Here is a 115343-nt window from a genome sequence, read left to right on the forward strand (position 1 = left end):
CATCGCCCGTGATCTGAAACCCGGATTGTTGCTGCGGCACGGCCGAAAAGGCGCCCTTACCCTCGCCCCGGAGCAGCAGGCCGTAGTTTGCATCGGCCCGGCCAAAGCGGAGCCGGGTCTGGGTGGTGTTGCCACACAAGAGCAGGTCTTTGTGCCCATCTTTATTATAGTCTACCACCGTAATAGCGAAGACGGGCGAAATCTGGGCGGCAACCGGCAATGGTTTTTCGGTTAATTTACCCGCCGGTGTACTCACGAAGCAGGTTGTCTGTAACTGATTGGCCGTCAACTTTTTTGCATCAGCCAGTTCTTCCGGTCTGAATACGTCAGTCAGTGTCGCGTTGGCATAACTGTCGTAATTGGTGAAGCGGTGACGCAGCATCCCGACCTGATCCAACAGTTCATCGCGGGTGGCGTGGGGGTAGCTTTTGCCCTGTACGTACAGGCACAGAATCGGGTCGATTTTGCCGTTGTTATCGAAGTCTTTGTAGAGAAGTTCGGCGGGTTCGCGGTCGCTGGCACGGCACTGCGTATTCAGTCCCTGATTGCCAATAACCAGATCCGGCCGACCGTCGCCGTTCAGGTCATCCACCAGCAATTTATTCCACCAGCCCCGGTATTCTTTCTCAAAAAAGATTTTCGTCTGGTCAGTCAGTTGATTGTTGGACCAGCCCAGCACGGTCACAGGCATCCATTCGCCTACCACAACCAGCTCGGCCTTTTTATCGGCGTTAAGGTCAACCCAGGCTGCGTCGGTGACCATGCCCAGCGTCGAGAGCCCTGGCGCCAGTTTCGCGGTCTGGTCCGTAAACCGGCCAGTACCAGTATTCACGAGCAGAAAACTCTTCGGTGTTTCGGGGTAGCGGCCCGGCATTACCCGGCCACCCACAAACAAATCGGGCCGACCGTCGGCGTTGACATCGGCTACCCGGACACACCCACTACTGGTCTGCATCACGGGCAGTGCATCCGGACTTGTGCTGAAATTCCCTTTCCCGTCGTTCAGGTAGAGCCGATCCCGCAAACGTGGGTCGCCGGTCGTTAAATCGCCATAGCCGCCACTGCATACGTACAGGTCAGGAAACCCGTCGGCGTTGGCATCGAAGAAAACAGCATCGGTATTATTGCTGGCTTTATCAGCGTCAAAAGCAGCCTGCGCCCGTCGACTGAACTGCCCCGGCGCTTGCTGAATGAATAAAACGCCAGCCTGTCCGCTGCTTCCGCCCACAAATACATCCTCGCGGCCATCGCCGTTCACGTCGGCTTTGGCCATGCACGGCCCCCCAAACGACTGAGCATTCACCAACTGCGACTGCCGCTTGAAATCATTCGTTTTGTTAACAGGATCGGCAAAGGCCACCGGTGTTTTAACCTCCCGAAAGAGCGCGGGTGCCCCTGTTGGAGCGCGATAGGTCAATTGGGCCTCTTTTTCCTGAACGGTCAGCATCTGATCAGCTTTCACACTCGCCAGCAGTTGCTGTTTTCCCGTTGGCCAAACAATTCGCAATGAATCAATTACGGAGTCGGCTCCTAACCCAAAATGCAGACGGGGCGACATGCCCGACTGATACCCGCGCGTTGGCATCTGTTCGACATACTGCTGTTTATTCTTTTGGTAGATTGTCACTTTTGCGCCTATACCCTGCGTATTTGGCTGATTACCCACTAATTTAACCGACAGGTAATGGTGTTTGCGCTCCTTATTGGTTTCGTTCCGGAAGATGAAAGCAGACTGGTTGGTATTGTTGACCACCAAATCCAGGTCGCCATCGTTGTCTAAGTCAGCGTAGGCGGCTCCGGTACTGTTGGAAGTCTGCGTCAGCCCCCAGGCAGCCCCGACGTTGGCAAACGCAATTCCGTCCGGCCGTAGCGACGGACCGGTAGATTCGCCCGAGGTTTCTCCTCCCCGATTACGAAACATATAATTCATGACGTTCGAGGAGGGTATTTTATGCACGAGTTCCAGGACGTCTTCCCGCTGAAAGTTGGCCGGGCGGTTCTGCATGTAGTCGGTCATGTACTTCAAAAAATCCTGATTGGTGTAGTCGCGGACGTAGCCGTTTGTCACGTACAGGTCTTTCCAGCCATCGTTGTCATAGTCGGCCAGCAAGGGCGACCAACTCCAGTCGGTATTCGAGATGCCGGCTATTTGGCCTACTTCGGAAAAGAGGGGCAGGGTGCGCGGGGCGAGGTTCGTGGAAGTACCCCTACCCCCCGCTCCCTGCTCCACGCTCCACGCTCCCTCATTCAATTGCAACATGTTCCGCATATGCTGATAATGAAAGCCCGAGGCTACGGCCAGATCATATTTTTCGTAATTGTCGGGGGCCATCAGCAGTTTCTGCCGCCGGTTGTCTTCGGGCAGCATATCGAGCGTCATGATGTCGGGAAGGGCATCGTTGTTAACATCGGCTACATCGTTGCCCATCGAGAACTGCGACGTGTGGCGGATACTGGTCTTTAGCTGGTTGGTGAATGTGCCATTGCCGTTGTTGATGTAGAGATAATCCGGAATCGTATAGTCATTGGAAATATACAGGTCGGGCCAGCCATCGCCGTTCAGGTCAGAGACGCCCAGGCCCAGCCCGTAACTCAGCACCGAACTGCTCAGTCCCGACCGCTCTGTTACGTCGTTGAAATAGCTGCCGGTGTTCTGTAACAGCCGCACACCAATTTCCGGATTGCTTTGTTGCAGGAGGGCCGACGTGGGTCCGGGGTCGAGCACGGGCAACAGACGAGGGTTATGATTCAGCAGAAACAAGTCCAGGTCGCCATCACGGTCGTAGTCGAAAAACGTGCCCTGCGTTGTCTGGCCGGGTCTGTCTAAACCCCATTGCGTGGTTTGCTCTGAAAAGTGAGGAACCCCCTGAGCGTCGGGGCCATCGTTGATAAACAATTGAGGAATGCGTTTGTGGGGGGGTAAACTACCTGAATAGCAAAGGAATAAATCAAGTCGTCCGTCGCCGTTGACATCGGCCATCGACACGCCCGTTCGCCAGGGTCCTTCGCGCCCGGCCACGCCCGCAGCGGCTGTTACGTCGGCAAATTTCATGCCGCCCTTGTTGAGGTAAAGCTGGTTGGGCACCATGTTGCCGCTGAAGTAGATATCCTCGAAACCATCGTCGTTCAGATCGCCCACGGCCACGCCCCCACCGTTGTAGAAATACTCATACATCAACACGTTGGTGTTCAGCCCCTCGGTCAGGTTGTTGGCGAACGAAACGCCGGTTTGTTCGGGCGAGAGTGAGGTAAAAAGTGGAGACCCTGTAGCAGACGTGTTCTGCTGGTCGGAGGCCCCCTCCCGACAACCACTGGCAAACCAACACATCGTTAGCACCAACCAGCTATGGATACCCGGTAAAGATAACGTCATAAAAACCAGAATGAATAAAAGGCAATCATGGGTAAATTTAAGGCAATTCACTGCAATACCTGAGCAGTTTTTTCAGGTCGTCTATCTGCTTAAAATCAACCGGTTCCCGAGCCAGGTATGCGGTTACCTGTTCGCGATGTTTGCCGAACAGTTTCACGACAGCGGCCCGGTTAGCGGGGTAAGAACGGCCATTTTGATCAATAAGAAAATACGTTCTATCCTTTATCAACAGAAGATCACCTTTCGCGTCGAGCCTATTTACCGAGGTGCTGCCCGACGAGTATGATTGATACTCCCGAATGGATGACGTTCCCGTCGATTGCTCATAGCCGCCCTGTCTCTCGCTCCTCGCCATTTTCAAGCCTTGTTTTATCGCTAAGTTCACGGTACTGTACTCGGCCATTATCTCCAGATACCCATTTTTTGGGTCGTACCAGAACACATTCTCCGGCGACGTTGCTCCGCCAATACTAACCAGCCGAACAACGGGTTCACTGGCTAAGGCCAGCGTATCGCCCGAAGAATCAATAAACTGCATCTCGCCCAGCAGAATGTTGTAGTTGAACAGAGCCGCAGCCACCGTTTTGTTCTGGTACAGTAGCTTACCGGGCTGAAACTGATTATACCGGTATCGTTTCGTAAAAGGAACGGCTTTTTCGCCACCAACGCCACCTTTTATTCGAATTACGTCGGGCGCCTGTGCCAGAACGGCACAAGCAGACGCGAATCCCATTCCTACAATAAACAGCATCGTCTTCATAACACAAAAACGAATGGTTACCAAAAAGCTGATGCCAGCGCATCGTTACGCTGGCATCAGTGTCATTACAAACTAAAACCGATTTACTTAATAACCCGGATTCTGAACCAGTTTATTGTTCCGGTTGATCTCATCCCGGCTAATGGGCAGGAAGTAGACTTTATCGTCCCACTTCCGGTTCTCCTTACCTGTTCCCAAGTCCTGCACTTTATACGTATAATCGTAGTTTTCTTTACTGTACTTATACGTCGTGACGGACTTACCTGGTTTGAGTTTACCGGTAATAATGACGATTTGCGCCTGTTTGCCAAACACAACCGGGGCAATCATCCAGCGACGGGCATCATAGAACCGTTGTTCTTCAAACAGCATTTCGATATTGCGTTCGTTTTGATACCGCGCCATCAGAGCTGCGCCCGATTCGGTGAGCGCGGGCATACCCACCCGGAACCGAACGGCATTGATCCATTTTTTGGCTTCGGCATCCTGCCCCAGCATCATACAGGCTTCGGCATAGTTGAAGACCACCTCCGTAAACCGAATCTGAACCGATGGCACTTCCTGACGGGTATTCTGATCTACCAGCCCTGGGTCGGGGTCCATAAATTTCCGGATTCCGTAGCCTGTCCAGGTACCATTCCAGTTTTCGATGGAGCTATTGCGCGTATCTAAACCCGAATATTTCGTGGGAGCAGCCGAGCTACCCACTTCATATTCACCCATTTGAATCTGACCAACGGGGTCGATACCGGCTCCATCGGGTGTGCGGGGTTTCCATGGAGCGCCATCATACAGGATAGAGACATAGAAACGCGGATCACGATTTTCATAGGGAGCTGCTGCGTGGGCAGGGTTACTCCAGTTGAATTTCGTGCCATCCATCATTTCATAATTGTCGACCAGATTCTGCGTTGGCTCACTCGATGTCCAGCCATGATAGCCATTTGGCATGTTATTACGCGGATACCAGGAAGCCCAGTCATCGAACGAAGCCCGAATGTTATATTTCAGGAAGATCCCATCGGCTTCGCCCCCATTGCGGGAAAGAAAGAGATTGACATAGTTCTGCTGTCCTTCGGCGGGCGTAACGGGCGCGGTCAGATTCAGTTTGTAGCCATACTGGTTAAGGTCCATTACGACTTTGGCTGCATCTTTGGCTTTCTGCCAGCGGGCCGCCCGGTCGCCACTGACATAACCCAGTAGCTCAGGTTTGCTGAAGCTGGCAATGACCGTCGACTTAGCCTTGGCAGTCGGAATATCGTGCAGATCGCTGGCGGCATACAGCAGCACGCGGGCCTTCAGGGCCAAAGCTGCGCCTACAGTAGCGCGTCCACTGGCTAACGTCTTGCCTTTGAGCAGAATGGCGGACGAATCCAGGTCACTTACAATCGCGTTTACACACTCTTCATAGGTGTTCCGGGCGACGGTAAACTCAGCTTCATTCAGCGAGTAGGGCGTTTTGATAATTGGAATCCCACCGTAGTAGCGCAACAGTTGCTGATAAAAATAAGCCCGCATAAAATACATTTCGCCTTTCATCCGGTCGGCAATCGTGGCATTGTCAAATTTAGGCTTCGCCAGGTTCGCCAGGGCAATATTAGCGGCCCGAATGCGGGCATACATGGCGCTCCACTCCGTCATGACCGGAATTGTCCCTAAGTTCGAGGGGCTAACGTTCGCTTCGTTTACATCCTGCTTACCGAAACTATACAAGGCGTTGTCGGTTTGGCAGTCGAAATTCATCTGGCTCAGAATGCCGTCGCGCAGGCCATTATAGACATCTGTCACGAACGCTTCCGACAGCGCCTGGTCAGACCAGACCGCATCTGCCGACACTTTATCGAGCGGTTTCGTATCCAGAAAATCACTGTTACAGGCTACCATCGTTACACCCAGCAACAGGCCGAATGATAGACACTTGACGATATAGTTCATACTTTTCTGATTGATCGTTTAGAAACTTAAAGACAAACCCGTGTTGATGATTCGCGCCTGTGGATAATACTGGGCACTTCCACTGAGCGACTCTGGATCGAACAGACCTTTCATGGCAGGCGCATACGTTGCTAAATTAAGTCCGTTCACATAAACCCGCAGGTTATTCAGGCCAACTTTATTGGCAATGGTGGCGGGCAGGGTATAACCCAGCTCTACGTTCTTCAGGCGGACGTAATCGGTGCTCTTCAGCCAGTAGGTAGTTCCATTGTTGAAATACTGATTATTGCGGTCAACAATGCGTGGGTCGACCGTGCTGGGATTATCGACTGTCCAGCGGTGATCGAAACTCCATTTCAGGAAGTTACCAATCGTACCTGACTCGGTCTGGAGGTAAATTTGTCCGCCAGTCGATGCCTGGATCAGCACGGTGAAGTCGAAGTTTTTCCAGCGCAGGTTGCCGTTGAAACCACCCTGAAAACGGGGCTGGTTGTTGCGGTCGGCCCGTACCCGGTCTTCGCCGTTGATTTTTCCATCGCCGTTAATATCTTTGAGTTTCATGTCGCCAGGACGGAGCAGGCTGGCCCCTACACCACTGTAATCCAGCTTATTGGCATCAATGTCGGCCTGCGTCGAGAAAATACCATCGTACTGATAGAGGAGCGTACCGTTGGCCTGGTTCGGATCGTTGACGTTACTCGGAATCGGCTTACCGGTCGAACGCTGCCACTCTGGAGCGCCCGGCGTTTCGTCCCAGAACGTAATTTCGTTCTTAGCGTAACCACCGTTGACACTCACGCTATATTTCAGATCACCGGCCTGACCGTTGTAGCCGACGTTGAATTCGTAGCCCCGGTTAGTCACCCGACCGATGTTCGTAGCGGGCAGGGTAGCGCCGGTCGTCTGCGGGATAGACGCACTCTTGCGCCACAGGATATTCGACCGCTTGTTCTGGAAAACGTCGAACTCGAAGAAAATCTTTCCGTTCAGGACTGATCCTTCCAAACCAATGTCGGCATTGTTGGCAACCTCCCAGGTCAGCGTTGTATTGGGAACGCCGTTTTCGTAGAGTGTCTGTGCGACCTGATTCCCTACTACGTAGCCCCAGTTGGCGTTTGCTGCATCGCCATAGGCATAGGTCGGCAGGTAATCATACTCACGCAGCACATCGTTGAAATATACCTGGTCGTTTCCTAACTGACCCCACGATGCCCGTAGTTTAAGTGAGCTGATGGCTGGCAGATTTTTCTTGAAGAAATTTTCCTCCGAAATACGCCAGCCCGCCGATACGCCGGGGAAGAAACCCCACCGGCTTGCTGCCGGGAACATGTACGAACCGTCGTATCGCCACAGGAATTCAGCGAGGTATTTTTCTTTATAATTATACCCGGCACGACCAAAGTAGCTCATCCGGGCGCGTTCCCAGGCAGCGGTTGTGTTGCTGTTTTTCTCGGCGCTACCTCCCGCAAACAACTGGTCGATGGCAGTAGAGGCAAAATACCGGCGGAAACCTGAGAACCCGGCTGAGTTTGACTGCTCTTTCGTAATACCCGCCAGCAGGGTGACCGCATGATCGCCCCCGAATGTATGGTCGTAACTCAGAATACCGGACAGCAGCGAGTTAAGCTGATCGTTCGTGTACTGATTGAGGCTTGCCTGAGCGGGTCCTTTCGCAACGCGCTGGAGAAGGGGCTGCTTGTTGGCATCATAGGACGTATAATCCCAGCTATAAACGTACCAGGGCGTTTGCCACCGTTTGCCTTGCTGTATGTATTTATCCAGTGCTACGCTACCGCTAAACTTCAAACCCGGAATCCAGGGGTTGGTGATGTTGACGCTGGCATTACTTTGCAGATAATAGCGGGTATCCTTATCGTAACCCGTTGCACTGGTGGTAACCAGAACGGGCTGCTCACCGTTCTCAATATCGGGTGCAGGTTGCCCAGTCGGCCAGAAAGCCGGTTTGTTGGGATAGCCGCGCATCAGCATCCGGAAAATGGAACCCGCCCCGACCGTTGGGAAAAACCGATTTTCCTGACGACCAACTACGCCAATAACCGTGCTGATGTGCTTACTGATCTTCGCGTCTAAGTTCAGCCGGAAGTCATACTGTTTATAACCCGTTGCTGAATTCTTGTAGTAAGCGTCCTGGTTCTGGTAGTTGACCGATGTCAGGTATTTAACGTTTTCGTTACCACCTACCAATTGCAGGGTATGACGTGACTGCGGTGACCAGGGCTTCAGGGCATCGCTAAACCAATCCGTACTGGGGTGTGCCCAGGGGTCCGAACCATCCTGAAACTTCTTGATGTCGTCCGGCGTAAAGGCAGCTTTGGCTATTGCTCCGTTATCCGGCCGGGTGTAGGTACCCGTGGTGTTGAAAGCGGTATTAGCCTCTTTCCAGTACTGCGAGGGCAGGTTATACAGGTTGATTTCATTGTTCAACTGGGCATACTCAGCCGCCGACGACATTTTAGGTATAACGGTTGGCTGCCCAAACCCCTGATTGAAACTATAGGACAGTTCCGGCTTACCCGTTTTGCCCCGCTTGGTCGTTACCAGAATAACTCCGTTGGCAGCCCGCGAACCATAAATAGCTGCTGAGGCATCTTTCAGCACGGAGATGCTTTCGATGTCAGCCGGATTCAGACGGTCGAGCCCCCCGGCCCGGGCCGGTACGCCGTCAATAACAATCAGCGCGTCGTTGTTTCCAAGCGTGTTGGAGCCACGAATTCGAATGGCCGATCCATCATACCCCGGTTCGCCGGAGCGGTTAGTGGCAATAACGCCTGGCATCCGACCCGCAATGGAGTTGGTCAGGTTTACCGCCGGTGATTTGACTAATTCTGTTCCTTTCACCGAGGCCACAGAACCCGTCACGGTTTCTTTCTTCTGCTCACCATACCCAACCACAATGACTTCGTTCAACATTTTATCGTCTCCAGCCAACGTGATGTTAATCTGCTCCCGGTTGCTGATAGCTACCTCCTGGCTGCTAAAGCCAATGTAGGAAAACACCAGCGTAGCCGTTTTGCTGGGCACGTTCAGCGTATAATCGCCCTGTGCCGATGAGACGGTACCCGTTGTTGTTCCTTTGACCACGATACTTACACCAGGCAAACCCTGTCCTTGCTGGTCGATTACTTTCCCCGTAACCCGCGATTGGGCCATTGCGCCAACGGAGCAAAACAGACTGAGTAGCAGCAGGCAAAATGCGTTTCGTCGGGAGCGATTTGCCCTTGCCCGGAAGGTGCCCGCCCGTATGTTGCGGACCTTCTGGTTCGTACATTGTTTTTGCATAAGCTTAATTGTGTTTAGGATAACGTATATTAAAGTTGCGAAGCTAAGTGTTTTTACTTATTTAATTTTACCAAGAATTAACTTTATTTTAACGATACATACGACAGAAGATGTATTTGTCCGACGGTTTAACAAAACTTATACAGTATACAGGGATATAAATCAATAGGCAAAAAATAAATTTTAATATACAAAAGATTGTGTTTGTTTATAATTGCCACAAACAAGCCACTATTTAGGATACTAAATTCATCAGATTTCATTTTACGGGTCTTTTCAGTAGCATATATTACCAATATACTATTAACGGATACATTTCGCCATATAGGTAACTAACTAATCCGTCCCCAGTTGCTGTCGGTCTGTTTGAGGCTATCGACATGGTTGCGGATGGGCGCGTGCTGGGGCAGCACGAGTTCGGGGTCTTCGGTCAGAATCGCCTGCGCCGACTCGCGGGCGGCTGTCAGGATAGCACCGTCTTTGGCTAAGTCGGCAATCATCAAATCCATGACGCCACTTTGCTGCGTACCGGTCAGGTCGCCGGGGCCGCGCAGTTGCAGGTCTACGTCGGCAATCTCGAAGCCGTTGTTGGTTCGCACCATCGTTTCGAGCCGGGTGCGGGTGTCGCTGCTGAGTTTGTAGCCGGTCATCATCACGCAGTACGACTGGTCGGCCCCCCGCCCTACCCGACCGCGCAACTGGTGCAACTGCGACAAGCCAAATCGCTCGGCGCTTTCAATGACCATAACGCTGGCGTTCGGCACGTTCACGCCCACTTCAATCACCGTTGTGGCCACCAGGATATGGGTTTCCTGCTTCAAAAACCGCTTCATCTCGTCGTCTTTTTCGTAGGGCAGCATTTTCCCGTGCAGCATCCCGACTTCAAATTTGGGACGCGGAAACGCCCGTTGCATACTCTCGAAACCGTCCATGAGGTCTTTGTAATCCAGCTTTTCGGACTCTTCGATGAGCGGATAGACTACGTACACCTGCCGCCCTAATTCAATCTGCTGCCGCATGAAGCCAAACACTTCCGAACGGTGCTTGTCGTATTTATGCACCGTTTTGATGGGCTTCCGGCCTTTCGGCAGCTCGTCAATAACTGACACATCAAGGTTTCCATAAAGCGTCATGGCCAGAGTGCGTGGTATGGGCGTGGCCGTCATGACCAGAATGTGCGGGGGCACAACCTCATTTTTGCGCCAGAGTTTGGCCCGTTGCGCTACCCCGAAGCGGTGCTGTTCGTCAATGATACACAGGCCGAGGTTTTTGTATTGCACCACATCTTCGAGCAGGGCGTGCGTGCCGACCAGAATATGCATCTTGCCGGATTGCAGTTCCTCATGCAGCACGAGCCGGCGTTTCTTGTTGGTTGAGCCGGTCAGGATACCGAGGTTCAGGCCCATCGCATCGGCAAAGGGTTTGAGACCGTTATAATGCTGGTCGGCCAGAATTTCGGTGGGGGCCATAAAGCAGGCCTGGGCACCGTTGCCAATCGCCATCAGGCAGGCAATAAAGGCCACAATGGTTTTGCCGCTGCCCACGTCTCCCTGCAACAGCCGGTTCATCTGCTTGCCCGTCAGAAAATCGGCGTAGATTTCTTTGATAACGCGCTGTTGAGCGCCGGTCAGTTCAAAGGGCAGCAGTTCCTTATAAAAGTGCTTCATCAGGGAAGTATCCCGGAAAATCTGCCCCGGAAACTCTTCTTTCTGAATGAGTTTGTTCTTAATCAGCCGAAGTTGATTATAGAACAGTTCCTCGAATTTCAGCCGCCGAATAGCCTGTTTCAGCCAGCCCTGGTTCTGGGGCAGGTGAATGTTCCACATGGCCTCGCGCTTGCTGATGAGCCGGTACTGCTGCACGAGCGAATCGGGCAGGGTTTCGCGGATGTTCGGCCACGACTGTTCGAGCAGCATCCGCATCACTTTCCCAATGACTTTGCTGTCGAGATGGCGTTTGCGGAGTTTTTCGGTGAGGTTGTAGACCGGAAAAAAGCCGGGTTCGCTTTCCGAAGCAGTCGCCGTGTTTTCCAGTTCAGGATGAACGATGCTGAACAGGCCGTTGAACGACTGCGGCTTGCCATAGGCAATGTATTCGCCGTCGCGCCGGAGAATTTTCTCGATGTAGGTAACGCCCTGAAACCACACTAAACTCATGGAGCCGGTTGCATCGGCAAAGGTAGCGACCAGCCGTCTTTTAGGCCCTTCGCCCTCCATGTACCAGTCGCGGATTCGTCCGCGCACCTGCGCCGAGGGCATAGAGTCCATCAACTCGCTGATGGTGTAATAGCGCGTCCGGTCGTCGTAGCGAAACGGATAGTATTGAATCAGGTCGCCGTAGGTGAACAGGCCCAACTCTTTATTGAGCATTTCTGTCCGCTGCGGGCCTAATCCTTTCAGGTAGAGAAGCGGTGTATCAAAAAATGTAGCGTGTTCGGTCATAACAGACCCGGATATCCCGTTTATAGGCGAGATTTAACCAAAAATACGGATTTCTACTGAAAGTCAAGGGTGGTGAAGTGGTGAAGCCGTTGGGGTGAGTATATTCCTGCTTCACCGCTTTCATTACTCCACTGCTTCATTCACCCGCCCAATCCCAAAGGCGATCCCGGCGTAAATATCTAAACCACGCGGCTGGATACCGTTGGAATTATTTCCAAGCAACCCCAGAAAGTTTTCGGTTCCAAACCAGGCCGGACCAACGCGCACCGAGCCGCCCGCCGTCAGGCCCCCGTTCAGGTAGACAATGGGGACGGACAAACTGAGCCAGCGTGCATCATACCGGGGCGTTACGGCCAGTAGCGATGGTTGATGTACGGCCGTTGCCTGCACAGACCGAATATCCTGCAGATAGGTCAGGTTAACGCCAAATCCATTGGATAACTGGTAGTCGGCGGTTACGTTGAACGAAGTAGGCAAGCCCGCGCTAAACTTCTGGTTAGTGGGTGTACGCCCGGTGTTCAGCTTGTTTTGGATAACTTCAATGATGGCGCTGGTACCACTAAGGTTGTTAAAATCGCTGCCTCTAAACTGTACTGGATTGGTGCCGATGTTGGTGTAGGCATATTCTTCGCCTTTGTAGGTCATTCCGCCAATGTCAGCAATGGCTATGCCCAGCCGGAGGGCCGGGCTGTCAGCATCATACTGAGCCATATAGGTCAACCCAACATCAGCCCCAAGTCCCCGGCCCGGCGCCGATAAACTGAATAAGGTTCCCGGACTCAGGTTCTGGTTTCGCAGATAGGTGGAATACGCCAGGGTGGCATCTAACTTGTTAACTTCCAGAACCGCATTGCTGGCATTCCTGGGGTCCTGCACAATTTGATAATTCATGCCCCGATTAATCAGGTGTTGAGCATTGTAGCCCAGCAGAAACTTCGCCGTTGCGCCCAGCAGGAGTTTACGGCCTTCATTCTCCCATACAGTTCCGGCAAACGTCAATCCTAACTCAGCATAGGTGTTTGTGCTGGCGCTGAACTTGTTATCGTTGCTCGGAATGCTGTATAGAGCGCCGTCGTTCAGGCTCGCCCGAAGTGCCGACAGCAGCGTTTCCGAGGCCCCCACCACCTGCCCAATCGCCCGGAACCGGGTGGTTACGGCGAAAGCAGCGCGTGGACCGGTTTGCATCAAAAAGGAAGGGCCGCGCACTTCGCCCCAGATGGTGCCGTTTTTGGGTTTGCCATCCAGCATCTCGCGCGTATAGTCGCTGGCAAACCGAAGGGAGCCATCCGCACTTTTATATTGAGCCGGTACGTTCCCACTAATCAGGCGCAGGAGTGAAAACGGAGCCTGATAACGAACGTAATTGTTGTTCACATGGGCATTAGCTGTGGCAATATTCACATAAAGCTTAGACGGTGAATCGGCAGCAAAAGCGGGATTGATATACAGCCGGTTGGTACCGCCATAGTGACTGGTGGAAATACCCAGCATATTTTGGGCAACACTGACAGAAAAGACTGGCATAAACAGCCCCAGCAAAAGCAATTTCTTCATGAAGTGGATACGTAAATGGAAAAGCGTTCTGCAAAGAAAACGTAAATCCGCCACCGGGCTTGCCAATGACGGATTTATTTTCGCGGGGAGCCAGGTGCAGGGAGCGCGGAGCATGGCGCGGGGATACCGAGAACCATGCTCCGCGCTCCCTGCATTTATACCCCCTCCGCTTCCACCAACTTCACTTCCGGCACCAACCGGGTTAGCAGGTTTTCGATGCCTGCTTTTAGGGTTAACGTCGAGGATGGGCAACCGCTGCACGAACCCTGTAACAGCACTTTTACCGTGCCACTGGGTTCATCGAACGTGTGGAAACTGATGGCCCCGCCATCCGATTCAACCGCCGGGCGGATGTACTGGTCCAGAACCGCCTTGATTTTTTGCACCGTTTCGGAATCCGTATCAACTTTCATCGTGTTGCTATCCATCGTTCGCTGGGCAAACACGGGTTTCTGGTCGCCGAAATAATCTTTCAGAAACAGTTTTACCTCAAATAATACCTCGTCCCAGTCGGTTTCATCGTCTTTTGTCAGAGTTACGAAATTGCCCGAAATAAATACCCGGCGGACAAACTCGAAGCCAAACAGGGCAATGGCCAACGGCGACGCTTTGCCCTCCAGCAGGGCATCGCCCGGTGTCGCATAATCGAAGGAAAGTCCGGTGGGCACGAGTTCAACGTTGACCACAAACTTCATGGAGTTCGGGTTGGGGCTTCCTTCCGTAAAAATGGATACAGGGCGGCTTAGTGTCGGATTCATATAAATGGTAATTTAAAAAATCGATGCTTATCGTGGTGTAGCCGTGGCGTTGGGTTCTCAAACCTGACACCACATGCGGTACGACAACTGTTAGTTATACCGTTTAACACCCCAACCCTTTTTTTAGTTTTGCCCACAAAAAAACCCGCCTGACAGGGTCAAACGGGTTCATGGAAACTTGAGGCTCAATTATTACGCTTCAGCAGCAACAACCGCTTCTTCGGCTTTAGCCGGAGCTTTGGTTTCAAGCGGGGCCGCAGCAGCCGTCTCAACCGGAGCCGGCGCTACAGGCGCTACGGTGATTGCCGACGGGCCTGCGGGAATAATGTCAACATACGAGCGATTATCGCGGCCCGGACGGAATTTCACCGTACCATCGACTAAGGCGAAAATTGTATAATCTTTACCCAACCCGACGTTTTTGCCGGGGTGATGCTTGGTGCCGCGCTGGCGAATGATGATGTTACCGGCAATGGCCGACTGACCACCGAATAGCTTCACACCCAGCCGTTTGCTGTGCGAATCGCGACCGTTTTTAGAACTACCTACACCTTTCTTGTGTGCCATTTTCTTCTGAAAAGAGTTATAAAGTTATAAGGTTATATAGTTGTAAAGTTTATGTGTTGAAGCACTCCATAACTTTATGACTATAAAACTCAATAACTATTTAGAGAGTGATGTCTTCAATTAAAACCTTCGTCAGGTATTGACGGTGGCCGTTTTTCTTTTTGTATCCTTTCCGACGCTTCTTTTTGAAGATGATGACCTTCTCGCCTTTCAGGTGTTCGACTATTTTAGCCGATATTGTCGCGCCGGCGACAGTTGGAGCACCAATGGAAATGCTCCCTTCGTTGTCAACAAGGAGAACCTTCACCTTGTCGGAGGCAAGTGCAGCGTCCACATCGCCCTCTAACCGGTGGGTATAGATGGAGCGACCCTTCTGGATCTTGAATTGCTGCCCTGCGATCTCTACGATTGCGTACATGTGTTTTGTATGAAATTGGAAATGAGGGTGCAAAGGTAAGAAGAGATTTCGGATTTGGGATGTATGATTTCGGATTTATCCGCGTACTGGCGATTTAAATCCGAAATCATACATCCCAAATCCGAAATACCCTACCCTCTTCCTTTCATAAAATCGCTGGCCGCTGTTTTAAGCAGCCCGGCAAATGAATTCAGGCAGAACAGAACGCCCCGGTCGATGAGTGCTTTTGCCTGATCGCCGGTGGCGGCTGTTGTGCCCACAATCAGCCCGGCCTTTCTGATTTTTTCGACAATGCCCGCAATGGTTCGCTTCACGTCGTCGTGGCCGGGGCCGTCATAATAGCCCATGCTCATGGCTAAGTCGCGCGGGCCAACCACGAAACCGTCGATGCCGTCGACGGTTAGCAGGTCATCGAGGTTATCAATCGCTTCTTTAGCCTCAATCTGGGGCAGCACCAGCGTTTGTTGATTGGCAAACTCCACAAACTCGCCCTGATTCATGGTGCCCAGCAAATAATCATTAGCCCGCACCGGCCCGAAACCGCGAGCGCCGAGGGGTGGGTATTTAACCGCCTGCACGAGGGCTTCGGCCTGAGCTACCGTACTGATGCCGGGCATCATGATACCCATCACGCCCGCATCCAGAAACTGTAGAATCAGTTTGGGGTCGTTACTCCGAACCCGGGCTAAGGGCGTAATGCCGCTGACCTCGCAGGCCCGCACAATGTCCTGCACCTGAGCCGTTGTAACGGGGCTGTGCTCTCCATCGATCATGTAAAAATCAAGTCCCGAAAAGCCACACAGTTCGGCTACGGTAGGGTCGGCGCTGTTGGAAAGAACGCCCAGTACGGGCTGGCTGTTTTTAAGCCGGGTTTTAATAATATTTTGCTTCATAAAGTGACGAATCCCTGCGTTTTATGCTTATTTGCCGGGAGCAAGATAGGTAAAATTCGTAGCTTTAACGCTGGTCTCGGTTTTCGTTCGGTATGCGCTGGTTACTTCCCGTTTTATTGCTTCTGCTACAGACTGGGCTGGCGCAGCAACCCTTTTCCATTCGCCACCTGACCACCAGCAACGGCCTGTCGCAGGGGTCGTGTTTTTATATTTTGAAAGATTCGCGGGGGTTTGTCTGGATGAGTAGTCAGAATGGGCTGAACCGATTCGACGGCACCCGATTTACCCATTATCTCTTCAACGAACGGGATTCAACAACCATTGGCAAAGGTGAAGTGCGCGGTGTTATCGAAGACTCCGCCGGTGACCTTTGGGTAGGCACCGAAGAATGCCTGAGTCACTACATCCGACGCTCCGATTCGTTTGAACGCATCTATGCTACCGACGCAACGGGACGGCGGCACCCAGCTCTCCAGGAACCGTTTTTCAGCGACGATTCGACGGTTTGGTACGCCAGCAACCGCGAGGGTATTATGAAACTCAATTACCGTACTGGCCGCAAAATCAGTATCTACCCATCAGTTAAGCCAAAATTCAGTATCAATACGAAATGGATCGAGCATCAGCCCGCCCAGCAGTCCCTGCTTTACTTGCTGCCGATGGGGTTTGCCCGGTATAACTACCAGACACGCCAGCTTACCACATTTCTGACAGGTAAGCCGACCGATCAGCCGGTTTTTGGTGGACAGCGGCCGACCGGTAAATCCTACCTGTTTCAGTCGATCTATCGCTGCCAAATGGCGGGGCCGCATTTTGGGCATTATTGCTTTGCCGGGCCGCAGGGCATTTTTGAATTCGATGCCCGCCTGACCCGCCTGATTCGGCATCATCCGCTCCGGCCTGGGATTACTACCTATCGCTTTGTCGGTATTGATGAAGACGCACAGGGCCGGTGGTGGATGGGCGTCGAAGGGCTGGGCGTGTGGCTGTATGACCCAGACCGCCGTCAGCTACTGCGCGAAATCAAGCCGGGTGGCGCTACCGCTAATTCGCTGATGACCAACCAGATTTCGGAGGTTTATGTTGATGATCTGGGGTTGGTCTGGACCAATGGCGACCCGTTTGGCATCGATGTTATTTACCCCAATGCCTATACGATTGAAACCTTCCCCGATAATCCCACCGACATCACGGACCTGAACGATCACGCGATCCGGGGTCTCTGCGAGGACCGGCGGGGGCGCATCTGGATTGGCACGATAGACGGCGGCATCCGGTTGTTCGATCCGGCTACGGGCCTGATGCGGGCCTATACGACCGCGCAGGGCGTGCCACCCGAAGCCAACATCCGGCATCTGATTCGTACCCGAAACGGCCGCATTCTCGCCACGAACATACAGGGAATGATTCGGTACGATCCGCAATCCGACCGGTTCGTACCGATTCCTAACCCGCTTTGCAACGATGCGGACTGCCGATTTGGCCGGGGTATTCATGAATTGCCCGACGGTCGGTTTCTGCTGGCTACCTACGGCGGAATATTTCTGTTCAGTGCTGATTTAAAGCCAATTAGCCGCACTGATCCCGACGGAACGTATTTCGGCTCGTTTCATTTTGACCCGGCTACGCAGTTGCTCTACACGGGCCGGCGCGACCAGGACATGGTTGTCTACCGCTATCGGGCGGGCAAGCTGGTGCAGGAATATATAACCCTGCCGGGGCATAATATCATGGATTTTTACGCCGACCCAGCCCGCCACTGCTTATGGCTCAGCACCGACCGGGGTTTGGTGCAATTCGATCCGGCAACCCGGCGTGTTGTTCGTACCTATACCGTTCGGGACGGTCTGCCCGACGATGTGGTATATGGACTCCTGCCCGACCAGAAAGGCCGCTACTGGCTCAGCACTAACAACGGCCTGGTTAAGTTTTTCCCGACCGAAATGAAATTCAGCCCGGTGGTTTCGACCAGAGGACGCGAATATGACAGCCACGCTGCCCTGATTGGCTCCGATGGTACATTTTATTTCGGTGGGGTACATGGGCTGGACCGGTTTTCGCCCGATCTGCTGGAAACCTACAAGGCCAGGGTGCCCGTCCGGATTGTTGGTTTTCAGGTAAACGACAAGCCTTATCGGGCGGGCGATTTTATTGGCGAAACGAGGCAAGTCGATCTTTCCTACCAGGAAAGTACGTTTTCGGTTAGTCTGGCGGCCCTGGATTATTTCAGCAATGGCAAAAATCAGTTCTTCTACAAACTGTCGGGTATCGACCGGGATTGGGTATCGCTCACAGATGCCAACCTGGTTCGCTATGCCGACCTTTCGCCCGGCAACTATGTATTCAGGGTTCGGGCGGTTGATGCACGGGGGCAGCTCACGCCCGTCACGCAGTTGACAATCCGTATTCATCCGCCTGTGTGGCAGCGGTGGTGGTTCCGGCTCCTGAGTTTGCTCGCCTTTGCGAGCGGAGTTGCGTTTCTGGTTATGACGTATAATCGGCAGAAACTGGCCCGGCACCGGCGGCTGCTCCAGAACACACTCGCCACGCAGGAAAACGAACGCCGGCGGATTGCCCGCGACCTGCACGACGATGTCGGCAATACGCTGGCCGCCATAAAAGGAATGCTGGAACTGGCCCGGGAGCGGACAGCCATAGCGACCGATGTTCCCGAAGTGGCCCGCGCCTACGACATGATTGATAAAGCCGGGAACGACCTCCGCACCATTACCCACGACCTCATGCCGGTAGAATTTGAAAAATATGCCCTGCCCGATGTGGTCGCGCAGTTGGTGGATCGGGCGAATCGCTCCTCGCATACCGACTTTGAGTTCATTCTGTTTGGCACCATTCGGCGACTTAATCCCGAACGCGAATTAGTCGCCTACCGCATCATTGCTGAGTTGATTCAGAATGCCCTGAAACATGGGGGCGCCGGGCTGGCCATCGTGCAGTTAGGCTATCATCCGAAGCACCTGAGCATCCTTGTCGAAACGCCGTTGACCCATGAACGAATTAACGAATTTTTTCCTGAACAAATGACACCAGGAATCGGGCAAAAAAATATAACTTACCGCGCTGAATATCTGCGTGCTGTGCTCACTACCGACAGCAACGACGATAGTCACCTTGTTATGCTCGACGTTCCGTATGACGAATACGTTTCCTATAAAAGTCTTAATCATTGATGACCACCGCCTGTTTAACGACGGGTTGGGTTTAGTGCTGGCCGATGCGCCTGACCTGACCATCGTGGGGCATGTTTACCACAGCCGCGAGGCCAGCGAACAGGTGAGGCAACTTCAGCCCGATGTGCTGGTCATTGATTTTAACATGCCCGAAATCGATGGGCTTGAACTAACCCGACACCTCATTGGCACGCTCGGTCCGCAACGCATCCTAATCCTGAGCATGTACGGCGAGAACCGCTACATCGAGGATTTCAGACTGGCAGGGGCATCAGGGTATATGCTCAAGACATCCACGAAGGATGAATTGCTCACGGCCATTCGGGTTGTGGCGCAGGGGCAACCTTTCTTCGACCCCAAACTGGCCGATCAAAAACAGTTCAGCATCTATTCGGACGATGTGTTTCTGAGGAAATATCGGTTGTCGCCCCGCGAGGTCGAAATTATCCGGCACATTAAAGCCGGTCTGAGCAGCCCGCAGATCGCCGAAAAAGTTAATTTAAGTCACCATACGATTGATACACATCGGAAAAATATACACGCTAAACTCGGCATCAGCACCGTTGCCGATCTGGTACGATTTGCCGTAGAACAGGGCTTATAACTGTTTCAGAAAATGTACACTACAATATGTTACTATTTACTGATTAACATCAATAAAGATACCCATATCCGGGTATTGCCTTAACAACAAGTAAGCATGACCTTTGCTGTACGCTTCTACCCACACTAGCTTCTTTCGGCGCATTGAGCTTTCCTCTTTTCAGGTCGCCCCCTAAAACCTGGGCGACCTTTTTTCAGAAAAACAGGTTGGCCGCCAGCCGAAAGGTGTTGCAGTGAGCATCCACAATATCGGTCAGGCGGGGCGAGTAGCCGCCCCCCATCGACACGGCAATGGGCAAACCGGCCCGAATCGCCTGCTCAAACACAAATTTATCCCGCTCGCGGCATCCCTCGCGGCTCACACTCAATTTGCCGAGCCGGTCCGAGGCCAGAATGTCGACGCCCGATACATAAAACAGAAAGTCGGGTTGTTCGCGCCGGATCAGGCCGGGCAGCGTATCAGCAAGGGTGTTTAGATAGAGGTCGTCGGTAGTGCCGGTTGGCAGGTCGATGTCCAGGTCCGACTGCTCTTTTTTGAGGGGATAGTTTTCTTTGCCATGCATACTGAACGTGAACACGCGCGGCTCCTGCCGGAACAGCACCGCCGTACCGTTGCCCTGGTGCACATCTAAATCAATAACCAGGATTTTTGCTGCCTGCCCGGTTTCGAGCAGGTAATGAGCCGCCACTCCCACATCGTTGAGCAGGCAAAACCCCTCACCCCGGTCGGGGAAGGCATGGTGCGTTCCTCCCGCTACGTTCATAGCCACCCCGTCCCGCCGGGCAATCTGGGTGCAGTCGATGGTGCCCTGTGTAATAATCCACTCACGATCAATCAGTTCCGGGGTTAGCGAAAAACCAATCCGGCGCATCATTCGGGCATCGACCGTACCCGTTTTAAGCGCATGAACGTAGCGGGTCGTATGCACACCCAACACCCAACGGTCGTCGACGGGAGCCGGGCCGAAGAAATTAGCTTCGGTGCAAGTGCCTTCATACAGCAGTTGTTCGTGAATCAATTCGTATTTAAGCATTGGGAACCGGTGCCCTTCGGGCAGGCGAAGCCGATACACCGGCGAAAACGCAATCTGAAGCATACAAAGGATTTCGGATTGGGGATTGGGGATTTCGGATTTGCGGTGCCGGTCAATAAATCATAAATCCCCAATCCGAAATCCGAAATCCTATGTCCCGTTGGATAAGGATACGACTTAGTTAACCCGTCTTCGCCCGCTTGTGTTACCAATCCGCGTAGTTTGGTCGTTGGTAGAGTTTATCCAACTTGAACATTAACTTGTATGAAAACTGCAATCATCACCGGGGGCGGGCAGGGTATTGGCCGCGTTGTTACCCAATATTTACTCACGCACGGCTATCGGGTGGCCATTTGGGAAGCCGACACCGACGCCTTGTCTGAACTCCGCGAAGCCTTCAAAGCCTCATCGGCTCAAATCCTGTTTGTATCCTGCGACGTGTCGAGCGAGGTCAATGTCCGTAAGGCCGCCGAGCAAACCATTTCGCACTTTGGGCAGATCGACGCGCTGATTAATAACGCGGCCATTATGATGGAAAAACCCCTCGACAAACTAACCCTCGATGAGTGGAACCGCGTTATCGGCACTAACCTGACGGGGGCTTTTCTGTGCGCTAAACATACAGCGCCTTATTTAGCGACCCAGCGCGGCAGCATCATTAACATGTGTTCAACACGCGCCTTTCAGTCGGAGCCGGATACGTTTGCCTACTCGGCCAGTAAAGGCGGCATTCTGGCCCTCACCCACTCCATGGCCGTTAGCCTCGGCCCCGATATCCGGGTCAATGCCATTAGCCCCGGATGGATCGATGTGTCGGTGCTCCGAAAAAAAGCCAAAGCAAAACCCGACGAACTCAGCCCCGAAGATCATGGTCAGCATCCGGCGGGTCGGGTGGGGCAGGCCGACGATATTGCCCGCATGATTCTGTTTCTGATTGCCCCGGAAAACAACTTTATCACGGGTCAGAATTTTGTGGTCGATGGCGGCATGACCCGGAAGATGATTTACGTATAACCTGGTAGGGAAGCGTTATAACCATTGCCTGCCTTTGTTGGTTTATGGACAACATAACCTATTCTTCATCAATCATGAACATCGAACTCACCACCGCATCTGAAACGGCCCCGCTGGAAATTCTCGATTTCCAGGTATCAGCCCGCCGTGCCGCAGGTAAATCGTCACTTTCCCTGCGTTTTTTGTGCCGCAACAACTGTTCTGTCAACCACCTGCACATGCCCACCCTGTCGTGGTTCGATGCCAGTCAGTTACAGCAGTTTTCGCGGACATTAGCCACCGCCCGGCATCCGGAGACCTGCCAGATCGATTTACCCGATGCTGGTGTAAGGCTTACGGGAGCGGTGCGTCGGCTGTCGGGCCGGTGGACAACCGGGCGCACAATTCAGGTCGAAGCGCTGCCCTCGCTGGCAACCCCGTTTGCACCGTTCATGATTCACGCGTCGCACCATGATGTCAAAACCTACGCCAACAAACTCTACAACCGGCTATGGGAAGTATTTACGAAAGGATGAAAATGGTCAGGTAAATAACCAGCAAACGTCGATGGAAAATGTAAATCAGGATGCCATGCTCAACGAGCAATCGCGAACGTTTCGGCCCACCACGGGTGGAACCGATCAAACACCCGAAGATAGTCTGCCGCCCGATGGCGACTATAACCCGGCAGACCTGGCAGGTGATGTGAACAACCCACCCACAACGCCTACCGACGAGCAGGAAGCGCGAACCGGCAATGGTGGAACGGGGGCTGTTTCGGGTAGCCCGAACATGGAACCCGACGTAACCAACTACGGCAATGGCGATTCGTTGGGAAACAACGATGGTACCGAACCCGACCCCGAACTTTCAGACCCAATGGGATGATCGGTCGAATTAGAGCATAGTTAAGGTCGCGAAGGTCGTCGCGTTAGCGACCAACTGGTTGTAGAAAAGCCAACAAATTAACAGGCTCTCGTCGCAAGGCGACCTAACCGGTCATTGTTAGATCGCCTTGCGACGAGAGCCTTTACTAAAGGAAATTACGCTATACATACTAAGTCGCTACGCGCCGTGAACACGGCTTACACGCCCAGCGAACCGCCCAGAGTTGCCTGGTTGCCTGAATTATAGGTCGTTGTTGTTGAGCCATCGCTATAGCTCGTGTCGTCGGTATCGTCCGTGCTGTATTGGTTTGACCCAGACGCGTTGCTGTCACTCTCAGAAGCGGCCCGCTGGTTAACAAACGACTCAGCTAACCGGGTCAGTTTCTGATCCGTATTTTTTTCCTCTTCGAGCGTCTGGTGCAACAGTTGGGTGGCATCGGTGTAGCCCAGCACACGGGCCAGCGTAACGGCCGACCCGTAGGCGGCAATTTCGTGGTGTTCAATTTTTTGCCCGGCAATAATCAGCCCGGCGTCGCGGGTGAGCGAACCCGATTCAGTGTCTGCTACCACCTGCCGGCCATCGTCAGCCAGGCCGTCGATGGCGGCACAGGTTTTTTCGTCTGCATCAATGCCCAGGCTCTGGAAAACCTGCTCCAGGCGGGCTATCTGTCCACGGGTTTCTTCCTGATGCGTCAGAAATGCGTTTCGTACTTCGTCGGTTGTTGCGGCATCGGCCTGCTCGCCCAGCGCATCGACCGCCTGCCGTTCAGCATAATAAATGCCCTGTAGTTCGTTTACAAACAGGCCATGCAGACCCTCGCGGGTGTCGTTGTCATCTCCACTGAAAAAATTCGAAATGCGTTCTCCAAATGTTGCCATGATTTCTGTTGGTTTTATTGGTTGTGCCGTATTGACGTTCACTCTTTTACCCAAAACCATGCCACCTGCTGATACTGTGCAGCTTACTCGTTTAGCCCGCTTTTGCCTGTTGATGTTTTTCCACAGGTTTTGTAGAGTATTCGAGTCGATACCCCATTTACTGGCCATTTTATTGGTGCCCGCTCCATTAATCGGCGCTATCGTTGCTATTGTCATTGGTTTAAAAAATGCGTTCTTTGTACCCTGATGAATCTCTTTATTACCTCGTTAAATTCGGGCAGCAATGGCAACTGCTATTACATTGGCAACGATCGGGAAGCGATTTTAATTGATGCCGGTATTTCGTGTCGGGAAACCGAGAAACGAATGGAGCGACTGGGCCTGTCGCTCGATACGGTGAAAGCTATTTTCGTTTCTCACGAACATTCCGATCATATTCGAGGCATTCCGAACCTGGCCCGAAAATACCAGTTGCCGGTGTTTATTACGCCTGGAACGCTCCAGAATGCCCGATTTCCCCTAAAGTTATTTCCCATACGGGCATTGCGTGGTTATGAGCCGGTCCGGGTTGGCGACCTCTGCATTACGGCTTTTCCCAAACTGCACGATGCCTGCGACCCGCATAGCTTTCTGATTACCTGTCAGGGTACCCGAGTAGGCGTATTTACTGACATTGGTGCGCCCTGTGAGCACGTCATTCACCATTTCAGTCAATGCCATGCTGCCTTTCTGGAGGCCAATTATGATGAGGATTTATTGGAGAATGGCCGGTATCCGTATTTTCTCAAGCAACGGATTCGGGGTGGAAAAGGGCACTTGTCCAATCAGCAGGCGCTGGACATGTTCAGGATGCACAAGCCTGCGTTTATGAGCCATGTGTTGCTGTCTCACCTGTCGAAAGACAATAATTGTCCACAGTTGGCAAAGGCGTTATTTACCCCACATAGTGATACCACTGAGGTTGTCGTTGCGTCGCGTTTTGCCGAAACGCCAGTGTATACGATTAATGCAAACCAGAGCCGCGCCCGGTTGCCGGATGAGGCTTTTGCCATCTGAGAAGCAACCAACAGGTTATTCACTTCCTGTTACTATTTTGGTGATTTCTCTTAAATTTTCGCCCATATTGCAGTTTTAAAGCAGGATCCCTCCAAAACTCCCCATAATTTTTATTTAGAATGCCCAATTTATCCTTTGTAAAACGATCTCCGGGGCTTCTTTACTGCATTGTGATTAGTCTGCTGCTGGGCGCAGCCGGTTTTGCCGGTACCTTCGAGAGTGCCAGTTTTCAACGGTATTATATTCTGGTACAACTGCTGGCGCTGGGCCTTGGTTGCCTGCATCTGTGGCTGAGCAGCCGCTTTGCCCCAACGCTGTTCGCAACGTTCGGGCAGGGCATTTTATACACGCTGCTGATTCTGATCCTGGGAATGGGATTTACGCTGGTCATCTACTGGAAAACCGACTTCCTCGCCAGTCGATGGCCCTTTGTGTCGAGTCTGCTGCCTTTTCTGATCCCCTTCCTGGTGGTGCAGGCGTATCGCTATTATCGGCAGATACCGCCCGCCGATTACCGAAAATGGTATTATCCACTCAACGGTGATATGCCCGACGTTGACCTGCTTGACCTGACGAAGATCCTGGTGATCCAGTTCGAGTTTCTGAAAAAGCCGGAGGACGCTAATTTCACCAATTTCAAGGCGAAAGCGCCCGTTGCCATGACCCTCGGCGATTTATTTCTGGTGTTTATCAACGACTATAATGAGCGGACACCGGCCAGCCCAATTCAGTACACCGACGCAGCAGGCCGACCGTTTGGGTGGGTTTTTACCAAAAAATCAGCCTGGTGGCAACGCCCCGTTTACCTCGACCCAACCCTTGATTTCGGCCGAAATCAGTTGGCCGACAATGCCACGATTATTGCCCGGCGAGCGGGGTAAGTTTGTTTCAGGGTCAAGGTTTCACGTTCAATGTTCCATCCGGCAAACCGAAACGTTGAACCAGAAACAAACCCTTAATTCAGCATAATCACTCCGCCTTTTACTTCAACCATCGCACTGCCCTTGAGTGAAAGTTGAGCATTCGCTTTGATTTCGGCGGTGGCATCGGCTTCGGCTTTGATTTGGGCAGCTTTAATCTCCACACTGGCTGTGCCTTCGATTTTTACGGTGTTGGTCGCCTTGAGTTCGATGTTATTCTGCGCTTCAAACGTGATATCCTGTTGGGCTTTTAGCGCAATATTCTTCCCTGCAACCTGAATGTCGCCCTGGGTTTCGATAATGATTTTGCCGTTGTCGGCGAAGGAAAGCACGACATGCGTATCGGGTTTATTGACGTTGGTTAGTTCAATTTTCTGCTCGCCATCTTTATCGTAGAGGCTAATCTGATTGCCGCCTTTGGTCTGAATGGTCTTTTGCACATTGTCGCGGTGTGTATAGCTAAGCCCCCCCCTGTTCGGATAGAGGCTGGTGAGCACATAAGGATACTCGGCTAAGTTCGACTCGTAGGCAATCATGACCTGGGCGTCCACTTCGGGCACAAACAACATGCCCTCGCCGTTGGAGGTGTAGGCATGAGCCACCCGAAGCCAGTCGGACTCTTTGTTGTTGCCCGGCCACATAAATTCGACTTTCACGCGCCCTAACTTATCGGGGTCTTCATTATCAACCACTTTCGCCAGTTCGGGCTGCCCAATGGGCAATCGAAACGATGGATTGGGGGGCGGATATGTTACCGAATCAGGGACGGCGCGGAACGTGTTGGCGTAATTTCCACTGCTGTCGAGCGAGTGCGACACGTGCGTAACCCGGTAGCTGCCAAAGTTTTCTTCGGAGGAGCCCCGTTCTGTAATGCGGGTACCTTTCACGGAAACGACCGTTCCGACCGATACGTCGGGGTTTTCGCCAAAGCCCTGAAAATCAACTAATCGGCTGGTTTCCATCGCTTTCTGGGTTTTCGTAACGGCATCCAGTTCGCTTTGCCCGTACACGAGTTTCGGCAGGGGCATCTGCGATTCCTGACTAAACATTTTTTCGGACTCATCCAGGGCAAATTCGCCCCACTGCCCCAGGCCACTCACCTGCTGGTCTTTGGAGTGACTTTGATAGGTTTCGTCGGCCAGATAGTCGTAGCGGGTGTACAGAAATTTAGCGGGTTTGAGTCGAAGGCTCATGGCGAAGGTTTGCATGCCATCGACTTTAAAATCGACCTTTTGGTCGTTGGGCTTGCCGAAAATCAATTGGAGACCGTCGTAGAAACACCATTCGCCATATTCGGCGGCTAAACGGGCCAGAAACTCGAAGTTGGTTTCGTCGTACTGGACAACGTAGTTCAGCGATTCGGAATGCTTCGGTTTAACCGACCGTTTCAGCAGGTTATTGGGGTATGGATTCAGCACCTGTTTAACAATGTCTTCCAGCGTGCACTGGAGAAACGTTCGGCGCAACCGGCTGTCTTCCAGCAGAATCGTCAAGCCATAGCCTTTCAGTAAAAACTCGTTCGACAGGTCGCTGGTGTTCTTCAGGGCCAGTTCGGTTATTATGCCTTTGAACCTGAAATCGAACGATCCGTCTTCGAGGAATGGGTCGAACGAGAACTGAATGGTTTTGCCAACGACGGTGCGGTGCGACTCATGAAAAAACAACTCGTTAACATCTTCCAATTCCTCAAACGGCACGGTGAGATCAAACTGGTGATGGCCGAATAAATCCTGCTCAATGGTGAGCGACGAAACTAATCTGAGTTCCTTGCCATCTTCCAGTTCGATGTGGGCTATGACCTGTTTGGCCATTGGTCAGGTGTTTTGGTGGTCGATACCGTCGAGCTTAATCTTTGGCGCGGTAAGACGCAGGAGAATGCAATTGCTGACGCGGGTACGCTCGGAAAAGCGGAGTATAGTTTTGGTGTTATTCATTATCCGCTCGTAGAAAAGATTTTCTTTGGCGATATCCGTGCTTATAGATTCGGCGAGTGCTTCATAAACAACGTCTATGTTTGTCAGGTGGCTGGCCGTCATCAGCTCGAAGTAAAAGGTCGCGTAAGCGTCCTCAAACTCTAATTTTTGAAGGGCAGAACGCTGGTCGATTCGGTCAAAGACGATGTCACCACTCTTTTTGACCGTCGGCCCCGATGCCCAGGTGCCCAGCAGTTCTTCGTCCGTGCCGTTTAAGATTAAAATAATAACACCTCCCCGAACGCCGGACGTAGCCCGTCCCCGCTCGTATTTCTGGCTCAGCGTATGGGTGCATTGCAGCACGTCGAATTTTTTACCTTCTACGGTTAAGGTAGCCTTAAATGACATAAGCAAGGAGGGTTAAGCACTCATATCATACCTTTACGGTGCCTTTGTTGAACTTGACTTCTCCGCCCGAAATATTGATGACCGTATTGAGGTATTCAATATCGGCAAAGAACTCGTCTTTATAAAATACGCAGTACGCCTTTTTGAATTCTATTTCTTTAAACGTACCGTCTTCGTCAATGCGGTTGAGGACAATCTTGCCATCTTTCTGCAGGTTGGGGTCGATCATCCAGTTTTTGATGGCTTTATCCTCCATGGCATCCAAACTGACAACTACGCCCCACTCGGGCCGGGAGGCCGGTTCGCCCCGCTGGTTTTCGTTACGCACCACGCGCAGGAACATCCAGTTGATGGGAAAGTCCGTGCCGTCTATACTGAGGGTTCCTTCGTAAGCCATAGCTACTATGAATGAAGCGATTAACTTTCTTCTGCTACCCCGCTCCATTGATTGTCGTGCGGGACATCCCGCAGCTTAATTTTCTCGCAGGACATCGTCACAAACAAACAGTAGGCGTTGCCAGTGCGCTCCTGAAATTGCCGGACGCGCTTCCACATGTTTCGGACGAGGGTATTATCCTGCCGGTTCAGCCGACTGGCGTTATACCCATATTCGTAGGCATCTTCGCTTAAATCTTCGGCTGAACTCACCTGATTAAACTGCGTTTTAAGCGCCCCGGTATTGTCGTAATAACTCTCGGAAACATCCGTCACAAACGCATTTTCGAATTCATACGTCAGAAAAACAGACGGCTGATTATTGCGGTAGGTCTTGATGGTGCCGTTTTCGGTACGGTCTTCATCGACTAACCACTCGAAGAAAAAATCACTCCCTCCCTCCGCAATGAGGTAGAAATCGCCCAGATACACGCCGGAGGCCGGGTTGCCCTGATTGTTCATTGCCTGCTTGAAGGAGACCAGAAATTCAAGTGCCTCAATTTCCTGACCGCCAATAGTTAAAATTGCTTTGTGCGCCATAGCCTTGTTTATAAAGATTAGTTACTCGTCAGCGTCATGTTCCAGGGTTGCGTTACCATTAGAAACTGATTTACCACTAAAGAAGAAGTTCGTCGTTTCGAACGAGGCATCACCAATAAATAACTCAAGCAGCCCAAAACAAAACACCCCGTTTAGCGTCCATTCTTTCAGTGTGGTTTCACCCTCGCCGTCGTTGCTATTGGCATAAAAAGTGAGTTTCACATTTTTCTGCATCTTCGGGTTAAACATCCATTCGGCAAAGGTGGCCTGCTCCATCACATCCATGGCGACGTAGATTCGCCAGGTTGTGCCCGAAGCTGGCTGCCCTTTTTTGTTCCGCTTTCGGGAAGCCGTAAAAAAAATCCGGTTCAGGATATACAATTCGTTATCTACCTCCATTTCAGCACGAAGCGTTGCATCCATAAGTCAAAAGGTTAAATGATACATGTATGGCCGTCAACAACCTGATTGGATGCTCACTGCTTTGCCCATTCATTATTGTGTTCGATGCTGCGAATGGTGACCTGTTCGCAGGAGAATGTCACCATGAGTACGTGGGCGATGCCCGTCCGCTGCTGAAACTGCCGGGTCTTGGCCACCGAGTTCGTTAAGGCATGGGCAGCCGCATCCTGGCCACCACTTTGCTTATTCAGTGAGATCATATTCGTCCAGAATTCAAAGTTTTCACTGGAGTCTTCCGACGTGCTGACCCGATTGAAGGTGTTGCTGGTCTGGTCGTTTTCGTAGAAATTTTCCAGCACGGTCGTCACATATCCCTTCACAAAAGCGTACTCAACAAAAGGGGATTGTGACTTAGTATAAAAAATCTTAATAACGCCACTCTCCATGCGTTCAGGGTCGCTCAGCCAGTCGAAAAAAAGATCACTGCCCCCCGGCATAATGAGGTAAAAATCACCCAGATACACACCGGAGGCCGGTTTGCCCTGGTTGTTGATTTTTTGCATGAGGCTGATGTTAAACTCGAGCAGTTTGAAGTCGCTCCCGGAAACCGATAAAATTGCTTTTTTTGCCATTGTCGTTACGCGTTAAGCCGCTGTATATTAGGTTCCCCAGTCGTACTTTATTGTCGCGTTTCCGTTAGAAACCGACACTCCTGTCAGGACCAAAACGGTCTCAAGGACACCCAGGTCCTCAATAAAGTTTTCCTCAAACCCGACGCAGAACACATCTGTAAATTCCCATTCTTTTTGCTTCTCCAGGCCGTCGGTAAATGAGATGGATATATTTTTCTTGAGGGTCGGATTAAACATCCATTCGGTAAATACCTGATCTTTAACAGCATATAGCGAAATCATAATTGTCCAGGCCGTATTAGATACAGTTCGCCCTTTGTTATCCCGTTTTCGAATCGCAAAAAAATTAAGTTTATCGAGCACATAGCCCGTATTGCCAACATGCAGCATTGTATGATAAGAAGCCATAGCTGTAGGTGTTTAGAAGGTCCTGTTGCTCATTATTGCTGGTCGTAGTCCGCTTTCCACTCTGCCGAATCGGGGTCGTCGCCTTTCTGTCCGTCGAGTTTGAGCAGGAAGGTTTTAGACGGGAAATAAGGAATCATGTGGATATCTAAATAGATGCGGTCTTTCTGCTTGGGGTCCTGCTCGAAGCGCATCAGTTTGAATTTTTCGATGAGTTTACCCGGCCCCGTCACGCTGTCTAAAAACTTCACAATCTGCTTCTGAATGTCCATGCGGGTGTTGGTATTGAAATTCTCAAACGCCCGGCGATTCAGAAAATCAATCAGCACTTTGGTAATATAGTCGAATACCCGCACCACCGAATAGGTCTGCAGACCAATGTTGTCGCCGTTGAAAAGGGTTTTGGCCGAGAACGGCATCACCTTGCCATACTCGTTGACCATCGGAATCAGCCCCATTTTTTCCAGTGTGGCGATTTCACTTTTCTTCAGGGGAAACCGCACGCCGTCGGCCTCGTTGAGGGCACCGTGTTTGCGGCCAGCCGTCACCTGCGACATCACCGTGCCATGGATCTTGCCTGCCAGGGCACTCGACCCAGGCACATACAGGTCTTCTTCCTCGCCAACGTCCTGATGCCGCCCCCGGCCCGCCAGCCAGTTGCAGGTCATCATCACATTGGAGAGATACGCATCGCCCCCCGTCAGGTTAGCCGACTCGAAGAGATCGACTACATCGTCGGGCGCGTCTAAGTGCTGGAAATCAGTCACCAGCATCACTTTGTTTTTATAAGCAATCTGCGCCCACTTGTCCACCACTTTTTTCGACCCTAAGTAGCCCGGCATGACCAGCAGCGAGTAGCTGTCGCGCAGGTCGAGCCGGTCGTAGTTGCGGGCAAATTCTTCGGCCACGGCATCAATAAACGTCGTGTTGTCGAGGTCGGTCATTTGCTCCGGCTCGGCGTTCATGATGTTTACGTTCTTGACCTTATCCTGGTCGGTGTTGGCGTAGAAACTGGCCACCGAGCGGTAGGATTGCTCCAGCCCCCGGTTCGTCTCGTAGGCCCGGCGCAGGTTTTCGCTGAGCAGCGTTTGGGCGGTTTCGGCTTTAGTTTGCGCGGTTTGGGCTACATCGGCCACTGTATCGGCGCTGTTGAGCAGCTCGAGCAGCAAGTGCAGGCGCTTGCTCAGGGCCGCACGTTCGTTCGCTTTGGCCTCTTCGGTGAGAAAGATTTTTTTGCGGGCTTTTTTCTCCGGGTTCAGGTTCTGAACACCATCTAAGGTGGTTTCCAGAATCGCAAAGCCGCCGTATTTGGCCAATTTGGCGCAGCTATCATCGAGCGATAAGGCTCCTTCTGCTGTTTTCTCGCCTAATTTAAGTGGTTTGTCCTGTGCTTCCATGTAGGTTTTTACGTGTTGGGTTTACGGTTTCAGGTTTCAAGTTCCAGGTTGGCTAACGGGCTAAACCTGTTCCCGTGGTCTGTGTCCTCACAGATCATTCTGCCGGACGGTTTATCGTAGCTGGCGCATCCGAGTCTGTGCGGACACAGACCACGGGAACGCCGGGCCGCCGGAACGGTTCCATGTTCCATGTCACTGAGCGAAGACCAAACTTCCATACAGCTAACCAGGAACGTTAAACCAGGAACGTTGAACTATTTTACTGCGCTTCTTCCAGTTCACGAATCATGGCCTCAATAGCTGCCGTGTAAGCCGCTTTACCGTCGGGGTTTTCGAGCATCGTTTTCAGGATCTTGTTCGACTTGAGTTGGCGGACATACTTTTGAAAATCCTCAAATGTCATGTTCAATTCCTGGAGGTATTGACTCTGGGCAATAATGCCCTGCTTGCTGAAGTCGGCGAGGGAGTTAAATCGCAGTGTTTCGCTAATGGTGCTGCCGTCTTCGGTGTCAAATTCGACTTCCTGTTCCGGCTTGAAATAGGCAAACACTTCATTCACCGTTTTCAGACCTTCAACCACCTGCGGGCGAATGGGCGGGTCGGCCGTTAGTTTCTCAATGAGGAGGGTTTTGTTCTGGGGGATGTCAACGATGCTCTCGCTGACGTTGAGCTTACGCTCCTGTCCACCGATTCCGTAGTCGAACATAGTTTATAATATTGGTTAAAATGTTAGAAATCAATGTATTATTTCCTGGTTGGGGGTTGAGTTGACCATACGCCATATCTTGGAGATATGGCGTATGGTCAACTCAACCCCCAACCAACACCGTGGGGCAGCCCACCACGATACTGCCGCCGTGGGCGGTCATATCACCCATCCGGGCGGCCGGTTTGCCACCAATAAGCACCGTTGCCGACCCGGCTGCGATTACATCAGGTGGCCCAACGCACACACACATATCGCCCACGGTTGCGGCTGGTTGCCCGGCAATGAGCACGGTTGGCACGCCCGGCCCCATAATCGGCCCTCCTACGTGTGGAATGGGCACTACTGCAGGGGTTTGCATGGGGCAAACGTGCATATCCATCAGGCGGGCGGCTGGTTGTGGCATGGCTTAAGCGGGTTGAGCCGACACGTCGGCGGGTTGGTCAACAGTTGGCTGAACAGGCATTTCGGCATCTGTAATTGTCCATTGCAGTTCATCCTCCTGCAACCCTACATGAACCCTTGACCCCTTCGTCACGTCGCCAGCAATGATCATCCGGGAAATGGGACGTCGTAGCTGGTTCCGAATCACACCCTTAAGTTGCCGCGCTCCATATTGGGGCGTAAAGCCTGACAAGGCTAAGTGTCGCTGAGCTTCATCCGTAAGATCAAGCGTAATACCCTGTTTGGTTAGCTGGTCGGTCAGACCACGCAGGTGCAGATTGAAAATCCGGACGGCGTTTTCCTCCGAAATGGGCGCAAAAGGCACAATCTCGGTCAGGCGGGCCAGAAACTCCGGTCGAAAGTGGCGGCTCATGGATTCCATCAGTTCCGTAGTGGTAGGAATCTGCCCCTCCCCAAATCGCTGAATCACCAACTGACTACCGATGTTGGACGTAAACAGAACGACCGCGTCCGAAAAGTCGCCCTCTTTGCCTAAGCGGTCGTGCAGACGGCCCTCATCGAGAATTTGAAGGAAAATGTCGAATACGGATGGGTGCGCTTTTTCAATCTCATCGAACAGCACCACCGAGTAGGGTTTTTCGCGGATTTTATTCACCAGCAACCCACCTTCTTCGTAGCCGACGTAGCCCGGCGGTGCCCCATAAAGCAAAGCCGCCGAATGTTCTTCCTTAAATTCCGACATGTCGAACCGAATCAGAAACGACTCATCGTTGAACAGAAAATCGGCCAGCGACTTGGCTAATTCGGTTTTTCCGGTGCCGGTTGGCCCCAGCAAAAAGAACGAACCAATGGGCTGACCCGCTTTTGTCAGGCCGGAACGGGCTTCCAGAATGGCATCGGCTACGGCCTTCACGGCATGGTCCTGACCAATTACGCGCTGTTTCAGCACCTGATCCATGGCCAGCAGTTTGTCGCGCTCCTGGCTTTGTATTTTCCCCAGCGGAATGCCCGTTTTGTGGGAGATAACAGCGGCAACGTCGTGGCGATCCACACTTGTTTTCGCCGTTGCGGTTAGGGCCGTGAGCCGTTCCAGCGTTTGCCGAATGTGGTCGGTTAAGGTTGGCACCGACGCGAACGGGTCGGCTACCGGCTCATCGTCGGGGGCTGTGTCGGCGGTTACGTTTGCCAGTAGAATCGGGCTGATTTTATTTTCCAGTTCCTGATGGAGGTACCGCAGATCGCGCAGCGAGTTAACCCCGTCATCATTGGCAATTAACTGGTCGAGCTGCCCGGTAAGCTGCTCTACCTCGGCGGGCGTTCGTTCGCTAATCATCCGCACCGCCGACAGCGTGCGGTCGAGCAGGTCGATGGCGGCATCGGGCAGGCGACGATTGCGGCTGTAGCGTTTGGCAAGCGTTACGGCTTCGGCAACGGCTTCGACCCCAACGCTGAGCTGGTGGTGTTTCTCATAGAACGGCACTAAGCGCTGAATCATCCGAATGGCCGTTTCCACGTCTGGCTCCTCCACCCGCAGCACGTCGAACCGGCGGCTGAAGGCTTCGTCCGTTTCAATGTATTTCCGGTATTCATCGAGCGTAGTTGCGCCGATAACCGTCAGATTTCCTTTTGCCAGTTCAGGTTTGAGCAGGTTAGCGACACCGGTGCCAAGCGGTCCCCGGCTGTCCAGAAGCTGGTGAATTTCGTCAATAAAAAGGATAATTTTGGCGTCCTGTTTCAGTTCTTTGAGGATGCTTTTCAGACGGTCTTCCACCTCCCCTTTATAGGAGGCTCCGGCCACCAGCGCCCCCAGATCAAGTTCGAGCAGGCGGGCATTTTGCAGATGATTCGGCACTTGCCCGGCCACAATGTTCAGGGCGAACCCATCGGCTAAGGCCGTTTTGCCAACGCCCGGCTCCCCCACCAGAATAACGTTGGGTTTGGTGCGTCGGCCCAGGGTTTCGGTCATCATCCGTACCTCACGGTCGCGGCCCAGAATGGGGTCTAACCGGCCTTCGGCAGCCATCGCCGTTTTGTCGACGCAGTACCGCAGCAACGCCTGCCCCGATGCCCCCGACGACGGGCTGGCTACCCGCTGACCATTCGCTTTGCTGTCGGGCGCAACCGCCGTTTCTACGTCGGCATCGGCTAAGGCAGCCTGCATCAGGTCGGCCTGCGTGAGGGGCAGGCTCCGCAGTTGCTCGGCACTAAAGGCCAAACCCGGCTTAAGCAGAGCCGCCAGTACACAAACGGCATCGGTCTGAGATTTACCTAACTGCATGGCTACCAGGTCGGCCAGTTCCATGGCGGTTTTTACCTGCTCATCGCCCGGTGGATTGGGCGACAGCCGGCTCGATTTCGGGCTGGCTTCTACACGCACCTCGGCCCACTCGCGCAGGTAGGGTACATCCTGCCCCAGTACGGCCAGCCACGAAGCCAGGCCGACCTCGTTGTGCAGCAGGCCCATGAACAAATGCGCCGGAGCAAACAGCTCGTTCTGATATTCTTTTGAGAGGGCCTGGGCAATCTGTATGGCCCGTTTAACGCTTTCAGTGTATGCCATCACAATAAGGGGGTTAGCATCAGTCGGAGCCTAACCGGCGCAGTTTGTCATTAATGGCAGTCATGCGCTGTTTGGCATCGGGGCGGGTATTTTTTTCAAGCGTTTCTACAGCAAACTCATAGAGCGGCCGTCGCCAGAGTGGGGGTCGGTTGGTGGCATCAGCTTTCTTCTCGCAGCGCTCAACAATGTCCATCTCGACATCGGCCCGCGACACGCCCGCAACCGACGGAGCTGAAGCGGGAGCAGGACTACTGCCAGCCGCTTTAAGCTGTTCCTGGAGTTGGGTAATCCGATTTTGCGCGGTCACCATTCGGCTGGTGCACTCCTGAAACTGCGACAGGTAATTGGGGCCACCTCCCCCACCGCCCGATGGCGCCGGGGCGGCTGCCGGTGCCGCCGTTTTAGCCGCCAGAATCTTGAGCATGTCATTTTCTTGCCGGGCCTGAACCAGGGCCGCTGTCAGCTTATCGATCTGGCTGGCGTCGATGCCCTTCTTGTCCAGCACGTCGCGCAGGTAGCTGATGCTGTTGCGGTAGGTGAGCACGGCATCGTATGCCCCCACAATTCCCTGCGAAAGCTGTTTATTAAGCGGCTGTAGCTGGGCGGTATCGGCCTTTAGGCCATTCACCTGCTGTTGAAGGCCGCTTTCTAAGCCAGAGAGTTGTGTTTTTAAACTTCCCTTTTCAATGTCCGTTGCTTTCAGGTACGCCTGATCGGTGGTTTGGAGGGTCTTAAGATTGGCCGTTACCCCGTCCATCGGCTTCATCAGTTTCTGGCTCTGTTCGGTCAGGGTTTCATTCAGCCGGGCATTTTCCTGTTTCAGCACGTAGTTGGGCGCACTGAACAGCAGATACACGGCCAGCAGCGGCACGCTGAGTGACAGGCAATAGACGCCCAGAAATCGGCCAAAAGCCTCCTGCCGTTCGGGTTTGTTAAGGGGTTCCATGGGTTAAAAAAAGAGGATTAAAAAGTTAGTTGACTTTCGGCTAACGGGTAAGTCCCCTCACCCCAACCCCTCTCCCGGAGGACGAGGGGCTTAACCATACGTTTTTTTAGCCCCTTGCCCTCCGGGAGAGGGGTTGGGGTGAGGGCAAGTGTCCGTTCCGGCAGCAAAACAGTCAATGTTAACCTATTTTCAGACAGACGCTTAAACTCACTTATTAAGCGGTAATTATCCCAGCGGACTCCAGCGCGAACGCGGTTTTTCGGGTGGGGTTTCTTTGACCTCGTGTTCAATAATAAACACGTTTTGGCCCTTGCGCTTGCCGATGAAATCCAACTGAGCCAGTTTGTAAAACACGTTCGTCAGGGTTCGATAAAACGTGTCTACCTCCGTTAAAAGGGTGCTTAACTCGGTATGTTCGTAGGGCAGTTGCAGGGTTGCATTGAGCTGGGCTTCCAGGGCGCCCGGTGTCAGGTCGGCCCACTCGCTGATATAGCCCACAAATTCTTCGCGCTCCTTCCCACTCAGCATAGTCATCACCACCCGAACGGCCTGAATGGGCCGCAGCAGCACCTCAGCCATTTGAATGGGCGGTTCATAAGGGATAATCCAGCTAAACCGCGTACTGATGTCGCCCAGGGTGAAGGCAATCCGCTCGGCCAGGAGCAGTGTGCTGCTCTGGAGGGCATTTTTAGGGTCTCGTTCCTTGCTGCGCTGGAGAATTTTGTAGGCGTTGGTTTCCAGCGATTCGAGGTGTTTGCCAAATTGCTGATGCCATTGCTGGAGCCGGGGCAGGCTGTGAACCGATGTGCAGGCAGGCATATAGTCGGTGTCCTGCTGTACCTCGCCATTGCCATAACGCACCCGCCCGACAATCAACTGATAACTCAATTCGCCCGCACGAACCTGCGCCGATGGCACGACGTCGAGCCGGTAGTTGGGCCGGGTGTGGGGGTGGCGGGGGGGCGTTTCGGTCAGGATTGGTTCGCCGGTCGGGATACGGGTGAAGGGATCGACCGTCAGCACGACGTCGAAGGTTTGGGGTTTGCCGGTTTGCAACCCGTAGGTTTCGGCCAGCGACGCAAATGAGGTTGTACAGGTGAGCGAATCTGTTGGATTATGGTAATCAATCCGGCCGCCGTGGGGGCTGATGGCCCGGCAACTGCGGAGCTGGACCCGGATCTGCTGGTTAAAATCGCACTGAATCTGCATATCGAGTGCATTGTCGGCGGGCAGAATTCCGTAACGAAACCGCGATAGACCCAGCGCATTGCTATCGCGCAGTTGGTCGTGCATAAAGTTTTCCCATTCGGTGAAGTGCCGACGGGCAATTTTCATACCATCAACCCAGTTGACAGGTGGGTAGGTAAGTTGAGGTATAGTCATGATAGAGTGGTTATCGGTTAATTAATGAACAATGTAGAATGAACAATGTAGAATGAATAATGAAAGGGTTTGGTGCAGCATTATTCATTCTACATTATATACACGTTATATACACGTTGTAAAATCCAGGCGCCCAACGGCGTCTTCATCGGTCAATAAAAACGTATCATCAAGGGCTGAGGTATCCAGTTCCGTGCTGAGTTCTACATCTAAAGGAACCAGATAGCCACTCAGCCATTGGATTAGTTGCCTTCCATTACCACCTGGCAGATAAGCCGGTACCCGTTCCCTGCGGTCAATATGCACGGTTAACCGGAGTTGGGGTCCTTCGTTGTTCAGCCAACCGTCAACGACCGACGTACTGCCCAACTCCCACTCGCCCAGCGGAGCCGACCGGGCTGTATGAGCATCCACCAGCTTCATGCCCGGCGGGTCGAACTGCAAATTCACAGCCTCTTCGAGCAGTTGCCCGAAGCAGGCTGTCATACCGGCTATGTCGCCCGCCAGCCGGTGCATGACGGGCAGCATATACAACAGACGCTGGGACTGGAGTGGCGTCAGAAACTCCGGCAACTCCCAGAACTGCCCCAGCACGCCATCCGACGCGCGCATATCCGTCCGAAACGGATAGGTTCGTCCCTCCTGCTCCACCCGGATGCGCTGTCGAAAAAACTCCTGCTCGATGGGTAAGAAAAAACGCCGTGCTGCCTTCTCCCGCTGGCGCTGCGTTTGCATCTCGAGCAGTATGGTCTCCGTCGAAGCCGATGTTTCGTTGGTTGTCGGCTGATGAAATACCCCTTCCGGCAATAGATCATAGAGACCGTTCCGGTTCAGCTCGATTTGCAGCCATCGTTGCGAACTGTACTGCGACTCCACCCACTCCGTCCGGTTTATGTCGCGACCAAACGCCCGCCTGAACGCCCCAACCGGATTCAGAATCAGGTCATCGAGGGAAATGCCCTGATCGAGCATATCGGCCAGCACGACTTCGGCCCGCAGGTCGACCGGCAGGTGATTCAGGCGTTCGGCGTAATCGTTTAACAGTTCCATTTGAGTAGTGAATTACTGTAACACGGGTTTCCACCGCTCCGGCGGCCCGGCCGCGCTACAGGACAACAACTTCATAGGGCAGGGCTGCCACCGACTGCGCCTGCAGGCTAAGCTGGAGCAAGCGGATCTGCTGCTCCCAGTCGGTGGGAGCATATCGACTCGTTGCTGAAGGCTGGAGCGTTACCCGGATGCACCGCTGAAAACCGTTTGTCGGCACCGGATCAACGCGAAAGGCCCGTTCCACCCGCACCGACTGAAGATTCGCTCCCAGTTCTGCCCAGCATACGGCCCGCACATCCTCTACCGTTACCACCCGATTGCGGGTCAGCAATGCCCGTTTATACTGCGTAATTTTCTCCGAATCTTTGGGGCGTTCGCGCCCTCCGCTGGTGCTGGTCATCAGAAAGCCGGACTCTTTGCGAAGGAGTGTATCGCTATACGGATTAAGCCGGCTACCGACCGGCAATCGGTTCGCTACTTCGCCATCGCAGGTCCAGTATTCAATAAATACGGTTTCGCCGGGTTGTTTAGGCTTGATTATCAGGTAGGGAATCGCGTCGCGCTTACGGGTTTTCTGGTCAACCTTCGCTTCGAGCCGGGCCATTGCCTGGTTCAGTTCCCGAATGACCGACGACAGAAAATCTTCGCCCAAAGCCGCGAACGATGCACTTTCATCACGCAATAAATCCAGTAAATTAACCAATGTCTGACGGGCATCCCGGTCGTCGAACCGGCTGACCCCGTACTGTATCGTGTAGGTATCGGCCACTAAGTCAGTCAGGTTGCCAAGCGGAGTGGCGGTTAGCTGGCGGTTCTGACCTGTTCGCACCTCCCGCACGGCTAAAAAGTACCGGTCGGTGTCGAGCGGGATGATGTTGAGATTTTGCTGGAGCCGGTAGGTAATCCGGTGGAGACGCCGATTTATGACCGGCAGGCAGTTTATTCCGCACACCATCCCTGCCAGTGCCTGCAAACCGACCGTGTGCGGCAATTGCAGTTCAATCCACCAAAGCGGTTCGCGCAGGGTTCGTAAGTCCCGCTCGGCAAACCACTTCCCGAACTGGGCCGGATAAGCCTGGCGGGGTGCGCTACCTGCCCGAAATGGTGGGGCGGCTTTTACGGTGATAAAATGACGCCCGGAAGCGGCTACGGCTTGTTTCTCGACCGAATACATCACATTGAATTCACTGTCTATGGGCGTTCCCGGACTGGCTGGGGCACTGCTTTCTGGCAGGCCTGCCTGAACGGTCAGGCTTTGTTCGCCCAGCCGCCAGGGGCTACCCGCGAACAGGGCCGGATAGCTCCCCCGCTCAACCTCAGCCGACCAGTCGAAAAAGAACGAAATCCCGTCCAGAGAGGCAATGCTATCGTCCAGTTCCAGGCCAAGCCAAAGTGATTGATAAGGCAGTATGGCCGGTGGCCCCTGACTTTGAGCAACGAGCGTTTTCTGCGTCGTCTCATCCACCCGAAACAACGCATCGGTTGTGGCGATGCAGCGAACGGCGCCATCGACGACGGAATACGTGCCCGCGGGTGAAAAATAAACGTCCTGGACCTGTGTACTGGCCGAATCGGGGCGGGCGGCCCCGGCCCGTTTGTGACACAACTGGGTGGTTACTGGCAGAGACGACTGTGGGTCAACGGGACGCACCTGAGCAATACCGAACGCGGGGCGGGCCACGTTGGGTTCGGGGTGCAGTACCTGCGCCAGCCGGTCCAGCAGCCGGTTCTGGGTAGTACCAATCTCAACCGACACCCGCTCGAACTCCACCGCGCAGGCTTCAATCAGCAGCGACACGAGTGGATCAAAGCTATCGAGGTCCGTCTCGGCATAGCCCCACAGGTCGGCAGCCCGGCGTAGCATTCGGGTTTTAACGCGCTCACGGGCAAAACCTTCCGTCATCATCGTATTGTTTCAAGTTTCAGGTTCAGGTTTCATGTTGGCGTCTTGTAACATGGAACCTGAAACCTGAACCATTTATTCGGTTGACAGTGGGGCTAAAAACAAGCTTCGCTGAAACGAAAAGCGTTCGTTAGTTCGTGATAGCAGGCCATCAATCCAGATACTCAGCCGACGTTTTACCCGGCGGTTTGTTTGGCTTAACTGCATTTCCTGGTCCGTCAGTTCGACCCGTATCCGCACCTGTATAAGCCGCTTTTCGTGGGCAGCTACCGACGTTTCAATTGACTGCCGGATATCTTCTTTCCACCGGCTATTGGTCTGATTAACAAAGTCTTCATCCCATAAACTGCATCCAAACGTTTCATCGAAGCGCGACTCGGCGAAGTGCGTCGTGAGCATTAAGTACAGGTTTTGGGCGATCGACTGCGGCAACGAGCAGGTTGGATGCGGTTTGTGCTCCAGTACCTCGTCTAAACGTAAGGGCAGGGCGTAGTAAGGCTGTGGCATAAGGCGGCCATTCGTTAGAAGCGGAATAACAGACCGGCCCCCACCCCCACGCTGTTCATGGCCACGTTGATGCTGGGTGACTGATTGACATCGATGCCATCTTTTTTGGTCGTCGTATAGTCGCCCTGGTCTTTATACTCGGTGATGGAGTTGGTTTTCGTTACAACACCGCCCTTGGTTTCGCTATAGGAGCGCCTGAGTTCTTTCGGCTTGAACGATTGGTTATAGGCCACAATCTCGGCAAAGCCCCGCAAACTCTGACTCAATCGAAACTGAATGCCCAGCGCGGCCTGATACCCGATGGCCAGACTATTATCTGCGTAGTTATTTTGGGTATCGCCGGTTGAACTGGCGCCGGCGGTGGGTACGTTCAGACTTGTTTGAACCAGTTTATAATCGAGCACAATCCCGCCAACAAGCCCCAGCCGGTTGTAGATATAGTAACTGGGCCGTGAGAGTGCTTTAAACGTAACATTCGGGATAATGGAGAGGACTCTGAGGGTTGTCAGGCTGTTGCTGGTATAGGTGTAGTTGCTGCCTTTGTAGGTATAATCGGTCTTAATGTCGGTGCCAAACAGCATGTCGGCATCAATCCCGACGTTAATAAAGTCGCTGAGGATGGTGCCAATACCAACACCTGCCCGGAGTCCCGCGCCCAATCCCGTTGAGTTGGTTTTAAACGAAGTTACCGACCCGGACGACGAAACACTGGAGCCGACCTGCGATCCGGGGGTGAGCAGGCCATAGAAGCCATACGCTTTAATGTAGAAGGGCGATTCGACCGCTTTTGGCTTGCGGGGAGCTTTCGGGTTCGTTCCTGAATTGTCAGCGTGAACAATCGTGTTCAGGTCAGTTGCAGGCTGCGCCATAGTGGCACATACCGCCAGGCTAAAAAGCAGCGTGAGGCACTTATGTCTAATCATTGGGCTTGTCTGGTTAGCTGAATGAGACTCTTTCGTATATTAAGTTGACTAATAGGCCATTGCATTTAACGAAAGACAAATAAAAGGATTAAATAACGAGCGTCATAGCGTATAAATACGCGTCCTGCCAGGCAGAAATCCGGGTTTAAATCCGTATTGTTAAAATTAGACGGCAGCGATTGACAGGCTGGGTAAAAACTGATTCTACTTACCTGAAAAATACACCCGGCGGAGCGACCGGGGATGCGTTGGATCGAAATAATCATGCTGCCAGCCATCGTCGGCAATCAGGTAATTCGGCTTCCAGTCGGCCTCGTCTATACCCTGTTGCTGCGCTATTTTTACGGCTTCCCGGTAGGCGTAATGGGTATGAAGCCGCATAAACTCGCCGAGGTAACAATCCGCCACCCGTTTGTCATTGCGTATGACCAGCATGTTCTCGTCGTTGATGTCGGTGCTGGCCCCGCTGAAGTTAGCCGAGCCGGTAATCGTCACCGGATTTTCGCCGAGCGGGTCAACCAGCATGTATTTGGTATGTATCCAAAGAACATGGGTTTGAATACCATCATGGTCAAAGGGTCTGTCAATTTCTTTAACCCAACGGTCAAAGGCGTTCAATGTCAGGCGGTTTCCGAGCGCCACCACCACATTGGGCAATTTCCGAATCCGGGCAATGTCAATTTTGCCCTGCGCTAAACCAGCGCCAGCCCCTTCTTTTTCCATGAGGGCAAAACGCAGCACCCCGTCGTTCTGCTCATACACCTGCTGGAAAACCTTGTTCATTCCAAAGGCAAAGGTCATGAACAGCCCTTTTTGAGCGCTGTTGGCCACCTGGGCGTACCAGCTTAGTACAGACTTGCCCAAATGGGGTGAAAATACCACGGTAATATCCTTGTTCCAGGGGTTGGGCGGAGCCGGGTTATTGGTGCCCAGCCAGTTTTGGGATTCCTCTTTGGTGGGGTCCTCCCGGAGTTTCTTCAAATAGGTTAAATAGGTTGTCGCCACCCCAGCGTCGTCTACGATATGACCCACATTCGAGTGGCCAAAAATACCGTTTTCGGTCAGGTTAGTCGAACCCGTCCAAACGGCAACGGCCTGGTTTTGGTTGGTGAGTACCAAAAACTTGTTGTGCATCAGTTTACCCTTCACTCGCTGGGTAGTCAGGTTATTAATCCCTGCCTTCTCAACGGCTTCGATATTCCGCTCTCGGGGGCCGCTGCCGCCCGCAATGGCATCATAAAGCACCTGAACCTGGACACCTCGTGCTGCGGCTGCTTTGAGGGCTTCGAGTACGCCCGGCCACTGAAATTCGTATATGGCTCCGTGCAGCGCAAAATCTGGTCCGGTTGCCCGCGCAATAAAGGTAATCAGTGCTTCGAAAAGACCCCGCGATAGCCAGTCGTAGGCCAGTTGGCCTACGACTGGCGGCTTCCGATCCTGAAACCGGCGGGTATACTCCTGTGAAGCGGCCGTGCCCCGGTTAAAGTAGATCGAATGAACATTACCCGTTATAGGCTCTGTTTTGATCGTAACCGCATTAGCCTCGCCCTCCGTCAGGTGGGTCGGGCTACCGTAGAGTGGCACTACCGTATAGGTATAAAGTTGACCGGGTTCGACACTGTAGTCGCTCCATTGAAATGATTGGAAGGGGTGCTCCCGGCTCGATACCGGCACGGCTGGATCAGGATGGGGTAAGGTCGCTTCAAAGGTTTTTATACCCCTCATCCAGAACGTCTCCTGATTGGTATGGTCTTCGCGTTTGATAGCGAACCCCAGACAGCCGACCCGCTTCTGGCCACTGAAGTCAAGCCCCAGGGTAACTACACGCATGCCGGCAACGGCAAAAATAGTAAGGTCTTTAGGTAACGATTTTTTACGCATGGACGTAAGGTTGGGGATAGGTGATATATAGGAGAAATATAGACACCTATTTCCAACCTCAGGCTACCGTTCAATAAGTATGCACTTAAAAGTAATTCCGAACGGGTTGCATTGGGAGAGCGGAGCGGGCAACGTTGCTACAATCAATCTAACGCAAAAAAGCCCGCCAAATCTGGCGGGCTTTTTTCACTTGTTAGTGACCGATACGGGAATCGAACCCGTGTTACCGCCGTGAAAGGGCGATGTCCTAACCGCTAGACGAATCGGCCGTCTTGTGCCCAAGACCCAACGTGTTGGCTGGTTAGCCGCCCCGTTGGCGAAACGTGGTGCAAAGGTAAGTCTATGTTTTTATAATGCAATAATGCCCATCAAATTTTTTCCAAAAAAAGGGTTTCTGCATGATTTACTGCTATTTTTGAGGAAGTTAGCTTCGGCGTAGGGGCGGTCTCTACATTAATAGAGATAGACCCTATGTTGTCAATAATGCCCTTTCAGGGCGGGTACTTATTTCCAATTTTATGAAACATATCTTGTTGCTGGCGGGCCTGACAGTCGGGTCATTGTCAGCTTATGCCCAGGCCCCTGCTTCAGCATCAACCGATGCTGTGGACTCGCCCGCCAAATTTCTTGGCTACAAAGTCGGTGACCGATTCACACCTCACCACCGCGTGTTAGCCTACGCCGAACAGGTAGCCCGTCAGCTACCGAAGCGCGTTAAACTCATCCCCTACGGCACCACCTACGAAGGTCGGCAACTGATGGTTGTAGCCGTCGGGTCGGAGGCCAGCCTGGCTCGTCTGGACGAAATTCGCACTAATAACCTAAAGCGAATTGGGTTGCTGGAAGGTGGTTCGACACTCGGCAACCCGACAGCAGCCGCCCAGCCGCCTATTGCCTGGCTTAGCTATAATGTTCATGGCAACGAGGCTGTTAGCTCGGAAGCCTTTATGGAGGTGCTGCATCGGCTGTTGAACGCAACGGATGCCGTTTCGCAAAAAATCATGAATACGACGGTGGTCATCCTCGACCCCGGCCTGAACCCCGATGGCCACGACCGCTACGTGAACTGGTACAATCAGATGCTGGGCCGCGCTGCCGATCCAACGCCCTCAGCACGGGAACACCAGGAGCCCTGGCCGGGTGGTCGATACACGCACTATCTGTTCGACCCTAACCGCGACTGGGCCTGGCAAACGCAGGAAATTACCCAACAGCGGATGGCACTCTACCAGCAATGGATGCCGCAGCTCCACGGCGATTTCCACGAAATGGGGGTAGAGAGTCCATACTATTTTGCGCCCTCAGCCAAACCCTATCACGAAGATATCACGCCTTTTCAGCGTAAATTCCAACAAACTATTGGCGACTATTGCAGTCGCTATTTTGACCGCAATGGCTGGCTGTATTACACCCGCGAACGCTTCGACTTGTTCTACCCAAGCTACGGCGATACGTACCCAACCTACAACGGGGCCATTGGCATGACCTTTGAGCAGGGTGGTAGTGGCCGGGCCGGGCTGGCCATCGAGAAGGCCGATGGCGATACGCTCACCCTGCGCCAGCGCATCGACCACCACGTTGCTGCCAGCATTGCCACCCTCGAATCGGTTGCCGACCGACCGGCTGAACTGGTGAAAGAGTTCGGTCAATTTTTCGACAAGGCCCGCAACACGCCCATTGGTGCGTATAAAAGCTACATTATTAAGTCGAATGGCGATGCGGGCCGGTTAAAAGCGCTGCAACAACTGCTGGACCGGAATAAGATCCAGTTCGGCTACGCGGGCAAGGCGCAGACGCTGCCCGGCTACAACTATACGACCCAGAAGAATGATAAAAGCGTTTCGGTGGCTGCCGAGGACATCGTTATTAGTGCCTACCAGCCAAAATCGACGCTGCTGAAAATACTGTTCGAGCAAAATTCGGCTCTGGAAGATTCGGCCACCTACGACATCACGGCCTGGTCGCTGCCCTATGCCTTTGGCCTGCAAACCTACGGGTCGACCACGCGGCTAACGCCGTCATCGACAGCCCCAACCACCACTACCTTACTGACTGCATCGACTCCGGCCACCAAACCTTACGCCTACGTTGTGCGGTGGCAGTCATTACCCGCCGTACAGATGCTGGCCGGTTTGCTGAAACAGAAGGTTAGAGTACGGGCCGCCGAGAAGCCCTTTGAACTGGAAAACAAAACGTATCCATCGGGTACGCTGATTGTTCCCCGGTCGGGCAATGAACGGTTTGGCGACCGGTTCGACGCACTCATCCGGGCCGAGGCCACCCGAACCGGTGCTGATTTCACCCCCGTCCAAACCGGCTTCGTGACGAAGGGGTCTGATTTTGGTTCCGATTTCGTGACAGGTCTGAAGGCTCCGCGCGTGGGGTTGGTGGTTGGCGATGGCACGCCCCCTCCATCGGCAGGCGAAGTCTGGCACTTTTTCGACCAGGAACTCAACTACCCGGTTTCGCTGCTGGACATCAACACGTTAGCCAACGTCGAATGGAATAAATTAGACGTGGTGGTGCTCCCAACCAACTACAATTACGGTCGCTTTTTGAACGACAGGGTTCTGTCGTCCCTCAAAGAATGGATTCGGTCGGGCGGTAAACTCATTGCCCTGGAGCGGGCGGCCTCGTTCCTGGCCGGAAAAGATGGATTTGCGCTAAAGGAGAAAGAGGAAAAGCCGGGAGATAAAGACAAATCTGCCAAAGATAAAGCTAACCCGGCTGATTCGCTCAAACTCTACGTCGACCGCGAACGAACGGCTATTTCCGACGAGACACCGGGGAGCATTTATCGCGTCAGCATCGACACGACTCACCCGCTGGGCTTCGGGCTTACAGGCGGTTATTATTCGCTGGTACAAAATGCCTATAATTTTGATTTCCTAAAAGATGGCTGGAATGTAGGCTACCTGAAAGCGGATAATTACGTCGCTGGTTTTTCGGGCCGCAATGCCAGGGAGAAACTAAAAAATACGTTGCTGATGGGCGTTCAGAGCATTGGCCGGGGCGCCGTTGTGTATCTCGCCGACGACCCACTATTCCGGGGATTCTGGTATAACGGCAAACTGCTGTTTGGCAATGCCGTGTTTATGGTGGGAAATTAGCCATAACGCTAACGAACCTATAACGAATTCATAGGGCGTTGCCCTATGAATTCGTTATAGGTTCGTTAGTATATTCGCCCAATGATAACCAACCTCCCCCTATGCCCCAATCTCTGACCAACGTTTATGTTCACCTCATATTTAGCACCAAATACCGCGAACCGATTATTGGAGACGACGTAAAAGACGAACTATATGCATACTTAGGCGGAATCTGTAAACAACTGGAATGCAACCCCATAAAAGTTGGCGGTTATTACGACCATGTTCATATTTTGTGTACGCTATCGAAAAAGATAGCCCCATGAAATTGCTGGAAGAAGTAAAAAAAAGCTCGTCCAAATGGATGAAAACTAAAGGTCGCGCTTACCAGAATTTCTATTGGCAGGATGGGTACGGTGCCTTTTCGGTCAATCCCTCGCAGGTCAATGTGGTCGTTCGCTACATCAACAATCAATACCAGCACCATGAGCAAACCTCCTTTCAGGACGAATGCCGGGGTATCTTTCAAAAATATGGGATGGCCTATGATGAGCGTTATGTGTGGGATTGAGCGTTCGGGAGCCACCTAAGCCACAGGGTCCACAAGGCATCGCCCTGTGATAGTGATGAAGCCCCGTTAGGGCCGCAAAGTATCATGTGGAATTTTGCCCTGAAAGGGCATCATCAATAGCATGGGACATCGCCCTATGAATCCATCAAATGGGGCATCGCCCTATGAATCCATCAAATGGGGAATTGCCCTATGAATGGGGTAAATCAGCCGTATCTTTACGTTTATGTATTGGCTGCCTTAAACTTCCTCTTTTGGTGAGACGTCTCCTGCTTCTTTCGGCTATCGTTCTGTCAATAAATCATTCGGCGCTGCTGGCGCAGAAGAAAAACGAGAGCTACCAGCTTCACATCAGCCGGACGACCTCGCCGGTTGTTATCGACGGGACTATTGACGAAGCCGCCTGGCAGGTTCCCGAAGTAGCCACGAATTTCTGGATGGTGCTGCCCATGGATACCAGCCGCGCCCGCGTTCGCACCGATGTTCGGATGACCTACGATGATAAAAACCTGTATCTGAGTGCGGTTTGTTATCATGGCGACGTTGCCGGGCCATACATTGTTGAATCGCTCCGGCGCGACTGGGCTTTCGCCAAAAATGACAATTTCATCTTTTTCATGGATACCTTCGATGACCAGACCAATGGCTTCACGTTCGGCACCAATGCCGCCGGAGCGCAATGGGATGGCCTTCTCTACGAAGGGAGCAAAGCCAATCTGAGTTGGGATAACAAGTGGACATCATCGGTCCGCAATTACCCCGACCGTTACGTACTTGAACTGGCCATTCCGTTTAAAACCATTCGCTACAAACGAGGTATTACGCGCTGGGGCATTAATTTCAGTCGGCAGGATTTGAAAACTACCGAAAAATCATCCTGGACACCCATCGAACGTCAGTTTCCAACGGCAGCCCTGGCCCTGACCGGCGTCTTAGTCTGGGATCAGCCACCGCCCCAGCCTGGCCCCAATATCTCGCTGATTCCCTACGTGCTCTCCGGCCTGACCCGCGATTACCAGAACAGCGTGCCCAACAAATACCGCGTCGATGCGGGTGTCGATGCCAAAGTGGCCATCACCTCGTCGCTGAATCTGGACCTGACCGTGAACCCCGATTTTTCGCAGGTCGATGTCGATCAGCAGGTGACCAACCTCGATCGATTCGAACTGTTTTTCCCCGAACGGCGGCAGTTTTTTTTAGAAAATGGCGATCAGTTTACCAACTTCGGCTATGCCACGATTCGCCCGTTTTTTAGCCGTCGGATTGGCCTCGGTGGCGTACCCATTCGATTCGGAGCACGGCTGAGCGGCAAGCTGAATAAAGACTGGCGCATCGGGCTGATGGACATGCAAACCGGGCGCGTAGACGAACTGGGATTGCCCGCCCAGAATTTCGCCGTGATGGCCCTGCAACGGCGGGTGTTTGCCCGCTCGAACATCGGCGTTATGTTTGTCAATAAAGAGTCGCTTGCCTATGAGCCAATTACCGACAAACCCGTTTACTCCCGCTATAATCGCAATGTTGGGCTGGAGTATAACTTAGCCTCAGCCAATAATTTATGGTCAGGCAAAGCGATGTACGTCAAATCGTTTAGTTCTCAGCCATCTATCTCGGGACAAACGACTGAATCAACGCCGGGCGATGAAGCTGTTTATGCCGCCAATTTACAGTATAATAGCCGCAAGTGGCTGATTGGCGTGCAGGTCGAGTCGGTTGGCAAAAACTACAGTGCCGAAGCGGGTTATGTGCCGCGCCGGGGCTACGAGCGGCTTATGGCAACTCTTGGCTATACGTTTTTGCCAACGGGCGGCAGCATTCTGAGTCACGGGCCAACGCTCATGTCCACGTATTTTTTCGACCCAGCCTGGCGGCAGAGCGACAACTCGAGCTATCTGGGTTATACCTTTACGTTTCGAAGCAAAAGCGTATTTACTGGCTGGGTTGCCACCGATTTCGTTCGGTTGCTGCAACCCTTCGACCCAACGAACACGGGCCGCGAAACCCTGGCCACCGGCACAGAACATCGCTGGACAGCCTGGGGAACGCAGTTTATCTCGAAACCCCAGAGTGTGTTTACGTATGGTTTCACAACGCGCTATGGTGGCTATTACGCCGACGGCACGCGCCTGAATCTAACCGCCGACCTGGGCTACCGCTTTCAGCCCTACGTGAGTCTGGCTGCCAGCGCCAGTTACAACGACATCCGGCTGCCGCAACCCTGGGGCCGAACGACGTTCTGGCTGGTTGGTCCGCGCTTCGACCTGACGCTGACCAACACGCTGTATCTGACCACGTTTGTGCAGTATAATGAGCAGCAAAAAAACATGAACATCAACGCCCGTGTGCAGTGGCGTTATAAACCCGCATCCGATTTTTTCTTAGTCTATACCGATAATTATCTGCCCAATTCGGCGCAAATCGGTCAGGATGTGCCAGGCTTCTTTTCGGTCAAAAATCGGGCGTTGGTGCTGAAGTGGACCTACTGGTGGAACCTCTGACGCACAAGGGTTTAAACAAACTGAAGGTATGGTAGTTACATTCGCAATTGCCGACGGGCAAGCAACTAAATGAACTACACGAAACAATCAACGTTTATGAAAACCCTGCTGCGTTTTTTCCCAACAGCCCTTGTGGCTCTGTTTCTGACTTTCTTTCTGACCAGTTGTGCAGCCATTGGCGACATTTTTGAAGCCGGTGCCTGGACAGGCGTCATTGGTGTGATTCTGGTTATTGGCATTATCATCTGGGTAGTATCCAAACTGTTTGGCGGGGGGCGGGGCTAAACGCGCCTGCTCACAAAAAAAGCCGACTCCAGCGAGGGGTCGGCTTTTGTGTTTGTTTGTGCTTGTCTACGCCACCAACTCCAGCAGCCCATCGCGCTGAAGCACAGCCCGCTGGCGTTCGCTCAGGCCGTCGGAAGCCCGCATGAGCGGCAATCGGACTTCGGCTGAAATCAGGCCTAAAATCTCCAGGATATTTTTGACCCCAACCGGATTGCCTTCTTCATACAGCAACGGGTCTATCCGCAGGAAATGGCCAAGTTCTTTTTGGGCAAAAGCAAAATCACCCCGCAGAGCCGCGTCGATCAGGCCCGTAAATTTAGCCGGAAACGCATTGGCAATCACCGACATAACGCCTACTCCGCCGATGCTGATGATGGGTACACCCTGCACATCATCGCCGGAAATGAGCAAAAAATCACCGGGTTTGTCGCGGGCAATTTCCATGCACTGCTCAATCACGCAGGAGGCTTCTTTCACCCCAATAATGTTCGGGTGTTGCGCCAGTTCGCAAATGGTTTCGGCGGTCATGTTGATGCCCGTTCGGAACGGAATGTTATAGAGAATGACCGGCACCGGGCTGGCGTCGGCAATGCGGGTAAAATGTTCGATGACGCCCCGCTTGCCAGGTTTGTTATAGTACGGGCAAACCGACAGGATGGCGTCGACGCCCTCAAAATCAATGGAGTTCATACCCGACACTATCTCTGCCGTGACGTTGCCGCCAACGCCGAATACGATAGGCAGATTCTTTGGGTTATTTTCCTTGAGGTAGTGCAGCAACTGGGCTTTTTCGGGCTTCGTCACCGTGGGCGATTCGCCGGTTGTGCCCTGCAGAACGATGTACCGCACACCCCCGTCGGAAATGTGCCGGACGATGCGGCCAAAGCCGTCGAAGTCAATGGATTGGTCGGCATTGAAAGGCGTTACAATGGCAACGCCGACGCCGTGAAATTTGCCGTAGGGAATACGAGTATCCATTCGTGGAAACGGGAATGTAATGCGGCAAAGTTACGGGAAATTAGGCAGGAAATTGAGTTTTAAATCGCAGCCACCGGTTGTGAAAAGTCGCGGGGCGTGAATCCTTCGGGATTAGCCAGTTCAACTACATCGTCATTGATACGTGCCAGCATCACACCCATCTTTGTCAAGGCTGCTTTCGCTTCTTTGCTGGCCTCAACGTAGGCCACCAGGCAAAGCATTTTTTTTCCCTGGTGTTCGGGGTGAAAGTAAGCGAAGTTATCAATCATATCCTTAATCTGGTCGATGTCCCGTTCACGCAGATTGCTCTTTACCTCTACAATCACCACCGTATTTACAGTACCATTGGCGTAGCCAAGCACATCAATCTCCTGTGTTTTTCCTTCTTTTCGCGTTCGCACACGGGTACTGATGGTCTCCATGCCAAACTGCTTCCGCAATGTCTTTTCCATCGACGGAAAGGCCATGCCTTCTGTAAACGAACCAAATTTATCGCCAAGCCCGCCAATCAGTTTGGCGTTTTCTTTTGTAATTCGGTCAGTTTCTTTCTGACTTTCCGCAATCTGCCTTAAAACAACTTTAATCTCATCAAAACTGGTGTTCGCTTCCATTAGTTAACGGCTTATAAGTGCACAAAGATAGCAGAATCAGTGCTATTACTGCTTACACCTCAAGCATGGCCATAAACTCATCTTCGCTAAGCAGCGGCACGTTCAGTTTCTGCGCTTTTTCAACCTTCGAGGGTCCGGCATTTTCGCCTACAATCAGGTAATTTAGTTTTTTGGAAATGCCACGTAGTACTTTTCCCCCATGGGCCGCAATCCGATCTTCGAGTTCTTCGCGGCTGAAATTGACAAACGTACCGGTATACAGGAACGTTTTGCCCGCCAGCGCATCGCCTTCCTGCTCGACTACCTTTTTCTCGCCCACAAACGGCAGCCCAGCCGCCCGCAGCCGCTCGACATATACCCGATTGTCGGCGTCGGCGAACCAGTCGGCGAGGCTCTGGGCAATGCGCGGCCCCACATCCGGCACCCCCGCCAGCATGTCGAAAGGGGCTTTCATGAGGTCGTCTATGTTGCCAAAGTAATCGACAATCCGCTCGGCGGTGGTACTGCCCACGTAGCGGATGCCGAGCGCAAAAAGCACCTGGGCAAACGACTGCCCTTTTGAGCGTTCGATGGCCGTCAGAATATTATCGACGGTCTTCTGACCAAACTTTACTACGCGTATTTTGCCGGATTCCTCCAGTCGGAGTGCCCGGTCCGTTGTCATGGCATCACCGCTGTCACGGTCGGGATATGCTTTTTCGAGGCCCAGCAACTGGTCGTTTGTCAGGTCGTAGAGATCAGCGGGGGTTTGCACTAAGCCCCGGTCAATGAGCAACTGAATTTTCCCTTCGCCGAGGCTTTCGATGTTCATGGCCCGGCGCTGAATGAAATGCTCGAAGCGGGCCTGCCGCTGGGGAGGACATCCCCGTTCATTGGGGCAATAGAAATGGGCTTCGCCTTCCTTCCTGACCAACGGAGTTCCGCAGGCAGGACACGTGGCTGGATAAACAATCGGCTGACTTTGGCTGGTACGCCGGGCAAGGTCGACGCCCGTTATTTTTGGGATAATCTCCCCGCCTTTTTCGACGAAAACGGTGTCGTGCATCATCACCCCTAAGCGTTCAATTTCGTTGGCGTTGTGCAGCGATGCCCGCTTCACAATCGTACCGGCCAGCAATACGGGTGTCAGGAGGGCAACGGGCGTGACAGCCCCCGTGCGACCGACCTGGTACCGAATGTCGTTCAGCGTGGTGTTGGCCGCTAAGGCCTTGTATTTAAAGGCGATGGCCCATCGTGGACTTTTGGCCGTGAATCCCAGTTCGCGCTGCTGGTCGTAGCGATTCACTTTGATAACGATACCGTCGGTGCCGAGGGGCAACGCAAAGCGTTTGGTTTCCCAGTCGCTGATATACAGCATCACATCCCGAATGCCGGCGCATTTTCGCCAGGTTTGCGACACGTTGAAGCCCCATTGTTTCAGAGCAATCAGACTCTCTTCGTGGGTTTGGAACACATCGGTGTCGGACAGAAACGAATACAGGTAGCAATCGAGCCGACGTTTGGCGACAGCGCCCGAATCCTGCTGTTTGAAGGTTCCCGACGCGGCATTGCGCGGATTAGCCAGCAGCGGTTCGCCAATATCGTCGCGCTCTTTGTTGATCCGCTCAAACTCGGCAAGCGGCAAAAAACCTTCACCCCGAACTTCAAACAGAGCCGGGGGCAGGGAGCGCGGGGCAGGGGACTCTGCATCGCCAAAGTCGATAGCCATTTGCCCTGCTCCCAGTTCCACGCTCCCTGCCCCCGGCTCTATGCGTAAGGGCATAGTGCGAATGGTGCGGATATTGTTGGTAATGTCGTCGCCACGAACGCCATCGCCACGGGTTGCGCCCTGCACCAGCACGCCATTTTCGTAGGTCATGCTGAGGGCAACGCCATCGAATTTAAGCTCACAGATGTAGTCGTAGTCCTGCCCGTTAAGTCCTTTCCGCACCCGCTTGTCGAACTCGACAAGGTCCTCTTCCGAATAGGTATTGCCGAGCGACAGCATCGGGAAACGGTGGTAGACCGTTTTGAATTCTTTGCTGATTGTGCCACCCACACGGGCCGTTGGCGAATCGGGCTGGCGAAATTCAGGGTAGTTGTGCTCAAGTTCAGTTAGTTCGGCCAGCAGTTGGTCGAAGGTGAAATCATCTACCTCCGAACTACTGTTCTGATAATACTGGTAATTATACCGATTCAGGCGGTCGGTTAAGTCGGCAATGCGTTCGTGGGGTGTCATAAAAAAGTTGTTAGTCCGTAGTCGCTGGTCGTTTGTGAGGGCCACACCAGTGGTGCAGTTTCGTTAGCTGCGAATCACCCTCGACTACTAACTAACAACTTTACCACCAACGACTATTCTGGCAATATTGGGTTTGTTTCCTCGTTCAAGCAAAAAAACATTAGTTTTACAGGATAAAAAAGCAGGTAATAAAGAACAGGCCTTCAATAAGTCTTTGTTTTCCAGCCCATTGACACCTTACCGTTTCACATACGTCATGAACCAGCCTCTTGTTGCGCCCTCGCTGCTGGCAGCCGATTTTGCCAACCTGCAACGCGATCTGGAGTTAATTAACCGGAGCGAGGCCGATTATCTTCATTTCGATGTGATGGATGGGGTGTTTGTTCCCAACATCTCCTTCGGGTTTCCAGTACTGGAGGCCGTTCGGCGGCACTGCCAGAAACCAGTGGATGTTCACCTGATGATTACCGATCCTGACCGCTATATCGACGCTTTCGCCGAGGGTGGGGCCTCGGTCATTCATGTGCATTATGAAGCCTGTACGCACCTGCACCGAACCCTCACCCACATCCGCGAACGGGGATGCCAGGCGGGTGTCGCCCTGAATCCACACACACCGGTTGCGGGCCTGGAGCACATTCTGGAACAAATTGATGTTATTTTGATCATGTCCGTAAATCCAGGTTTTGGTGGCCAATCGTTTATACCCCATACCCTGCAGAAGGTAGCGATGTTAAAACAGGTATTAATCGCTCATCAGTCAACGGCTCTGATTGAAATTGACGGCGGAGTGGGTCAACACAACGCCCAGAGCTTAGTAAAGGCCGGAGCCGATATATTGGTGGCCGGCAATTCGATTTTCCGATCGGATGATCCAATAGCGGCTGTCCGCCAATTGAAAAACAGCCTTCACCCCCTTGTTGCCTGACTTCTTTTTCTGCAAGTCTTAACCTTAGTTGAATCCAGTACGCGTCAATCTATGAAGAAATCACATCTGGCCCTTTTTGTATGCGCCTTCCTGATAACAACAGCCTGTCGGAATACACCGAAGGATGAAAATGGACGTTCATCTGCCGACACGACAGCATTAGCGGCTCCGCCCGCGCCGGAATGGGCCAGAAACGCAACCATCTATGAAGTGAATACCCGTCAGTTTTCGCCCCAGGGTACCTTTAAAGCCGTTGAAGCGCAACTGCCCCGCCTGAAAGAAATGGGCGTCGATATTGTCTGGCTGATGCCCATTTACCCCATCAGTCAGAAAAATAAAAAAGGCTCGCTGGGCAGCCCCTACGCCATCGCCGACTACAACGCCATCAACCCCGCTTATGGGACGCTGGCCGACTTTAAATCACTCGTTAACCGGGCCCATGCGCTGGGGCTGCGGGTTATTCTGGACTGGGTGGCCAATCATACCGGCTGGGACCATGTCTGGATTGACCAGCACCCCGACTGGTACACGAAGATAAATGGGAAGATGACTACGCCCGTTGACCCCAAAACGGGCAAACCCACTGACTGGACCGATGTAGCCGATCTGAACTACAACAATCCGGATATGCGGAAGGGCATGACCGAGGCCATGAAATATTGGGTGAAAGAGTGTGACATCGACGGCTACCGCTGCGATGTGGCCGGGTTTGTTCCAACCGACTACTGGGCTGAGCTTCGCCCTGAGTTAGACAAAATCAAAACCGTATTTATGCTCGCCGAGTGGGAAGACGAACCCGATCAGTTCAGAAAATGCTTCAACATGAACTACGGCTGGAGCATGCATACCATGATGAAAGCCGTGGCCAAAGGAGCACGCACTGCCGACAAAATCGACTCCCTGCGGGGGGCCAATCAGGAGCGGTTCCCCGCCTGGTACTACCAGATGCTGTTTACCCAGAATCATGACGAAAACACTCATAACGGCACCCTGTTCGAATCGTTTGGAGCAGGAGCCGATGCATTTATTGTCCTGAGCAGCACACTGGAAGGCATGCCTCTGGTGTATAATGGCATGGAATCGGATCTGAACAAACGGCTGGCTTTTTTCGAGAAAGATAGCATCGCCTGGGGAAACTATGCTAAAAATGATTTCTACAAAGCCCTGCTGACCCTCAAACACCGGAATCGGGCCCTCTGGAATGGCCGGGCCGGCGGGAAAGCCGTGAAAATCCAGACCGATCACGACGACAAAGTGTATGCGTTTTATCGACAGCGCGACACCGACCGCGTCACGGTAGTGCTGAACTTAAGCCGTGTACCACAAACAGTTCGGCTAACGGGCGATGGCTTCGCCGGAACCTATACCGACGTTTTCAGTCATCAGCCCGTTGAGTTGAAATCAGATATGGTTGTTACCCTCAAACCCTGGGAATATCGGGTGCTGACAAATTGATTTTTTGTTTAACTTAAAGCCCCTAACCCCCGAAAGGGGCTTTTAACTCATCGTTTTGCTGTTTATGCGAGTTTGGCGCATCTTGACGGGCCTTATGGCTATTGTAAACGGCTCCATTGGCCAGGCCCAAACGACTGACCGCAACGCGGTGCAGTGGGCAAACCGTGTTGTGAGCGTATCGTCGGAGAAAAAAGGTGAACCCACCGGCGAACAGTACCGGGCCTCGCAGGCCCTGGGGCGTCCAAGCCGCGTGCCAACCCTGGGCGAGACAGCCTGTGCCTGGGCGCCCTTCTACGCCGACGGCGTTGCCGATGAGTGGATTCAGGTAGGATTTGCTCAACCCATGCGTGCCCGGCAGATCGTAGTCGCCGAAAATGTGAATCCAGGGGCCGTCGTGAAGGTCATCGTTGTCGACGAAAAAAAAGCTGAACATATCGTTTATCAGGCCACAACTACACAGGCCCGGCCCGACCCACTGCTGCGGATTTTCCTGAAAGATTCGGTTTTTCTCTGCCATCAGGTTAAAGTTGTGCTCAATGGGGCAGCACTGAAAGGCATTAATCAGGTTGATGCCATTGGCATTTCAGAGGATACAAAGCCGGTTACGGTTGGCATCAACGTTTCGCAGAATACGCCCAAAGAAATTCAGAAGGAAAATCTGGGCAAAACGGTCAATTCGACCGGGCAGGAAGTTGCCCCCGTGATTTCACCCGATGGCCGAACGCTTTATTTTACCCGTAATTTCAACAAAGCCAACGTTGGTGCACCCGACCGCCAGGACGTCTGGTTTTCAACCCTTGAGTCAGCCGCCAGCGGCAATCCGCCGGGCTGGAGCGAGGCTGCCAATATTGGGTCTCCCATCAACAATGCGGGCGATAACGCCATTAGCGGCATGGCGCCCGATGGCCGTACAGCCTACCTCATCAATGTGTATCGGCCCGATGGCGGCATGTCGTTCGGCATTTCTAAATCCACCCGAACCAAAGCGGGCTGGTCGCAGCCGGTCGAATGCCGCATTGCCAACAATTACAACCTGCACGAAAAAAACCAGTTGGAATTTTGCGTCTCGCCCGACGGACGGGCCATTATTCTGGCAGTGCAGCGCCGGGACACGCGAGGAAACCGTGATCTATACGTATCGCTTCAGAAGTCCGGCAATGCCTGGTCGGAGCCGGTGTCGCTTGGCAACGTGATCAATACCGCCGAATTTGAGAGTTCGCCGTTCTTAGCGGCCGATGGGCGAACGCTTTATTTTACGTCGGCAGGACATCCGGGCTATGGCGATGGCGATATTTTTGTCAGCCGCCGGCTCGATGAGTCCTGGGGCAACTGGAGCGAACCCGAAAACCTCGGCCCGGCCATCAATACGGCCGAATGGGACGGTTATTTTACCATTCCGGCCTCGGGCGATTTCGCCTATCTGAGTTCGCGGGCGGGTTCGCTGGGCGAAGATGATATTTTTCGGTTAAAGCTTTACCCCGCCATCAAACCCGACCCGGTGGCCATCATATCGGGGCAGGTGCTCGATTCAAAAAGCAAAAAGCCTGTTGCTTCCGAAGTTGTGTCGGCTCTGTTTGGCGAATCCAAAGAGTTAATGAAGGCGGATTACAGCCCTGAAACCGGCGAGTATAAACTGATTCTGCCCACCCAGAAAATATACACGCTGAAAGCCAGCAAGGAAGGTTATTTCACCACCACCGAAACCCTCGACCTGAGCAAAGACAAACGATTCCGCGACATTCGGCGCAACCTGTACTTAGTGAAAATTGAGGCCGATCAGAAAATCGTGATGCGGGAAGTGCTGTTTCAGCAAAGCCAGTTTGCGCTGTTGCCCGGCGCTAATGATGAGCTTGACCGGGTGGTGACGATGATGGAAAAATACCCGACGATGGAACTGCTGGTTGAGGGACATACTGATAATCTGGGCGATTGGGAACCTAACATGAAACTTTCCGAAGACCGCGTTCGGGTGGTGAAAGAATACCTGCTGAGCAAAGGAATTGCCCAGAATCGTATCCAGACAAAGGCCTGGGGACCCAGCAAACCCATTGCCAGCAACGAAACCGAAGAGAAGCGCAAACAAAACCGTCGGGTTGAATTCACCATCCTGAAACTATGAGAACCCGGATTTTGCGCGTAGTTTTGGCCCAATGTCTGCTCCATTATCCCGCAATACCCTGATTTTGCTAAGCACCCTGCTGGTGCTGGCCCTGGGGCTTCGCCTGTATCGAGTTGGTACGTATGGCATTTATTTCGATGAGAAATCTACCCTGCTCATTAGTCAGGGCGTTGTGCTGGAAGGCTTCAATCAGCGGGATGTTTTCAGCAAACCGTACTTCACCCCGGCTGAATTCTGGAAGCCCAAAACGTTTAACGATTTTATTGAAGCCAACATCCGGGGCGACATTGGCAACAGCCCGGCCTACTACGGCGTGTTGTGGCTGTGGCTGGAAGTCTTTGGCCTCAGCGACACCTCGCTCCGACTGCCCTCGGTCATTTTCAGCACACTGATAGTCTGGCTGTTGTTCGTGTTTGTCAGGCGACATTTCCGGTCGGGCCGGGGCGGGTCATCCTCGCTCACGAATCAGTCGGTCGATAGGCTCGCTCTCATCAGCGCTGCCATTGCGACCGTCGAGCCATTTTTTGTGGCCTACAGCCATATCGCCCGCAACTATTCGATGACGTTTTTCCTGACGCTGCTGGCCACCCATATCTTCCTGCTGATTATGGAGCGCGTTCGGGAGAGGTCGTCGCCGGGCCATTCATCTTCCTCAATAAAACCTTCTTTATTCTGGCTTTACGTCGCGTATGGCGTTGTTTTTGTGGTGGCGGTGCTCTCGCATTACCTGACCGTTACGGTATTTCTCTGTCATGGTCTCTACGCCCTGCTCTACCTCCGCAATGGCCGCGCCTGGATAACCCTGGGCCTGACAGCGGCCATGGGTTTAGGATTCGTGTCACTGTGGTTTTTATTTGGGGGGGGCAAATACACCCTTTTTACACTTGAATACCAACGAAATTTCTACCGTAACATCGCCCTGACGAATCCAATAGGCAGTCCATTTGGGATTATCCTGCCCGCCACCATCCCCAACATTGCGGTTCGGGGCATTCCTATTTTCTCCGATTTATTCATCGTCACCAACGGTCTGGGGGGGGTGCTGACGGGTCTGCGTAACTCCGTTCTGGCATTAGGGCTTGGCAGTGTAGCCGCCGTGCTGATACACCGCTACTGGACGGTGACCAAACCACCTGGTTGGGTGTATGTTGCGCTGCCTCTGCTGCTGCTGGGGGGCCTGCCGTTTTATACAGTGCTCCCCATTCGATTACTGGTGCTGTCGGTGGCGATACCGTTTGTGTATTTGATTGGCCGGTATGTCATCGACCGCACCGATGCGAGTCAAAAGCGGGTGACTGTGCTGTTGGTGCTGCTGGCATTCGTGCCAACCCTGTTTCTATTATTCATGGCCTGGCAGTCCGGGCATACGTTTGGGATAACGCAGCGTTATTCGGGATTTTCGTTCCCCTACGTTTGCATTGTGGTGGCGATGGGTTTGCTACAATTGCCCGCACTCCGCTGGTGGTTTGCCCTGCCGATAGCTGCGGTATTGTTGATTCAGTTGGCACACATTGGCCAATTATTGGGCGATATTTACGCCGACAAAGCCCCTAAGTACACCTACTTTGAAAAAGCCCGTATTGCCAACCCCTACTGGTCGGCAGCACAACAACTGAAACAACTGTATGCCCCCGGCGATACCATCCTGTATCCGAATAGAAAACGTAAGATTTATTCGGAGAAGATGGACAAAACCTTCTCGCCGGTAACGCTCATTGACGCACAATTAGTAAACGTTTATTTGCCCGAAGATGCCCAATACATTCAGCGGATAGACCCCAATGAACCAGACCGGATTGTCCTGAAAAAAGGGCATTCCGATAAAAAAATTACTATTTTTGATTTTCAGGGCACAACCTATCGCTATGGCGATTAACAACTATTAATGAATAATGTGTGATGCATAATGCATAATGCCAGACGGATGAATCATTATGCATTATGCATTATGCATTATCCATTACACATTATTCATTTATACAAGCAACCATGACTTCGACCATCGACATAACCAGCCTGCAAACGCTACAGGGACAACTGAGACTCAAGCTATTAAGTCTTTACAACCAGGCGCATGCCGGTCATATTGGCTGCTCCCTGAGTTGCATCGACCTGATGATTGCCACGCTGGTATTACGTAAACGGGAACAGGATACATTTCTGCTCTCGAAGGGCCACGCGGCTGCCTCGCTATACGCCTGCCTGAACCACCTCGGCGAGATTTCGGATGAGGTGCTGGCTACGTATTACCTGAACGGCACGACGTTACCTGCTCACCCGGCTCCCAACCAGCATTCGGGCATTCCGTTCGCGACAGGTTCGCTGGGGCACGGGCTACCCATTGGTACGGGCATGGCGCAGGCGGGTAAACTGCTGGGGGATGACTCCCGCGTGTTTGTGCTGATGTCGGATGGTGAAACCAACGAAGGCACCACCTGGGAAGCCGCCCATTTTGCCATTCAAAATCAATTGGATAACCTGATTGTGCTGGTTGATAAAAATGGCTTGCAGGGCTTTGGTAACACGGCTGATGTGCTGGGCGACACCGCCGATACCCGCACCTGGAATGCCATCGGTTTTGACACAGTCGAAGTCGACGGGCATAACATTGAGGAACTACTCACCACCCTCGACCGATTGACTGCCACCCCGAATGGCAAGCCAAAACTGGTGATTGCTCATACTGTAAAAGGCAAGGGCGTATCCTACATGGAAAACCGGCTCGAATGGCACTACCTGCCCATGACCGAGGCCCAGTATGAACAGGCCCGCGCCGATGTTCAGGAGCGTTATCTGCCGGTATCTTAGCCTACACTAACCGAAGCACCGGCATCAACTGGAAGTGCTTTTGAATCCCTACTTCACGTTACCTTACCCACAAAACGAAGTCCTTAGTAAGGCAATCCAAGCCTTTTGCCGTAATATTGCGGCCTGAATGAACCAGTCTGTCCCTAATTTGCTACCTTCTGAAAGTACACGCCTTCATGGCCCCATCGTCGTTTTTGGGGCCAGTGGCTTCATCGGTGCCAACCTGTTTGAGCAACTCTTCCGCAGCCGCAGGGATGTGTATGCGCTGACCCACGATGCCACCAAAGCCTGGCGACTCAAACTCTTAGACGTACCCGCTGAGAACATTATTCACTGCGATATTCTGTCCAAAACATCCGTGCAGGATGTTTTTGGTAAGATTAAGCCCAAAACGATTTTCAATCTGGCGGCTTATGGTGCCTACAGTAAGCAGAAGAACGTTGGCCTGACCTACGAAACCAACGTGCTGGGTACGGTCAATATTCTCGAAAACTGCACTACCGAAATGGTCTATATCCATGCCGGCAGCAGCTCAGAATACGGGTTTAACTGCACCGCGCCCAAAGAAACCGACCGGGTTGAACCCAACAGCCATTATGCGGTCTCGAAAGTGTCGGCGGCTTACACGCTCGACTACTACGCGAAGGTGCATGGCCTGAACACGCTCAACCTGCGGCTGTATTCCATTTACGGGGGCTGGGAAGAACCCGACCGGCTCATTCCCCGCTTAGTCGAAGAGAGCCGGAAAGGTCAGCTACCACCCCTCGTTTCGCCCGACATTAGCCGCGATTTTGTCTACATCGACGATTGCGTGGGGGCATTCGTGCAGGCAGCTTTGCGGGTCAATGCCGACATTCGGGGGCGGTCCTATAATATTGCCACGGGGCAGAAAACAACCATGCGGGAGTTGGTCGAGGTGGCCCGGAAAACCTTCGGGCTGACGCAGGAACCCGTTTGGGGCAGTATGACCAACCGCAACTGGGACCTCTCCGACTGGTATGGCGACCCGACAGCCGCCGAAGCCGATTTGGGCTGGAAAGCAACCACTTCGCTCGGTGACGGACTTCGCCAAACCGCCAACTGGCAGATAACCCACGAGTACGAAAACCGGGTGATCCCGGCCTTTCAGACGCCCACACTCAACCCCGTCATTTCGCCCATAATTGCCTGCTACAAAGACGCGCAGGCCATTCCGTTCATGTACGAGCGGCTGGTGAAAACCTTTAATGAACTAAAGGTTCGTTACGAAATCATTTTCGTCAACGACAACTCGCCTGACAACAGCGACGAGGTGCTGAACGAAATCTGCGCCAAAGACCCGAACGTAATTGCCATTAAGCATTCGCGGAATTTCGGGTCGCAGTCGGCGTTTTTGAGCGGGATGGAAATCTCGACGGGCGATGCGGTTGTGCTGATGGATGGCGACCTGCAGGACCCGCCCGAAATCATTCCGCAGTTTTACGAAAAATGGCGGGAAGGCTTCGACGTGGTCTACGGCGTTCGGGTGCAGCGCGAAATGCCCGCGCACGTCCATTTTTTCTACAAACAATTTTACCGCCTGTTCAAACGAACGGCTTACATCAATATACCAGTCGATGCGGGCGATTTTTCGATTATCGACCGGAAGGTGGTGCGCGAATTGGTCAACCTGCCTGAAACGGAGCAGTTTTTGCGGGGCTTACGGGCGTGGGTTGGCTTCAAACAAACGGGCGTCGATTATGTACGGCCCGAACGTATGTTTGGCGTATCGACCAACAACTGGACCAAGAACATCTGGTGGGCCAAGAAAGCTATTTTCTCCTTTAGTTTCGCGCCCTTAGAGTTGATGACCTATGCTGGTTTTGTGCTGACGGGCCTGTCAATGCTTGGTATTTTCTGGCAGATTATCTCGCGGCTGTTCAACTTCGACCCGAATACGCCCTACGGCCTATCGACCGTTATTATTCTGGTGATGTTCTTCGGGGGAATCAACCTGCTGGGTATTTCGTTCTTAGGCGAGTATATCAGCAAGATATTTGAGGAGACCAAAAAACGCCCGAAATTTATCCGAACAATGGTTCGTAAAGGCGAGCGGGTGTATAAAACAGCGGCTGAAATCAGTACGCTGGTTGAGCAGCGGAAGAGTAAGTAAGTTTGTATAAATGTTATTAGCTGTATGACACTACTTAATCGTATCACTATTGACCCGACTATCTGTCATGGGAAGCCCTGCATTAGAGGAATGCGGTGGCCCGTTGAAGTCGTGCTTGACTTATTGGGGTCAGGCATGACCATTAGTGATATTCTTGACGACCATCCTGAACTGGAACGAGAGGACATTACGGCCTGTCTGAACTATGCCCGAATTCTTTTATCAGGTCAGATAACAGCCGCAGCTTAATGAAGTTTATCTGCAACGTTCACATGCCCATTCGCTTATCTAAGTTTTTGGCAACATACGGAACAGAATCAGTTCATATGAATCAGGTGTTAAATGGTTCGTCCACGCCTGATAGTATGATAAGTCAATATGCTGACCAGAACGATTACATTGTTATAACAAAAGACACTGATTTCCGAAACGTTTATTTATTGAAGAAAACGCCCCGTAAACTGATTCGGGTTTGCTTAGGTAATATCAGCAATGACAGGTTGATAGAGTTGTTCAGGAGCCAGTTGGAGTTAATTAAGCGATTAGACCTGGAAGAGTCATTTTATTTGGAAATTAATCCTGACACGATTCTAATCTATTAAACAGACGGTCTGGCCGCTGTCATTATATACTATGCGAAAAGAATTTTCAGCCGCCATCGAGAAAATCGGGCGGGACGACGATAAAGTGGTATTCATCACCGGCGACCTGGGTTATGCCGCCCTCGAAAACGTGGTCGATGCTCTGGGACCGCGCTTCATCAACGCGGGCGTGGCCGAGCAGAATATGGTTGGCGTGGCGGCTGGCATGGCCTATAAAGGCTATAAGGTATTTTGTTACAGCATTGCTCCGTTTGTGGTGTATCGGTGTCTGGAGCAGTTCCGCAATGATGTTTGCCTGCACAACATGCCGGTGTTTCTGGTCGGCAATGGCGGAGGCTATGGCTATGGCATCATGGGCAGCACCCACCACGCCATCGAAGACTTAGCCTGTTTGAGCAGTCTCCAGAATGTGAACACCTACATCCCGGCTTTCGCTGACGAAGTAGCGCCGATGCTCGACCAGATTGTGGCCGAAGGTCGCCCCACGTACCTGAGGCTGGGCGCGGGACCCAACACGCCCGACGGTGCCGAAACGTATGGTTCGTTTAAACACATTGTTCGCAGCCCGGCCTCCATTGGCACGGTGGTGGCCCTGGGTCCCGTTGCGGCCAATGTTCTGACAGCCTTGACCGATGAGTTGCTGGCGGGTCAGTTCGAGGTGTTTACAGCCACGAATCTCCCACTCGATTTGCCTGCCGATCTGGCACACCGCTGGGCGGGCAAACCGTTGCTGGTCGTTGAGGAACACGTATCAGTGGGTGGTTTGGCGCAACAGTTAGCCGTCAAACTCTTAGCCGATGGTGCCGCGCCAAGCCATTTTGTAAGTTTATCAGCGCAGGGTTATCCCAATGGCTTGTATGGCGACCAGAAATACCACCAGCAATTATCAGGGCTTGACCCGGCCAGCATAGCCCGGCAATTAGCGTCCTTCACGAACTAATCTTTCGATCCGTTTGCTACCAACAACCGACAAATTCCAATCGTCTTATCGACGCAGCCACCCGCCGGAGGAGACTGAATCTTTGTGGGGGATGGCCGCATGGGGATGGTTTTGGCTGGCACTGCCAGTGATTGTGTTTGCGTCGGTTTGGCAGCAATATGCGCTAAACGTCCCCAAATGGGATGATCACGCGCTACGCGCTTTTTTATTCTATTCTGATCAGGAAACAACACTTTCCGGCAAAATTTATCAGCTTTTCAAGCAACATAACGAACACCGGATCGTGTATGATCGTATCGTCACGACGCTTGATTACTGGCTGTTTGGTAAGCTTAACTACGTTCACCTGATGTTCGTCGGCAATCTGAGTTTGGCTGGGCTGGTGGCCGTATTCGCAGCAGTGCTGCGCCAGGCCCGGCGACCGCTTATTTATGCCGCTCCGGTAGCCCTGCTCATTTTCAACCTTTCGCACTGGGAAAATATGTTTTGGGGCATGGCCGCGCTGCAAAATTTCTCGGTCGTGTTATGGGTTGTTGCCGCCATTTATTTCCTGAGTTATACGAAACAATGGGGCCTTGCCTTCGTTGCGGCTGTATTGGCAACCCTTACCAGTGGCAATGGCCTCGTCGTCTGGCCAATTGGCTTTGTCCTGCTGGCACTTCGCCGGCCCGACTACCAAACGGATAACGACCGCCGGGCGCTTCGGCCACTCATCGGCTGGCTAATTGGGGCAGGCGTAGTTATCGGGTTATATTTCACCGGTTTTGAAAAACCCGCCGACACGGTGTATGAGCGGCCTATGGTGCTGGATTTACTGAAAGGTCTGTTTGCGTTTATGGGAGCAGCCGCCGAAGCGTTGCCGATCCGTTCGGCCCTGAACGCCTGCATACTGCTTGGCGGGCTGATGACGCTGGCAACGCTGGGCGTCGTGGCCATACGAATTTTGACTAACCGAGCCGCCATCGTGCAGGCCGTTCGGCATGTAATAAGCCCTAAAATAACCCCGCTACAGAAAGGAAACGGCATACCATCCCGCGATTTATTCGTTTGGGGTTGTGCTGGATTTATACTTGCTACAGCGGCAGTTGTCGCTCTGGCCCGAACGGGTTTTGGCATCGACATACTCATCACGAGCCGGTATAAATTGTACTCGATAACCCTGCTTTCGCTCCTGTATGTGTATGCCGTTGCAACGCTGGATGGGCGCACAAGCCGATGGCTGATGCGAATCGGCATAACAGCCGGTGTGGTCTTTGCGAGTCTTTCGTATGGCTCGTTTCTGGATGAGACAATCTGGTGGCGGCATTGGATGACCACCACTCAGTTCAACGCGACACATTCCACCAACCGGCCCATTGCTATTTCAGACCCGGTGTCGAAGCAGTACACCCTGCCCGTACCGGCGTTCTACGACGCAGCCCTACCGACGATTTATGGTCCTGCCCGCCAACCGACAACCGATTTACAGGTCACCCGAACGGCGAACGGATTCTCGGTAAAAAATACAACCCTGCCCACATCGGGCTTAGGCGATTCAGGGGCCTATCTATTGGCCCGCTCAGCGAAACGAACGTATTTGTTTCCGGTCTGGCAGAATCGGCAGGCAATTGGGAAGGCAGGATTTAATCCGCTGAATTTGTTTTCAGCCGGGTTCAAAGCCAACTTTTTGGACGCCGAACTGGATGCCGGAAGCTATCAATTATTCGTTTTGACGGTTTTAGATGCTGGAACTTATAAGTTGCATCCAACGCATCAAACCATCCTATCAGCCGGTCCGCCAGTGGCAAAACCAACCAAGAACTGGTAAGTACTCAACTACCCATGACTTCTCCTATGCAACCGAACGTCCCTGTAGCCACACCCGCCCGCCTGACGCTGAACCACCTTCAGCAGTTAGACGGTATCCGGTTCATTGCCGTTGGGATGGTCCTGTTCGATCACTGGATGGTTGGCCGGCTTGAATTGCCGCTGGGCGCGTTGGGGGTCACTATTTTCTTTGTGCTGAGTGGTTTTCTCATCACCCGCATTCTGCTGTCGAGCAAGGACAAACTGAGCAACAAGCCAAATGGTGGGCTGGGCCAATACCTCAAAACGTTCTACATCCGCCGAACGCTTCGTATTTTTCCGATCTACTACCTGACGCTGTTTGTCCTGTACCTCGTTAATGAGCCGCCCGTGCGCCGAACCATCGGCTGGCTGGCCCTTTACGCCAGCAACCTGTACATGGCGTATTACGGCACCTGGATGGGTACGGTCGATCACCTGTGGTCGCTGGCCGTTGAAGAGCAGGTCTATTTATTCTTTCCGCTGCTGCTATTTTTTGTACCCCGCCGGTGGGTACCGCTCACAGCCGGTCTGATGATTGTGGGGGGTGTTCTGCTCCGATATGTTCTTTTTCGCGCCCGGATGCCCTGGTTCATTGGCTACGTGACGATGCCCGCCTGTCTGGACTCGTTCGGCCTGGGCGCGATTATGGCGTTCTGGTGGCTCTACCAGCGCGACCGGTTCAATCTGGTCTTCAGCCTATCCATCTGGCTTTGGGTGAGTATTGCCCTGTTCGCTACCGTTACGATTCTGGCAAAGGTTCTCCCGGCCATTCCCGATCCTCGCGGCTGGGTGGGCCATCATAATGTTTTGTCCGACGTATGGGAACGGCTCACCGCGTCGTTCATCGGTTTTTTCCTGATAGGCCGGGCTGTAATTGGGTTTAAAGGCCCCATGAAGTGGGTGCTTGAAAATCCGGTCAGCCAGTATATGGGCCGCATCAGTTACGGATTATACCTCTTTCATAACTTTGTCTTCAACGTTTTCCATACCCAGCCAAGGCATGTTACAGTACGCGCCTGGCACCGGATAACCGACGTGTTACCCTTCCTCAACAGCTCCTACTTCTTTCAATTTTCGTTTTATCTGACCCTGACCGTTCTGCTGGCAACGGTGTCATGGTTTTTGATCGAAAAGCCAATTAACAACCTGAAAGACCGCTTTTCCTATTGACCACAACCGCCTGTTTGCAGGCCGCCCGCTTAATAAGCTAGCCGGCAGTTACGGCATTACTGGTCAACTATTTTGTATATTTGCCAGTCTTTTTATGAACGGTATAAGGCAGTCGATTAGATGAATGGCGCACTTGTTCATTTTTCATCTGTCAACGATCTGCATTATCCATTAATCGTTATTCATTAGTAATACCTTATGAGTCTACTGCTGTCAATTGTCATGCCGGCTTACAACGAAGAAGAGGTTATTGAAACTGTTGTTAAGCAGTGGACCGATTTGTTGACCCGCCAGTTTCCTACTGAAAACACCCGTCTGATTGTTGTCAATGATGGCTCACGCGATAAGACGGGAGCCATTCTGGATCAGATCAAGAATCGCTACCCGAAATTGATGGTGGTGCATCAGCCCAACGGGGGTCATGGCAATGCCGTTGTCAATGGCTACCGGCAGGCCGTCGCGCTGGATTCCGACTATGTTTTTCAGACCGATAGCGATGACCAGTTCATTGCCGATGATTTTGGTAAACTATGGGCTAAACGCAACGAGTCGCCGTTTATTCTGGGCTACCGCGAAGAGCGATACGATGCTCCGGCGCGGTTGATTATCACCCGGATTCTGCGGCTTAGCATTGCGTTCATCTACGGAACCTATATCATGGACAGCAATATTCCGTTCCGGCTGATTGGGGGAACGTTCCTTAAAAAATTGCTGGCGCAACTGCCCACGCCAACCCCCTTCGCCCCCAATATTTTCCTGGCGGTTATGGCCAAAAAAGCGGGTTTCAACACGTTCGATATTCCCATCACGCACAAGGAACGGGTTACGGGTACGGTTTCTATTCTGAAATGGAAATTACTGAAAGTGTGTATCCAGAGTTTTAAAGAGCTGGCTCAGTTTCGCTTTGAGCTGGGGAGCAAGGTTAAAGCACTCAAAACACCTGAGCCGGTAACCGCTTAAAAAAAGCCCCCAACCCCCGAAGGGGCTTTACTCTACGTTAAAAATAGCCCCCTTCGGGGGTCGGGGGCTTTGACTGATGAACTATAAATACGTTATCATTGGCTCTGGCCCGACGGGTCTGGGAGCCGCATACCGCCTGAAAGAGTTAGGTATCACCGACTTTATTGTTTTAGAGAAAGAGAATCGCATTGGGGGATTGTCTAAAAGTTTTGTGGATGACAAGGGGTTTACCTGGGATGTGGGTGGGCATGTGCAGTTTTCGCATTACAACTACTTCGATGACCTGATGCTCAAAGCTCTGGGCGAAGATGGCTGGCTCAGTCACCAGCGCGAATCGTGGGTATGGATCGAAAACCGATTTGTTCCCTATCCATTCCAGAACAACATCAAATACCTCACGCCCGAAACGATGTGGAAGTGCCTCGAAGGCATTATTCACAACTATAAGTTTCCGACCAACCAGAAGCCCGCCAACTTCCGCGAGTGGATTCTGGCTACCTTCGGGTCGGGCCTGGCCGAAACGTTTATGTTTCCCTATAACTTCAAAGTCTGGGCCTATCCGCCCGAGGACATGAACGCCGTTTGGGTGGGCGAACGCGTGGCGGTCACTGACTTACAACGGGTTACAAAAAACATCATCTTCAATACGGACGATTTTTCGTGGGGCCCCAATAGTACGTTTAAATTCCCAAAACATGGCGGCACGGGCGGCATCTGGGAGTCGGTCGGCGACCTGGTTGGCCGCGAGTACATCAAACTAAATGCGACGGTCGAGAGCGTTGTTGGGCCGGAAAAGAAGATTGTTCTGGCCAACGGCGACGAAATTCAGTACGAGTATTTGCTGAATACCATGCCCCTCGATCTGTTTACGCAACGGGTGGAAGGACTCAGCCCTGAAACGGTTCAGACCGCGCAGGGCCTGAAGCATTCCTCAACCAACGTGGTCGGTATCGGGTTGAAAGGCAAGCCCAAAGAAAGTCTGAAAACAATGTGCTGGATGTATTTTCCGGAATACAACAGCCCCTATTACCGCGTAACGGTATTCTCGAATTACAGTCCGAATAACGTTCCCGACATCAGTCAGAACTGGTCGTTAATGACCGAAACGAGTGAATCGTCGGTTAAGCCGGTAAATCGGGAAACGCTGATCGACGACACCATTCGCGCCCTGATTGACGACCAGCTCATCGACTCCGCCGACGATGTGCTTTCGACCTTTCACATGGCCTTCGACTACGGCTATCCAACACCGTCGGTGGAGCGGGATGGCATTCTGAAAGCGGTTCTGCCCAGGCTGGAGCCGTTCGGTATTTATTCGCGGGGGCGGTTCGGTGCCTGGAAATACGAGGTCAGCAACCAGGATCACTCGCTGATGCAGGGGGTTGAATGGGCGAACCGCGTAGCGGCCAATGTTCCCGAAGTAACGATGCCCTTCCCTGAAACCGCGAATGCGATGTGGGGGAAATAAAAATAGTAAGTTAGCGAGTAGTAACTTATTACATGAAAAAACGTCTCTGGATTGGCATTGGTGCGGTGGTTGTGCTGCTTGGTGGCTGGTTTGGCTATCGACAGTTGGTCCCCGAAGAACGTACCGTTGGAAAGCTGATTCCGCCGGGCGCTCTACTGATGCTGGCCAGTGACCGTTTGCAGGATACCCTTTCAGCCCGGACGCTGCGAACCCAAATGTCGCTGCGGCAGGTGCCCGTCTTCGATGAAGCCCGTCAGCGACTCGACCGGTTTCTGTATGCTACTACCGATACGGCCACCGTACTGCGGTTTATATCCGGTCGGAATGTACGGTACTCCCTGCACAAGATTTCAACGACAACCCTTGATTTTGTTTTCTACATTCCGATTTCCGATACCGATCAGCCCTTCCTGAACCAGCTAACCAACCCCAACCCCCGGCAGTATCGAATTCTGAACCATACCTTTTCAGGCGAAAAAATTCTGGACCTGGTATCCAGAGCCAATGAACCCATTGGATCGTTCATTTTGACAGATGGTTTTCTGGTGGGCAGCGTGTCAGGAATTTTGATTGAGAACGTTGCCAAACGGATGCACCAGTCGTTGAAACTGGCGCAGTCGGAGCCTGATTTTCAGGGAGATTCGGAACACCTGGCAGGGTTATTGATAAGGCCCGAAGTGCTCCAGTCACTGTTCAGTAATGTCGGGTCGCTGGTGCGGCTGTTTTTGCCCGAAGAAATAAACCTGCAATTCCGGCAATCCGCTTCTCAGTCTCATCTGATCGGATACGCCGTCGATAAAATTGGCGGTCGGCGCGATGTTGCCGCCTTATTTGCCAGCCAGACACCCCAGCGCATTCAACATGCCAATCTGATTCCGCAAACAACGGCTACCCTCTACCACATTGGCATCAGCGACCCTGCCCGGTTTGGGAGTTCACTGAGCCGGTTGCTGGGTTCGGCCTCCAGCGATTTCCTGCGCGATCGATTTAGTCAGATTGAACCAGCTACCAAAGCGCTCTACCAGTCGTTGGGCAGTGATTTGCTGCTCTGCCGATTAGAATCGCCAACGGGTGCGCCCCGTCAGGTATTGATTCTGACCACGCAGAATGGAAAACAGGTAACCAATGCCTATCAGCAGGCAGCTTATCGGGCGGGTGCCAGAACGGCCAATCCGCCGAAGGATTTTCTGGGGCATAAGCTCCTGCTGCTTAACATCCCCGAACTACCGGCGTCTTTATTCAGCAGCCTGTTTTTGGGCTTTCCGCAAAGCTGGATAACCCAGCACGGTTCGTCGCTTATTGTGGCCAACAGCGAAGATGCCCTTCAGGATTATCTACAGCAACTTCAGCGGGGATCGGTCTGGACGGCCGATGAACGCCAGGCCGAACTACTGACAACGACCCTTCGCCCTGCCAATTTCACCGCCTTTGTCCGGCTGAATCGGGCGCAGACGATGGTGCCTGAAACCTGGCCCCTCGCCTGGCAAAACCTGCTCGCCCAACCCGACCCAATAACGGGTAGCCCGGCCCTGGCCAATCTGGAAAACATGGCGTATCAGGCCAGCTACGGTAACGAAAACATTCAGTCTACCGTTGTCCTGGGTCGCACGACGAACCGGGCCAGCGGGGCCATTCTTAATAAATTACTCCTGCAAAAGAAAACGGAGTTCAACGCCCCGTTGATTTCGTCCCCCATCGTAACGGGCAACCTGAGCGATAAATCAGCCCAGTTTTACGCCCAGAATAACGCCGGGCAATTCGTGCTGGTAACGCCCGAAGGCGACAAACTGGTGCAAAACAACACCGACGGCCCCATTCGCAGCAATGCGCTGGGCGTCGACTTTCTGAACAATGGCCGGTTGCAATACCTGTTCATGACCGACCGGACGCTGTACATTGCTGATCCGGTACGAATCAAGAAAGAAGTAGCGCTTCAGGCAATTCCCCTGCCCAAAGGCATCGATGCATCGTATCTGGCCCGGCCACGCGGCAGTCAGCAACGGAATCTGGTGGCGTTGGTGGCTCACCATGACGGGCATATCTACGCACTCGACCGCCAGCGCCGGACGTTTGTCCGGGTAATGACGGCCCCCCACAAAGGCGCCCTGCAGTTGCCTTTTCAAGTGTTGGTTACGCCGGGGGGTATGAATGTGCTGGCGATTCAGGCTGATGGCACGCTGAACTACTGGCGGGAAAATGGCACGCAATACCCGCACTTCCCTACCCGAATCGAGCGAATAAACGAAGAAGAGCCTGAAGTTCGGTTTGCAGGTCCCGCTCTACTACCGGCTGGCCGTTCAGCGATCCAGACCATTACGGATGCCGGTCAACTGCTAACGTTAACGACAAACGGGCTGATTGCCAAACGGACTCAACTCTACAGCCCCGTCCGTAACGGCTCATTCGGACTTTTTCCCGATGAAGATCAAACCAACTGGCTGCTGCTGCTAACGACCGACACTGAGGTAACTGTGCTGGACCAGCAGGGGCAGCGCCGGTTCGATGTACGGGCGCTGCAATCGGGCCGCAATAATGTCCGCTATCACCGGCTTGGCGCGGGTATTGAGCTAATTAGCGTTAAGTCAGGTGGTTTTACAACCCTTTATGATTTGAATGGCCATATCATTGGCGACCATCCTATTCCAAGCGACTTTCCGGTGGCGCTGCAATTCAATGAGCGCACCAATGAGTTATATATTCTGAGTGGCGCTCAACAGGCCGTTCAGTTATTTAGTATTCGACTTAGATAGCATGGGGCAGGGCGCATGGGGCAGGGTTAGCCTCGCCCTGTTCCGCGCTCCAGGCTCTATGCTTTTATACACATGCGTTTTCTTCGTTATGTAGGTTTAGCCATTGCGCTCGTTCTCTGGGGTGGTGGCTTGTCAGGTACGGTATCGCACTGGCTCTATGAAGCGGGTGTTATTGCTGACGATTATCGGTTTGGCGACCTGTACCGGCTTTCGGCGCTGGCGCCGTTTAAACTGGCGCAGCCCGTTTGTTCGCCCGCTAATCGGGCGAGCGATACCGCATCGACACATCTTTACCTGATTGGCGACAGTTTTACGGAACCACAACGGTTGAGCCAGTCCGACTTTCGAGTCAGTCATTTTCAGCGGGTTGCGTGGGACAATCAACAGCGAATCCAGCTTGACTCCACCAAACGAAATGTGTTGTTGCTTGAATCCGTCGAGCGGCACTTTCGCGAGCATTTTGCCCGGCCTGTTCACGAATTTGTTGTCGCAGCCGATACGAACCAGGTGCCCACAAAACGACCTACCTTAGTTCAGCGATTCCGCAAAGAGGTTCACCGAACCGATATTGAAGAGCGGCTGGAGTCGACTCTGTTCAGCCACGACTGGGCGTTTTGGTTTAAAGAACTCAAAGCGACATTGACGTTAGACTGGTTCGAGCGGGAAAATGCCAGCGTCAGTCTGTCGAAAAATCGGCAACACCTCTTTCTGCACAGCGATACCGACACAGCCAACGTCCTGAATTCATCGTTTTCCCGCCTGACCGATCGTGAAGTCAATGCGCTGGCAGATAGCGTCAACGCCGTAGCCCGTCAATACCGGCAGCTTGGTTTTGATGACGTTTATCTGTCCATCATTCCCAACAAAGCGAGCATTCTGGAAACAAACCGGAGCGACTATAATCACCTCATCGAGCGGATTGAGGATAATCCCCGGCTGCGGGTGCCCCCGATCAAAACGCATGAAGTGTACAAACAGGCGACACCTTCACCCTATCTGAAAAGCGATACGCACTGGAACTGCGAAGGCCGGGAATTATGGCTGAATGCGGTGCGGGCGAAGATTCGGATTTAATCAGGCTAAATATGTTTCTGCCTCACCAAAGCCGGACGAGTCGATACAATTCTGTTAGAAAGAGGGAGGGGTTGCCATCAACCGCTACAAGTTTTCTATACAATCTTTATAGCCCCTGCCAATAGGAATAGATACGCCATTGACCTCAACTAATTCGGCGGTGTAGGAGTCAATTCTGCTTATTGAAACGATAAAAGACCGGTGAATTCGTTTAAAAAGAGTTGCCGGCAATAATTCCTCAATTTCATGCGTACTCATTTTCGACAGATATTCCTGTTTTATCGTAACGATCTTAATATACTCCCGTTGGCTTTCGATATAAACAATCTCTGAGAACAAAATCTTTACCTTCTTTTTTTGCACACTTAGAAATATAAAATCTTTTACCTCCGGGCTTTCATTCGGTTGCTGTTTTTCACTTTGTGCTGTTTTTACTTTATTTACGGCTAATAGAAACCGCTCAAAATCAATTGGTTTTAATAGATAATCGGTTACGTTCAGATTAAAGCCTTCAACTGCGTATTGATGATAAGCGGTTGTCATAATTACCGCAGGTGGCTGGTTAAGTGTTTTTAAAAACGCTACACCTTTTAATTTAGGCAGATGAATATCTAAAAAAATAAGGTCGACAGGAGTATCCCGCAGATAGTCAATTGCCAGAATGGCATCTTTGAATGTTTCCTGTAATTCCAGGAATGGTACCTGAGAAATATAATCCGATAAAATTTTTACAGCCAATGGCTCATCTTCTATTATGATGCATTTAAGGTTAGACATGGCTTGCAAGATTAATGTTTAGCGTAGCTGTGAAGACAGATTCGCCTTGTTGAACAGATAGGTTGTAATCTGTGTAGAGCAATTCTAATTGCCGTCTCAGGTTAGAAAGACCAATATTTTCTTTAACATTCCGTTCCTCAGGATAGTCTTCCGTAGAATTTTTCACAAAAAAATGTAACTGCTGCTGATCAGCCGAGAGGTGAATATCGACAAAGGGTTGATTTCTTGTTTCAGAAACACCATGTTTGAACGCATTTTCAACTAATGGAATCAGTAACAGGGGCGGTAAGGGTTGCTTCATATCGTCAATGTCATAGTTAAAATTGACCTGTAACGAGTCGTCGTAACGCAATTTTTCAAGGGCAATATAATCACTGATAATTTTCAGTTCCTGTTCTATGGCTATATACGCCCCACCGGTTTCATAGAGCATAAAGCGCAGGAGTTGAGACAGGCGTAAAATTGATTCTGGAGCTAAGTCGGACTTATCTCTTGCTAATGAATAAATATTATTTAATGTGTTGAATAAAAAGTGCGGGTTTGTTTGTGACTTCAGATAGTTTAATTCGGCTTCCTGTTTTTCAATACGTAGCTGTTGTGTATCTTGTTTTAATTTTCTATAATCATAAATATGGCTTATTATTCCAAAAAAGAAAAGAGCCATTACACCACCCTGCGTTTGATAAGCGACAGCATGTGATAGGGATGTATCTATTCTGAAAGGCATATAAATATGTAGCTGAATACCCAGTTGTCTCCAGGCATACAAGCCATAAGAAATGAACATCATGTGTATCCAAAGTAGAAAAAGGCCGATAATGATGTTGAAAAAGAGGTATTTTCTCTTCTTAAGTATAAAGGGCCAGGTGTACTCAAACAAGATAAAATTAACAGCAACGAGATAAACGTTCCGCCAAACTTCATTTGGCACTCTTAAAAGAAATGTCTTCGTATCATTTACAAGGTATGTAAACAGCCACAATAATGTCCAGCCTAACCCAATCCATAAATACAATTGAAACCTTGCTTTGTCGATTGATAACTTCATCCTGCTAGTTATATGATAAATTCCGACAAATCATCCGCCTTAAATGCTGTAAACTACAGAGTTATCCTTATCGTCAATAAATAACCGAAAAAAGTCAATCAATAATCGCTGCTCTGTATTCGTCTATAGGCATACGTCATACTTGTTTACCCATTTTTTTCGATGATGGGCTTAATGATGTTGTTTGTTTACCCTAATCCGCTGTTTATTGATGCCTGCTTTCCCTGCTTTCATTAATTAGATAGTCTTGCATAAAAAAACGCAGTTTATGCAAAAGACATTACTCCTCTTCGTGGCCACACTATTCGTGGCCACTCACCTGCAGGCCCAGGTGGAACCTGCGGCTGGCAACTGGAAAACCTGGTTTATCCCGTCAGGCAAGGCCTATCGTTTACCACCACCCTCTTCCTACAAAGAGGAAATTGCCCAGGTGCTTACCCGGCAACAAAACCTGGACTCTACTACCCTGCAGCAGATCATCTATTGGAATGCAGGCGCACCCAGTTACCGCTGGCAGGACATGATAAATAAATTATGGATGACGGATACCTCCACTAACGGTGCCCTGGCAAACATGTTGCTGAACGTAGCCACCTACGATGCTACCGTTGCCGCCTGGGATACCAAATATGCCTATAAACGGCCCCGTCCTTTTGCTGCGGATAGCCGGGTAAAGGCTTATGTACTGAAACCCGATAGCCCTTCCTATCCCTGCGAGCATGCTGTAGCGGCTGGCGTGGCAGCCACCCTCATCGCGCATTTTTATCCTTCCCTGGCAGATTCTGTCAATCGCATGGCACAACGGGTTATGGCATCACGGATTGCAGCCGGTGCGGCCTTTCCCAGCGATACCCGTGCGGGCTTTGATCTGGGCAAACGGATTGCCCAAAAAGAGATCGCGTACACGAAAGATTTTGCGCCTAAAACGGCATGGGATGGAAAGATGCCGGAAGGCCCGGGATTTTGGAAAGGGAAAAAACCCATGTTCCCGCTTGCAGGCCGTAGTAAAACCGTAGTGCTGGATAGCAGCAGCCAGTTTCGTCCGGGTCCACCACCTGACTTTACCAAAGAAATGGAGGAACTCAGGAAATTTAAACCGACGTTTCGCTCCACGGCCAACGCATTTTATTTTGCCAGCCAATGGGAGGATGTACTCAGCAAAAAGATGTTCGAGTATAATCTTCACCTGAACCCACCACGGGCAGCCCGGCTATATGCCATCGGGGCGATTGGCTACTATGACGGCTTTGTAGCCTGCTTCGATGCGAAGTACGCCTACTGGGGCATCCGCCCGGATCAGTTCGATACAACCTACCGACCGGTTTTGTTTTTCACCCCACCCTTCCCCGGCTATCCTTCGGGCCATGCCATGTCGGGTGGTGTAATGGCCGGGCTGTATTCGTATTTCTTTCCGGCAGAAAAAGCCTACTTCGAGAAAAGAGCAAAGGATGGGGCCGAATCCCGCTTTCAGGGTGGTATTCATTTCCGCACCGACAATGAGGTAGGTCTGCAATTGGGCCGAAAGGTAGCGGCAGCTATAATTAAGAAAGTCAGGACAGATGGGGCCGACGATGAGTTACTAGTAGCCGAGCGAAAAAAGACAGCCCTCAAAGCCAATAAATAAGGGGGTGTCTAAAACCGATCTCTGTTAGTCGATTATAGCCTAAACTCACGTAGCTTGGTCAGGCCAGATACGGCAAATATGGCTCTAATTTATCCGTATCGCGGAAGGCCGTAACCTGATGCAGGTTATTGTTGTAGGCGTCGTAACGCAGTTCGACGTAGAAATCCCGCAGGTTGTAGAGCAGAAAAATGTTCTCTCCCTCGTAGCGGTTGGCGAGAATGTCGCCCGAAAAGTAGAGCGTGTCGAGTTGCTGATCGGCGGGGAGTTGGGTGAAATCGGCGGGTTGCATGGGCAGGCTGGGTTGGCAGGCGAAGTACGCAAAAATCGGGCGACCCGCCAAACGCCCCGCCCGACTTTATATAGCACAACTCAAATAGTTTATCGTATAGGTAAAATAGAAAAATGTTTCAAGTTTCAGATTATGAGTTCATTGATATTGGCAATAACCCTATAAAAAGAGTGTCTTTGTCGGAATGACAAAGACACTCTTTTTTATGACTTCTACTTCTGTGTAGATAGTATCGAAACTCTACCCAAATTAAACCATCAACCAATTTTCACTTCTTTACCCGATTTAGCGGCTGCGTAAATAGCTTCCACGATTTTAATGTCGCGCAGCCCTTCTTCGCCCGGCACCAGCATTGGCTTCTTGTTCAGGATGGCTTCAGCATCGTCGTCCATCTGCCTGGTTTGCTGCCAGGGCACTTCATATGGATGCTCAATGGTTCCGCCACCGCTGAAACTTCCTTTTTGCCCGTTATAGGCCGAGTAGGGTTCCATCCGCAATTTTCCTTTCGAGCCGGTAACGTCTAAGAAATTCATGTTCATGCCGTAGCTGGTTTGCAGGGCCGCCCGCGCTCCGCTGGGAAATACAAGCTGGATCATCGAGGTTTCGTCGAGACCGTTTTTATAGACGTCGGGACGGCTGGTGTACTGCTGGGCGGTTACCGAAACAGGCTCCTCGCCCGTTGCCAGCCGTGCGCCCTGCAACACATACACGCCCATGTCGTACATGACTCCTCCGCCCATTTCTTTTTTCTGTTTCCAGTGGGTTGTCCGGCTATCGTAATACCCGGCGGCACAACTGACCATCAGTATTTTACCGATTTTCCCTTCACGTAATACCTTGATGTATTCCTGTGTATTGGGTTCATGATGCAGTCGGTAGCCAACCGCCAGAGAAACTTTATTCTTCGCGCAGGCATCAATCATGTTCTGGCATTCCTTCGCCGTAACGGCCATCGGTTTTTCAACCCAGACGTGCTTACCCGCTTTAGCTGCCCGCACCACATATTCCTCGTGCATGGATGGTGGCAACACGACATATACCACGTCGATATCAGGGTTATTGGCAATCTGGTCGAAGGTCTGGTAGGTATAGATGTTCTTGTCGGGGATGTTATACTGCTTCTTCCATTTTTCGGCCTTTTCGGGCGTGCCGGTTACAATACCGGCTAAATAGCAGTTTTTAGTTTTTTGGAGCGCCGGAGCCAGCAAATCGGTGCTGTAGTACCCCAGCCCGACTAAGGCCACCCCGAGCCGGTCTTTAGCGGGGCGGGTGGCCGCCCAAAGGGCATTGGGTGAAATAGTTACGGCTGCGGAGGTGAGGGCGGTTGTCTGGAGGAAGGTTCTGCGCGTTGTCATGAAAGAGTTTAAAGAGTTAGAGGTTTAACATTTCATGTTCCAAGTTAGGGTAACTTACTCAAACATCGAACCTAAAACCTGAAACTTTAACCGCTGAACTCCTTCTTCTGAACCCGCCCGGCACGCTTTTTTGTTAAACGTGGGGGCTGTTCATACAGAAGGCCTTACTTTTGTTCCATGTCTAAGAACGTTAACATCGGTTTGGTTCAGATGAGTTGTTCGGCAGATGTCGGGACCAATGTTCAGAAAGCCATAAACGGCATCCGCGAAGCGGCTCAAAACGGCGCTCAGATTGTTTGTCTGCAGGAATTGTTCACCTCGCTCTACTTCTGCGATGTCGAAGATCATCATAATTTCAGCTTAGCCGAAGCCATTCCCGGCCCCACCACCGACCGGTTGGGGAAGGTGGCAAGTGAACTGGGCGTTGTGATTGTGGCTTCGCTGTTTGAGAAACGGGCGCATGGACTCTATCATAACACCACTGCCGTGCTGGATGCCGACGGATCCTATCTGGGTAAATACCGCAAGATGCACATCCCCGACGATCCGGGCTATTACGAGAAATTTTATTTCACCCCCGGCGACCTCGGCTACAAGGTTTTCGACACCAAATTTGCCCGCATCGGTGTGCTCATCTGCTGGGACCAATGGTATCCCGAAGCGGCCCGCATCACGGCCCTGATGGGCGCTGAAATTCTCTTTTACCCAACGGCCATTGGCTGGGACACCACCGAGCCAGACCCGAAGCAGAACGAGGAGCAATACAACGCCTGGCAAACCATCCAGCGCAGTCACGCCATCGCCAATGGGGTTCATGTGGTGGCGGTCAACCGGGTTGGCGAGGAAAACGGGCAGCAGTTCTGGGGTGGCTCATTCGTATCCAATCCGTTTGGGTCGCTGCTTTATCTGGCCCCGCACGACCAGGAGGTGGTTCACGTTCAGCCGGTTGATCTGGCCCTGTCCGAAAAATACCGCACCACCTGGCCCTACTTCCGCGACCGGCGTATCGACTCCTACCAGCCGATTACGAAGCGGTACATCGACGAATAACTGCTTTGCCAGGTGGAGTCAGGTTTACTCAATTGGTTCATTTATTCTCGGCAATCAATTGCCGAACCCGGTTTTCAATGCCTTGAGGAAACTCCCGTCCGTGTCGTTTTTCATCGTTGACATACACTAAGCATTGCTTGGGGTTTAGTTTGAACACGCCTTCATACTTAGCAAACCAGTCAAGGAGATGCTCCCAAAGCACCTCGACGTCAGAGCGCACCTCTTTGGCCATTGATGTGTCGCGAAGATTCAGTTTGTCAATAGTAAGTTGTCTAAGATCGTCCTGTAGATGTTTGTTAATCGTATACATAGCCGTTTCTGTTTGCCCGCGAATGAGTTGAAATTTCTCGCGTTGATCTTTGTTCATGCCATCGAATTGGCTTTCAAATTCTTCATTGTATCCCCGTACAATAACCCCAGGCGAAACCGGTTTTACAAAGGTTTGGTAAAGCTGATCGCGCCGGACGATCTGAGCTTCGAATATGCGTTTAGCTTCGTTTAAATGCTCCAGAAACGTTTCCAGTTTTGCCATTTGTTCTGTACGCTGTTTACTGGCCTCCTTTCGTTTAGTCCAAAGCAGTCCAGCTACGAAACTAATGAATGCTATCAGCAGACCCGTAATCAGATCACTTTTGTCGAGATACTGGTCCATAGTAGTTTAAGGAAATTTTAGGATAGAATTTTCCAAAGACGCGTTGATTACCCATTCATCAATGAATATAGTTTAAAATTGAAACGTTAATTGTTTATAGTTAGTAACCGGTAATCTTCTGTTCGCAAATGGCAAAAAAACTTATGATCCTGCCCGTTTTTGCCCTGAGCGGTTTGCTGCTCGGCAGTACATACTTCTGGCCTTCCGCCCCACCCGACCCCGTTGCCGTGTCGTTGGCAGGCTCACTACAGGCCCAGACACCCCTGGCGCCAACACCCCGCGCCCGCTTTAGTCCCAGCACGCGCAAAGGGTACTACAGCTTAGATGTGGTGGGCGACTTTAGTCTCCCTCCTACCAAGACGATTACGTTCTGCGGAGCCGGGCGAAACCTGCATGTGCAGCAGGACCGGACCAAGATTTTCCGGCGCGGCTTTTCGGCGGTTGATCAGAGCCGGATGGTAACGGGCGTAGAAATCTGGAAAGACGGGCTTCCAAAAAATAACTGGAAAAGTACACTCCAGCCTGGTCAGCGATCGGTCATTCTTTATCAGGCCTATTTTCGGGATGCGTTCGGGCTGGCCTGGGCACAAAACAGCGACAAAGCGGTCGAAACAATTTATCGTTCCGTTCCCGCCAAAGGCGACGCATCGGCCCGCGTGAACCGAAACACCCTGTTTCAGGCCTCATCGGAGTTAAGCGGTCAATGTCTGGGCTTCGGCGACTGTCCGTCGGGCGGCATGAAGAGTACCTACGGCTTCATTTTCTTAGATATCGAAAATGACGGAGCCAGCATGGGGCAACGCCAGGAGCAGGCGAACCTCTACACCTACATGATTAAAACCATTAAGGAAAGTGCCAGCCCTCAAACGCAGGTAGGCTCCATTGCGCCCATTCCGCACAACAGTGTGGGGTATTCAAGGGCCGACGATTACAGAGCCACGGCCGACTGGCTCTGGACAATGCCCGCCCGACAGACGACCACCAGCCGCCAACGGGGTATGTCCGACGACATCGTGGGCAAATCGTTTGGCAATTACGCTGATTTTCAAATGCCGGGGACCTATTATGCGTATCCTGACTTCGACTATTCGGCTCCCCATGCGGGCAACGGCGACCGTCACTGGCTGGCGGCCTTGTTGAGCGAGCAGGAAGTAAACATGAACTTGTCGCCCAAAAAGCGGATTGCCTGGCAATGGCTCTTCAATACGCAGAGTGAACTACCCAACAGCGGTAAAGCCGAACACCCGGCCCCGCCCGTCGTGGCCGAAGGCATGGGTATCTTTTATTGGTTTACGGGTGCCTATGGGGTCTTATTCTGGGATGACCATCTTGATCTCACCCCCGACCAGCCCTCCCCTGCCGACCCCAGCCAGAGAGGATTAGGCAACGACCGGAACTACGCCTGTTATGAGCATTACGTGCATGGGCTATGGCGGCTGTTTAAACACCACGGCGACCTGTTCAACGGCCGGGAAACGTACCTGAATGAGGCCACTGAGTGCTCTTACGATGGGGGAGAAACCTGGTATAAATACAATGCCAATCAGATTAAAACCCGTAATTTACCGTTTGTGCGGGCTATTGTCAGTGGCAATCAGATTCTGGTAGCGGCTACCAAAGCCTATGCGAAACCCACACAAACCACCCAGGTCAGGCTGCGTTATGTGCAGAATGGCTATTCGTTTTATACGACGATTTCCCTGAAAGGCGATGAGATTTATCTCGGACGGGCCACTATGAATCAATTATAATCGTGTTTAGCGGGTGGTGATTAGTTAGCTACACTACCCACTAAACACCACCCACTAAACAGGATGAACCTTGGTATTGAAATTGGCGGAACTAAGCTACAATTGATTACGGGCGATATGACCGGCCAGATTACCCACCGATTTCGGTATACCGTCGCTGCTGAGCAAGGAGCCGATGGAATTTTAGCCCAAATGGCGGCCACCATCCGGCAACTTCCAGAGCTGCCTCAGGCTATAGGCGTAGGCTTTGGTGGGCCGGTCGACTGGCAAACCGGGCGCATTGCCGCATCGCACCAAATTGGTGGATGGGCTGGATTTGAACTGGCCAACTGGCTTCGGGAGCAGGTTCCCGGAACGTTAGTACGGGTTGAAAACGACGCCAACGTGGCCGCTCTGGGCGAGGCACGCCAGGGTGTGGCAACGGGTTTCAGGCACGTTTTTTACGTTACCCTCGGTAGTGGCGTTGGTGGAGGCATGGTCGTTGATGGACAACTCTATCACGGCGTATCTCCCGGCGAAGCTGAAATAGGACATCTTTGGCTTGTGCCGCCCACGGAGTCCGGCGAATCTACACCCGGCACCTCCATGCCAGGACAAACCATCGAGCAGACGGTATCGGGCTGGGCGGTTGATCAGCAGATTCGTGACCTGCTTCCGCAATTACCCGATGATTCGGCCCTAAAAATAGCGGTGCAACAGGCGCATGCCGCTGGTAGTGTTGGGCGGGAGGCCCGTTTTTTGCATCAGGCCTATGAAGCCAGCGACCCAATCGCCCGGATGTTGGTCGAACAAATTGGGTCTGTGGTTGCACTGGGCCTTTCGCACGTTGTTCATCTGTTTCATCCCGATGCCCTTGTTATCGGCGGGGGCCTTTCGCTGATTGGCGAACCATTACGGGCGGCTATCCGGCAGGCATTACCCCGCTTTGTTATGAAATCATTTCACCCCCCCTTAGTGCTGCTGTCTAAACTTGGTGAGGATGCAGTACCCATTGGGGCATTGGAACTAATGAATAACAGATAATGAAGCCTGTAAGCTATGGGTGCTAAGCCTGGTATAGATTTCCTTATTAATCACCAATTATTCGTTTTCCATTATTCATTTCTCATTGTCCACTTGGAATGCTTATGAACCAAACCTACTTCCAGAACTACATCGACCGGCAAAAAGCAACCTACGATGCCATCCCGACCGAGCGGGTCGAGCACCTGATTAAACTGATTAAAAAATGTTGGGAGGATGATCGGCAGTTATTCGCTTTTGGCAATGGGGGCAGCGCGTCGAATGTGTCGCATTTTATTACCGACCTCGGCAAAAGTGCGTCAGACCGCATGGGGAAACGCTTCCGGTGCCTGTCACTGAACGAAAATGTAGCGTGGATTACCGCCCTCGGCAACGACTATGCCTACGAAGACGTATACCTTCGGCAACTTCAGAACTATGCCCGCCCCGGCGACTTGGTTTTAACGCTCAGTGTCAGCGGCAATTCGCCCAATGTTGTTAAGGCAGTGCAGTGGGCCAACGACAATGACCTGACAACCATTGCCCTTGTTGGCGGCAAACGGGGCCAGTTGGCCGACCTGGCCCACGAATCCATCGTGATTCAGGATGAACATTATGGCCGGGTCGAAGATGCCCAAATGACCATCTGCCATATGTTGTGTTATGGATTCATCGAATCTTAAAAAAGGGCCATATAGGTGTAAAGTCATAAAGTTGTATAGTTGGCTGACGCATTCTTAAGTAATCACGCAGAATTAAGCTCAACTTTGACAAATCGGACCGCCGAAGCGGCTGGTAACTCTAATTGCTTGATTGACAGAGTTATCAGCCGCTTCGGCGGTCCGATTTGTCAAAGTTTTTTGCACACTTACTTAACTTTACAACTGTATAACTTTAGGAGTACCGATCATTTCGCCAGGGGTAGGCGGTATTGGAATAGCCACGCTCTTCCCAGAAACCGAGTTGATTTTTAGTTAAAAATTCAATCCGTTTGATCCACTTCGACCCTTTCCAGGCGTAAAGCTGCGGGGTAATCATGCGGAGCGGACCACCATGTTCACGGGGCAGCGGCTGCCCGTCGGCCGTATGAACCAGCAGCACATCGGGCTTAAGGGCCTCTTCGAGCGACACGTTCGTTGAATAGCCGTCGTAACCGTAACACATCACATGGGTGGCCGTGCCTTTGGGATCAACCAAAGCCGCGAGGTCCATAAACCGAACGCCCACCCAGGGAATATTCAGCCGCGACCAGGTCGTAACGCAGTGAAAATCACTGGTGTCTTCCACCTGCGGCAACGCCATCAAATCATCCCATTTCAGCCGGATGGGGTTATTCACCTCACCGTCGATAGCGAGTTGCCATTTATCGAGCGGAATGTTTGGCTGGTAGCCCAAATCCAGCACGGGCCATTTTGTGGTCACGGTTTGCCCAACCGGAACGGCAGGCATTCCATGCCGATTGGGTGGGCCGGAACCGCGCGGCTTCTCCGGTCCGTCGATATGGTCGGACATGGAGGGGGTTTGCGCCATCTTATCCTCAAACCGGCGTTTGAGCTTCATCCGGGCGTCGATAATTCTATCGGTCTTTTCGTTAGCGTCCATAAATTTGATAAACACCGGGCTTTAGACCAGTGCCATACTTTGGTATCACTTGTACCGGATTTCGGTTCAGCGGTCAGTCAGTAAACTATGAATTGAAATGCGTAGTTTTACAAAAACGAAATTTGCGTGTCATGGTAGCCGAAAAAGTGTATATCTCCCCCGATGTGTACCTCCGCCAGGAACGGGAAGCCGAATTTAAAAGTGAGTACATTGACGGAGAGATTATTCCTATGGCCGGAGCATCCACAAACCACAATTTAATTAAAGAAAACGCAGCCATTTATATTGGCTTTCATATACGAGGTAAAGGTTGCCGCAGTATGTCGAGCGATCAGCGTGTGCATGTGCCAACTGATTCGCTTTATGCCTATCCGGATATTGTCGTTGTTTGTGGGCCAAATCAGTATCACGGCGAAGTGCATGATACACTTACCAACCCAATGCTGATCGTTGAAGTTCTCTCACCCGGCACGGCTGGTTACGACCGGGGCGACAAATTTGCCCACTACCGTCACTCGCCGACGTTTACCGAATATTTGCTAATTGATTCAGAGAAAATCAGAACTGAGGTATACCGAAAGCACGAGCAGGGCTATTGGTTCTTAGCCTCCGAAGCCGACAAACTCAGCGAAGCTATCGAATTAGCCAGCATTGGCCTATCGCTCCCAATGACCGCTATTTATGCCGAAACAGAAGGGATTCTGCGTTAAGAGTTATCAACTTTGACAAAGCTGATAGCCATAACTGACCGATTAACAGAGTTATCAGCTTTGTCAAAGTTTTTTACAAAAAATTTACAACGCCCGTTCAAGATTTCTATCGGGTATGAGCCAGATACTGGATTGAACAAAGAACAAAATGCCCGAAATGACAGGATGCACAAATGCCATTGGTATGGCCAGCAGGCAGGCCAGCGCCGAGATAATTACTTTTAGATTTTGTTTTCGGATGGCAATTCGCACCGGCGCGTCAGGAGGGGTAATTTTCAGAATCTGTTGCTGCAGGATTCCATAGGCAATGCCAGTCAGTAGCGAAATGATGGCATACAGGACAATTGTATTCGGCGCGAACGTATTTTCCCCCATCCAGCCGGTAGCAAGGGGCAGCAACGATAACCAAAACAACAAATTCAGGTTGGCCATTAAAATCCCTGAATTCACGGTTTTCAGCGTTTGTAACAAGTGATGATGATTCCCCCAGTAAATTCCTACAAACAGAAAGCTTAGTATATAACTCAGAAAGATGGGCAGCAGTGGTTTCAGTGCCCCCCATTCGGCACTTTGGGGTATACGGATAGCCAGCACCATAATGGTGATAATAATGGCCAGTACACCATCGCTGAAGGCTTCCAGTCTTGCTTTGTTCATGTCGATAGCTGTGTACCGGACGCTTCAGGAAACGCGCACATAACTCCCCAATAATTTGACCTCAGCCGCGTGGTGATTCAGAACTTCCTGTAAATCGGGGTCGCTGGCGTGTCCCTCGCACTCGAGCAGAAACCAGTACCGAAACGTTGCTCCTTCGCGGAGCGGTCGGCTCTCTATTTTTGTCAGGTTAATACGCCGGGCGTTGAACTCCTGCAAAAACTCGGCCAGCACACCCGGCGATTCGGTGTTGGGCAGGCGGGCAATGAGCGTGGTTTTATCGTGGCCACTGGGCTGATTCACGAAGTCTTTGGCCAGAATCAGAAAGCGGGTCCGGTTGAGGTCGCTGTCTTCGATGTTATCGAACAGGATTGGCACATTGAACAACTTGGCCGCAATGTTGGAGCACAAAGCCGCCGTGTTGGGCTGCTGAGCAGCCAGTTTAGCCGCTTTCGAGGTCGATTCAACCGGCACCATTTCAGCTTTCAGGCCATCGAAGGAGTCATTCAAAAATCGGCTGCATTGCCGAAAGGCAATATCTTTGGAGTAAATATGCGTGATATCGGCTAAGTTTTCGGCCTTTGTTGCAAACGTGAAATGCACCGGAATCTGGGCCTCGGCCGCAATCTTCAGGTCTTTTTCGAGCAGCAGATCGATGGCTTCGCTCACCACGCCTTCCTGATTGTTTTCAATCGGCACAACCCCAAACCGGACCCGCCCCGTTTCGACACTCTCGAACACCGACCGGATGGTTGGCAAGGCCATGTAGGCACTCATTGCCCCAAAACGACTTTCGGCGGCCTGGTGCGTAAAACTGCCCTCCGGCCCCAGATAGGCCACCCGTTCGGGCAGTTCGAGGTTGCGCGAGACGGCAAAAATTTCCAGGAAGATCGCTTCAATGGCCGACCGGTTCAGCAGGCCGCTGTTCTGCTCATGCAGCCGGTCCAGAATTTGTTTTTCGCGTTCGGGTCGGTAAATAACCGCGTTGGTTGAGCGTTTGAGTTCACCCACCCGGCGCACCAGTTCCATGCGCTGATTAAGCAGCGTCAGGAGTTGATCGTCGAGGGCGTCGATGTTGTCACGGAGGGATTCTAAGGTCATGCTGCAAAAATGTACAATGGATAATGAATAATGAACAATAGCCGGAAAATTATATCCAATCTATCTACCAACATTATTCATTATCCATTACGCATTATTCATTACTCTGGCTACACCAACGCCACTTCGTCGATATCTTTCTCGATGCGGAGGTTGTCGATGATAAACCGCTGGCGGTCGGGGGTGTTTTTGCCCATGTAGTAACTCAGCAGTTTTGGCACCGACGTTTCTTTTTCCATAATGACCGGTTCCAGCCGCATGTTTTCGCCGATGAACAGGCCAAACTCTTCGGGCGAAATTTCTCCCAGCCCTTTAAATCGGGTGATTTCGACCTTCTTGCCGCCCTTCGTCAGTTTACCCATGGCCTTCTGCTTTTCCTCTTCCGAATAGCAGTAGGTCGTTTCTTTGTGGTTTTTCGGATTGCGAACCCGGAACAGGGGCGTTTCGAGAATGTACAGGTGCCCGTTGCGAACCAGGTCGGGGAAAAATTGCAGAAAAAAGGTGAGCATCAGCAACCGGATGTGCATTCCGTCGACATCGGCGTCGGTGGCAATCACAATCCGGTTGTAGCGCAGACCATCCAGGCCATCTTCAATGTCCAGCGCATGTTGCAGCAGGTTGAACTCCTCGTTTTCATACACCACTTTTTTAGTCAGGCCGAAGCAGTTAAGTGGCTTTCCGCGCAGGCTGAACACCGCCTGCGACTGCACATTTCGGGATTTGGTGATGGAGCCGCTGGCCGAATCGCCCTCGGTAATGAAAAGCGTTGATTGATAGCGATCTTCCGCTTTCAGATCGGGCAGGTGATTGCGGCAGTCGCGCAGTTTTTTGTTGTGCAGACTTGCCTTTTTGGCACGATCATTGGCTAATTTCTTGATACCGGCGAGTTCCTTGCGTTCCCGCTCCGACTGTTCGATGCGCTTCTTGAGCGCATCGCGAACGGCGGGATTTTGGTGCAGGAAATTGTCTAATCGTTCTTTCACAAAATCCTTAACAAAGGAACTGACCGATTGCGCGTTGGGTTCGGGGGCCATGTTCTGCGAGCCAAGCTTTGTTTTGGTCTGCGATTCAAATACCGGTTCCTGCACCCGAATGCTGATGGCCGCAATGATGGACGAACGGATGTCAGATACCTCATAATTCTTGTCGAAGTGTTTGCGGATTGTTTCGACAACGGCTTCCTTGAGGGCATTGAGGTGTGTGCCGCCCTGAGTGGTATATTGCCCGTTCACAAACGAATAATATTCCTCGCCATACTGATTGCCGTGCGTCATGGCAATTTCGAGGTCATTACCCCTTAGGTGAATGATGGGGTAGCGCAGCGAATCCTCATCTTTTTTTGTCTTATCCCGCAGCAGGTCGAGCAGGCCATTTTGTGAGATATATTTCTGCTTATTGAAAACAAGGGTCAGGCCAGCGTTGAGGTAGCAGTAGTTCCAGATCATGTTTTCCAGAAACTGCGGAATGAAATGAAAATGCTTAAATACCGTGTCGTCCGGCTCGAAACAGATCAGAGTACCATTGCGTTCGGAGGTCACTTCGTCGCCTTTCTGGCGGAGTTCGCCCCGTTCGAATTCGGCCCATACGCTGCGGCCATCCCGAAACGACTGTACACGGAAATAGCTGGAAAGAGCGTTAACGGCTTTAGTACCAACCCCGTTCAGGCCAACCGATTTCTGAAAAGCGCCCGAATCATATTTACCACCGGTATTAATTTTGGAAACAACCTCGATAACTTTGCCGAGAGGAATACCCCGCCCAAAGTCGCGAACTTCAACGCGGTGGTCGGTCACCCGAACTTCGATGGTTTTGCCGAAGCCCATAACGTATTCATCGATGCAATTATCAATGGTTTCTTTAAGCAGCACATAAATACCATCGTCAGCAGCGGACCCATCGCCCAGTTTGCCAATGTACATACCCGGCCGGAGCCGGATGTGCTCGCGCCAATCGAGCGAGCGGATACTGTCTTCGTTGTATTGAACTGACTGATTCAGTAATTCTGCCATGTAGGGTTATTACGATTAAACTAAACGGATAGAGCAACAGTCTAACGAAGCCAACTTAAACGAACATCGGAAAAATCATACCCAGTATGTTGAGTGCGGGAAATGTTGGCGTACAAGACGAAACTGTTTATAATCCAATAAAAGTTCGCTTACTTTGCCAGCTGAACTGCACTATGTCCGTTGATTGCTAAGATGACTTTAGATACAATTCTTCGTCTTTATGTTCAACAGAGTCGTTCGACATCTTAAAAATATGCAAAATCTGGAAATTATTCACCTCTTACCCCTACTTTTTTTTCTTTTCGTTCTGCCCGTTTCCTGGCGTCGGCTTAGAGCGTGCCTTGCGGTTATTCTCATAGCAGCCGGGCTACCTGCTCAGGGTCAGGTGGTCGCGCCATCGAGCGGGGGTGGATCTGCATCGCCAGGCGCAACAATGTCGCCCTCCAGCCAACCCGGCAGGGGATCGGCTCTGCCACAGGGCATTAACCCCAACAGTTTACCCGCGGGTGTGCAGCAGCAAATCAACCAGCGGTCGAATCCGGCCGGGAAAGCAGCACCGGGTCAGGCAACTCCCCAGTCACCAAATTTACGGACCACAACCGGCGTAGCATCGCAGCCCACCAGCAGCCAGCCAGCCACTACCGATACCAACGAGCTTCCCGACCAGCAGCCCCTTACGGAAGAGGAGGCTCTCAAAGCTGGAGAAGAGCGGGCTAAGCGCCGTGAGCAGGAAGAAAACCGCCGGAAGTTATTTGGCTATTCGCTGTTTAACGACCCGGCTATGCAGAAAACTTTTGAGCCGAACCCCAATATAGCAACCCCACGTAATTACGTTGTTGGGCCAGGCGATCAATTGAACATTCGGGTGTATGGATTTTCAGAGTTTGACTTTACCCAAACGGTTTCTCCCGATGGGAACGTTTATTTTGCCAATCAAACAGGCGTTGGCCCCGTATTTGTATCGGGCCTAACCATCGAACAGGCAAAAGCGCGAATTACCAGTCGCCTGTCGAAACGATTTGCGGGTTTACGTACTTCGTCCTACGGGCCTCAGAATACTTATATTGAAGTAGGACTTGGGGGCGTTATCCGCAGCATTCGCGTTACCGTTACGGGCGATGCCGTGCGGCCAGGCACCTACACGCTGTCGTCGCTGTCGACAGTGATGAACGCGATTTATCAGGCGGGTGGTCCAAACGACATTGGGTCTTATCGTAAAGTGCAGCTCATTCGGAATAATCGCGTACTGGCCACCCTCGACCTGTACGATTACCTGCTGAATGGCATCCAGCGCAATGACTTTCGCCTGCAGGATAATGACAACATTCGCTTCATGCCCTTTATTTCGCGAATTGAAATTATCGGAACCGTAAAACGGGCTAATATCTTTGAGATGCTGCCCGGCGAAACACTGGAACGACTGCTATTTTATGCCGGTGATTTTGCGGCTCAGGCCTACAAAAACATGGTAAAAGTAGCGCGGCTGACAGACCGTGAAATAAAAGTCGTTGATGTATCCCGACCCGAGTTCAACACCTTTGTGATGCAGGATGGCGACCAGGTTACGGTTGAACGGCTGCTGGATCGGTTTGAGAATAAAATTACGATTGAAGGAGCCGTTTATCGGCCCGGCGAGTATTCGCTCGACAATAACAAGACCCTGAAGCAGCTTATCAAAACGGCCGAGGGCCTCAAAGGGGACGCCTTCACGGGCCGGGTTACAATTGTACGAACGCGGGAGGATTTAGCCATTGAGAATCTGTCGGTTAACCTGGCCACTATTATGGCTGGCACTGAGGCCGATTTGCCCTTGCAGCGCGAGGATCAAATTATTATTTCGTCCCGGTTCGATTTGGCAGAGCAGGCTAACATTTCAGTGCAGGGCGAAGTAAACCGGCCCGATACCGAGATGCAATACATGGCCAACATGACCCTTAACGATGCTTTGCTACGCACCGGGGGCCTGAAGGAGTCGGCGGCTGCTTCGCTGATTGAAGTCGTTCGCCGGAAGAAAGATGCCGATCCTCGTTCACCAACCGCCCAGATTGCTCAAATCTTCCGGTTTGATGTAAACCGTGACCTGTCGCTGGGAACCGATGCCCACCGGGATTTTATTCTGGAACCGTTTGACCAGATCATTGTGCGCCGGTCGCCCAACTACTTAGTGCAAACCTATGCCTTCGTGGCGGGGGAGGTTATCAATCCCGGTTCGTATGCCATTCAAAGCAAGGATCAGAAAATCTCAGATTTAGTGACCCAGGCGGGTGGGCTAACTCCCCAGGCGTATGTACCAGGAGCAACCCTGATTCGCCCCGTGAAACTCAGCGCCGATGAGATCAGGCGGAAACAACGCGCCATCGATGAGGTAGGCGATAATACGAACAAAACCGTTGTCGAAACGGAAGTCATCTCGCCCAACGTGGCCGAAGCCATTGGTATCAATCTGAAACGGATTATGGAAAAACCCGGCTCATCGGAAGACATCCTGCTCCAGGAGGGCGATACCCTGCGGATTCCCAAACTGCTCGAAACGGTACGGATTCAGGGCGAGGTGCAGCTACCAAATACGGTTAAATACCGCTCTGGACAGACGTTTCAGGATTATATAGCGAATACGGGCGGGTTTACGTCTAAATCGCAGCGCCGGAAGTCGTTCATTATTTACGCTAATGGGTCCGTTGACCGCACCCGGAAATTTATGTTCTTTAATGTGTACCCACGGGTCGAACCAGGGTCGGAGATTGTTATTCCTAAACGGACGGCACAGCCGCTGACAGCACAGCAAGTGCTGAACTCCAGTGTTGGCATAGCCGGTTCGTTGCTGACGCTCATTACGACTATTCTGGTACTTACCCGGGTTAATTAGGTATTTTTTACTATGGCTTCTACAAACGCAACCGAGACAACCAGCCAAAGTCCATTGGTAACGGCTCGTCCGCTGCCTCCCGATCAAATCTCGCCGAAATCCGTTGTCCTGCGTATTTTCCAGTTAAAGAATGTTTTCCGGCGCAACTGGAAACTGCTGCTGGCGCTGGTTCTGCTGGGCGGGGCTATAGGCTTTATCTATGATTTACTACATAAGCCGAGGATAACCTACACCGGAACGATCATGTTCAACCTGGGTGGGGGTTCTTCGGGCGGTGGGTTTGGCGAACTGGGTCAGCTAGCCGGCGCTTTTGGGCTGACGTCGGGTGCTCCCGACGCGAATATTTTCGTGGGTGATAACTTTCTGATTTATGCGAGGTCACGGCCGGTGGTGGAAAAAACACTCATGACCCGCGATACGATTAATGGCAAAGACACCCTGCTGGTTAATTACTACATCCGGCACAGCGGTATTCGCGACAAAGAGTGGGAAGACGATGACTCCCTGCGGGCTTTCTATTTCACCCGCGCTAAAAAACCCGAGGACTATACGCGGATGGAGCAATTGGCTATGGCGGCTATTTATGCCCGAATTGAAGGGGAGATATCCGTTACACAACCCGAGCGAAAATCGTCGTTTATGGAGCTAAGCTGTTTCATGGAAGACGAGCCGCTAACGGCCAGTTTCCTCACGACACACCTGCGAACCATTGAAACGGATTACCAGCGGAAGCAGACGAAGAAGACCAGTGAAATGTATAAGCTGCTTGTTGATCGGGCCGATTCCATTGCGGCCCGCTTAACTGGTACGGAGAATCGGCTGGCGCAGTACATGGACCAGAATCAACAGCTTATTGTTGCTCAGGGTCGCCTGACTGAAACCAAACTGACGCGAAATTCAGGTTTCCTGACAACGTTGTATTACCAGGCCCTCCAGCAAGCCGATAATATGCGGCTTTCGCTCATCCGGGAAACCCCCCTGTTTACCGTCATTGAGCCGGTTACGTTTCCGTTGTATAAGGAAGTGCTTCGCACATCGGGCTTCCAGATTGGCATTATTCTTAGCCTTCTTTTAGCCATCATCGTCATCTTCCTTCGTGAAACCTATCGCTCCATTATGAAAGATAGCTGAGGTATTGAGTACGGCCTTATTTGGGTTATTACCAAGTAGTTACAGTGAGTAATAGCCTATTAACCAATAACTCAAGAACTTACTGTAGAATCGACTACCCTGTTTTGAAAACGCAAGAAGTAATTATTCAGCCGGGCCGCTCGGAACGGCACTATTGGCGAGACCTGTGGCGCAGCCGGGAACTGATGTTCATCCTGTCGATGCGCGATGTGTCGGTGCGCTACAAACAAACAGCGCTTGGCACTGCCTGGGGCCTTATCCGCCCCCTGATAACTATGCTGATCATGGTGTTTGTGTTCAGCAAAATTGCCAAATTACCTGCCGATCCGGGCGTGCCCTACCCGCTTATGGTTCTGGGTGGCATTACGGTCTGGGCTTTTTTCTCGACGGCCTTCACCCAAATCAGTAACAGCGTGACGCTGAATTCTAACTTAGTCACGAAAGTTTATTTTCCCCGGCTTATCATGCCGATCAGTTCGGTTGCCATTAGTTTCGTAGACTTTCTGGTTTCCCTGGGCCTGTTCATCCTGTTGTCAATCTGGTACCGGTTTATTCCCGACTGGCACCTGTTGTTGCTGCCGGCCTTTATTGTGCTGGCCCTGTTAGCGTCGTTCGCCTTCGGATTATTTTTTGCGGCTGTGAACGTCAAGTTTCGGGATATTGCCCAGCTCATTCCTTTTCTTGTACAGATAGGCTTCTACATTTGCCCTATCGCCTATAGCAGTCGGCTGGTTGCCGAAAGAACCGGCGAATGGTGGACCCCTTTTTACTGGTTGAATCCAATGGTAGGGATCATTGATGGCTTTCGCTGGTCGTTACTGGGCGAAAGAGCTTATTTTAATCCCCAAAGCCTGCTTAACTCAGTCTGTATTATTGGGGTCTGTTTAGCCTTCTCGCTCTATTTTTTTCGGAAACGCGAGAATACCTTTGTGGATGATATTTAACGAATTACGATGTCGGTTATCACTGTCGAAAATATAAGTAAGCAATACATCATTGACCATAAACGGGGCAAAGGTGCCAATACGCTGCGCGATCTTATCACGGAGAATTTTCGGTCGATATTTGGCGGCAAAAAGGAACAGGATGCCATCACCCACGAGGAATTCTGGGCGCTGCGCGATGTAAATTTTTCCATTGAACAGGGCGACCGGGTGGGGATTATAGGCCATAACGGTGCCGGAAAATCGACCCTGCTCAAAATCCTGAGCAAAATTATTGAACCCACCACCGGCACTGTACGCATTCGCGGGCGGGTGGCCAGTTTGCTGGAAGTTGGCACGGGATTCCACCCCGAACTGACCGGCCGCGAGAATATTTACCTCAACGGGTCCCTGCTGGGCATGAGCCGCAGCGAAATTCGGAAGCAGTTCGATGAAATTGTGGCCTTTGCGGGCGTCGAAAAGTTTTTAGATACCCCCGTCAAACGGTATTCGTCGGGAATGTACGTCCGGCTGGGTTTTGCCATTTCGGCCCACCTCGACCCTGAAATCATGATTGTTGATGAAGTACTGGCCGTGGGCGATGCCGAGTTTCAGAAAAAAAGCCTCGGTAAAATGCGTGATAATTCAGCCAGTGGCCGAACCATCATCTTCGTCAGCCATAATCTGACGGCCGTCCAGGCGCTATGTAACAAGACATTGTATTTTGAAAAAGGGCAGTTGCTGGAGCAGGGCGAAACGAATCAGGTTATTGCATCCTACGTGAGCAAAGTGTCGAAAACGCGCCTGAAACGTTCCTGGAACACGCCCGAAGAAGGCCCTGGTAATCAGTTGGTTCGCGTTCGCCGAATTGAGTTGATTCCCGACTATCAGGACGACCTGACCCATATTGATGTTCGAACGTCCATGACCTTTCAGTTTGAGTTCTGGAATTTAATGGATAGTGCCAACCTGAATCTGAGTCTTCATCTGAACTCGCTCACGGGCGAGTGCGTCTTCAACATCGGCACCCAATCGCAGCCCTACGGGAAAGGACTCATTGTGGGTGAATGTACCATACCCGGTTATTTTTTGAACGACGGTTCTTACACTATTTCGGTTATGATTGTAAAGGACACCGTTACGCCACTCTATATTATGGAAGAAGGCATTACCTTTGATGTGGAAGATTACCGCGAAGGCATTGCCTGGTATGGTAAATGGCCGGGCTATGTACGCCCGCAATTTCCCTTCCATACAAAAATGCTGGAACCCGTTATCAGTGAATAAGTAGTAGTCATGAGTTATTACTCAATAACTTACTAACCGCTCCGGCGGCCCGACAATAACTTACTGACTGATTAACTGGCCACCGATAACCGCTTACTGATGATTAACGTCACAAAATCATATCTGCCAGACCTTGACGAGTACACGAATTACTTAAAAGAAATCTGGAAGACCGCACACTTAACCAATGATGGCCAGTTACTGCTCAGACTTGAAGATGAGTTGAAAGCTTATCTGGGGGTGAAACACCTGAAATTCTGCTCGAATGGGACCGTTGTGCTCCAAATGGCTCTCAAGGCGTTAAACATTACGGAGGAGGTGATTACGACGCCTTTCTCGTATGTTGCCACTACGAATGTGCTGCTTTGGGAAGGTTGCACACCCGTTTTTGCCGACATCCGTTCCGACGATTTCAACATCGACGCCAATAAAATTGAACCCCTCATTACCGAACGCACGCAGGCTATCATGGCTACGCACGTGTATGGAAATGCCTGCCAGATTGAGCACATTCAGGCGATTGCCGAAAAACATAAGCTGAAGGTTATCTACGACGCAGCCCACACCTTTGGCGCTAAATACAACGACAAGTCTATCCTGAGCTACGGTGACCTGAGTACGTGTAGTTTCCACGCTACAAAGGTTTTTCATACGGTCGAAGGCGGTTGTATTGTGACGGATGACGACGATATGGCCGAGAAACTGCACTTCTACCGCTCGTTCGGCCATCGGAATGATGATTATCGGAGCATTGGTATTAACGCCAAGAATTCTGAGTTCCACGCGGCAATGGGGCTGTGTGTGCTGCCCAGAGTTGACGCACTGATTGCCGCCCGAAAGCAACGCTTTGGCTACTATGATGCCCAGCTTGATTTTTCTCGCCTGACCCGCCCAACCCTTACCCCCGGCATGGACTACAACTATGCCTATTATCCGGTTGTCTTCGACTCGGAGGAAACGCTGCTGCGGGTTGTGGATGCGCTGAAAGCCCAGAACATTGTGCCCCGGCGGTATTTTTACCCGTCGCTCAATACACTTCCCTTTGCGTTTGCGCCCGGCTCCAGAACCGCTCAGCCCTGCCCCATATCGGAAGACATCGCCCTGCGGGTGTTGTGTTTGCCACTCTACCCCGATCTGGCCGAAGCTGTGGTTGACCAAATTGCTACACTCGTCAATGAAGCTGTTGCTATTGTAAACGAAAATGTATGACGAATGAATGACGCGCAGGCAAACTACCGGCTGGTTTTGCGTGCGTGGTTATTTTTCTGTCTACAGGAGTCACTATGACCTTTTTATACCTGCTTTCCCTTCTCCTGTTTATCGGTTACGTTGGTCAATTGTCGGCGCGTATTTGCCGACGGTCGCTGACCGAGTGGTGGCTGACAAGTTTTCTCCTGGGCGCGGGAAGTGTTATTCTGACCGGCTTTATCTTGTCGGCACTCTATCAAACAGCGAACGCCTTTGCCTGGGCCGGTTCGGTTTTCATTACCGCCACCGTATTAGGGGCCCTGCTGAACAGATTGACGCCGGGTCAGACTCGTTTCTCGGTAGTGTCGCTCGTGCAGGAACGCTGGCAAACAGCGCGGCAATGGTTCGGCGGCTTGTCGGGCTATTTCCGGTTTCTATTTTCCCTATTATTTCTGACCCTGGGCGTCATTGCCATTACCAATCTGCTGCTGGTGCTGTTTACCGTTCCCAATGAATGGGATAGCATGACTGGCCACCTCAACCGGGTGATGCAGTACATCCAGCGGGGCACCATGCGGCATTTTGGCGGTACAAACTGGAACATCGACACCTATCCGAAAAGTGTTTGTACGCTCCAGATTTATTCCTTTCTGATGACGGGCCGCTTCGAGAATGGGTTTAAGTTTATTCACCACCTGAGTTACTGGACGGCCATTGTGGCTGTCTTTGGCATCGTGCAGCGCATCGGCCAAAACCGGCTCTCGGCAAGTTTCTTCTGTGCCTTAGCCTACGCTCTGCTCCCCGATTTTCTGATGCAGGCCATCACCACCGAAACCGATATTGTTCTGACGGCTTACCTAAGTGTGCTGCTGTACATGCTGTTCACCTACCGCGCAACTGGAGAAGGTCAAACCAAAACGCCGGGCCAACGGGATAGCCGCTATCTGTACCTGGCGGGTATGGCGTTCGGCATCGCTTTCGGACACAAAATCACGTTTGCGCTGCTGTTGCCCTCGGTGTTCGTCATCATAATTTACACCGTTTTCCTCGCACCCTCCTGGAACGTGACTATCAACCGGACCTGGCGACTGGCAGCGGCTACCGTTGTGGGGGTTTGTTTGTGGACGCTGCCGACGGGTTACCTCAAAAACATCGAGGTATTTGGTCACCCCATCGGCCCCCCAACGGCCCTCAGACATCAATCGGTTGAGCGGGCGGGGTCGTTAGCCAACCTGCTCGAACACGGGAGCCGCAATGTTGTGCGCTACGGGTACGACCACATTAACCTGGATGGCATTCGAAATCTGGGCATCGGCGCTGACATTAACCACGCCATGCGCCAGCCGCTGGTTGTGCTGGAAAACAAGCTGCACATGCGGTTAGACGAAGAAACCGACTTCTCCATCCAGACCTTCGCCTTCGACCGGAAGTTCGTTTTCTACAACGCCAACCCCTATTGGGGCATTTTTGGCTTTGGGCTGGTATTCCCCCTGCTGATTCTGGTACTGATTGGTTACGCGCGTTCTACGGTTCATCGTTTTCTGGGACTGGCGTTGCTCCTGCATTTTTTGGCCCTATCGTACACAGCTCCTTATGACCCGTTCAAAGGGCGTTATTTTATCGAAACGGGCTTGTTTGGCATCACGTTTCTGTCGCTTCTTTTCCTGAGCCCCCGCGTAAGCGTAGCGACCCCGAATCGAATTATCTGGAAAAACTATGTAGGATTCGTGACGGTATTGGGCTGCGTATCGGCGTTGTTGTGCGTATTTCTAAACACCAGAGCCTTACCTTTTGCCTGGACGGGTCCCGATGGCAAGGCATTCCCATCGACGTTCCAGTCGGGCCGTATCCGGCAGATGACCCTGGGCCGACCCGATATTTACAAGCCCTATAAACGCTTCGATGAGCTGGTGCCAGCCAACGCCACTGTCGCGCTGGGCACCATCAACGACGATTACGAGTATCCACTCTATGGCGCCAACCTTTCCCGACGACTCATTGCCATCAACCCATTTGAACAGGGATTGCAACCCATTCCTAAACAGGCGGACTATCTTTTTTTCGATTATAGTGTGCTTTGCCCCAGGCCCGGCGACATCCGTTTAGGCACCGATACAACCCTGCGCGATGCCATGATCGTACCCGGCGAAGACTATTATCTACGAAAACTGCACTGATTTACGAAGGGCGATTTTTTAGTGCAGAAGCGTAAATCATCCTTCGTAAATCGTAAATCATACTTCCGATGACTCTTGCTATCATGCAGCCTTATTTCCTGCCCTACATTGGCTACATGCAGCTAATGAGCGCCGTTGACACATTCGTGCTTTACGACGATGTGGGGTTTATTAACCGGGGCTGGATTAATCGCAACAAGCTGTTAATCAACGGGCAGGAATATCTCTTTACGGTTCCGCTACGCGATGCCAGCCAGAACAAGCTCATCAACGAAGTGCACCTGGCCGACGATCCAAAGTGGCGAAGCAAACTACTGAAAACAGTGGAGCAGGGTTATCGCAAAGCCCCGTTTTACGGAACGGTTATGCCGATAACCGAAAAAATTATCAACTTTACCACCGATTCGATTGCTGAGCTGGTCTATTTCAGCCTTGTTGAACTGAATCAATTTCTGGGGCTGACAACCCGCCTGGTGAAATCCTCAACGATGTATGAAAACGCAGACCTGAAAGCGCAGGAACGCATCCTGAACATCTGCCAACGGGAGCAGGCTACTCGCTACATAAATCCGATTGGTGGCTCTGGGTTGTACGACAAGCCGACATTCGCCGGGGCCGGTATCGAGTTACAGTTCATCAAATCAAAATCAGTTGAGTACGCACAACTAAAAAATAAATTTGTGCCCTGGCTGTCCATTATCGACGTGCTGATGTTCAACGACAAAGCCGCCGTTCTGACCATGCTTGGGGAGTATGAACTTACATAATTTTGAATGATAGAGTGATTGAATGATTGAATAGCTGCCGCAAAATCTATTCAATCATTCAATCACTCTATCATTCAATCATTACCATATGGCAAAGGTTATCATTTTTGGGATAATGGATACCGCCGAACTGGCGCACTTCTATCTCACTCACGATTCAGAACACGAGGTGGCCGCTTTCACGGTCAGTCGCGAGTACATGAACGGCACCGAGTTTCAGGGGTTACCCCTGGTGGCTTTCGAGGAAGTCGAGACGCTGTTTTCACCAAAAGAGTACAAGTTTTTCGCGCCCATGACGGGCCGGAATATGAACCGAAACCGCGAGAAGATCTACCTCGAAGCGAAAGCCAAAGGGTACGAATTCATTTCGTATATCAGCTCTAAAGCAACGCTGTTTGGCAATCAGATTGGCGAAAACTGCTTTATTCTGGAAGACAATACCATTCAGCCGTTCACGACCATCGGTAACAACGTGGTGCTTTGGAGCGGCAACCACATCGGCCATCATGGTCAGATCAAAGACCACGTTTTCTTTACGTCGCACGTGGTCATGTCGGGGCACTGCGTCATTGAACCCTATTGTTTTTTCGGTGTCAACAGCACCATCCGCGATTTTCTGCACATCGGTACCGGTACGCTCGTCGCGATGGCGTCGGCCATCTATAAAGACACCGATGAGTGGGGATTATACCTCGGCAACCCTGCCAAAAAACTTCCCAAACCCAGTTACGAAGCGTATTAAACTGTTTCAGGTTTCAAGTTTAACGTTTCAAGCGGGCTAAAACTTGAAACGTTGAACTTGAAACCTGAAACTCACAACCCGTACCCTGAAAAATCTTCTCCTCATCGGCCACGATGCCAACCGCGCCGGGGCACAACTCGTTCTGCTGAACCTGATGCGGCTGCTCAACGCTGAAGGCTTTCGGATGCACCTGTTGCTGGGCGCAGGTGGCCCGCTGCTGAAGGAATATCAGGCGATTTGCTCCGTCACGATCTGGCCCGCCCCCGACCGGTATGTGGTGGGGGCGCTGGCCGATAAGCTGTTGTGGAAAGCAGGGCTTTGGGCGTCACTTCGGAACAAGCAGGCCAGTGCCCGTCAGGCAGCTATTCGGGCGCAGTTAAATCTGGATGCTGTCGATATAGTTTTGGTAAACACCGTGACGAGCAGCCGCTGGTTTGGGCAGTTGGGTATTCCTGACCTGATTCCGGTCGTTACGTTCGTCCACGAGTTGGCCATGTCGGTTCGGCTCTACACCCAACCCGATGAGTTAGCGTTCCTCCTGGGCCGAACCACGCAGATGCTGGCCGTGTCGAAGGCAACGGCCCGTTATTACGAACAACAGCACGGCTTCGACCCGGCCCGCATTACCCTCTATACCCTGATTGACACGCCTTCGCTGGAGCGGAACGTACAGCAGGCCAGGCAGACACCCAGTATATATGACTCAATGGGCCTGCCCAAAAATGCCCTGGTCGTGGGCGGTTGCGGCAACGCCGAATGGCGAAAAGGCAACGACTTGTTCGTTACGCTGGCTCGCCAGGTGATTGGGCGCGAGTCGGCAGAAAGCCCCCAACCCATTCATTTTGTGTGGGTTGGCGTACCGGCGGGATCACTGCACGACGATCTGCTGCTGGATATTGAGAAGGCAGGGCTGGCCAACCGGGTTCATCTGATTCCGCCAACGCCGGAGGTCCTGCGCTACATGAGCCGGTTCGATGTGTTCGTGCTGTGCTCCCGCGAAGACCCCTACCCGCTCGTGGTCTTTGAAGCCGGTTTGTGTGGTGTCCCCGTTGTGTGTTTCGACGGGGCCGGTGGCTCGCCCGAACTGGTCGAAACCGACGGTGGGTTTGTGGTGCCGTACCTCGATCTTGACGCCATGAGCCGCCAAACGCTTGCCTTGCTCAATGACCCTGTTCTTCGCCAAACGATGGGTAAACGACTCGGCCAGAAAATTCTGGAACGTCACCCGGCCCAACAAAGCGTTAAAACCCTCGTAACTTTGTTTCAACGGCTAACCTAAGCACACGAATGGTAGTCCGGTGAAAATGCCATTTTAAAAATACACCCAACTGAATGCCCAGGATCCCTTCCGGCTACATGCCTCAATTAGACGCCCTGCGGACGTTTGCCGTGTTGCTGGTTGTTGTTTACCACTATTTTCCCGCCGGAGAAGGTATCAATTGGCTCCCAAACGGGGCTATTGGGGTTATGGTTTTCTTTGTCATCAGCGGTTTTCTGATCACCCGAATTCTTATCGAGAACCGTAACCGGATCAGCCAGGGGCAGCGCACCCGAATTGGCACCTACCGGAATTTCTTCGTCCGACGGGCGCTGCGAATTTTTCCGCTGTATTATTTCGCTATTACGCTCGTGCTGATTGTTCTGCCGCACTTATCTGATATCGACCAACATCCCTTGTATTATTACCTGTATGGCTACAACATTCTGCTACATCAGACCGGCAACTGGGCCGACCTTCTTTCGCCCTTCTGGACGCTGGGCGTTGAAGAGCAATTGTATCTGGTTTGGCCCTGGGTTGTTTTGCTAACGCCCCACGTTTGGTTCCGGTGGGTACTTGTGGGCATGGTTGCGACCGGGGTGCTCTTTCGGGCTTATAGTTACTACCAGGGCGACCTCGACGGCGTGCTCACACCCGCGAGTTTCGACGCGTTTGGGCTGGGGGCACTCTGGGCCTACACCGTCACCGAACGTCCCGATTTTGTGGCTCGTTTCCTGCTCAGGTTAACGATAGCGGCTGGGCTGGCGTTGGCTGGTTTTATCGGCTTACTAATGCTCCCCGGCACTCATTTGCTGGTTGTTTTGTTCCAGCGTTTAGTCATTTCGGTGCTTTCCCTGTTTGTGGTAGTGCAGGCCAGTTTGGGAATTGGCGGCTGGGCTGGGCAAATCCTGAATAATGGCACTGTTCAGCATATAGGCCGCATCAGCTACGGTATTTATGTTTTCCACATGCTCGTGCCAGCCTTCGTTGTGCCGCTTCTCCTCCAGGTTGTCAACCTCTCCGGCACGGGGCTGGTGCTGGGCTTTTGGTCGCATCGGGTCATTAGTGTGGCGGTGCTGCTGGTTATGGCTTGGTTATCGTGGCATCTGTTTGAAAAACCCATCAATGACTTGAAACGCTATTTTTCGTATACGTAAACTGACCATCTGCCCGTGAGCGGTTAGCAACATTGCCGACCCGCTCATTGTTGTTTTCTACACATGACCCTTGCATTTACCATTTGCTCCATCAATTATTTAGCCCAGGCCCGAACCCTGGGCGATTCGCTGCGGCTAACCAATCCCGATTATCAGTACATTATTGGCTTAGTCGATAAAGTCAGCGACGCTAACCTGCCGGCTGAGCTGATACCTGCCTATCCCATGATCGAAATCGATCAGATTGGCATTCCTGACTTTGCGGCCATGTGCGACCGGTATGACATCACTGAATTGAATACCGCCGTTAAGCCGTTTTTCATCGATTATTTCTACCAGAATTATGCCGACGCTACCGAGGTCATCTACTTCGACCCCGATATTATCGTTTTTCAGCCACTGCACAAACTCAATGAGGCCCTGGCCACCTATAGCCTCGTGCTAACCCCGCATACCTGTTCGCCCACGCCCGATTGGGAACGCCCCAACGAGCAGCATCACCTAAGCACAGGAATTTTCAATCTCGGCTTCATCGGGTTACGCAACGATGCAACGGCCCGTCAGTTCGTTAACTGGTGGAAAGAACGCCTGGTGTACGAGTGCCGGATCGACCTGTGTGCGGGCCTTTTTGTGGATCAGCACTGGGTAAATTTTGCGCCGGTTTATTACGATAATGTGCTGATTGAACAGCATTTAGGGTATAACATGGCGTATTGGAACCTGCATGAGCGGTATGCTGAACAAACCCATACCGGCGAATGGCTCGTAACGAACCAGCCCGATCATACCGGTCAGCCGATCGAAACGCCCGTGGTTTACCCGCTTCAGTTCTTTCACTACAGCGGCTACAACCCCGACCGCCCCGATGACATCTCGAAATATCAGACTCGGTATAATTTTGCGAATGCTAACCAGCCCGATCAGCAACGACCCGATGTGCGCCCCCTGTTTGATCTCTACCGCGAACGACTGCTGGCCAATCATAACCAACAATACCGACTGTACCCGTGTGCCTATATTAAACCACCGGTGATGCTTCGGTATCAACGGGTACGTAAATGGTTGAAATCTCCTGTTAACCGAGTAATTTCGCGTTTAGAATCTCGTAACAAATGAGGAAAGGGTCGGGTTTTCGAGTGCTTTGGACGCATCGCTTTCATAAATTCACCCATATTCTGGGCAAGTTCTGGTCGTTTGCGCTTAAATACCTCCGGCTGCGCTGGCTTAAAATAACAATAGGCAATCGTCCATTGGTGGCCATTATTTTGTCGGAGCAAATGGGCGACATTATCGGTTGCGAGCCGGTAGCGCGTGAAGTCCGCCAGCGTCACCCCAATGGCTACATCATCTGGGTGGTACGGGAAGCTTATGTCGACTTAGTCAGATACCATCCTGATTTGGATAATTACCTGATTGAGAAGTGCCCCGGCGAGCGGGTACAGTTGCTTCAGTCGGGCATTTATGATGTGGTGTACAACCTGCATATTTCACACCGTAAGTGCCAATACTGCCCCGAAGACCCCATTAACCCGACTGCCGATCAGATTGGGCTAACCTTCGATAATTATTACCATCGGGGTGACTTACTGTACATGTTTTCGCAGGCGGCCGGACTACCCGCCCTAACCGCCGACCCGAAAATGTACCTCCCGGAGAGCATTCGGCGAGCCGTATCGGCCAGGCATTTACCGGAAAGCCCGATTGTCATTCACTGTCAGTCGAGTCACATCGCCCGCGACTGGCCCGCCCATCACTGGACTAAATTAGTGCGCTGGCTACTGGCCACCTATCCCTACCCGATTATCGAAATAGGCTTAACACCCACCATAACCGAAACGCACCCGAAGTTTCGCAGTTTATGCGGTCAGTTGAGTTTATTGGAAACGGCGGAGGTAATCCGGCAGGCTCGTTTATTCATTGGCATCGACAGCGGTCCGGCCCACATGGCGAATGCGGTGAATACCGACGGGATTATTCTGTTGGGTCAGTTGTTCGATTTTGTGGACTATCTACCTTATTCGGGGCGATATAAACGGGGCGAAGGGGTTACAATTCTGAATGATTACGGGCATCCGTGTGCCGAATTACCCTACGGCTGGGTTCAGCAGGCCGCTCAGCAGCGATTAGGTCAGCCCAAACTTGTATGAAGCCATCTCTACCCGCAAGTGTTCATGTTGTGCTACCTGTCTATAAGCCAGAACTTACTGACTACGAGCGTATTTCGTTGACGCAGTGCCTGAATGTACTAAATAAATACCCGATTTGGCTGGCGGCACCACATTCGCTTGATATTTCGGCGTACCAGAAGATTGGGCCTGACTTACAGGCCCGGCGATTCGATGATGCCTTTTTCACCGACATCCAGGGCTACAATCGGCTGATGCTGTCGGATGAGTTTTACGAGGCCTTTTCCGACCAGGAATACGTGCTGATTCACCAGTTGGATGCCTTTGTTTTTCAGGACGATCTGACCTACTGGTGCGGGCAAAACTACGATTACATTGGCGCCCCCTGGCTGCGCGACCGCGACTTTACGGGCTGGCTCGATCAACTCGACTTCACTGTCCGGCAACGGGTGGCGACCTGGCTCAACCTGAAGAAAGAGGACGGCATAACCCCGCGCGAAATTATCAACCTCAACGGCGTTGGCAATGGCGGGCTTACCCTCCGGCGGGTATCGGCCATGCTGCGTTGCCTGAAACTGTTCCGGCGAAAAATTACTGAATACGAACGGATTCACATGCACCAGTACCACGAAGACGTGTTCTGGGGCATTGAAGTCAATCGCTACTGGCCCCGATTACGGATTCCTACTTACCGTAAGGCGCTGCATTTTTCGGTTGAGTTTTTTCCAGACTGGGCCATAACGCATTATAATCGCGGCAAATTACCGTTCGGCTGCCATGCCTGGGATATTCACGGCACCGATTATTGGCGACCTGTTTTTGCCCGTTATGGGTATCAAATCTGACCTGCTCTCTATGAACTCCTCTACTCCCACCATCTCCATTGCGCTTTGCACCTACAACGGCATGACTTACCTGCCGGTGCAGTGGCAGAGTCTGCTCAGTCAACAGCAGTTGCCCGATGAAGTCGTTATCTCCGACGACCAGTCTACCGATGGCACCGCCGATTTAGTGCGTCAGTTAGCCGCCGAAGCCCCTTTCCGGGTGCATATCCTGCAGAACTCAACCCGGTTAGGGTCCAACAAAAACTTTGAACGAGCCTTATCGGCCTGCACCAGCGACCTGGTTTTTATCTGCGACCAGGATGACTTCTGGCTACCGGAAAAAATCAGCACCATGACCCAGTACATGCAACAGCATCCCGACGCCCAGACCGCCTTTTGCGACGCCTGGGTAACTGATGAACAGCTTGAGAAACGGCAGGGTCGCTTCTGGGAAGTGGTGAGTTTCGACAAGTCAGCGCAGCACCGCTGGCTATCGGGCGAAATGACAGAGGTGCTTCTCGATGGCAATCGGGTGATGGGGTGCGCGATGGTCGTTCGGCGATCATTTCTGGCAATGGCCTTACCCATTCCAGCCGACATACCGGGTTATATCTACGATGGCTGGATGGCTTTACTGGCTGCCAGCCAGAACGCGATTCACTTCCTGAACCAGCCGCTGCAGCTATACCGCACCCACATTCAGCAACAGATCGGCGTGCGTCAGCAGGAAGTGCCTGAAGCCATAGGGATATTGGGCCGCTTTTCGCGCGGGCGGGCGGGAAAGCTGGCTCCATTTCGCGAGAAGCAGGCTCAACTGGTTAAAATCAATACGTTACTCAGTGAACGTGTCCCGCTCAATTCGCCCGGTTTACCCCAACTACACCGGCGACTGGCACATTTTACCATGCGGAGCCATCTGCCATCTAACCGGCTGAAGCGGCTCCTGCCTGTGCTGAGTAGTTTAAAAAAAGGCAATTATAGCCGCTATGCCGACGCAGCAGCCAATTGGTATGCGCCCTACTTAGCTGTTTTGGGCGATATACTGGAATGACGTAGTTTTGTACCCACTGTGCTATTAACCATCTGTACCATTCGTCAACTGCCCCAGGCGCTCGCGCTGGGCGACAGTTTCACCCAACACGCTGCCAGCGGCAAACCCGAAGCCGTTCTAATCGGTTTAGCCGACGACCCTGCCCAGTTGCCCCCCAATTTTGTTTCGCCCTACCCATTGCTGCCCGTTGGGGACTTGCTGTCATCGGCGCAGTTGATGGCCCTCTCATCGGGCTATACGCCCACCGAATTTTCGGCAGCCTGTAAGCCACTCTTCATTGCCGAAGTATTCCGGCGATACCCCAGTGCAAACCGGGTGATCTATGCCGACCCTGCCCTTTACTTTACGGGGCCGGTAGACGCCATCTGGAATCAGCTCAAGACGGCCAATGTTGTGTTAACGCCCTTCATTACCCAGGCGCCGGCCGATACGCGCTGGCCGGATGAAAAGTTTTTTCAGAACATCGGGCTGTATAGTTCAGATTTTCTGGCCCTTCGGCGGTCAGTAGAAACAGACCGGCTGCTGGTGTGGTGGGATAACCGGGTGCGGGAGCGTGCCTACGTAAATTTTTGCGAAGGGCTTTGCCTCGACCAACTCTGGCTGATGCACGTGCCGGTCTTTTTCCGCGATGTGGTCGTTGTCAAAAATCCGGGCTGGCACGTCGCCCTCTGGAACCTGCCCGAACGGACGCTCCGCCAGGCGGACACTCGCTGGTATGTGGATGGCCCTACCGGACAGCATCAGCCCCTGTTATTTGTGAATGCAAAAGGCTTGCTAAATCCCGATGAGGGCTTCTTTCCCCGTCAGAACCGACTGCGTCTGGCCGACCGGCCCGATGTCATTTCCCTGCTATATGACTATCGAAACGGGCTTTCCGTCTACAAAACACGTCCCCTACAGGGTATTGCTCCAGCTTATGGGCAACAACCCGAGCCAATCGTGCTGCGCGGCTGGCGGTACGCTACCGTGAAAACCTTAAAAGCACTCACCCACTTCCTCGACCAGACATACGTTCCGGGCATCCGGTAGAATCAGGTAACCGAATAAGTACTACCCGCTAAGGTTTTATGGACAAATAGCGTTATTTTTGGGGAAATTTCTCAGAAAAATACAAACGCAATTCGGTTTGTAGATTTTCCTTCAATGAAAGTACTTTACGACCATCAGTCATTTACGGGCCTCACCTACGGGGGTGTCTCCCGCTATTTTTTTGAATTGATGCGTTCATTTGCCAGGTGGCCGGAGGTGCAGTTTGAACTGTCGCTGCGGCTATCCAACAACGAATACCTTGATGAGGCTTCCTTCAGCAATCACCTTCGCTACCGCAGCTTTTCGCAGATGCGACGCGTGAACCAGATTGCCTCGGCTCTCAACCGGATGTATAGCCTGCAACGAATTCGGTCGGGTAAATTCAACGTTTTCCACCCCACCTATTACCACCGCTATTTTCTGGATGCCATTGGCAGCAAACCCTTCGTACTGACGTTCCACGACGCCACGAGTGAGCGCTACGGCAAGCAATACCCCGAAGTGGGCGAAGGCCTGTATGATCTGAAAAAACAACTGCTTCGCCGGGCCGATTGCATCATTTCGGTTTCGGAGTACTCCAAACAGGAGATTCTTCGGTTCTTTCCGGTCGAGCCAGAAAAAATAAAAGTTATCCATCTCGGCACTACCCTGAGTAATTACGCCTTGCTGCCGGACCAGCCCGCACCAACGGTTCCGATGCCGTATTTGCTTTACGTTGGCAAACGCGGTTTATACAAAAACTTCGCGGGCTTCTTCCGGGCTATCCAGCCGGTTTTGCACCAACACCCCGACCTGCACCTTGTTTGCGCGGGGGGTGGTCCGTTCAGCCCATATGAACAGACCTTGTTTCAGGGTGCCCGGCTTGGCAATCGGGTTCATTACCGCCCTGTTACCAATGCAGGCCTGATGGCGCTCTATCAGCACGCACGGGCGTTTGTCTTCCCGTCGCTCAACGAGGGTTTTGGCATTCCGGTGCTGGAAGCGTTTAGCGGAGGATGTCCGGTCGTGCTCAGCAACCGGAGTTCGCTGCCCGAAGTAGCCGCCGATGCCGCACTCTATTTCGACCCCGAAGATGATGACTCTATGGCGGAAGCAGTTGGGCGGATTCTAACGGACGACGCGCTCCATGCCGACTTGCGCCGGAGAGGCACCGAGCGACTGCGTAATTTTTCGTGTGACCAAACGGCCCGACAAACGTTAGAAGTTTATCAATCGCTGGTTTGACCAACCGTATGACTGCTGCCCCCGATTTGCTTCGTTCATTTATCGTTCGGCCCTATCGCCCGGCTGTACGGCCGGTTGCCCAGGGTACGGCGTACCCGAAATTGACCGTCGTCACGCCTTCGTTCAATCAGGCCCAGTATCTGGAACGGACCATTTTGAGTGTCCTGAATCAACACTACCCAAATCTGGAGTATTTCATCATGGATGGTGGCTCAACCGATGGCAGCGTTGAGATTATCAAAAAATATGAGCCGTATCTGGCCGGGTGGGTAAGCGAAAAAGACCGGGGACAAACCGATGCCATCAATAAAGGATTTCGGCGGGCAACCGGCGATTACGTCGCCTTTCAGAACTCCGATGATGTCTTTGCCCCCGAAGCGTTCAGCCGGGTGGCCGAGGCCTGGCGGAAATACCCCCACACCGACGTTTTTTTCGGCGACATGTACATTACCAACGAGACCGACGTGATTCTGGAAGAGATGCGGGCACCCGACTTTTGCGCCGAGTGTCATATTTATGAGGGGATGCAGGTGTTCAACCAGTCGCTGTTTATCCGGCGCCAGCGGCTGGACCAGTTTGGGCTGCTCGATGAGCAGTTGCGGTTTGTGATCGACTACGAAATTGTGGCCCGGCTGGGCGTTCAACCCGGCATCCGGTTTCGGCATGTTGAGGGTTTCTGGGGTGGTTTTCGGGTGCAGCCCGAGGCTAAATCATCGACCATAGCCGCTACGGTTGGCCTGCAGGAACACCAGCAGATCAAAGAAAAATACCGCCCCATGCTGACCTCATCGCTTGGGCCGTCGTTCTGGCAACGTTATTGCCGACTCCGTAAATTACTGGCTTTTGTGCTCAAGGGTGAATTCGGCTACGTGCGACACCGGCTGATGCTCAGTAAGTCAAGAAAATAACTATGCCTGTTCCAGGTTCCAGGTTTCAAGTTAGCCAATGCGTCAGCTAACTTGAAACCTGGAACCTGGAACTTTAGTCGACAAACGTAAAAATGGTTTATGCGGAACTTCATTCGCTTAGCAGAAACGATTGACCTGATGCGGATGGCGGCTGGTATCTGCATTCTCGTAGATGGCTATCCTTTAATCTTTTTCTTCCGGGAAACCTTGCGCCTTGCGCCGGGCAGTACGGCTTTTACGGCGGCTGCCCTGGCCGGTGGCCTGGTGCTCATGGTGCCCTTTACGGTGCTGCGTCGCCTGTATCGGCCTAACCTGACCATGCTCTGGATGGGCGTGGGTTTTCTGCTGCTAATGATTTTTTACATGTTCTATTTCAATGCGGTACCCGGTTTTGAGGACTACGACCGGGACATGATTTATTTTACGTATATCCTGATTTTCTTTTTTTTACTCATTAACATCCCCAACGACGTTATCCGGGTGTTCATCCCGGTGGTGGTGCTGTTCACCTTAGTATCGAACCTGGGGCTTATTTATTCGCTCATTACCGACCCAACGTGGGCTATCGGTCAGCGGGCCACCATCACCCTGAACAATGGCGATCCAGGCTCCGGCAACCCCCACTCTTTTTCGCGGAATGCCTTCATGGGGGCCATTGCCTGCACCATTTGGCTGGTCAGCCCCAGAACGCATATTCTGTTCCGGCTTTTATCCATCTTTGCGGGCGTGGTGAATATAGCCGTGCTGGTGCTGACCCAAACCCGCTCGGCCATTGTTGCGCTGGTCATCGCAGCCGCTTTCTTTATGTATTTCAACGTTCGTCCGGCTCAGATTCGCCAGGCGGCCCGAAGTTTGGTAAAACCCGTGCCCGTTCTGATTATGCTGGTTGCCTTAGCAGGGGTTATTTATTTTTTCCAGCGATACATCACCGTTTATTTCATCCTGTATGATTATGTAGCCTCGTTTGCCGAGCGCAACTTAGAAAACGTGTATGCACTGTTCGGCCTGAAATCACAGGGCGTCGATTATAAAGCCACCCTGGATGATTCAGCCGCAAACCGGTCGGTTAGTGCGGCTTTCCTGCGAAACGTTCTGGCCGGTCACATGCACGTATTGATTCTGGGGTATGGCTATAAATTTTTATACTTAGATGTGCCCCTCATGGAAGCCCTCGCGGATTATGGCATTTTGGGCATCACCTTATTTGGCGGCATCAATGCCATGACGGTGTATTATGGCCTGCGAATCATGCGCCATAACCCCAATCAACTCAGCACGTTTCTGGCCTATTTTTACCTGCTTATCCTGGTGCAATTGTTCACCAATGGGCGTCCAAATGAGATTTCATTCTGGTTTCCGCTGGGCCTGATGATTCGATTTATGGGTGTCGAGCATTTGTTTCCAGCGTATTTATCCGAAAAACAACCCGTCGATAAGCAGGATCAGTTTGTTGTCGTTTCCCACGCAGAACCAGCCTGATGCGTATTCTTATCGTCCATAATCTGCTGTGGGCACACTATAAATCCTGCGTGTTTCAGGCCCTGCAGCAAGTGGCCGACCACCACCCGGATGTCTCCGTTCGGGTGTTGCAGATTGCCCGCAATGAGAAATCCCGCGCCGGGTTAGAAACCACTGCCGGGCAAACCGCCCCAACCTACCGCTACGACTACGAACTCCTCTTTGACCGTTTTATCGAGGATGTCAGTCTGCGCGAGCGAACGTCGGCACTGCTTCGTCGGGCGAACGCATACCGGCCCGATGTTATTACGTTAACCGGCTACTACGACCCCGCCCAACTCATCCTGTTGCTCTGGGCGAGAGCCAGGGGCATTCGGGTAGTGATGCAGAATGAAAGCACAGCAACCGACCAGAAGCGGGGCGACTGGAAAGAGTCCATAAAACGCTGGTTATTTAGCCGGTGCGATGGCTTTTTCTGCTTCGGAAGCCAGGCCGCCGACTACCTGGTTCAGCTTGGGGTTGACCCCGCTAAAATTCTCCTCCGGAAAAACGCCGTTGACAATCACACGCTCAGGTCAGTTTACGACCGCGCCATGCCGACCCGGCGACAGCAGCAAAAATTGGTAGGGCTGCCTCCCAATAATTTTGTTTTTGTGGGGCGGTTCATCGAGATCAAAAACCTCTCTATGCTGCTGACGGCCTTTGCCGAAGCCTCCAGCCAAACCGTGAACCCGGCAAACTGGGGATTGATTTTGCTGGGCGATGGGGTCGAGCGGGCTAACCTGAGTCGGCAAATCGACGCATTGGGGATAGCCTCAACCGTGCTTTTGCTGCCGGGCCGACCCTGGTTTCGGGTACCGGAAGTGCTGGCCCTTAGCAACGTGCTGGTGTTGCCAAGCTGGTCGGAGCCCTGGGGGTTGGTGGTCAATGAAGCAATGGCCTGTGGGTTGCCTGTGCTGGTGTCGGACCGCTGCGGGTGCGCGCCCGACCTGGTTCGCCATGGGCAGAATGGCTTTTTATTCGACCCAAACCAGCCTGCTCAACTCACGCACCAACTGCTTCAGTTCATGGATGGTCTGGTCGATGCCAACCAAATGGGAACGGTGGCGCAGGCGATCATTGCGCCCTACGCGCCCGAAGCGGTGGCGCGGGAAATGCTCGACGGATTTATCAAAATCCGGCAATAAATTGGTTATTTCGCGGCATCTATGCGTATTTTAAATATCTGTGCTTACACCTGGCAGGCGGGCGGACCGCCAAAAATTATTTTTGATCACACGCAGGTTGTGCTGCGCTATGGTCATCAGGTAGACATTCTCAGTCCCATTTCGCCCGGCGAAAAACCATATCCGGTACCCGATGGCGCCCGGCTAATCCTCTGCCAGCGGACACCGGTTATCAGCCGTTTTTTTCGGGAGTTTTCCAGGGAGTTGTACCGATATCTGCACCAGCACATTCACGAATACGATGTCATCCATTGTCATGGGTTGTGGCATTTCGGCACGCTGTCGCCGTTTATGCTCGACCGAACGGTGGCGAAGGTGATAACCATCCATGGCGTGCTCGACCGCTGGGTGTATGCTCACAATAACTGGAAAAAACAGGTGATGGATAAACTGGCTCAGAAAGCGTTCCTGCGCCGGGCTGACCTGATCCAGATAAATAATACCGACGAACAGCAGGATGTTTTGCGGTATCTGGGGCATTCGCATCCCAATGTGGTTCTTATTCCGAACGGGGTTAAAATGAGCGATTTTGCTCAGCTTCCCCCCAGGGGGACATTCCGGCAAAAGTTCAACCTGCCGACGGATAAGAAACTCGTGCTGTTTATGAGCCGCCTGAACGCCAAAAAGGGTCTGGATTTGTTGTTACCGGGCTTTCAGGCGTATGTTCAGACGCACCCGGACACGGTTCTGGCCCTGGCTGGCCCCGACGATGGCTACGAAGCCACAACCCGACAGTTTATCGGGCAGCATAACCTGAGCGACTCCATCCACATGGTGGGGATGCTCACCGGCGACGACAAAAAAGCGGCCCTCACCGACGCTGATTTATTTACGCTCCCCTCCTATTCGGAAGGTTTTTCAATGGCCGTACTGGAGGCAATGGCTGCTGGCACACCCGTTTTGGTGTCGGACCGGGTTGGATTTGGCGAAGCTATTCGCCGGCAGGAAGCCGGCGGTTTGCTGGATAGCCTAACCCCGGAGAGCGTCAGGGTTGGTCTGGAAAAATTGCTTGGTGATGAACGGCTCCGTCAGCGAATTGCCCGCAACGCAACGGCCATGCTGAAACAACACTATGACATTGACATTGTGGCAAAGCAACTATTGGACGAATACGCTAAAATAAGTGCAAAGAAATAACTCCCGGTTGAAGAGTCATTTCTTTGCACTGCCTAAATTAGTATCTATATACCATTATAAAAATACAACTGTCTCATTATCAATTAATTAGTAAAAATGGGAGAGGGTAAAGTTATCGTAGTTTATTTAGGTTGCAAAAGGCAGACAAACTATACGTATATTGATGCCCTTCTAAATACCTTCGCTCTTCCAACGCATCGCACTTTACGTGATGGCCGAAGCCACATCGACTTTCGCCTTTAAACCGTTTCACGTCACTTGCCCCTTTCCAGTCGCAACGGTGTGAAGTCCCACCGCCTTGTTGGCAATCCTGCCTAACCAAACAAACAGACACACATCCGTTTGATTGATAGGACCATCAGTCGTAGTACGCATTTTACAGGCCAACATTCACCATTGGATATGAATCAACTGTACATCCTGCTTGCCGATGACGACGAAGACGATTGCCTCTTTTTTAAAGAAGCATTGGACGAGTTGATCATAGCCGCGCACCTGACTATCGTGCCTAACGGTGAGCAACTTATGCATCTGCTCAAAAAGAGCGCCGATCAACTTCCCCATGTTCTTTTCCTCGACCTCAATATGCCCCGTAAAAGTGGCTACGAATGTTTGTTAGAAATAAAACGCGACTCAACATTGAAGCAGCTTCCTGTAATCATACTCTCCACCTCGTTTGAGCCAACTGTTGCCGACCTGCTCTACAAAAATGGAGCGCAACACTGCATTCGCAAACCGGCCGATTTTTCAAAACTCAAACAGATAATTCACCAGGCACTTACGCTGGTAGCACAGGAGAA

General features: G+C 52.1%; 94 protein-coding genes, 1 tRNA gene and 1 pseudogene (2 of these 96 cut by a window edge). 53 read left to right on the top strand and 43 right to left on the bottom strand.

The genetic code is table 11. From position 1 onward, the window contains the following. The 10 genes from ACYVI1_RS01415 to ACYVI1_RS01460 all read right to left on the bottom strand — a co-directional run. Window positions 1–3373, bottom strand: the 5' portion of a protein-coding gene (locus tag ACYVI1_RS01415) for a VCBS repeat-containing protein (RefSeq protein ID WP_460905932.1). 80 nt of this gene lie to the left of the window's left edge; the window shows 3373 of its 3453 coding nt (coding positions 1–3373); the start codon lies at window positions 3371–3373; the stop codon falls past the left edge of the window. 37 nt (window positions 3374–3410) lie between these two features. Continuing rightward, window positions 3411–4133: a hypothetical protein gene (locus ACYVI1_RS01420; protein ID WP_460905934.1), complete on the bottom strand. Its 723-nt coding sequence runs from the start codon at window positions 4131–4133 to the stop codon at window positions 3411–3413. A gap of 87 nt (window positions 4134–4220) precedes the next feature. Then, window positions 4221–6068 carry a RagB/SusD family nutrient uptake outer membrane protein gene (locus ACYVI1_RS01425; protein WP_460905936.1) on the bottom strand — a complete coding sequence of 616 codons (1848 nt, stop codon included), beginning with the start codon at window positions 6066–6068 and terminating at the stop codon, window positions 4221–4223. 18 nt (window positions 6069–6086) lie between these two features. Further along, window positions 6087–9368: a SusC/RagA family TonB-linked outer membrane protein gene (locus ACYVI1_RS01430; protein WP_460905938.1), complete on the bottom strand. Its 3282-nt coding sequence runs from the start codon at window positions 9366–9368 to the stop codon at window positions 6087–6089. Window positions 9369–9700: 332 nt separating this feature from the next. Then, window positions 9701–11809, bottom strand: coding sequence for an ATP-dependent DNA helicase RecG (gene recG, locus ACYVI1_RS01435; protein ID WP_460905940.1), 2109 nt, complete (start codon window positions 11807–11809; stop codon window positions 9701–9703). A gap of 123 nt (window positions 11810–11932) precedes the next feature. Then, window positions 11933–13363 carry a DUF5723 family protein gene (locus ACYVI1_RS01440; protein WP_460905942.1) on the bottom strand — a complete coding sequence of 477 codons (1431 nt, stop codon included), beginning with the start codon at window positions 13361–13363 and terminating at the stop codon, window positions 11933–11935. A gap of 155 nt (window positions 13364–13518) precedes the next feature. After that, the gene (locus ACYVI1_RS01445; protein ID WP_460905944.1) at window positions 13519–14121 is read right to left on the bottom strand and encodes a NifU family protein; all 603 of its coding nucleotides are present in this window, start codon (window positions 14119–14121) and stop codon (window positions 13519–13521) included. Window positions 14122–14313: 192 nt separating this feature from the next. Beyond that, window positions 14314–14688: a 50S ribosomal protein L27 gene (gene rpmA, locus ACYVI1_RS01450; protein ID WP_460905946.1), complete on the bottom strand. Its 375-nt coding sequence runs from the start codon at window positions 14686–14688 to the stop codon at window positions 14314–14316. Between the two features lie 100 nt (window positions 14689–14788). Beyond that, on the bottom strand, window positions 14789–15106 hold the full coding sequence (gene rplU / locus ACYVI1_RS01455) for a 50S ribosomal protein L21 (protein ID WP_460905948.1): 318 nt from the start codon (window positions 15104–15106) through the stop codon (window positions 14789–14791). A 131-nt stretch (window positions 15107–15237) separates the two neighbouring features. Further along, the gene (locus ACYVI1_RS01460) at window positions 15238–15999 is read right to left on the bottom strand and encodes an HpcH/HpaI aldolase family protein (protein WP_460905950.1); all 762 of its coding nucleotides are present in this window, start codon (window positions 15997–15999) and stop codon (window positions 15238–15240) included. Window positions 16000–16091: 92 nt separating this feature from the next. Between ACYVI1_RS01460 and ACYVI1_RS01465 the strand changes: the two genes are divergently transcribed. Continuing rightward, window positions 16092–19187: a ligand-binding sensor domain-containing protein gene (locus ACYVI1_RS01465; protein WP_460905952.1), complete on the top strand. Its 3096-nt coding sequence runs from the start codon at window positions 16092–16094 to the stop codon at window positions 19185–19187. Beyond that, window positions 19150–19791 (top strand): response regulator, encoded by a 642-nt coding sequence (locus ACYVI1_RS01470; RefSeq protein ID WP_460905954.1) that lies wholly within the window; start codon window positions 19150–19152, stop codon window positions 19789–19791. Before ACYVI1_RS01465 ends, ACYVI1_RS01470 begins: the two co-directional genes overlap by 38 nt. A gap of 193 nt (window positions 19792–19984) precedes the next feature. Here the strand turns inward: ACYVI1_RS01470 and ACYVI1_RS01475 are convergent, their stop codons facing one another. Then, window positions 19985–20887: a histone deacetylase family protein gene (locus ACYVI1_RS01475; protein ID WP_460905956.1), complete on the bottom strand. Its 903-nt coding sequence runs from the start codon at window positions 20885–20887 to the stop codon at window positions 19985–19987. 201 nt (window positions 20888–21088) lie between these two features. On the opposite strand from ACYVI1_RS01475, the gene ACYVI1_RS01480 reads away from it, so the two are divergent. The 3 genes from ACYVI1_RS01480 to ACYVI1_RS01490 all read left to right on the top strand — a co-directional run bounded on the left by ACYVI1_RS01480 (window position 21089) and on the right by ACYVI1_RS01490 (window position 22705). Further along, window positions 21089–21838, top strand: coding sequence for an SDR family oxidoreductase (locus ACYVI1_RS01480; protein ID WP_460905958.1), 750 nt, complete (start codon window positions 21089–21091; stop codon window positions 21836–21838). 74 nt (window positions 21839–21912) lie between these two features. Beyond that, window positions 21913–22353, top strand: coding sequence for a hypothetical protein (locus tag ACYVI1_RS01485; protein WP_460905960.1), 441 nt, complete (start codon window positions 21913–21915; stop codon window positions 22351–22353). A 31-nt stretch (window positions 22354–22384) separates the two neighbouring features. Further along, window positions 22385–22705: a hypothetical protein gene (locus ACYVI1_RS01490; RefSeq protein ID WP_460905962.1), complete on the top strand. Its 321-nt coding sequence runs from the start codon at window positions 22385–22387 to the stop codon at window positions 22703–22705. A 197-nt stretch (window positions 22706–22902) separates the two neighbouring features. Here ACYVI1_RS01490 and ACYVI1_RS01495 read toward each other — a convergent pair whose 3' ends face one another. Then, window positions 22903–23799, bottom strand: coding sequence for a YciE/YciF ferroxidase family protein (locus ACYVI1_RS01495; RefSeq protein ID WP_460905964.1), 897 nt, complete (start codon window positions 23797–23799; stop codon window positions 22903–22905). A 30-nt stretch (window positions 23800–23829) separates the two neighbouring features. Here ACYVI1_RS01495 and ACYVI1_RS01500 point away from each other — a divergent pair, with 30 nt between their 5' ends. Together ACYVI1_RS01500 and ACYVI1_RS01505 are read left to right on the top strand one after the other, a co-directional pair. Further along, the gene (locus ACYVI1_RS01500) at window positions 23830–24639 is read left to right on the top strand and encodes an MBL fold metallo-hydrolase (RefSeq protein ID WP_460905966.1); all 810 of its coding nucleotides are present in this window, start codon (window positions 23830–23832) and stop codon (window positions 24637–24639) included. 119 nt (window positions 24640–24758) lie between these two features. Further along, on the top strand, window positions 24759–25520 hold the full coding sequence (locus ACYVI1_RS01505; RefSeq protein ID WP_460905968.1) for a TssN family type VI secretion system protein: 762 nt from the start codon (window positions 24759–24761) through the stop codon (window positions 25518–25520). A 74-nt stretch (window positions 25521–25594) separates the two neighbouring features. Here the strand turns inward: ACYVI1_RS01505 and ACYVI1_RS01510 are convergent, their stop codons facing one another. From ACYVI1_RS01510 to ACYVI1_RS01600, 19 genes are all read right to left on the bottom strand, one after another. After that, entirely contained in the window at window positions 25595–27370 is a 1776-nt protein-coding gene (locus tag ACYVI1_RS01510; RefSeq protein ID WP_460905970.1) for a type VI secretion system Vgr family protein, read from the bottom strand. 3 nt (window positions 27371–27373) lie between these two features. Next, on the bottom strand, window positions 27374–27880 hold the full coding sequence (gene tssD / locus ACYVI1_RS01515; protein ID WP_460905972.1) for a type VI secretion system tube protein TssD: 507 nt from the start codon (window positions 27878–27880) through the stop codon (window positions 27374–27376). A gap of 25 nt (window positions 27881–27905) precedes the next feature. Beyond that, window positions 27906–28277 (bottom strand): type VI secretion system tube protein TssD, encoded by a 372-nt coding sequence (gene tssD / locus ACYVI1_RS01520; RefSeq protein ID WP_460905974.1) that lies wholly within the window; start codon window positions 28275–28277, stop codon window positions 27906–27908. Between the two features lie 20 nt (window positions 28278–28297). Next, window positions 28298–28855, bottom strand: coding sequence for a type VI secretion system tube protein TssD (gene tssD, locus ACYVI1_RS01525; RefSeq protein WP_460905976.1), 558 nt, complete (start codon window positions 28853–28855; stop codon window positions 28298–28300). A 21-nt stretch (window positions 28856–28876) separates the two neighbouring features. Then, window positions 28877–29278 (bottom strand): type VI secretion system tube protein TssD, encoded by a 402-nt coding sequence (gene tssD, locus ACYVI1_RS01530; protein ID WP_460905978.1) that lies wholly within the window; start codon window positions 29276–29278, stop codon window positions 28877–28879. 53 nt (window positions 29279–29331) lie between these two features. Beyond that, window positions 29332–29889 carry a type VI secretion system tube protein TssD gene (gene tssD, locus ACYVI1_RS01535; RefSeq protein WP_460905980.1) on the bottom strand — a complete coding sequence of 186 codons (558 nt, stop codon included), beginning with the start codon at window positions 29887–29889 and terminating at the stop codon, window positions 29332–29334. Between the two features lie 27 nt (window positions 29890–29916). Beyond that, complete coding sequence (gene tssD, locus ACYVI1_RS01540) at window positions 29917–30297, bottom strand: type VI secretion system tube protein TssD (protein ID WP_460905982.1); 381 nt, start codon at window positions 30295–30297, stop codon at window positions 29917–29919. Window positions 30298–30329: 32 nt separating this feature from the next. Beyond that, entirely contained in the window at window positions 30330–31691 is a 1362-nt protein-coding gene (locus ACYVI1_RS01545; RefSeq protein WP_460905984.1) for a DUF5458 family protein, read from the bottom strand. Window positions 31692–31950: 259 nt separating this feature from the next. Then, window positions 31951–32397 (bottom strand): hypothetical protein, encoded by a 447-nt coding sequence (locus ACYVI1_RS01550; RefSeq protein WP_460905986.1) that lies wholly within the window; start codon window positions 32395–32397, stop codon window positions 31951–31953. 103 nt (window positions 32398–32500) lie between these two features. Continuing rightward, window positions 32501–32803 carry a PAAR domain-containing protein gene (locus ACYVI1_RS01555; protein ID WP_460905988.1) on the bottom strand — a complete coding sequence of 101 codons (303 nt, stop codon included), beginning with the start codon at window positions 32801–32803 and terminating at the stop codon, window positions 32501–32503. A gap of 3 nt (window positions 32804–32806) precedes the next feature. Beyond that, window positions 32807–35362 (bottom strand): ATP-dependent Clp protease ATP-binding subunit, encoded by a 2556-nt coding sequence (locus ACYVI1_RS01560; protein ID WP_460905990.1) that lies wholly within the window; start codon window positions 35360–35362, stop codon window positions 32807–32809. A gap of 19 nt (window positions 35363–35381) precedes the next feature. Continuing rightward, entirely contained in the window at window positions 35382–36308 is a 927-nt protein-coding gene (locus ACYVI1_RS01565; RefSeq protein WP_460905992.1) for a hypothetical protein, read from the bottom strand. A 225-nt stretch (window positions 36309–36533) separates the two neighbouring features. After that, the gene (locus tag ACYVI1_RS01570) at window positions 36534–37691 is read right to left on the bottom strand and encodes a hypothetical protein (protein ID WP_460905994.1); all 1158 of its coding nucleotides are present in this window, start codon (window positions 37689–37691) and stop codon (window positions 36534–36536) included. Between the two features lie 105 nt (window positions 37692–37796). Further along, window positions 37797–38741 carry a hypothetical protein gene (locus ACYVI1_RS01575; protein WP_460905996.1) on the bottom strand — a complete coding sequence of 315 codons (945 nt, stop codon included), beginning with the start codon at window positions 38739–38741 and terminating at the stop codon, window positions 37797–37799. Between the two features lie 55 nt (window positions 38742–38796). After that, window positions 38797–40647: a type VI secretion system baseplate subunit TssF gene (locus tag ACYVI1_RS01580; RefSeq protein WP_460905998.1), complete on the bottom strand. Its 1851-nt coding sequence runs from the start codon at window positions 40645–40647 to the stop codon at window positions 38797–38799. 72 nt (window positions 40648–40719) lie between these two features. Then, on the bottom strand, window positions 40720–41151 hold the full coding sequence (locus ACYVI1_RS01585; RefSeq protein WP_460906000.1) for a GPW/gp25 family protein: 432 nt from the start codon (window positions 41149–41151) through the stop codon (window positions 40720–40722). 14 nt (window positions 41152–41165) lie between these two features. Continuing rightward, window positions 41166–42074, bottom strand: coding sequence for a hypothetical protein (locus tag ACYVI1_RS01590; RefSeq protein WP_460906002.1), 909 nt, complete (start codon window positions 42072–42074; stop codon window positions 41166–41168). Between the two features lie 204 nt (window positions 42075–42278). Next, window positions 42279–43955: a phospholipase D-like domain-containing protein gene (locus ACYVI1_RS01595; protein WP_460906004.1), complete on the bottom strand. Its 1677-nt coding sequence runs from the start codon at window positions 43953–43955 to the stop codon at window positions 42279–42281. Window positions 43956–44152: 197 nt separating this feature from the next. After that, window positions 44153–44224, bottom strand: a tRNA-Glu gene (locus ACYVI1_RS01600). A 249-nt stretch (window positions 44225–44473) separates the two neighbouring features. On the opposite strand from ACYVI1_RS01600, the gene ACYVI1_RS01605 reads away from it, so the two are divergent. The 4 genes and pseudogenes from ACYVI1_RS01605 (at window position 44474) to ACYVI1_RS01620 (ending at window position 50401) form a co-directional block, all read left to right on the top strand. Beyond that, on the top strand, window positions 44474–47065 hold the full coding sequence (locus ACYVI1_RS01605; RefSeq protein ID WP_460906006.1) for a M14 family metallopeptidase: 2592 nt from the start codon (window positions 44474–44476) through the stop codon (window positions 47063–47065). 101 nt (window positions 47066–47166) lie between these two features. Then, window positions 47167–47618 (top strand): annotated as a pseudogene (tnpA, locus tag ACYVI1_RS01610) (IS200/IS605 family transposase). Between the two features lie 257 nt (window positions 47619–47875). Then, entirely contained in the window at window positions 47876–50116 is a 2241-nt protein-coding gene (locus ACYVI1_RS01615) for a carbohydrate binding family 9 domain-containing protein (RefSeq protein ID WP_460906008.1), read from the top strand. A gap of 96 nt (window positions 50117–50212) precedes the next feature. Beyond that, window positions 50213–50401, top strand: coding sequence for a hypothetical protein (locus ACYVI1_RS01620; protein ID WP_460906010.1), 189 nt, complete (start codon window positions 50213–50215; stop codon window positions 50399–50401). Window positions 50402–50467: 66 nt separating this feature from the next. Here the strand turns inward: ACYVI1_RS01620 and dapA are convergent, their stop codons facing one another. Genes dapA through ligA form a run of 3 tightly spaced genes read right to left on the bottom strand, consistent with a single transcriptional unit; the run spans window position 50468 to window position 54208 of the window. Further along, a complete protein-coding gene (dapA, locus tag ACYVI1_RS01625) occupies window positions 50468–51379 on the bottom strand; it encodes a 4-hydroxy-tetrahydrodipicolinate synthase (RefSeq protein ID WP_460906012.1) in 912 nt (303 codons plus the stop codon). Between the two features lie 59 nt (window positions 51380–51438). Continuing rightward, complete coding sequence (locus tag ACYVI1_RS01630) at window positions 51439–51990, bottom strand: hypothetical protein (protein ID WP_460906014.1); 552 nt, start codon at window positions 51988–51990, stop codon at window positions 51439–51441. 52 nt (window positions 51991–52042) lie between these two features. Continuing rightward, window positions 52043–54208 (bottom strand): NAD-dependent DNA ligase LigA, encoded by a 2166-nt coding sequence (gene ligA / locus ACYVI1_RS01635; RefSeq protein WP_460906016.1) that lies wholly within the window; start codon window positions 54206–54208, stop codon window positions 52043–52045. 256 nt (window positions 54209–54464) lie between these two features. On the opposite strand from ligA, the gene rpe reads away from it, so the two are divergent. The 15 genes from rpe (at window position 54465) to ACYVI1_RS01710 (ending at window position 74440) form a co-directional block, all read left to right on the top strand. Continuing rightward, complete coding sequence (rpe, locus tag ACYVI1_RS01640; RefSeq protein ID WP_460906018.1) at window positions 54465–55136, top strand: ribulose-phosphate 3-epimerase; 672 nt, start codon at window positions 54465–54467, stop codon at window positions 55134–55136. 51 nt (window positions 55137–55187) lie between these two features. Beyond that, window positions 55188–56591 carry an alpha-amylase family glycosyl hydrolase gene (locus ACYVI1_RS01645; RefSeq protein ID WP_460906020.1) on the top strand — a complete coding sequence of 468 codons (1404 nt, stop codon included), beginning with the start codon at window positions 55188–55190 and terminating at the stop codon, window positions 56589–56591. Window positions 56592–56655: 64 nt separating this feature from the next. After that, complete coding sequence (locus tag ACYVI1_RS01650) at window positions 56656–58710, top strand: OmpA family protein (protein WP_460906022.1); 2055 nt, start codon at window positions 56656–56658, stop codon at window positions 58708–58710. A gap of 31 nt (window positions 58711–58741) precedes the next feature. Beyond that, window positions 58742–60586, top strand: a complete 1845-nt coding sequence (locus ACYVI1_RS01655; RefSeq protein ID WP_460906024.1) for a glycosyltransferase family 39 protein — start codon at window positions 58742–58744, stop codon at window positions 60584–60586. Window positions 60587–60699: 113 nt separating this feature from the next. Beyond that, complete coding sequence (locus ACYVI1_RS01660; RefSeq protein WP_460906026.1) at window positions 60700–61518, top strand: transketolase; 819 nt, start codon at window positions 60700–60702, stop codon at window positions 61516–61518. 127 nt (window positions 61519–61645) lie between these two features. Continuing rightward, entirely contained in the window at window positions 61646–63649 is a 2004-nt protein-coding gene (locus ACYVI1_RS01665) for an NAD-dependent epimerase/dehydratase family protein (RefSeq protein WP_460906028.1), read from the top strand. Between the two features lie 24 nt (window positions 63650–63673). Continuing rightward, window positions 63674–63898 carry a DUF433 domain-containing protein gene (locus tag ACYVI1_RS01670; protein WP_460906030.1) on the top strand — a complete coding sequence of 75 codons (225 nt, stop codon included), beginning with the start codon at window positions 63674–63676 and terminating at the stop codon, window positions 63896–63898. Then, on the top strand, window positions 63898–64251 hold the full coding sequence (locus tag ACYVI1_RS01675; protein WP_460906032.1) for a DUF5615 family PIN-like protein: 354 nt from the start codon (window positions 63898–63900) through the stop codon (window positions 64249–64251). Before ACYVI1_RS01670 ends, ACYVI1_RS01675 begins: the two co-directional genes overlap by 1 nt. A 31-nt stretch (window positions 64252–64282) precedes the next feature. Continuing rightward, entirely contained in the window at window positions 64283–65191 is a 909-nt protein-coding gene (locus tag ACYVI1_RS01680) for a transketolase family protein (RefSeq protein WP_460906034.1), read from the top strand. A 13-nt stretch (window positions 65192–65204) separates the two neighbouring features. Beyond that, window positions 65205–66998 (top strand): hypothetical protein, encoded by a 1794-nt coding sequence (locus ACYVI1_RS01685; RefSeq protein ID WP_460906035.1) that lies wholly within the window; start codon window positions 65205–65207, stop codon window positions 66996–66998. Window positions 66999–67024: 26 nt separating this feature from the next. Continuing rightward, the gene (locus ACYVI1_RS01690; RefSeq protein WP_460906037.1) at window positions 67025–68188 is read left to right on the top strand and encodes an acyltransferase family protein; all 1164 of its coding nucleotides are present in this window, start codon (window positions 67025–67027) and stop codon (window positions 68186–68188) included. 198 nt (window positions 68189–68386) lie between these two features. After that, window positions 68387–69148, top strand: coding sequence for a glycosyltransferase family 2 protein (locus ACYVI1_RS01695; RefSeq protein WP_460906039.1), 762 nt, complete (start codon window positions 68387–68389; stop codon window positions 69146–69148). Window positions 69149–69224: 76 nt separating this feature from the next. Continuing rightward, a complete protein-coding gene (locus ACYVI1_RS01700) occupies window positions 69225–70616 on the top strand; it encodes a protoporphyrinogen/coproporphyrinogen oxidase (RefSeq protein WP_460906041.1) in 1392 nt (463 codons plus the stop codon). 32 nt (window positions 70617–70648) lie between these two features. Beyond that, on the top strand, window positions 70649–73366 hold the full coding sequence (locus tag ACYVI1_RS01705; RefSeq protein ID WP_460906043.1) for a hypothetical protein: 2718 nt from the start codon (window positions 70649–70651) through the stop codon (window positions 73364–73366). Between the two features lie 72 nt (window positions 73367–73438). After that, a complete protein-coding gene (locus ACYVI1_RS01710) occupies window positions 73439–74440 on the top strand; it encodes a hypothetical protein (protein ID WP_460906045.1) in 1002 nt (333 codons plus the stop codon). Window positions 74441–74524: 84 nt separating this feature from the next. On the opposite strand, the gene ACYVI1_RS01715 is transcribed toward ACYVI1_RS01710, so the two are convergent. Together ACYVI1_RS01715 and ACYVI1_RS01720 are read right to left on the bottom strand one after the other, a co-directional pair. Then, on the bottom strand, window positions 74525–75217 hold the full coding sequence (locus ACYVI1_RS01715; RefSeq protein ID WP_460906047.1) for a LytR/AlgR family response regulator transcription factor: 693 nt from the start codon (window positions 75215–75217) through the stop codon (window positions 74525–74527). Then, window positions 75210–76265: a sensor histidine kinase gene (locus ACYVI1_RS01720; protein ID WP_460906049.1), complete on the bottom strand. Its 1056-nt coding sequence runs from the start codon at window positions 76263–76265 to the stop codon at window positions 75210–75212. The genes ACYVI1_RS01715 and ACYVI1_RS01720 overlap by 8 nt, the downstream gene beginning before the upstream one ends. 268 nt (window positions 76266–76533) lie before the next feature. Here ACYVI1_RS01720 and ACYVI1_RS01725 point away from each other — a divergent pair, with 268 nt between their 5' ends. Further along, entirely contained in the window at window positions 76534–77889 is a 1356-nt protein-coding gene (locus ACYVI1_RS01725) for a phosphatase PAP2 family protein (RefSeq protein WP_460906051.1), read from the top strand. Between the two features lie 58 nt (window positions 77890–77947). On the opposite strand, the gene ACYVI1_RS01730 is transcribed toward ACYVI1_RS01725, so the two are convergent. After that, window positions 77948–78178: a hypothetical protein gene (locus ACYVI1_RS01730; protein WP_460906053.1), complete on the bottom strand. Its 231-nt coding sequence runs from the start codon at window positions 78176–78178 to the stop codon at window positions 77948–77950. 257 nt (window positions 78179–78435) lie between these two features. Then, window positions 78436–79533, bottom strand: a complete 1098-nt coding sequence (locus tag ACYVI1_RS01735; RefSeq protein WP_460906055.1) for a Gfo/Idh/MocA family protein — start codon at window positions 79531–79533, stop codon at window positions 78436–78438. Between the two features lie 177 nt (window positions 79534–79710). Between ACYVI1_RS01735 and ACYVI1_RS01740 the strand changes: the two genes are divergently transcribed. Next, window positions 79711–80583 carry a carbon-nitrogen hydrolase gene (locus ACYVI1_RS01740; protein ID WP_460906057.1) on the top strand — a complete coding sequence of 291 codons (873 nt, stop codon included), beginning with the start codon at window positions 79711–79713 and terminating at the stop codon, window positions 80581–80583. A gap of 37 nt (window positions 80584–80620) precedes the next feature. On the opposite strand, the gene ACYVI1_RS01745 is transcribed toward ACYVI1_RS01740, so the two are convergent. Then, window positions 80621–81235, bottom strand: coding sequence for a hypothetical protein (locus ACYVI1_RS01745; RefSeq protein WP_460906058.1), 615 nt, complete (start codon window positions 81233–81235; stop codon window positions 80621–80623). Window positions 81236–81363: 128 nt separating this feature from the next. Between ACYVI1_RS01745 and ACYVI1_RS01750 the strand changes: the two genes are divergently transcribed. The 3 genes from ACYVI1_RS01750 to ACYVI1_RS01760 all read left to right on the top strand — a co-directional run bounded on the left by ACYVI1_RS01750 (window position 81364) and on the right by ACYVI1_RS01760 (window position 84671). Continuing rightward, the gene (locus ACYVI1_RS01750) at window positions 81364–82986 is read left to right on the top strand and encodes a hypothetical protein (RefSeq protein ID WP_460906060.1); all 1623 of its coding nucleotides are present in this window, start codon (window positions 81364–81366) and stop codon (window positions 82984–82986) included. Between the two features lie 63 nt (window positions 82987–83049). Next, window positions 83050–84009: an ROK family protein gene (locus tag ACYVI1_RS01755; RefSeq protein WP_460906062.1), complete on the top strand. Its 960-nt coding sequence runs from the start codon at window positions 83050–83052 to the stop codon at window positions 84007–84009. Between the two features lie 104 nt (window positions 84010–84113). After that, the gene (locus tag ACYVI1_RS01760; RefSeq protein WP_460906064.1) at window positions 84114–84671 is read left to right on the top strand and encodes a D-sedoheptulose-7-phosphate isomerase; all 558 of its coding nucleotides are present in this window, start codon (window positions 84114–84116) and stop codon (window positions 84669–84671) included. 211 nt (window positions 84672–84882) lie between these two features. Here the strand turns inward: ACYVI1_RS01760 and ACYVI1_RS01765 are convergent, their stop codons facing one another. Then, window positions 84883–85590, bottom strand: a complete 708-nt coding sequence (locus ACYVI1_RS01765) for a sulfite oxidase-like oxidoreductase (protein WP_460906066.1) — start codon at window positions 85588–85590, stop codon at window positions 84883–84885. Window positions 85591–85721: 131 nt separating this feature from the next. On the opposite strand from ACYVI1_RS01765, the gene ACYVI1_RS01770 reads away from it, so the two are divergent. Then, complete coding sequence (locus tag ACYVI1_RS01770; protein WP_460906068.1) at window positions 85722–86300, top strand: Uma2 family endonuclease; 579 nt, start codon at window positions 85722–85724, stop codon at window positions 86298–86300. Between the two features lie 84 nt (window positions 86301–86384). On the opposite strand, the gene ACYVI1_RS01775 is transcribed toward ACYVI1_RS01770, so the two are convergent. From ACYVI1_RS01775 to ACYVI1_RS01785, 3 genes are all read right to left on the bottom strand, one after another. Then, the gene (locus ACYVI1_RS01775; RefSeq protein WP_460906070.1) at window positions 86385–86957 is read right to left on the bottom strand and encodes a TMEM175 family protein; all 573 of its coding nucleotides are present in this window, start codon (window positions 86955–86957) and stop codon (window positions 86385–86387) included. A gap of 24 nt (window positions 86958–86981) precedes the next feature. Next, entirely contained in the window at window positions 86982–88055 is a 1074-nt protein-coding gene (gene pheA, locus ACYVI1_RS01780) for a prephenate dehydratase (protein ID WP_460906072.1), read from the bottom strand. A gap of 110 nt (window positions 88056–88165) precedes the next feature. Next, window positions 88166–90064: a DNA topoisomerase IV subunit B gene (locus ACYVI1_RS01785; protein WP_460906074.1), complete on the bottom strand. Its 1899-nt coding sequence runs from the start codon at window positions 90062–90064 to the stop codon at window positions 88166–88168. A gap of 253 nt (window positions 90065–90317) precedes the next feature. Between ACYVI1_RS01785 and ACYVI1_RS01790 the strand changes: the two genes are divergently transcribed. From ACYVI1_RS01790 to ACYVI1_RS01890, 21 genes are all read left to right on the top strand, one after another. After that, window positions 90318–92930, top strand: coding sequence for a polysaccharide biosynthesis/export family protein (locus ACYVI1_RS01790; RefSeq protein WP_460906076.1), 2613 nt, complete (start codon window positions 90318–90320; stop codon window positions 92928–92930). A gap of 12 nt (window positions 92931–92942) precedes the next feature. Further along, window positions 92943–94061, top strand: a complete 1119-nt coding sequence (locus ACYVI1_RS01795) for a hypothetical protein (protein ID WP_460906078.1) — start codon at window positions 92943–92945, stop codon at window positions 94059–94061. 104 nt (window positions 94062–94165) lie between these two features. Next, window positions 94166–95005: an ABC transporter permease gene (locus ACYVI1_RS01800; RefSeq protein WP_460906080.1), complete on the top strand. Its 840-nt coding sequence runs from the start codon at window positions 94166–94168 to the stop codon at window positions 95003–95005. A gap of 9 nt (window positions 95006–95014) precedes the next feature. Then, on the top strand, window positions 95015–96271 hold the full coding sequence (locus ACYVI1_RS01805) for an ABC transporter ATP-binding protein (protein ID WP_460906082.1): 1257 nt from the start codon (window positions 95015–95017) through the stop codon (window positions 96269–96271). Window positions 96272–96370: 99 nt separating this feature from the next. Further along, window positions 96371–97480 carry a DegT/DnrJ/EryC1/StrS family aminotransferase gene (locus ACYVI1_RS01810; RefSeq protein ID WP_460906084.1) on the top strand — a complete coding sequence of 370 codons (1110 nt, stop codon included), beginning with the start codon at window positions 96371–96373 and terminating at the stop codon, window positions 97478–97480. A gap of 74 nt (window positions 97481–97554) precedes the next feature. Next, the gene (locus ACYVI1_RS01815) at window positions 97555–99636 is read left to right on the top strand and encodes an ArnT family glycosyltransferase (protein ID WP_460906086.1); all 2082 of its coding nucleotides are present in this window, start codon (window positions 97555–97557) and stop codon (window positions 99634–99636) included. 68 nt (window positions 99637–99704) lie between these two features. After that, window positions 99705–100403, top strand: a complete 699-nt coding sequence (locus ACYVI1_RS01820; protein WP_460906088.1) for a WbqC family protein — start codon at window positions 99705–99707, stop codon at window positions 100401–100403. Between the two features lie 88 nt (window positions 100404–100491). After that, a complete protein-coding gene (locus ACYVI1_RS01825; RefSeq protein WP_460906090.1) occupies window positions 100492–101145 on the top strand; it encodes an acetyltransferase in 654 nt (217 codons plus the stop codon). Between the two features lie 103 nt (window positions 101146–101248). Then, window positions 101249–102424: a glycosyltransferase family 4 protein gene (locus ACYVI1_RS01830; protein WP_460906139.1), complete on the top strand. Its 1176-nt coding sequence runs from the start codon at window positions 101249–101251 to the stop codon at window positions 102422–102424. Between the two features lie 53 nt (window positions 102425–102477). Further along, window positions 102478–103560, top strand: coding sequence for an acyltransferase family protein (locus ACYVI1_RS01835; RefSeq protein WP_460906092.1), 1083 nt, complete (start codon window positions 102478–102480; stop codon window positions 103558–103560). Window positions 103561–103623: 63 nt separating this feature from the next. Further along, window positions 103624–104676 carry a glycosyl transferase gene (locus ACYVI1_RS01840; protein ID WP_460906094.1) on the top strand — a complete coding sequence of 351 codons (1053 nt, stop codon included), beginning with the start codon at window positions 103624–103626 and terminating at the stop codon, window positions 104674–104676. Further along, the gene (locus ACYVI1_RS01845) at window positions 104673–105707 is read left to right on the top strand and encodes a glycosyltransferase family 9 protein (RefSeq protein ID WP_460906096.1); all 1035 of its coding nucleotides are present in this window, start codon (window positions 104673–104675) and stop codon (window positions 105705–105707) included. Before ACYVI1_RS01840 ends, ACYVI1_RS01845 begins: the two co-directional genes overlap by 4 nt. Next, window positions 105704–106531, top strand: coding sequence for a DUF5672 family protein (locus ACYVI1_RS01850; protein WP_460906098.1), 828 nt, complete (start codon window positions 105704–105706; stop codon window positions 106529–106531). Before ACYVI1_RS01845 ends, ACYVI1_RS01850 begins: the two co-directional genes overlap by 4 nt. Beyond that, on the top strand, window positions 106464–107561 hold the full coding sequence (locus ACYVI1_RS01855; RefSeq protein ID WP_460906100.1) for a glycosyltransferase: 1098 nt from the start codon (window positions 106464–106466) through the stop codon (window positions 107559–107561). The genes ACYVI1_RS01850 and ACYVI1_RS01855 overlap by 68 nt, the downstream gene beginning before the upstream one ends. Window positions 107562–107579: 18 nt before the next feature. Next, entirely contained in the window at window positions 107580–108590 is a 1011-nt protein-coding gene (locus tag ACYVI1_RS01860; RefSeq protein WP_460906102.1) for a hypothetical protein, read from the top strand. 114 nt (window positions 108591–108704) lie between these two features. Continuing rightward, window positions 108705–109814, top strand: a complete 1110-nt coding sequence (locus ACYVI1_RS01865; RefSeq protein ID WP_460906104.1) for a glycosyltransferase family 4 protein — start codon at window positions 108705–108707, stop codon at window positions 109812–109814. 8 nt (window positions 109815–109822) lie between these two features. Beyond that, window positions 109823–110722, top strand: a complete 900-nt coding sequence (locus ACYVI1_RS01870; protein WP_460906105.1) for a glycosyltransferase family 2 protein — start codon at window positions 109823–109825, stop codon at window positions 110720–110722. A gap of 99 nt (window positions 110723–110821) precedes the next feature. Further along, window positions 110822–112201, top strand: a complete 1380-nt coding sequence (locus ACYVI1_RS01875; protein ID WP_460906107.1) for a hypothetical protein — start codon at window positions 110822–110824, stop codon at window positions 112199–112201. After that, a complete protein-coding gene (locus tag ACYVI1_RS01880) occupies window positions 112201–113367 on the top strand; it encodes a glycosyltransferase family 4 protein (RefSeq protein ID WP_460906109.1) in 1167 nt (388 codons plus the stop codon). Before ACYVI1_RS01875 ends, ACYVI1_RS01880 begins: the two co-directional genes overlap by 1 nt. A gap of 21 nt (window positions 113368–113388) precedes the next feature. Continuing rightward, entirely contained in the window at window positions 113389–114543 is a 1155-nt protein-coding gene (locus tag ACYVI1_RS01885; protein WP_460906111.1) for a glycosyltransferase, read from the top strand. Window positions 114544–114945: 402 nt separating this feature from the next. Further along, window positions 114946–115343: the 5' portion of a response regulator gene (locus ACYVI1_RS01890; RefSeq protein ID WP_460906113.1), read on the top strand. The gene runs 52 nt beyond the window's last position; 398 of the gene's 450 nt are visible here — the first part of the coding sequence; the start codon lies at window positions 114946–114948; the stop codon falls past the right edge of the window.

The organism is Spirosoma areae (assembly GCF_054781775.1).

Coding starts and splice junctions, on each gene's coding strand:
- ACYVI1_RS01420 (WP_460905934.1), bottom strand. CDS start 4,133: ATGAAGACGATGCTGTTTATTGTAGGAATGGGATTCGCGTCTGCTTGT.
- ACYVI1_RS01425 (WP_460905936.1), bottom strand. CDS start 6,068: ATGAACTATATCGTCAAGTGTCTATCATTCGGCCTGTTGCTGGGTGTA.
- ACYVI1_RS01430 (WP_460905938.1), bottom strand. CDS start 9,368: ATGCAAAAACAATGTACGAACCAGAAGGTCCGCAACATACGGGCGGGC.
- recG (WP_460905940.1), bottom strand. CDS start 11,809: ATGACCGAACACGCTACATTTTTTGATACACCGCTTCTCTACCTGAAA.
- ACYVI1_RS01440 (WP_460905942.1), bottom strand. CDS start 13,363: ATGAAGAAATTGCTTTTGCTGGGGCTGTTTATGCCAGTCTTTTCTGTC.
- ACYVI1_RS01445 (WP_460905944.1), bottom strand. CDS start 14,121: ATGAATCCGACACTAAGCCGCCCTGTATCCATTTTTACGGAAGGAAGC.
- rpmA (WP_460905946.1), bottom strand. CDS start 14,688: ATGGCACACAAGAAAGGTGTAGGTAGTTCTAAAAACGGTCGCGATTCG.
- rplU (WP_460905948.1), bottom strand. CDS start 15,106: ATGTACGCAATCGTAGAGATCGCAGGGCAGCAATTCAAGATCCAGAAG.
- ACYVI1_RS01460 (WP_460905950.1), bottom strand. CDS start 15,999: ATGAAGCAAAATATTATTAAAACCCGGCTTAAAAACAGCCAGCCCGTA.
- ACYVI1_RS01465 (WP_460905952.1), top strand. CDS start 16,092: ATGCGCTGGTTACTTCCCGTTTTATTGCTTCTGCTACAGACTGGGCTG.
- ACYVI1_RS01470 (WP_460905954.1), top strand. CDS start 19,150: ATGACGAATACGTTTCCTATAAAAGTCTTAATCATTGATGACCACCGC.
- ACYVI1_RS01475 (WP_460905956.1), bottom strand. CDS start 20,887: ATGCTTCAGATTGCGTTTTCGCCGGTGTATCGGCTTCGCCTGCCCGAA.
- ACYVI1_RS01480 (WP_460905958.1), top strand. CDS start 21,089: ATGAAAACTGCAATCATCACCGGGGGCGGGCAGGGTATTGGCCGCGTT.
- ACYVI1_RS01485 (WP_460905960.1), top strand. CDS start 21,913: ATGAACATCGAACTCACCACCGCATCTGAAACGGCCCCGCTGGAAATT.
- ACYVI1_RS01490 (WP_460905962.1), top strand. CDS start 22,385: ATGGAAAATGTAAATCAGGATGCCATGCTCAACGAGCAATCGCGAACG.
- ACYVI1_RS01495 (WP_460905964.1), bottom strand. CDS start 23,799: ATGACAATAGCAACGATAGCGCCGATTAATGGAGCGGGCACCAATAAA.
- ACYVI1_RS01500 (WP_460905966.1), top strand. CDS start 23,830: ATGAATCTCTTTATTACCTCGTTAAATTCGGGCAGCAATGGCAACTGC.
- ACYVI1_RS01505 (WP_460905968.1), top strand. CDS start 24,759: ATGCCCAATTTATCCTTTGTAAAACGATCTCCGGGGCTTCTTTACTGC.
- ACYVI1_RS01510 (WP_460905970.1), bottom strand. CDS start 27,370: ATGGCCAAACAGGTCATAGCCCACATCGAACTGGAAGATGGCAAGGAA.
- tssD (WP_460905972.1), bottom strand. CDS start 27,880: ATGTCATTTAAGGCTACCTTAACCGTAGAAGGTAAAAAATTCGACGTG.
- tssD (WP_460905974.1), bottom strand. CDS start 28,277: ATGGCTTACGAAGGAACCCTCAGTATAGACGGCACGGACTTTCCCATC.
- tssD (WP_460905976.1), bottom strand. CDS start 28,855: ATGGCGCACAAAGCAATTTTAACTATTGGCGGTCAGGAAATTGAGGCA.
- tssD (WP_460905978.1), bottom strand. CDS start 29,278: ATGGATGCAACGCTTCGTGCTGAAATGGAGGTAGATAACGAATTGTAT.
- tssD (WP_460905980.1), bottom strand. CDS start 29,889: ATGGCAAAAAAAGCAATTTTATCGGTTTCCGGGAGCGACTTCAAACTG.
- tssD (WP_460905982.1), bottom strand. CDS start 30,297: ATGGCTTCTTATCATACAATGCTGCATGTTGGCAATACGGGCTATGTG.
- ACYVI1_RS01545 (WP_460905984.1), bottom strand. CDS start 31,691: ATGGAAGCACAGGACAAACCACTTAAATTAGGCGAGAAAACAGCAGAA.
- ACYVI1_RS01550 (WP_460905986.1), bottom strand. CDS start 32,397: ATGTTCGACTACGGAATCGGTGGACAGGAGCGTAAGCTCAACGTCAGC.
- ACYVI1_RS01555 (WP_460905988.1), bottom strand. CDS start 32,803: ATGCCACAACCAGCCGCCCGCCTGATGGATATGCACGTTTGCCCCATG.
- ACYVI1_RS01560 (WP_460905990.1), bottom strand. CDS start 35,362: ATGGCATACACTGAAAGCGTTAAACGGGCCATACAGATTGCCCAGGCC.
- ACYVI1_RS01565 (WP_460905992.1), bottom strand. CDS start 36,308: ATGGAACCCCTTAACAAACCCGAACGGCAGGAGGCTTTTGGCCGATTT.
- ACYVI1_RS01570 (WP_460905994.1), bottom strand. CDS start 37,691: ATGACTATACCTCAACTTACCTACCCACCTGTCAACTGGGTTGATGGT.
- ACYVI1_RS01575 (WP_460905996.1), bottom strand. CDS start 38,741: ATGGAACTGTTAAACGATTACGCCGAACGCCTGAATCACCTGCCGGTC.
- ACYVI1_RS01580 (WP_460905998.1), bottom strand. CDS start 40,647: ATGATGACGGAAGGTTTTGCCCGTGAGCGCGTTAAAACCCGAATGCTA.
- ACYVI1_RS01585 (WP_460906000.1), bottom strand. CDS start 41,151: ATGCCACAGCCTTACTACGCCCTGCCCTTACGTTTAGACGAGGTACTG.
- ACYVI1_RS01590 (WP_460906002.1), bottom strand. CDS start 42,074: ATGATTAGACATAAGTGCCTCACGCTGCTTTTTAGCCTGGCGGTATGT.
- ACYVI1_RS01595 (WP_460906004.1), bottom strand. CDS start 43,955: ATGCGTAAAAAATCGTTACCTAAAGACCTTACTATTTTTGCCGTTGCC.
- ACYVI1_RS01605 (WP_460906006.1), top strand. CDS start 44,474: ATGAAACATATCTTGTTGCTGGCGGGCCTGACAGTCGGGTCATTGTCA.
- ACYVI1_RS01620 (WP_460906010.1), top strand. CDS start 50,213: ATGAAAACCCTGCTGCGTTTTTTCCCAACAGCCCTTGTGGCTCTGTTT.
- dapA (WP_460906012.1), bottom strand. CDS start 51,379: ATGGATACTCGTATTCCCTACGGCAAATTTCACGGCGTCGGCGTTGCC.
- ACYVI1_RS01630 (WP_460906014.1), bottom strand. CDS start 51,990: ATGGAAGCGAACACCAGTTTTGATGAGATTAAAGTTGTTTTAAGGCAG.
- ligA (WP_460906016.1), bottom strand. CDS start 54,208: ATGACACCCCACGAACGCATTGCCGACTTAACCGACCGCCTGAATCGG.
- rpe (WP_460906018.1), top strand. CDS start 54,465: ATGAACCAGCCTCTTGTTGCGCCCTCGCTGCTGGCAGCCGATTTTGCC.
- ACYVI1_RS01645 (WP_460906020.1), top strand. CDS start 55,188: ATGAAGAAATCACATCTGGCCCTTTTTGTATGCGCCTTCCTGATAACA.
- ACYVI1_RS01650 (WP_460906022.1), top strand. CDS start 56,656: ATGCGAGTTTGGCGCATCTTGACGGGCCTTATGGCTATTGTAAACGGC.
- ACYVI1_RS01655 (WP_460906024.1), top strand. CDS start 58,742: ATGTCTGCTCCATTATCCCGCAATACCCTGATTTTGCTAAGCACCCTG.
- ACYVI1_RS01660 (WP_460906026.1), top strand. CDS start 60,700: ATGACTTCGACCATCGACATAACCAGCCTGCAAACGCTACAGGGACAA.
- ACYVI1_RS01665 (WP_460906028.1), top strand. CDS start 61,646: ATGAACCAGTCTGTCCCTAATTTGCTACCTTCTGAAAGTACACGCCTT.
- ACYVI1_RS01670 (WP_460906030.1), top strand. CDS start 63,674: ATGACACTACTTAATCGTATCACTATTGACCCGACTATCTGTCATGGG.
- ACYVI1_RS01675 (WP_460906032.1), top strand. CDS start 63,898: ATGAAGTTTATCTGCAACGTTCACATGCCCATTCGCTTATCTAAGTTT.
- ACYVI1_RS01680 (WP_460906034.1), top strand. CDS start 64,283: ATGCGAAAAGAATTTTCAGCCGCCATCGAGAAAATCGGGCGGGACGAC.
- ACYVI1_RS01690 (WP_460906037.1), top strand. CDS start 67,025: ATGCAACCGAACGTCCCTGTAGCCACACCCGCCCGCCTGACGCTGAAC.
- ACYVI1_RS01695 (WP_460906039.1), top strand. CDS start 68,387: ATGAGTCTACTGCTGTCAATTGTCATGCCGGCTTACAACGAAGAAGAG.
- ACYVI1_RS01700 (WP_460906041.1), top strand. CDS start 69,225: ATGAACTATAAATACGTTATCATTGGCTCTGGCCCGACGGGTCTGGGA.
- ACYVI1_RS01705 (WP_460906043.1), top strand. CDS start 70,649: ATGAAAAAACGTCTCTGGATTGGCATTGGTGCGGTGGTTGTGCTGCTT.
- ACYVI1_RS01710 (WP_460906045.1), top strand. CDS start 73,439: ATGCGTTTTCTTCGTTATGTAGGTTTAGCCATTGCGCTCGTTCTCTGG.
- ACYVI1_RS01715 (WP_460906047.1), bottom strand. CDS start 75,217: ATGTCTAACCTTAAATGCATCATAATAGAAGATGAGCCATTGGCTGTA.
- ACYVI1_RS01720 (WP_460906049.1), bottom strand. CDS start 76,265: ATGAAGTTATCAATCGACAAAGCAAGGTTTCAATTGTATTTATGGATT.
- ACYVI1_RS01725 (WP_460906051.1), top strand. CDS start 76,534: ATGCAAAAGACATTACTCCTCTTCGTGGCCACACTATTCGTGGCCACT.
- ACYVI1_RS01730 (WP_460906053.1), bottom strand. CDS start 78,178: ATGCAACCCGCCGATTTCACCCAACTCCCCGCCGATCAGCAACTCGAC.
- ACYVI1_RS01735 (WP_460906055.1), bottom strand. CDS start 79,533: ATGACAACGCGCAGAACCTTCCTCCAGACAACCGCCCTCACCTCCGCA.
- ACYVI1_RS01740 (WP_460906057.1), top strand. CDS start 79,711: ATGTCTAAGAACGTTAACATCGGTTTGGTTCAGATGAGTTGTTCGGCA.
- ACYVI1_RS01745 (WP_460906058.1), bottom strand. CDS start 81,235: ATGGACCAGTATCTCGACAAAAGTGATCTGATTACGGGTCTGCTGATA.
- ACYVI1_RS01750 (WP_460906060.1), top strand. CDS start 81,364: ATGGCAAAAAAACTTATGATCCTGCCCGTTTTTGCCCTGAGCGGTTTG.
- ACYVI1_RS01755 (WP_460906062.1), top strand. CDS start 83,050: ATGAACCTTGGTATTGAAATTGGCGGAACTAAGCTACAATTGATTACG.
- ACYVI1_RS01760 (WP_460906064.1), top strand. CDS start 84,114: ATGAACCAAACCTACTTCCAGAACTACATCGACCGGCAAAAAGCAACC.
- ACYVI1_RS01765 (WP_460906066.1), bottom strand. CDS start 85,590: ATGGACGCTAACGAAAAGACCGATAGAATTATCGACGCCCGGATGAAG.
- ACYVI1_RS01770 (WP_460906068.1), top strand. CDS start 85,722: ATGGTAGCCGAAAAAGTGTATATCTCCCCCGATGTGTACCTCCGCCAG.
- ACYVI1_RS01775 (WP_460906070.1), bottom strand. CDS start 86,957: ATGAACAAAGCAAGACTGGAAGCCTTCAGCGATGGTGTACTGGCCATT.
- pheA (WP_460906072.1), bottom strand. CDS start 88,055: ATGACCTTAGAATCCCTCCGTGACAACATCGACGCCCTCGACGATCAA.
- ACYVI1_RS01785 (WP_460906074.1), bottom strand. CDS start 90,064: ATGGCAGAATTACTGAATCAGTCAGTTCAATACAACGAAGACAGTATC.
- ACYVI1_RS01790 (WP_460906076.1), top strand. CDS start 90,318: ATGCAAAATCTGGAAATTATTCACCTCTTACCCCTACTTTTTTTTCTT.
- ACYVI1_RS01795 (WP_460906078.1), top strand. CDS start 92,943: ATGGCTTCTACAAACGCAACCGAGACAACCAGCCAAAGTCCATTGGTA.
- ACYVI1_RS01805 (WP_460906082.1), top strand. CDS start 95,015: ATGTCGGTTATCACTGTCGAAAATATAAGTAAGCAATACATCATTGAC.
- ACYVI1_RS01810 (WP_460906084.1), top strand. CDS start 96,371: ATGATTAACGTCACAAAATCATATCTGCCAGACCTTGACGAGTACACG.
- ACYVI1_RS01815 (WP_460906086.1), top strand. CDS start 97,555: ATGACCTTTTTATACCTGCTTTCCCTTCTCCTGTTTATCGGTTACGTT.
- ACYVI1_RS01820 (WP_460906088.1), top strand. CDS start 99,705: ATGACTCTTGCTATCATGCAGCCTTATTTCCTGCCCTACATTGGCTAC.
- ACYVI1_RS01825 (WP_460906090.1), top strand. CDS start 100,492: ATGGCAAAGGTTATCATTTTTGGGATAATGGATACCGCCGAACTGGCG.
- ACYVI1_RS01835 (WP_460906092.1), top strand. CDS start 102,478: ATGCCCAGGATCCCTTCCGGCTACATGCCTCAATTAGACGCCCTGCGG.
- ACYVI1_RS01840 (WP_460906094.1), top strand. CDS start 103,624: ATGACCCTTGCATTTACCATTTGCTCCATCAATTATTTAGCCCAGGCC.
- ACYVI1_RS01845 (WP_460906096.1), top strand. CDS start 104,673: ATGAGGAAAGGGTCGGGTTTTCGAGTGCTTTGGACGCATCGCTTTCAT.
- ACYVI1_RS01850 (WP_460906098.1), top strand. CDS start 105,704: ATGAAGCCATCTCTACCCGCAAGTGTTCATGTTGTGCTACCTGTCTAT.
- ACYVI1_RS01855 (WP_460906100.1), top strand. CDS start 106,464: ATGCCTGGGATATTCACGGCACCGATTATTGGCGACCTGTTTTTGCCC.
- ACYVI1_RS01865 (WP_460906104.1), top strand. CDS start 108,705: ATGAAAGTACTTTACGACCATCAGTCATTTACGGGCCTCACCTACGGG.
- ACYVI1_RS01870 (WP_460906105.1), top strand. CDS start 109,823: ATGACTGCTGCCCCCGATTTGCTTCGTTCATTTATCGTTCGGCCCTAT.
- ACYVI1_RS01875 (WP_460906107.1), top strand. CDS start 110,822: ATGCGGAACTTCATTCGCTTAGCAGAAACGATTGACCTGATGCGGATG.
- ACYVI1_RS01880 (WP_460906109.1), top strand. CDS start 112,201: ATGCGTATTCTTATCGTCCATAATCTGCTGTGGGCACACTATAAATCC.
- ACYVI1_RS01885 (WP_460906111.1), top strand. CDS start 113,389: ATGCGTATTTTAAATATCTGTGCTTACACCTGGCAGGCGGGCGGACCG.